This is a genomic window from Ruegeria sp. A3M17 (assembly GCF_003318255.1).
In the GTDB taxonomy this organism is placed as follows: Bacteria; Pseudomonadota; Alphaproteobacteria; order Rhodobacterales; family Rhodobacteraceae; genus Ruegeria.
Genome location: NZ_QOCF01000006.1, coordinates 54,385 through 164,786, shown reverse-complemented (window position 1 = coordinate 164,786; position 110,402 = coordinate 54,385). Strand labels below are relative to the sequence as shown.

The window sequence follows — 110,402 nt, the reverse complement described above, 5'->3', positions numbered from 1 at the left end:
CCTTCGTCGACCACTACAACCACCAGCGCTACCACGAGAGCCTGAACAACGTCACACCTGCCGACGTCTACTTCGGACGGGACAAAGCCATTCTACAACAACGAGAAAAGATCAAACGAAAGACGCTCGAAGCGCGCCGCTTGCATCACAGCCAACGCGCCGCATAATCAACCCAACCAGATGAGCCAGACACTCTCTTAGTTCAGGCGACCTTTGGACCCAAAAACTCTGCCGACGGACAGTGTCGATTACTGATAGAAACAGGTCGCGTGAATTAACCAGTGCAGTAGACAACTGTGCTGCGGTGGTTTTTTCAGGGAATTGGTAGGCTTGCTCAATCGTATCCTTGGCCATCGACACTCGCTGCAAAATGACTGCTTAGATCAGTCCGACTATAATCTCATTCACAATCAATGTTCAGCATAATTAGAAAAAAATTGTAAGTCGTGTCTGGAGAATCTGGGTTGAGGTGTAGCAGCGCGTTCATAGCCTCAAGCCGTGAACCGGCGATTGCCCTTCCCGTACTGCAAGACCATCTCGGAGATCAACCGTCTGGCCGCAATGATGAGCCAACTGTTTCAGGTATCACATTAGCATCTGGAAAAATTTCAATTTGAGCTCTGCGTCAGGGGGAGCCACGAAACAGTGCATTGGAGGTGGGACAGTTTCGACCCGATGCTTGTTTGCGTCTGGAATCCGGAACAAATCGGGCCACGTATTTGCGGGCATTCTCAATGCCCGGGTAAAATGTCGGCGAAGTGTTTGTGGCGTTCAATGGCAAAAGGCACAACTTATGGCACGTCGCTGACCACAGAGAAGTGGCGTCCGAAGCTGATTTCGCCAGATTTCCGACAAGCGGACCTCATTGAAACTACTCAAGAAAACTATGATGCGATAAGGTGAAGAGTATGAAATCGTTGCAGCCCGCATTGCGTTGTAGAGGGCCGTTCTCAGGATGCTTAGTGCGACAAAAACCAACAGACGGGCCGGCGGATCTACTATCGTGCTAAGAATTCGCTCCTGTATTAGGTCAAAGAGAACGAGAAACGCAACGTTTCAGGCGTATGCACAGTTGGCAGAAATCTATTGCTGTTCTTGCCGAGTCGCGTGAACTCGGCGCTATTTTAAGGTCGCCCCCCTGATAGGGTTGAGACTGGTTCGAATTTATCTGACAGCACCGCCACCCATACACAGCAGGTCGGGCACTCAACCAGAGATCGCTTCACATAACTCCCGTTGTACGTTGAACAGCGGAGTAGTAAGGCACAAAAAAGTGAGGCTCGAAACGAAGCTACCTATTCATCAAAGTAGGCGTTGTGCGTCGTGTAAATTGCCTGGATCGTTGGAGTCAAACGCTCAAGATGCGTACGAAGGACTTGATCAGCCGCCTTTGCATCACCGTCAAAAAGATTCTTTAAGAGAGATTGGTGATCCACATACAACTCATCCATTGCTTTTTTGCTAGTCAGTGCCAGCATACAAAGGCGATCAACCTGCGCCTTGTTCTCGGCAATAATTTCGAACGCAAACTCTTGTTTGGCCGAGGCGCAAAGCAGTTTGTGAAACTGATAGTCCAGATCATGAAACAAGCTGACATCTTCCGCTGAAATCGCTTCCGCCTGTTTGCGAAGATTAGCTTTCAATGCCGCGTCAACCGATTTGTCGCGATCTAACGCGGCAGCGCGGATAACTTCCAATTCGACCGCAGCACGCACGAAGCGAGCGTTCGCGATGAGCTGCCGTGAGAACGGCCGAACAACTGTTGCGCGCTGGGGCCGCACCAAAAGGAGATTGAGGTTGGCTAGCCGTGTGAAAGCCTCTCGCACAGGTTGACGTGAGAACCCGAATGACTTTGCTACGTCCGTTTCGGATATCTTTGTTCCAGGGAGCAGTTCCAACCGGGTGATTTGTCCAAACAGTTCGTCAAAGACGACATCGCTACTCGTCGTGCGCTCAAGAGTTCCCAATGCTACCATTTTTTGTATTCCAACCTCTGTTTGACAGCATTGTGGCAGATCAACGAGGTAAATAATAGGTCAAAATAGGATACTAGACGACAATATTTTCCCTGTTTTTAAATGAAAAATACAGAATATGCAGGGTAAGTATAAATTTTTATGTTGACTAGTATCCAAGTTGTCGTGTTGTGTATGCCCATAACGAGGGCGGAGCAATCGGGCTGGCTGGGAGGGCATCAGATCATCCAGATTTGGGTGAAGACTGGTCTGGCATGGTCGCTTGAAAGGCTTCGAACACGATCACCAGTCAAAGGCGACTGGAAGAAAACAAGACCTGAACTTGATCTGGGAGGATAGAATGTTCAATTTTTCACTAAAGACTATGGCTGCGACGGCTGTTTTTCTAAGCGGGGTTTCAATTGCGCAGGCTGATGTAACACTGCGCGGCGCGAGCATGTTTGATGAAGAGCACGCCTTCACTAAGACTCTGCGAGAGTTCGAGCGCCTGGTCGCCGAGAATTACGAAGGAGAGGTAGAATTTGATCTGCGCCTGAATGGTGAGCTTGGGGTGGAATCTGATTACGTCACCTACCTCAATCAGGGTGTTGCTGTAGACTATACGATCCTGGCTCCGTCCAATATGGCCGTGTTTTCAGAGTCCATTCCATTGATGGATATGCCTTTCCTGTTCCGTGATCTAGAACATTGGGATGCGGTGCTTTCATCGGATGCACTGAAACCTCTTGAGGATGATCTGCGCGAAGCCGCGGGCATTGTGATTGTGGGCTATCACGGCGGCGGTGTGCGGAATCTGGCATCTGCCGAGCCCATCACAAACATGGATGAACTTGCAGGACACCGCATGCGCGTCATGGGGGCGCCGATTCAAGCGCAGACATTCTCGGCCGTTGGTGCGGCACCATCTGCCATCGCTTACAACGAAGTCTATAACGCAATCCAAACAGGCGTTATCGCCGGGTTCGAAAATGAAGCCGCCTCGATTCAAAACCTGAAGTTCTACGAAGTTGCGCCGCATGTTTCATTGACCCAGCACACGATCACTGTGCGTCCAATTGTGATGTCAGCGAAAATCTTCGATGAACTGCCGGCGGACCTGCAAGCTGCCATCATGGAAGCTGGCGCTGAGGCCGGTGCATTTGGTCGCGCGCTAGAGAGCGGACAGGACGGTGAAAAACTTCAGGCAATGATCGACGCAGGTCAGATTGAAGTGCATGAGTTCGAGGGCCGCGAGAAAATGCTGGAATTGGTTCAGCCGGTCCAGGACGCCTATGCTGAAGAGCTGGGCGCAACAGAACTGCTCAATAACGTTCGCGGAATGTAATCTCCCGGCTGACGGGCGGGCGAGTCTTCAAGCTCGCCTGTCGGCACAATTTCCGATGCGCTTGGCGCATCACATCGCGGAGTAGGGCGGAACATGCTTGGAAAATATCTGGATAAGTTCTGCGCTGGGCTTCGCATATTGCTTGGTGTGATGATGGGCACACTAGCCATACCGGTCGCGATGCAAGTTGTCTCTCGCTACACGGGTTTGATCCCAACTTACCTTTGGACCGAAGAGCTGGCGACGTTCCTGTTCGTCTGGATCGTGATGATCGGGTCGATTGTTGCTGTCTGGGACAGCACGCATTTCGACGTTCGGATCACCCGGAATGCGATGAGACCGCTGCCACGTTTGCTTCAAGACGGCATTGTACACGTTGCCATCATGATTTTTGGGGCTTTCTTCCTGTTTTACGGCATCGAATACACCGAATTTGGGGGCAACCAGCGGTCCGTAATGATGCGCGCCAATCTTGCGACTACGCACATCTCGGTCCCGATTGCCGGAGGGTTTTGGTTTCTCTTGTCAGGCTACCGGTTGTCAGAAGCCGTCGCGAAATATCTTAACCGAGAGAGCAACCAGGCATGATCCTCGATACTGCAACTGCCGCCACGATGCTTATTGCGGGCTTTCTGGTGCTGATTTTCATCCGTGTCCCAGTGGCATTCGCATTGGGTTTGGCGACCCTCCCAGTTGTGTTGCTTGAGCTGCGGCTGACGCCGTTCATCGTGCTGGATCGGATGTTTCAATCTTATAACTCGTTCATCCTGTTGGCCGTGCCATTCTTTCTATTGGCAGCCAACCTGATGAATTCCGGCAAGGTAACCGACCGGCTGATCGAACTGGCACGCGTGTTGACCGGCTGGATGCCTGGCGGATTGGGCCATGTGAATGTCGCTGTGTCGATGCTGTTTGCAGGCATCTCCGGATCTTCCACAGCAGATGCGGCGGGCATTGGGAAAATCCTGATCCCAGCCATGCAGAAAGAGGGGTACGACACGCGGTTTGCCGTTGCCATTACTGCCTGCTCTTCGGTGATGGGGGTCATCATCCCACCGTCGATCCTGATGATCGTCTGGGGCGGTGTCATGCAGGTCTCTGTCGGCGCTTTGTTTCTGGGCGGTGCGATTCCGGGCCTTATGATTGGCCTCGCTTTGATGGCTACGGTCTATGGCTTTGCAAAAGCCCGCAATTACCCGGTGACAGCGACGCCGAACTGGGGTGAGTTCTGGGCCGCTTGGAAAGGTGCCGCACTTGCTCTTTTGACGCCGGTCTTTGTGATTGGAGGTATCGTGGGCGGCCTCGTCACACCAACTGAAAGTGCAATCATCGCGGCGGGTTATGCGCTGATCCTGGGCATGTTTGTCTATCGGACGGTCACACCCAAAGACTTGGGCTTCATCCTCTACGATACGGCACGATTTGCAGCCATTTCACTGTTTGCGATCGGCACTGCGTCGGCATTCGGCTGGCTACTGTCCTTCTACGATGCGCCGCGCCTGATCGTGAGTGTTTTGACCGCTTGGGAGTTCGGCGCTTTTGGAACAGCTATACTGATTGCCCTGCTGTTTCTCCTATTCGGCCTGTTCATCGACGCAATTCCGACAATTATCATTCTTGGCACGGTTCTGATGCCCGTGGCCCAGGCGGGCGGGGTTGATCCTATTGCTTTCGCCATCATTGGCATCGTCTCGCTTGCCTTCGGGCTGGTGACGCCGCCTTACGGCTTGTGCTTGCTTATCTCTGCAGCGATTGGCGGCCTAAATGTTGTGCAAGTCCTGCGAGAGGTTGTGCTCATCCTCGCACCAATGCTGGTCATCCTCATTCTGTTGGCAGCATTTCCCGAAATCATTCTGTGGCTCCCAAAGACAGTTATGCCGGGGGCATTCCGTTAATGGCGTCTCCAGTAGTGCTCTGAGCACATTCGGAAGGCAGCCAACTTAAACCAATGACAAAAGCGAAGCTCGCGCTTTGCAATAGGAAGGATCGACATGAAACTTGCAGGTAAGACCGCCATCGTGACCGGAGGAGGCCGCGATATTGGCCGCGCCGTTGCGATCAAACTCGCCTCTGAAGGCGCGAATGTTGCAATCAACTATTTTTCCAGCTCGAACGGCGCGGAGGAAACCGTTGCAGCAATCGAAGCCAATGGCGGGAAAGCGATTGCGTTTCAGGGCGACCTGAACAAGAAGGCGGATGTTGACGCGCTGGTATTCCGCACTGTCGAAGCTTTTGGCGGCGTTGACATTCTGGTCAACAATGCTGGCGGTCTGATTGCCCGCAAAACCATAGCGGAAATGTCCGTTGAGCATTGGGACGCCGTGATGACCCTGAATCTGACCAGCACATTCCTGATGACGCAGGCTTGCCTGTCCAGGATGACGTCAGGAACCATTGTCAATCTCGCCAGTCAAGCCGGGCGTGATGGCGGAGGGCCGGGCGCCGTTGCTTATGCAACGGCCAAGGGCGCGGTCATGACCATGACACGGGGCTTGGCAAAGGAAGTTGGCCCCGACATTCGAGTAAATGCGCTTTGTCCTGGTATGATCGACACTGATTTTCACAACGTTCACACACCTGATGCAGGTCGTCGCGGCTTTGAAGCCAACGCGCCGCTTAAGCGTCAAGGTCATGTGGATGATGCAGCGAATCTCGTTCTATTCCTGGCCTGCGAGGATAGTGCATTCATCACGGGCGCAAATATTGATCTCAACGGTGGTATGCTGTTTTCATAGTAGAAAAGGAGAGACCCGGTGTCCCACTTCCCGATCGTCTCGACCGGTGAACATGTCACGCGGCAGGTACTTTCTGATCATTCGGACCTCATGGTTGTTGCCTTCCGGTTTCAGGCGACCGGGGCGATTGGTGCCCTGCACAGCCATCCGCATGTTCAGGCAACCTATGTCGAGAGCGGACGATTTCGTTTCACACTTGGTGAATGCGAACAAGAGTTTGGACCCGGTGACAGCTTTGTCATTCCGTCTGGCCAAACCCATGGCTGCATATGCCTGGAGCCCGGTACACTGGTCGACAGTTTCACACCCCGTCGCGACGATTTTCTGTAACTGACATGCGTTTCTTGGCAATCGGGGAGTGCATGGCAGAACTTGCCCCATCAGATCAGATCGGTGAGTTCAAGCTTGGTTTTGCAGGCGATACCTTCAACACAGCATGGTATCTTGCACAAGTCGCATCAGATATCGACGTCAGCTATCTGACCGCTGTGGGAGACGACGCGATTTCGCAGGACATGCGAACGTTCATGAAAGACAGTCGGATTTGCGATACGCACGTCCAAGTCATCGCAGGCAAAACGGTTGGGCTATATCTCATCCATCTCAACAATGGTGAGCGCAGTTTTTCGTATTGGCGCAACGACTCCGCAGCCAGACAACTCGCAGTCGACGAGATTGCACTTGGGCGGGCAGTTGGCGACTCAGACTTAATCTATTTGTCTGGAATAACCCTCGCCATTCTCGATCCACAATCACGCGAAAAGCTGCTTGATGCATTGCGTCATGCCAGAGCGTACGGAATGACCGTTGCTTTCGACACGAACCTGAGACCGCGGCTTTGGTCTACGCCGCAAGAAATGACAGACACGATTATGATGGCTGCGTCACAATCTGATATCGTTCTGCCATCTTACGATGATGAAGCCGAGTGGTTTGGGGATCGCGATTCAATTGCAACGCTGAACCGATATGCTGAGATTGGTGTGGATCAGATTGTCGTCAAAAACAGCGCACAGCCAGTGGTCTTTCAGAAAGATGGTCAACGCGGTGAGGTTGACGTTGATCCAGTGACAAGTGTTGTCGATACCACCGCGGCAGGGGACAGTTTTAATGCTGGTGTATTGGCAAGCGTTTTAAGGGCCGATGATTTAACTGACGGAATACGGCAAGGATGTCGCCTTGCAAGTCACGTCGTCCGCCACAAAGGCGCGCTTATCCCTGTTGATTTAAATCTCGGGAGAGATGAGGCGGGATGGTGACCCTCCACGATCAAGGAGCAAGACCATGAAACAGACCTGGCGGTGGTTTGGCGCTTCCGACGCGATTTCGATTGGCGAAATCAGGCAAACCGGCGCAACCGGCATCGTCTCAGCCTTGCACCATGTTCCAACAGGAGAGGCTTGGTCTGTCGATCACATCAAAGAGCGGCAGCAACAGATAGAACAACCCGAAGGCGTTCCATCTGGGTTGACTTGGGATGTCGTTGAAAGCGTGCCGGTGTCTGAAGCAATCAAATCGCAAACTGGCCCGATGAGGCAACACATTGAGGCCTACAAGACCAGTCTGCGAAATTTGGCAGAATGCGGTATTCACACGGTCTGCTACAACTTCATGCCAGTGCTTGATTGGACACGAACAGACCTGAGCTATCCGTTGCCGCATGGCGGGAATGCGATGCGGTTTGATCTCTTGGATTTTGTCGTATTCGATTGTTTTATCTTATGCAGGAAGGGCGCAGAGCAAGACTATTCAGCCGAGATCATAGAAGCTGCTCAGGCTAGGTTTGCAGGCCTCGGCGATGGAGATCGCCGGAACCTGTCGAACAATATTGTCGCTGGTTTACCGGGAGCTAACGACAATTGGTGTCTTGAGGACGTGAAACGACATCTAGGCGCATATGTTGGCATGACAACGGAAAGGCTCCGGTCCAATCTGGTTGATTTCCTGTCCGAAGTTGTTCCAACGGCTGAAGACCTCGGCATTCGGCTATGTTGCCATCCCGATGATCCGCCTTTTCCCTTGCTTGGGCTGCCAAGAGTCATGTCGTCGCAAAGCGATTATGCCGCCGTTCTGGATGCTGTCGACAGCCCGGCAAATGGTGCAACGCTATGCACCGGGTCATTGGGTGTTGATACAGGCTTTGACCCTGCGTCTTTCGTTGCCCAGCTTGGCCATCGAATCCATTTCGTTCATCTTCGCAATACAGTGCGCGATGGTCCAAGTGACAACAATCGCCACAGTTTTTCCGAGTCCGAACATCTGGCAGGAGACACCGATATGGTTGCAACGATCCGCGCCTTGTTGGCCGAGGAACAACGGCGCCGAAATCAGGGTCGATCAGATTATGCAATTCCCATGCGACCGGACCACGGCCATGCCTTGCTGAGCGATCTCACACGTCCGTCACAGCCTGGTTACCCGCTCATAGGCAGGTTGCGCGGTCTCGCTGAGCTGCGTGGTGTCATGCATGGCTGTGCTTAGATGTTCATTTAGGTTCAATGCCGATATTCGCTGTTTACTTGTTGTCATCTTCCCACGCAGACAGAAAAGACCGTTTGCCTGATTTGATGGAAAGCCTTTGAGTCGCAGAAGACAAGACCTGTGCGCTCATGAAAGACCCAATGGATCAAAATCAATTTCTGAGCTGTCGTCGAACGGCAAAACTATTCGCCGCCCGACAGTCCCTTTGATCACGAAATTCATAAAGCTCGGGCTTCTCGGGAATTGTTCTCGGAGAACTGTGGGCGTCCGCAAAACAATACCAACGCAAGGTTGTCTTCGCAGCTCACCGCAGTTACTTCAGATAGGTGTTAAACCAATCAATGGTTCGGTCCCAAGCCAGGTTTGCCATCTCCTCGTCGTAACGTGGCGTGCTGTCATTATGAAAGCCGTGGTTGGCATTTTCGTATATATAGGCCTCATAAACCTTATCGTTGGCTTTTAGAGCAGCCTCAAAATCTGGCCAGCCCGCGTTGATGCGCTCGTCAAGCTCTCCCATCTGAACAAGCAACGGCGCCTGAATTTTGGCCACATCTTCGGCCGCTGGCTGGCGCCCGTAGAACGGGACACCAGCGGCCAGTTCGGGAAAGGCCACGGCAATTGCGCTGACCACACCGCCGCCGTAGCAGAAACCAACAGCGCCGACCTTTCCAGTGCAGTCATCTCGGTTCAACAGGTATTCGAACCCATTGAAGAAATCGTTCATCAATTCGACCCGGTCCACTGTCTTTTGCAGCTCGCGCCCATCCGCGTCGTTGCCAGGATATCCGCCCACTGATGTCAGGCCGTCGGGTGCCAGCGCCATGAACCCGGCTTTCGCCAATCTACGCGCCACGTCCTCGATGTAGGGGTTCAGGCCGCGATTTTCGTGGATGACCAGCACTGCTGGCAAGGGCTCATCCATACCGGCAGGCCGGACAAGGTAGCCCCGAACATCGCCGGTTCCATTTGGTGAGGGATAGGTGATGTAGTCTGCATGGATATCGGGATCGTTGAAGGATACCTGCTCCGCCAGCGCGTAGTTCGGGCTGAGCATGTTCAGCAACGCGACCGCTGATAAACCACCAACCGCGAACTTACCGGCACGGTCCAGGAACTGGCGCTTGGTGATTTTGCCGTGCGCGTAAAAGTCGTACAGGTCCAGAAGTTCCTGGTCGAAGTCCTTTGCCGTCATGCGAGTCATTGTAAGTCTCCTTATGAGTTGGCAGTTCGAAGTGAGAAGTTGTCAGATCAAAGGGTCGTGGTTGGTTTGAGTTGTTCAGCGGGCTGCTAGGACACACCCATTGGCAACTCTTTTTGCGCATACTGTTCGCGCAACACGTTCTTTTGAACCTTCCCCATTGTATTACGCGGCAGGTCCGGGACGATTTCGTAGCGACGCGGATGTTTGAAGCGCGACAGCTTGTCTCTGATGGTCTCCGCGATCTGTTCCATGTCAAGTTGCGCGCTGGGATCAGCAACCAGAGTGGCAATGATAGCTTCGCCAAATTCGGTGTCGGGAATGCCAAAAACTGCCGATTCCAGGATACCATCAATGTCGTTCAAGACGTCTTCAATTTCTTTGGGATAGACGTTGTAACCACCAGTGATGATCAGGTCTTTTGACCGGCCTACAATCGACAGATAGCCATCCTGGCTGTACTGGCCCAGATCGCCGGTGATGAAGAACCCGTTTTCCCGGCGCTCTTCGGCGGTTTTCTCGGGCATCTGCCAATAGCCTTTGAACACATTGGGCCCTCGTACTTCGATCATTCCAACCTCGCCCTGGGCCAGCGGTTCTCCAGTTTCAGGATTGGTAATGATCACCTCGGTGCCGGGTAGCGCCAAGCCGACAGTTCCTGCGCGGCGTTCACCTTCATATGGGTTTGAGGTGTTCATGTTCGTCTCGGTCATCCCATAGCGTTCAAGTATGTGGTGGCCCGTGCGCGTTTCGAACGCCACATGGGTTTCGGCCAGCAATGGGGCTGAACCGGAAATGAAAAGACGTATGTTCTTTGTGATTTCTCTGGTGAAACCGTCATCCGCCAGCAATCTGGTGTAGAAAGTGGGCACGCCCATCAGAAGGGTCGAGTGGGGCAACTCTTCCAAGATCATGCCAATGTCGAATTTTTCCATAAGCCGAACTTTGGCACCTGCGAGCAATGACGTATTCATCGCCACGAAAAGCCCATGTGTGTGAAAGACCGGCAGCGCGTGAAGCAGGCGATCGGCGCTTGTGATGGCCCACAAATCCACAAGAGCTTGTGCATTGGATAGAAGGTTTTGATGGCTCAGCATCGCACCTTTCGAACGGCCAGTGGTGCCTGATGTATATAGCAAAGCAGCAAGGTCGTCCGGCGCGCGATCCACGGTTTCGAATACGCAGGGTTGTGCGTCAGCCTCGCGGCTCAGGCTTGGACTATCGCTGCCGAGGGTCAGCAGCTTTGCGCCAGATTGGGCTGCCAATTTTGTGATTTCAACTTCATCGTTGCTGTCGCAAATGATCATCGCCGGTTGAGCATCAGAGATGAAGTAGTCCAACTCTGCCATGGTATAAGCAGTGTTGAGTGGCAGGTAGACAGCACCTGCCTGAACCGAAGCAGCATAGAGCGCAATCGTATCAACCAACTTGGGGGCCTGCACTACGATGCGATCCCCAGGAGAAACTCCGCTGTTCTGCAAAACATGCGCGATCTGTGCGGCGCGCTTTAGAAACGCGTCATAGGAAACCACCCTGCCATCATCGAGTTGCAGGAATGGAGCCTTGTTGCCTTCGTGGCGGGCAAACAAGCTGTCGTAGAGGGTGTTGGTCACGCTGTATTTTCCCTTGGCTTGATCGCAAGTGCCGCAGTCGAAGCCGCACGAACTGAACGCGAGGCTTGGATTGTGGCATGTGTCGCGAATTCTTCGTGGTGACGTTCTGTTTTGTTCAAATCGTAAAGGTAGTTGACCATCGCGCCTCCGGATTGGGCGCGCCCGTTTGGCGACAGATCTGCGTCAGCGTGCAGTTCATGAAGCTCGGCACCATTGCCCAGATGAAAGCGGGCCACGGGATCCAGCGGCATCCCATCTTCGCGCTTTGCAAGCATCAAGTACCGAGCGGCCATTGCGCGCACGTCCTGTGGTGCGGCTGTTTCTGCTAATACGGCCCTGGCGGCATGTCCGTGTTCTGGATGTTCTGTTTCACCAGCCAACCACCGGTTCAGCCCCGGTATCGGCGACAGTGTCACAAAGGTATCAAGCCCTCGAAGCTCTCGCGAAAGCTCGGTCACAACCTGCTTTATCAAAAGATTCCCAAAACTGATTCCTGCTAAACCGTTTTGGCAGTTTGAAATGGAATAGAACGCCGCGACCTCTGCCTGCTCGGCTTCAATCGGTTCTCGAGCTTCAGACAAAAGCGTATCGATCGCACCCGGGATTTCAGTTGTAAGAGCCACCTCGACAAAAATCAGCGGCTCATCGGGCATCGAAGGGTGGAAGAACGCAAAACAACGACGGTCAGGTGGGTAGAGCCTGCGCCTCAAGTCGTCCAGATCGTTGATCTGGTGAACCGCCTCATAGGCGACAATCTTGTCCAGAACGCGGGCAGGCGAATCCCAGCTGATTTGCTTGAGAACAAGAAAGCCTCGATTGAACCAGCTTCGCAACAAATGGACAAAATCAATATCGGTTCGCTTGAGTTCGGGGTTGGGTTTGAGAAAGCGCAGCAGATCAACGCGCATAGCCACAAGTTCTTGCGTAGCACCAGACGGCTGGTTCAGCCGACGCAATAACTCTTGCCGCCTTGGTTCTGCGGATTCACTAAGCTTTTGATATAGATCGACACTTCGATCATTGGCATAGAGGCGCGCCGTGTCAGCGAGTTTTTCTGCGTCTAACTCAAGCTGGTCATTCAAGTAGACAAAAAAGTCCAATTTTCCCGCGTCATCCAGGGTCTGGTAGCGATCAAGAATGGTAGACGCGAGCGTGAAGCCTGATACCTCACCTTCTGTGGACAAAAGCGCCTCGCAAAGTTCAGCAATGGATCGTTTGTCATCCTTTCCACGCCTTTTGTCAGGACGGTCCAGCAATTGGTTTAATAGATCGCCCAGAAACCAATTCCGTTGCATGTCAGGAATCCATCTGGCTGCTCAGGTACTCACCCGTTCGACTGTAGTGATTGATCAAGTGCTTGGTCGCGTTGTCTGCGTCATGATCTAGTGCGGCGTCCAGAATGTGATGATGTTCGGCGGCGATGTCCCGCTTTTTGTAGCTCGACCCGCCGGCTGCCAGATAGCGGTAGCGAATATTCAAATCGTATAGCTGCGAGCAATACCGCAGCAGCAACGGCAGTTTCGAATTGTCCAACAACGCCATATGAAACGCTTTGTGAGCGTCTTCAAAGTCGTGTGCCCCATTTTGGCCGGCCTTTTTCATATGGTGGTGACGCAAAACGAGCCGATCCTCCCAGGCCGCATCCGCGTTGGCGATGGAGGCGCGCAACGCGGTTTCCTCGAGGTTGCATCGCAGCAGCAGGATTTCCTCGAAGTTACTCTTGCTCACGGGCGCAGCCCTGAACCCGCGCTGGTCAATCCGTTCAACCAACATGTCTGAGGTCAAAAGGCTAAGAGCCTCGCGAACTGGACTTGCGCCGGTGTTCAGAAGGCCGCGGAGCTGCTCGATCTTAAGTTTTTGTCCGGGCGGCAATTCACCGGTCAGGATCATTTCGCGCAGCCTTCGATACGCGCCATGAGTGGCTGATGTCTCTTTGCCCTCGGTATCAAGCATGGCGTCCATATCCGACTGTTCCTTTTTGGCGGCAAAAACTCTTGAGTGCTCTTAACTGAGGGCGCTCGTGCCAGTCGATAGACCAACTGAAAGGTTCAGCGAACCTTCGTTTATCATCCAGCGCCGAAGTACAAAGCTGCGAGCCCCGCTTTTGTGCATGGGGTCGTCCTCGGCCAGCTTCCGCGCGGCTTCAAGACTGTCAGCGCGATAGATGATCAGGCCAACCCCTTGCATATGCTCACCGGTCTCATCCGACATCGGCCCGGCAAAAGCCAGCTTCCCCGCGCGTTCAAGATCCGACTGATACGCCAAGTGATCCGGAAGTGTCGCCTTTACGTCTTCTGGCGCTTTGGTCGGTGTGCTGAGTGCAACATAAAGCTCCAGTGCCAGTGCGCCTCGGCTTTTCGCTTCTGATTTATAATCTGCCCAAGCAACCATCGCGGATCTCCAAAATATCGATATTATTTGACATATTGCAAAATAGTCGGCAAAAATCAAGCGAACTGACATGGATGGTGAAAATGAAATACCTGGTGGGAGAAACCTCGGAAGGCACTGCGGTCTTTGCTGTGAACGGTGAAAACGCAGTGAATTTAACGGCTTTGGACCCTGCTGTCGGTTCCGATCTGATGGGTTTGATAACCAAGCCTGGGCTGGCCGACTCACTGGCTGACAAAATCGCCGCTGCAGACAGTGTGCCTGTGTCGTCTATCACACCAGCATTGCCGGTGGTCGCGCCCGGCACGATCATTTGCATGGGGTTGAACTACACGGACCACATCAAGGAAGGCGGATATGATATTCCGGAGTATCCGACGCTGTTCATGCGTGGGAAAAACTCGATCATGGCGGCGGGGCAGCCCATGGTGCGGCCTGCCTGTTCTGAGAAGCTAGACTACGAAGCCGAAATTATGCTGATCGTCGGAAAGCGAGGTCGGCATATCTCGGAAGAGGACGCACTGGACTATGTCTTTGGCTATACCGTGTTCAACGACGGGTCGCTGCGGGACTATCAGCGCAAAACCGTTCAATGGACGCCTGGCAAAAACTTCGATGACACCGGCGCAATTGGTCCTTTCACCGTAACGCCGGACGAACTGCCCGAAGGGGCGTCCGGCTTAAAGATCGAAAGCCGCGTGGGCGATGAAATCCTACAAAGCTCGAACACCGCCAACATGATCTGGGGCGTTCGTCAGGTCATTGCGACGATTTCGGAATACACCACTCTGGAGTCCGGAGACCTGATTGCGTTGGGCACACCACCGGGTGTCGGTCACGCCAAAAAACCCAATCCCCGTTGGCTGAAGCCGGGTGAAACCGTCGAGGTCGAAATTGAAGGCATTGGAATCTGCGCCAGTCCGATCATCGATGAGAAGGACTCCAAGTCAAAGGTGGCCGCAGCATGAGCGCACCAACCGGGGCAGAGCTGGAGGCACTTCGCGCCAAGGCGCAGCAGGATCATCGCGATCTGCGCGATCGCATTCCACGCTTGTCGGATGACGCGATCGCCTTGATCCTGCGCGAATCCAGATCGCACTACGCGTGGACCGACAAGCCTGTTTCTGACGACCTACTTGAAGAGATCTATGACATCACGATCAATGGCGCGACCAGCATGAACACGTTGCCCGCGCGCTTTATTTTCGTGAAAAGCACTGAAGGCAAAGAACGGCTTGCCAAGTCGCTAAAGCCGAAAAACGTGCCAAAGATGATGGATGCACCGGTCACGGCGATCATTGCCTACGACTTGGATTTTTGGAAGGAACTGCCGTTTCTTTTCCCACACGAAGATCGTCGGCCCTTGTTTGAAAACAAACCCGAATACGTGGCGGACACGGCTTACCGAAACGGCACTCTGCAGGGCGCGTACTTCATGATTGCTGCCCGGGCTGTCGGGTTGGACGTCGGCGCCATGTCAGGCTTTTCGAACAAGATCGTCGACGAGGAGTTCTTTGCGGGCACGACGCTCAAATCGAACTTTCTTTGCAATCTGGGCTACGCGGACGAGACCGGACTGTTCCAAAAGCTTCCGCGTTTTCCATTCGAAAAGGTTTGCACTTATGCATGAGGAGGTGACGCTGTGGCTATGAGAGTAAAACCTGTCGTGACTTACCGAACGACAGCTCAATGCCCGACACATGCGCGTACCGAGATCCCAATTCGCGATCTTGATGTGGTTGTCGATGAACCGGTCGAACGTGGCGGAACAAATCTAGGTCCGTCTCCGACGGAAACCGCAATGGCAGCCTTGATCGCCTGTACGAATGTCATCGGGCACAAGAATGCGCACCGGTTGGGAATTGATCTTGGCACGGTGACAATCGACGCGAAATGCAGGTTGGATCGGCGCGGTGTCCTGATGGAGGAGGAGATCGATGTTCCGTTTCCGGAAATCGAGCTCACCGTGAAGTGTGACACGCCCGCCAGTCAGGAGGAACTGACACGGGTGGGCGAAGAGACAGCCAAGTATTGCGCCATCGCAAAACTATTTGAAGCGGCAGGCACGGACCTGACCGTCAACTGGGTCAAAACAAACCAATAAAGACAAAAGGCCCGACTTTCTGGGAGGAGAGAAATGAAAATCTGGACCAAACGCAGCCTTATGGGCGCTGCTCTGGCAAGCGTCATGGCGCTGCCCGTCGCAGCAGAAGAAACTATTTCTGCCGTCGTCATCGATGGCTACCCAGACCGGGCATTGTGGGTGAAGGAGTTCACCAACTTCTTCATCCCGGAAGTGGACAAGCGGCTGGCCGACTCCGGCAACTACAAGATGAACTGGCAAGAGAATTATGGCGGTTCAATCGTAAAACCGAAAGGCGTTCTGGAAGGTATCCAGCTGGGCCTTGGTGACATCGGCATCGTAACAACCATCTTCCATTCCTCGAAGCTGCCCAGCCAGGGTATTTCGGGATCGACACCCTTTGTAGCATCGGATTCCCGTGCGGTGGCCAAGGCTGTTGATGAAATCGCACGCGAATACCCGGCGATGCAGAACGAGTTTGCTGCACAGAACCAGGTCTATCTTGCCACGGGTGTTGTTCTGGACACTTATCAGATTTTCTGCACGGAACCGGTTGCCTCGGTTTCGGACCTTGAGGGTCGCAAGATTGCAGGTGCTGGCCTTAACTTACGGTATCTCGAAGGCATCAAGGATGCGGCAGGTGTGCGCGGTGGTCTGACCGATTTCTACAACATGCTTCAGACGGGTCTGGTTGATTGTGGAATGCTGTGGCCCGAAGCTGCGAAGACGTTCAAGATCGCTGAAGTGGCGCCCTATATGCTCAAGGCCGATCTGGGTGCTGTGAACTCAAAAACCATCACGGTTAATGCAGACTATTGGGCAAGCCTGCCGGACGAAGTCAAAGAGGTGTTGACGGCGGTTGCCATCGATTACCGTGACCATGTCGCCGGTATCGCGATGGACAGGGCTGCTGCTTCACGCGATGCTTACGTTGAAGCCGGTGGAACGATCGTTGAGGTTTCAGACGAAGACCGCGCTGCCTGGGCAAACGCCATGCCGAATGTCGCGCAGGAATGGGCCGCGACACTGAATGACAATGGTGAACAGGGCACAGAGATGTTGGCCGCCTATCTTGGCAAGCTTCAAGACGCCGGTTTCACCGGAGTGCGTGACTGGACGGCCGAATAACTGTCCGGCGATCCGGGAAAGGGGCCTTTCATGCTGAAGACCGCAGTTGCTGGCCTGTCGCGGGTCGCCAATTCTCTTGCAATCGCCGCCAACGCTTTGGGTACTCTCGTCGTCCTAGCGTTGGTGGTTGTTCTGAATGTCGACGTTATTGCACGTGGCCTGTTTTCAGCCCCATTGCGTGGCACTTATGAGATGGTGCAGTTTTCGGTCGTGATGATCGTCTTTCTGCAGTTGGCAGACGTGGTCAGAGTAGATCGGTTAACACGCTCGGACGGGTTCCTGAACCTGTTGCACTATCGTCGCCCGGGGCTGACAGCCAACCTGAGGCGCATCATCAATGCCATCTCGGCGATCTTCATGGCATTGATCGCCTATGTGACATTCCCTGAATTCCTACACATGTGGCAGACGCAGGACTACTTCGGAGTGCCCGGTCTTTTCACATTGCCATGGTGGCCGGTCAAACTGGTCATCGCGTGCGGTACTGCGCTTGCCTGCGTGATCTTCCTGCTCAAGGTCGTCACGGCGCAGGACCGTCCGCAACTTATTCGCACCCCTGAACATGACGAGGCCGCAGAATGACGCCGATTGAGATTGGCCTGATCTCGGTCGTTGCCATTGTTTTCCTGATTTACGCGGGCGTCTACATTCCCATCGCGTTGGGCGTCGTCTCGTTCGTTTCTATCTGGCTGATGCGGGACAACTTCACGCTAGCGCTGAACCTGCTGAAAGTGGCGGTCGGCGACAGCGCGATGGAATATAGCTTCGCGACTATCCCGCTGTTTACCTTCATGGGGCTCATCGTTTCAAAGGCTGGGTTAGGCAGGGACATTTATGAAGTCATGACCATGCGGTTTCGCAAGGTCAAAGGCGGGATTGGAATGGCCACGGTCGGAGCCAACGCCGTCTTTGCCGCCGTGACCGGGTCGTCCATTGCATCCGCATCGGTGTTCACCAAAGTCTCGGTGCCGCAGATGATGGCGCAGGATTACAACCCACGCTTTGCTGTTGGCGTGGTGGCCGGGTCTTCGGTTTTGGGTATGATCATCCCGCCATCGGCCATGCTGATCATCTATTCCTTTGTTGCTGAGCAATCCGTGGGGGACATGTTCTTGGCTGGGGTCATTCCCGGGATCATGCTGGCGATCGCCTATGTCGGCGCGATCTGGGCCATGGGCCGATTCACACCGGCGTTCGTCGGTGGCCGCGTCGTGGCAGATACCGAATGGATGTCCGGACGCGAGATTGCGTCCAAAACGCTACCAACTCTGTGCATCATCACTATCGTTCTTGGCGGGATCTACACCGGCTGGCTTACTGCGGTCGAGGCAGGAGCAGCCGGTGCCTTCGTGGCTTTGATCATCGCTGTCCTACGCAGGTCCATGTCCCCAAAAGCGTTCTGGGACGCGCTGCTGGAAACCGGTCATATCACAGCGGCGATCCTGTTCCTGATCACTGCGGCTTCGATCTACAGCCGCATGCTGGGACTGGCGGGGCTGCCCAACCAGTTGCAGGACCTGCTTGCGGGGAATTCCGCGTCCTTCTGGTCGATCATGCTGCTTTACGTGCTCCTGATGCTTTTTTTGGGAACATTGCTCGATACAGCATCCATCATCCTGATCGTTGTCCCGTTGTTCCTGCCTATGGCCGAAGTGCTGGATATGTCGCTGATCTGGTTTGGGATCATCACCGTGGTCGGAGCCGAAATCGGCCTTTTGACTCCGCCTTTAGGCATATCGTGCTTTGTTATCAAATCCACGATCAACGATGACCGCATCTCGCTGAAAGACGTGTTTATGGGCGCGCTGCCCTTCGCCTTTGTGATGCTGATCGTTCTGTTCATTCTGATCGAGTTCCCGATCCTCAGCCTTGCCCTGATTTAAGGAGGCCAAGATGCGCTCTGTCACCAAAGACAATATCACCGACGTGTTCATGGGATACCTGTCCAAGGACACTGATCCGCGGATGCGTGAAATCATGGGGTCTCTGGTCAAGCACCTCCACGATTTCGCCCGTGAAACCAACCTGACGCATGACGAATGGCGAACGGGAATTGCATTTCTGGAGGGGTGCGCCGCTGTAGAAACCGAAGACAGGCATGAATTCGTGCTCGCCTCGGACGTATTGGGACTGTCATCGCTGGTGGACATGCTCCATTCAACTCCAGACGCCACAAGCTCCTCTGTTCTTGGTCCATTCCACGTCTCTGGCGCACCGCCACTGCCATTCGGCGGTGATATGAAGCGTCACTACGGGGGGCCGGTTCTGCTGGCCGAGGGCGTTATCAGGGATGCTGAGGGTAATCCGATTGCCGGTGCGGAACTCGACATCTGGCAAACGGCGCCAAATGGAATGTATGCAAGCCAGGATGAAGAACAGGACACCTATTCTTTTCATGGCCTGATGACCACGGGTGAGGATGGTAAGTATGCATTCACGACCGTCAAGCCAGTCGAATACACGGTGCCGTCAGACGGGCCTGTCGGGGACATCCTGCGCGCCTGCGGTCGTCATCCTTGGCGACCGTCGCACCTGCACTATATCGTTAAGGCACCCGGGCACCGATCTTTAGTCACCGAGATTTTCCCCGACGACGATCCGTACTTGGATCAGGATACAGTGTTTGGTGTTCGGGATGACCTGGTGATGACTTATGTTGAAAGGCCGGCTTCAGAATTTCCCGAAGGCATGGAACTTTCTGGCAAGATGACTGAACCTTTCTTGCACGTAAAGTTTGATGTGAAGCTTGCCGGAGTCTAAATGCTATTGAGGATGGTTGAGGTGCTGAAACATGCTTTAATTTTAGGTGTTACGTTTTTTTGCGGTACGGCCATCGCAGAAGAGCGACCGATCTTTGATGCGCATATTCATTACAGTCATGATGCTGTCAAACAGGTTCCTCCCGAACAAGTGGCCAAAATCCTTCGGGACGCAGGCGTGCGCAAAGCACTGGTTTCCAGTTCGGATGACAATGGTACCCAATTGCTGTTGGACGCAGCGCCGGACATTGTTGTTCCGGCCCTTCGCCCTTACCGTCGCCGCGGTGAGATCAACACCTGGATGCACGATGAAACCGTAATCGGCTATCTGGAAGAAAATCTGGCGAAAAACAAATACAAAGCCATCGGTGAATTTCACGCTTATGGTGATGATATCAAAACACCGGTCATCCAGCATATGATCGCACTGGCAAAAGAACGGAACCTTATTCTGCACCACCACGGCGATCGAGAGGCCGTTGACCTGATTTTTGAGGCCTGGCCGAAGGCTCGGGTATTGTGGGCCCACTCTGGCTTCGACGATCCGGCCAGTGTAACTGATGCTTTGGACACCTATCCGAGACTTTGGGCCGATCTTGCGTTTCGCTCTGATATGGTCTCGCGGGGCCGTGTCGACCCAGATTGGAAGGCGGCGTTCGAAGCCCACCCGGATCGGTTTATGGTTGGTACGGATACATTCGCTCCGGAGCGTTGGTACTATGTAGGCCCTCATGCAGATTTTTCTCGTGAATGGCTGGCTTTTCTTCCGGACCAGATCGCAGACAACATCGCATATGCAAACGCAGAACGTTTACTGGCACCAGAATGATCCGCTGGGTTGTTTGGTTTTTAATATCATCGGGCGCAGCCGTCGCTTGTGAAACGGCAGGGCAACGCATGAGTTCGGAAACTCAAAACGCACCTAAGGTGCATGTGGCAGTCGACGAAATTCCATTGGCCCAACCGTTTTTTATTCTTGTGACAGTCTGTGATGATATTGCCGTGAGTGAGGTGCGCGTCGATGCAATAATGCCAGCTCACCAACACGGGCTAAACTACGCCCCCAAAATCACCGCATTGGGCGATGGGGTGTTCCGTGCAGAAAACATGCTGTTTCACATGCCGGGGCTGTGGGAACTGCGAGTTGACGCCAACTTTGGCGGGCAATCGATATCTTACACTTCTGACGTCGTGCTAAAATGAAGGTGTTGGTGACAACGGCGTTTGTAGTCCTAGCGGGGGCCGTTCGTGCTGAAGTCTTGCTGTCTGATGACGAAATTCAGCAAACGCTGTCCTTCGGACCATGGCCAATTTCGTTTCAGTCGGACCCAAGCAACAGGGTTTCAAATGATACAAGAACGATTGCGCTAGGAGCGGCCTTGTTCAACGATCCGGTGTTATCAGTCGACGGCGCATTTTCTTGCGCAAGTTGTCATGACCCTGAACAGGCATTTACCACGTCCGATGCGCGAGCATTTGGTCGAGTCTTGTTAGATCGAAACACACCTTCTTTGCGGAACCTCGCTGGTCTCCGCTGGTATGGATGGGGCGGCAAGAGTGACAGCCTGTGGGCCGCCAGCTTGCATCCGATCATCGACGAACAAGAGATGGGGCACAGTAAAGAAAGCCTAAAAACAGCTATCTCGGAAAGTATCTACATCGATGATTTTGAAGCTATATTTGGCGAAATCCAGATTCAAGATCCAGAACTTGTGCTAGTGAACACTGCCAAAACGCTATCCGCTTACTTGGAAACGTTGGCAACCGGCCGGACACAATTTGACGATTTTCGCGATGCATTGGAGAACCAAGATTTAGCAGCCGCTGCGAACTATCCCGAAGCTGCCCAGCGAGGTCTTCAGCTGTTCATAGGGCGTGGAAACTGTGTGTTGTGCCACAATGGTCCGAGATTTTCCAACAATGAGTTCCATGACTCTGGTGTGCCATATTTTCTGAGCGAAACCGAGGTCGACGACGGGCGGTTCGGTGGATTGAACTTTTTGCTTTCAAACGCTTACACATTGGACGGCAACTGGAGCGACGATCTGGAAAAGCAAGGTGCATGGGTGGTTCGCAGTGTACGCAGGAGCCACTCAGATTTTGGGACCTTTCGTACACCAAGCCTGCGGGGCGTGGCCGAAACCGCGCCCTGCATGCACGACGGCAGTTTGATCGACTTGGATGCGGTGATCAGGCACTACAGCGAAATTGATACGGAAAGGTTGCACGCCGACGGTGAAGCCATTCTGTCGGAGTTGAATTTGTCTGAGCAGGAGATTGCAGACTTAGCTGCATTTTTGGAGTCACTGTCCAAAGTGCCTTAATACAATGCTTGTGTTAACGGCTTGGAAAGGGGCTATCTGGCTTGCGGCCATGGCGAACATTGCAGACCTTGGAATCTGTGCTTCATCACACCAAGAAAAAATATTCCCGAGTCTTGCCCGATTGTCGTGAACGATTGTGTCAGGCGGGGTGCACGGCTTCACCGAAACCATATTTCACTTGTCAGGTCAGTGAAAAGTTTGGTGGATATTGGCGGCTGTCTCAAGAAGCGCTTGTTCAATAGTTGTTTTTTGTCGTGAGAATCGGGTCGTTGGTACCGGAATGGAGATTGCGTGCAAATCTCCAACCCAATCGACGAAGGAAAATCCTATTGCCGACACACCGGCAGAATGCTCGTCCATGTCATAGGCAAGACCCTGTTCTCGGATCACGGCCAGTTCGGACAAGAACTCATCTAAGTTCCTCTGGATTCCGTTCCGGTCCCATTCGTTTCGAATTAGCTTGATCGCATCTTCTTTACTGAGTTGGGCAAGACATGCTTTGCCATTCGCCGTGGTGGTCAAAGGAAAAACCTCGCCCACTTGCGAGACCGTCGTCAAACGGTACACGCCAGGAACCTGATCCAGAAAAACCATACCGATACCGCGCATAACTGCGAGGTCAGTTGTTTCTCCGGTCTTTTGCGTCAGTTCAGTTAAAAGAAGCCGGCAGTGCTCGACAATGCTGTATTGGGCCGCCCCCGCAAGGGCGTTCAGTTCGGGGCCGAGCCGCAGTCCGCCTCCATTCGCATCGGAAATAACAAACTTCTCTTCCGCAAGGGCACTTGTGATTCTCTGTACCGTAGAGCGGGGCAGGTCAACGCGTTCGGCAATTTTCCCCAGGCTCATCCCGGACTGGCTTTCCTTCAGAACACGCAGAATCGAAGCTGCTCTCGAAATGACCTGAATGCCACCTTTGTCATTTTTATCAGGCATTTACACCTCCTCTTCGTTTCTTGGTTTTGCCGCTGCGGATGTCAGGCCCACTGGCACGCTGTACCACTATGCGGTGCAAGTCAACCGTAATGTGAGTTTTAAGTTGACCGCATCGCGGTGCGTATGCATCATGATACGGGACAGGTGGGGAGGCCACTCATTCAATTCAAATCGACCAACGCCGCTTCGTCGGCGAACAGAGGAGATATGCCCAATGGTTGAAATCCGCGGCATCGAGTTCCAGGGCGACACCGACAATGACATGGGGTTGGAGTTCTACAACCTGAGTCACAGATACGGGTTTCAATGCCCTAACTGGCCCTATTTCAAAGACGTCCAGATCGACCGCAAACACTACATGGCCAAGTCGGGCGTGTTGTCGCAAACGATTACCACGACCATGCACGTGACCACGCATATCGATGCACCTGCGCATGTCGTTCAGGGAACGCCGTTCATCGACGAGGTACCGCTGCCGCATTTCTTCGGTTCGGGCCTGGTGGTTTCTGTCCCCAAGAAAAAGTGGGAGCAAATCACAGGCGATGATCTGGAAAAGGCTTGCGGGCACGCGATCCGCAAGGGCGACGTTCTGATCATCAATACCGGTTGGCACAAGAAGTACGAAGATGGTGACTATTTCGCTTACTGCCCGGGTCTTGTTCCTTCAGCCGCCGAGTGGATGATCGAAAAAGGTGTGAAAGTTGTCGGGCATGACACCCAGGCAAACGACCACCCGCTGGCAACAGCAATTGGCCCGCAACGAAACGGTCCGATCATGCCGCATCTTGAGAAGGAATATCTTGAGTGGTCAGGTGGAACTCCTTGGGAAGTTGACTTCCCTGAGTGGGAACCGGTGCACAATATGCTGTTCTCCAGAGGTATTCTTGGAATTGAAAATGTTGGCGGTGACCTTGATGCGGTGACCGGCAAGCGATGCACCTTCGCATTCTTCCCTTGGAACTGGGACCGTGGTGATGGCTGCATCATCCGTCTGGTAGCGATGATCGACAAGAACCAGTCCTACCGCATCGAAGCTGGTGAAGAATTCTGAACACTCACGGACCGGTCGCCGGTTCGCCGGCGGCCACCAATACAATAATCCTGAGCGGGGACGAACATGCATCTAAAGCGGTTTAAAGACGCCCAACCCTACAAAGCACCGAACCACTTCGGATGTCACGGGCTTCGGTTGCAGGGGTTCGAGGAAGGCGGGCCGACAAATCAATGGATCGGCTTCAGTCAGTTCCTGCCTGGTGGAGGTGCGGGACCGGACTCTACGCCGTTCGAGAAGGTCTACGTGATTTTGGATGGCGAAATGACCGTCATCATTGATGGAATGGAAACCACTTTGGGACCCATGGACAGCTGCACGGTTGCGCCTGGCGAAGTGCGCAAAATTGAAAACCGTTCGAACCACACCTGCAAGATGCTTGTCGTCATTCCGTACCCGCCAGAAAGCTGAGGACGAATAGTATGTCTAATCCACTCAAGATGTTTGATGTTAAGGACAATGTCGCACTGATCACGGGGGCTTCTGGGGCTTTTGGCATGGTGGCTGCACGTGTTCTGGCTGGGGCTAGTTGCAACTTGGTTTTGGCAGCCGGCAACCAACAAGCGCTCGATGAGATTGCCAAAGAGTGCGAGGAGCTCGGAGCTGCTGTTGTAACAGTGAACACACGCCCAAACGATGAGGCGTCATGCGACGCGTTGGTCGATGAAGCGGTCAACAGTTTTGGCAAGCTGGACATTCTCGTCGTCGCGTCTGGCATGAACAAAGTCGCTCCAATCAACGAAATGGCTCCCGAAACCTTTGATGCGGTGATGGATGCCAACGTCAATCAAAGCTGGTTGCTCGCGCGTTCGGCGGCGAAACAGATGAAGGTCAGCGAATATGGCAAGATCATCTTCGTCAGTTCCGCTCGTAGTATCCTTGGCCACCCGGCTGGCTATACTGCGTATTGCGCATCAAAGGCTGCAGTAAACGGGATCACCAAAGCCTTGGGGTGTGAGCTTGGGCCGACTGGAATTACTGTCAACGCGATCGCTCCGACAGTGTTCAGGTCTCCTTTGACAGCTTGGATGTTCGAAGACACCGACGAGGCGAAAGCGGTGCGCGATGGCTTCCTTACCCGTGTTCCAAAGGGGCGACTGGGTGAGCCAGAAGACCTTGCTGGTCCTCTGCTGTTTCTCGCGTCGAGGGCATCCGATTTTTACACCGGGCATATCCTTCATGCCGACGGTGGATATACGGCGGGTTAAATGATGGTGCGTAAGAAGCAGCAGATGGCAGTGATTGGCGCAGGTCTTATGGGCCATGGCATTGCCCTGACTTTAGCGAAGGCCGGTCAATACGTCGCTATCGCGGATCCGGTGAAAGAAGCCCGGGACACGGTGTCAGAGCGCATTCGCGCCAGCATGGCGGCGATGGGGGATGACGAGGATAAAATCACAAGGACCCTCAAGATGATTGAGATCTTTGCGACAACGGAAAGCGCGGTTCAAAAAGCCGACGCTGTATTCGAAGCCGCGCCGGAAAAACTGGAACTTAAGCAAGCGATATTTGCAGAAATCGATGCGCATGCACCGGAAACCTGCATTCTCGCGTCCAATACTTCGGTCATGCCGATCACTCAGATCATGTCTGGTTTGCGGCTGAAAAACCGGGCCATCGGAACGCATTGGTGGAACCCGCCGCATATGATCCCATTGGTCGAGGTCATCAAGACTGAGTGGACAGACCCAGAGACTGCGCAGACGATGTACGATCTATTGAAGGATGCCGGAAAAACTCCGGTGATAGTCGAAAAGGATGTGCCCGGCTTTATTGGAAACCGGCTTCAGCACGCCTTATGGCGTGAAGCGGTCAGCCTGGTGGAAAACGGTATCTGCAACGCAGAGGCGGTTGATACTGTGATCAAGTCCAGCTTTGGGCGGCGATTGGCGGTGCTTGGGCCGTTGGAAAACGCCGATCTGGTTGGCACCGATCTGACGCTCGATATCCACGAAAACGTGCTGCACGATCTTGAAGCGCATAAAGGGCCTTCATCCTATCTCAAGTCGCTTGTCGATGCGGGCAAGCTGGGCATGAAATCCGGAGAAGGGTTCAGAAAGTGGGCCGAAGGCGAGGCAGAAGAAGTTCGCCAGCGTGTCGCAACGCATCTGAAGAACCTCGAGAAGACTTTGTAAGATCAATCAAACACTGGCGGGAGGCCGGTGAAGGGAGGACGCAATGACAAGGACTTTCAAAACAGCCACAAGGCGTGGTTTCATAGCCGGTGCCACAGCGGCAATTGCTGCTCCGGCAATACTCCGGGCGACGCGGGCCTATGCTGCGAACCCGACGCTGCGGATCGGTAATGTCAGCCCGCGCACCGGACCACTGGCCGGTTTTGCCGAGGCCGACGAATATGTGCTGCAAGCCATCCAGCAGGTCTTTTCGGCCGGGTTGGACAACAATGGCAAGACCTGGAATGTCGAGATCATTTCAAAAGACAGCCAGTCCAATCCAAACCGCGCAGCAGAGGTCGCCGCTGACCTGATCCTGGGAGATGAGGTCGATATCATTGTTGCGGCTTCAACGCCGGACACGGTGAACCCTGTCGCCGATCAGGCAGAGATTAATGAAGTTCCCTGCATCACAACCGACTGCCCATGGCAGCCGTACTTCTTTGGCCGCAACGGTGTTCCGGGCGAAGGGTTTGAGACCACCTATCACTTCTTCTGGGGTCTTGAAGACGTTATCGCCGCCTTCCTCGACATGTGGGACAAAACAGGCGTGGCCAAGACTGTGGGCGGTCTTTTCCCCAATGATGCCGACGGCAATGCCTGGGGTGATGCGGAACTGGGTCTGCCCAAACCGCTTGCCGCCGCCGGATACACGCTCACCGATTCCGGCCGTTATCAGCCGCTGTCCGATGACTTCTCAAACCAGATTGCAGCGTTTAAAGCGGCTGGATGTGAAATCGTTACCGGTAACATGATCCCGCCGGATTTCGCGACGTTCTGGAGCCAGGCCGCACAGCAAGGGTTCAACCCCAAGGTCGTCACGATCGGCAAGGCACTGTTGTTCCCGTCTGTCATTGAATCGCTCGGCGATCGTGGCGATGGATTGTCGACCGAGGTCTGGTGGTCACCACATCACCCGTTCTCGTCTTCGCTGATCGGAATTTCCTCGAAAGAACTGGCCGAAGGTTACACGGCGGAGTCGGGGCGCCCATGGACACAACCGCTTGGTTTCAAACACGCTCTGTTTGAGGTCGTCGCGGATGTCATCAAACGGGCGGATGATCTGGAAGACCCGTCTTCGATCATCTCGGCAATCACATCCACCAACCTGAACACAATCGTCGGGCCAGTAAACTGGGGTGATGGGCCGATCAACAATGTCACCAAAACACCGCTGGTCGGTGGTCAGTGGCAGAAGTCTGGAGACGGGTTCGAGTTGCAGATCGTTGCAAACAGCACCGCACCCGAGGTTCCGGTGACGGCAGACATGAAGCTGCTGGGCTGACGAATTGTTCGGTGCCGATCTTGGCACCGAACCCTCCATCCGAGAGAAGCATGACAACAATCCTGAATCTCCAAGACTTGAGCAAGGCATTTGGCGCAGTCACTGTCGCCGATGCGCTGAACTATCAGGTCCAACAAGGTGAGGCGCTTGGGGTGATTGGCCCCAATGGCGCCGGTAAAACTTCGATGTTCAACCTGATTACAGGGACGCTGAAACCGAATTCCGGACGTATCGACTTTGATGGTCATAACGTCACCAAATGGAGCGCAGCAAAACGCAGCCATGCAGGGATCGCACGTTCCTTTCAGGTCCCGCAGCCGTTTTCGGGCATGACCGTTTTCGAAAACGCCATGATCGCTGCCACGCAATCGGCTGGGCTGCGTGGGCACCAAGCTGAACGGTTTTGTCTGGAAGTACTGGATCAAACGGAGCTGCTGCCAAAGGCAAACACTGTTGCAGGTAGCCTGACATTGCTGGAGCGAAAACGCCTGGAACTGACGCGCGCGCTTTGCTCCAAGCCAAGATTGCTGCTGCTGGACGAAATCGCCGGTGGTCTGACCGAAGCCGAGTGCAAATCACTGGTTCAAACCATCAAGGACATTCATGCCTCCGGCGTCACCATCATCTGGATCGAACACGTCGTGCACGCCCTGCTGGCTGTTGTGGACCGCCTGATCGTCATCGATTTCGGCAAAAAGATCGCCGAGGGCGAGCCGCAAACAATCATGGAAAGCACTGAAGTCAAAGAAATCTATCTGGGGATCGAAGCCGATGCCTGATCCAATTCTCCAGACACGCGGTTTGAACTCTTTCTACGGCGACTTCCAAGCGCTCTACGAAGTCGAACTGGACGTGGGCGAGGGCGAAGTCCTTGCCATCATTGGGGCAAATGGTGCGGGAAAAACCACCTTGATGCGGTCCATCACAGGGTTGCTGACGAACGGACCGGGTCAGATCCACTACCGGGGGCAGGATATCAGCCGCCTTCGCGCGGACGAGGTTGCCGAACTTGGTCTGGCGATGGTTCCAGAGGGTCGTCAATTGTTTCCCTCTTTGTCAGTCAAAGAAAACCTGATGATAGGTGCGCAAGTTGGCCGCAAAGGCCCCTGGGATCTGAAAGCCGTCTACGATCTATTTCCGATCCTTGAAGAGCGAAAAGATCAGGCCTCTACCTCACTCTCTGGCGGTCAACAGCAGATGGTTGCTATCGGGCGCGCTCTCATGGCCAACCCCGATTTGATCCTCTTTGACGAAGTTAGCCTCGGGCTGGCGCCGATAATCATCAAAGACATCTACGAAGCGCTTCCCGGTATCATTGGCGAGGGTATGAGCGCGATCATCGTTGAACAGGACATCAACAAGGCACTGTCGGTCTCGAGCAGGGTCTACTGTCTGCAAGAGGGACGCGTTTCGCTGGAGCGCGCGTCTGACACCGTTTCGCGCGAAGACATCTCGCGCGCTTATTTCGGGATCGAATAACATGGAATGGCTGAACGCTATCGTGCAGGGAACTCTACTCGGCGGGCTTTACGCTCTGTTTGCGGCAGGGTTGTCATTGATCTTTGGGGTCATGCGGCTGGTCAATATTGCCCATGGTGACTTGATTGTGCTGGCCGCGTATCTCGGGCTGACGGTTACGACCGCGACGGGAATGCATCCGATGGCCGCGTTGGTGATCGTTGTTCCCACAATGGCGTTGATCGGATATGCCCTTCAACGAGGCCTTCTGAACCAAACGCTAGGCGACGATATTCTTCCGCCCTTGCTTGTCACCTTCGGCCTAAGCGTGATCATCCAGAACGGGTTGCTGGAGGTCTACACAGCAGACCCCCAAACATTGAATGCCGGTGCGCTGGAAACAGCAAGCGTTGCCGTGGGCGGTGTGGCAATCGGAATCTTACCGCTTCTCACCTTCGCCATCGCCATCGCCGTGATCTGGGGGCTGCAATGGACCTTCTATCATACCGCTCTGGGGCGTGCGTTCCGTGCGGTTTCGGACAATCAGGACATCGCCCAGCTCATGGGCCTTAATCGTCGCCACATCTTTGGTCTGGCTATGGCTCTGGCTCTGGGTGTGACGGCGATTGCCGGTATCCTGCTTGGTATTCGAACCAGCTTTGATCCTTCTATCGGCGGTGGTCGCCTGATCTTTGGCTTTGAGGCCGTCATAATCGGCGGGCTCGGCAACCTTTGGGGTACACTGGTTGGCGGCGTGATCCTTGGTGTTGCGCAGACCATCGGTGCTAAGATCGATCCGGGTTGGCAGCTGCTTGCTGGCCATATCGCCTTTCTTGTCATTCTTGCTGTTCGTCCGAACGGCCTCTTCCCGAGGATTTCCGGATGAATCTGCAGGACTATTCCGTATCTCGATCATCAAAAGCAGCCCGGGTTGCTGCGCTCTTGGCCGCAATTGGCCTGCTTGTTCTGATAGCAGCGCCCTGGTGGGCGGGCCGCGCTGACATGCGACTGATGGGCGAGCTGTTTCTCTACCTGTCCCTCGCCACTCTTTGGAACCTCATGGCGGGTTACGCCGGTCTTGTCTCGGTTGGTCAGCAGGCCTATGTGGGCTTTGGCGGCTACATGCTCTTCGCGCTTACGATGTTGGGCGGGCTGCACCCGTTGGCCGCCATCGCAGCGGCGGGAGTGCTGGGGGCTTTGATCTCTATCCCTGTTGCTGTTCTGATCTTCAGGCTAAGGGGCGCCTATTTCGCCATAGGCACCTGGGTCATCGCCGAAGTCTTTCGATTGAGCTTCGCGCAAATCTCAGCGCTTGGCGGAGGATCAGGATCTTCGCTCCCCGTTGCCATCGTGAAATCCCTAGCGTCCGGTCGAGCGATGCGTGAGGCGCTCAGCTATTGGTTGGCGCTCGCAGCCGCCGTGCTGGTGGTTACAGCCGTGTATCTCTTCCTTCGCTCTAGGCAGGGCTTGGCGTTGACGGCAATTCGCGACAACGAACTCGCAGCCGGCAGCTTGGGTATCGATATTTGGCGCACAAAGTTCATCGTATATGTTGTCACATCGGCATTCACAGCGATGATCGGCGCGCTCATCTTTTTGCAAAAGCTGCGCATTTCGCCGGATGCGGCGTTCAGCGTCAATGACTGGACCGCGTTTGTCATATTCATCGTGGTGATCGGCGGCATCGGCACCATCGAAGGGCCGATTATCGGTACGCTGGTTTTCTTCGCCCTGCGCGAAACACTCGCAGACCTCGGTACAACTTACCTGATCGTTCTCGGCGTTGTCGCAATCGTTGTCATGCTCAAGGCGCCAAAAGGCATCTGGGGCGTTATCCGCAGCCGCTATGACCTGCAACTTTTCCCGCTGGGCTATCGCGTCAAGCACATCGGACAATCCAAGGAAAACTGAACCCATGGCCCGACAGAAAAAGACCATAATCACCTGTGCCGTAACCGGGGCTATCCACACGCCGACAATGTCGGATGCATTGCCCTACACCTATGACGACATCGCACAGCAGGCGGTCGAAGCTGCCGAGGCCGGCGCGTCGATCCTACACCTGCATGCGCGCAATCCCGAGAACGGCTCACCATCGGTCGACCCGAATGACTTCGCGCCATTCCTCCCACGCATCAAACAAGCGACGGACGCCGTCGTGAACCTGTCGACCGGTGGATCGCTGACATTGTCCATTCAGGACCGGATCAATCCGGCCAAGACCTTCAGCCCCGAAATGTGCTCGATGAATATGGGTTCAATGAACTTCTCGTTTCACCCATTGGCTAACAGGTATGGCGATGACGATTGGAAATTTGATTGGGAGAAGAACTATGTCGCAAATTCCGATCAGAACATCTTTCGCAATACTTTCCGCGACATTCGCGAAGCGGCAGAAACCCTGGCCCCACATGACATCAAATTCGAACACGAGTGTTACGATGTCGGCCACTTGTACAACCTGAAATTCTGCATGGATATTGGGTTGTTCAAGGCACCCATATTCATTCAGTTTATCTTTGGCATCCTCGGCGGCATCGGACCCGAGGTCGACAACCTGATCTTCATGAAACGCACCGCCGACCGGCTTTTTGGTGACGATTATCGGTGGTCGGTTTTAGGAGCAGGTGGATCACAGATGTCGCTTGCCACAACAGCAAGCCAGATGGGCGGCAACCTTCGTGTCGGCCTTGAAGACAGCCTGTTCATCTCTCGTGGAAAACTGGCTGAAAACAACGCTCAGCAAGTCGCTAAAATTCGACGCATCGTAGAAGATCTGGGCAGTCAGGTCGCAACTCCCGACGAAGCGAGAGAAATCCTGGACTTGAAAGGAGGGGACCGCGTCGCGTTCTGAGGATAGGGTGACTGACATCAACTCTCATCGAGCAACATTTTTTTGGATCTCTGAAAACCCTAAGGAGATCGAACCATGCGAGTGAGTGTTTTGACATTCAGCGCGCTTCTAATAGGATTTACGGCCGTTCAGGCTCATGCTCAGAACGCGGCTCAGGACATCACCAATCTTTTGCTCAGCAACCGGTCTGGAGACTGCGCGGACTATGCTGGAGTGTATTCTGCTTCAGTGGAAGATGTCACGCGACAGCAACACTTTAGGCTCAGGACCGGCTCTGTTGCACAAATCGTGGTTTGAACGGATCTCCCCTTTCCCCGGACGGACTTATCCTATTGGCTCAGTGACGGGTATGCCAATAGCTGTGTAGCGTTTGAGCACCGCGATCCGGACCTGCAGTTCAGCGACCTGCCGTTCGAAGTCCCGGGCTTTGAGGCCTTGGCCAAGCAGTTTTACGCAGTGCATCTTTGTTTCTGCGCGGCTCCGTCGGTGATATCCGGTCAACTTTCTCCATAAGGCGCGACCAAGATATTTGCAGGCCCTAACGGCTTCATTTCGCGCGATAGTGCCTGCCGTGGTTGGCTTCCAAAGTTGGGCATTTTTGCGCGGCGGGATGATGGCGGCGGCTCCCCGAGCGGCAATCACATTGTGGCATTTCCTCGTATCGTAAGCACCGTCAGCTGTGACGGTGGCGATCTCTTGATCTGGTGGGATTTGTTCCAGCAGGTCGGGGAGCATTGGAGCATCACCCACGTTGCTTGTCGTGACGCCAACCGCGCAGATCTCCAGTGTTTCCTCGTCCATTCCGAGGTGGAGCTTGCGCCAAAGGCGCTTCTTTGGCCCGCCATGCTTGCGAGCGTTCCACTCTCCCTCACCCTCGGCTTTGATCAAGGTTGCATCAATCAACAGATGCAACGGCCCAGTTCCACCACGGTATGGGATGGAGACATTCAACGTCTTTTGGCGACGACACAAGGTGCTGAAGTCCGGGATCTTCCAGTCGAACCCTGCCAGCCGTAACAAGCTTTCGACGAAACCGGTCGTCTGACGAAGGGGCATGCCAAAAAGCACCTTCATCGACAGACAAACCTGGATCGCGGCGTCGCTGAATTCAGGTTGACCACCGCGCTTGCCTGTCGCTGGCGCATACCAGGTCATCTCGGGATCAAACCAGATCGATAGTGAACCGCGCTACTTCAGCGCCGTGTTGTACGAAGGCCAGTTCCTGGTCTTGTACTTCGTAAGGGTCCAACTGCTCATGCCCATCAGCTAGCACTCTGGATTCAAACAGTGAATTCCTCACCCCATTTGTGCAACAAAGCCAGATGCCACGCAAAGAAGTGCCATGTCGTAGGGTCCCGCAGCCATGCACGCGTCGAAATCAGTAAAGATCCGATCTTCGGGAATGCCGAATGTCGTTGCAGTTGTTTGCATCTTGTCCCTATCCGGATCGAATACCCCAGCGATTTCCGCTTCGGGATGATCGTGAACCATCCGAAGCAAATCACCCATATGCATGTGATCGAAACTGATGCCGACGATCCGGAATTTTGCCAATGGAAACCTCCCTTAGCGCGTGCCGGTAATCCTGACGTAGAGCGCGGTAACTGCGAGGATGATCAGCCCAAACAGGGCAGTACGTGCACCTTCCGGCATCTGCATCAAGGTTAGCATAGTATCGAGTACACGCAGTATTAGCGCGCCCACAATCGCACCTGCGAAACTGCCACGACCTCCGAAGATTGATGTGCCGCCAATCACCGCCGCAGCGACAGAAGGTAACAATAAGGGGTTGGCAAGGCTCAGCGAAGTTTGGCGGATCATGCCGAGATAGAGCAAGCCAGCCAGCGCGGCGATCAAACTTGAAAGCACGTAGAGCCCCAGATAGACCTGCCAAGCTCGGACCCCGGACAGCTTAGCGGCCTGCTCATTGGAACCCAGGGCGAACAGCAGTCGACCAAATCCCGTGTAGCGCATGAGCCACAGGATAAAGAGAGCAAACGGGATGAATACAAAAAGGCCGTTCGGCATTCCAGCCGTGCGGCCGGTTCCGAGCCAGGCAAGGAAGGCGGGAATTTCGGTGCCAGCATTGATGACGAGGCGTTGATAGACCTGCAGGCATCCGGTGGCGATTAACCCTGTTCCTAGGGTCATGATCAATGGATGGACCCGGACCAATCCCACGCCGATGCCATTTACAACGCCCACAACTAAGCCGGCTGACAGCGCGATCAATACTGCAGGTGTCACGCCCCAAATCGCACTAAGTGTTGCGCAAACGAAGGCTGACACGGTGGCAACTACCCCGACCGAGAGATCTATTCCTGCGGTTAGCATTGTTAGAACCTGACAAGCCGCAAGCATCGCCAACGGAATTGCAAACTTGATCAGGTTGCCAACCCAAAAAGTAGAGATCAGCCCATCTCGACCCGCTCGGACCGGGGTAACGATACCTGGCCGCAATATTTCGAGCACAGCGATCATCAAGACAAGGAAAACCAATAGCGGGATGATCGGGTTGTCCCGCAGATAACGGCCAAAGCGGACCATCGGCAGATCTGTGGTGTCCATGCTCATCGGCGGGCTCCCTTTAATGAAGCCGCCGTGCCCAGCATAACGACGAGAACCATAATTGTGCCTTCGATAATCGTGGTCACGTTTGGATCGACGGCAAGCAATGTCAGGATCGTTCGAATGATCCGCAAAATGAACACCGCAATTATCGGCCCAAGCAGGCCGCCTTTGCCTCCGCCCAGTACGACGCCGCCAAGTACTACGGCCGCGACCGAGGCCATAAGATATGGCCCCGGAACCGGCTCTCCAATCCCGGTCAGCGCAGCGAGGCTTAGACCGCCCATGGCACAAAACAGCCCGCATAGCGCATAGGCTGCTATCTTTGTTCTTCCCACTGAAACACCAGAGCGGAAGGCGGCAAGCTCGTCTGATCCGGTGGCGTAAATCGAGAGCCCGAGTTTGGAGCGCCGGATTGGCAACCAGACAACAGCGATGCCAAAGGCAACGATGAGCAGTGCCTTGGGCAGTCCGGCGAATAGAAAGTGACCGCGTATTGCCTGTTCCAGCCAATCTGCAGTCGCGCCGCCCGGTGTCTCAAGGATCAACAGCGCGACGCCTTCCCACACAAACAGCATGGCGAGTGTCACAACGATATCGGGCACGCGCGTTACAACGATCAAAAGACCATTGATCAACCCCATCAAAAACCCGACCCCCAACACGATAAACAAGGCCGGTACACCGGCCATGCGCTCCATCAGAACGGCTGCAGTCACAGCACAGACCGCCATCATAGACGCAACAGACAGGTCGATACCGCCGACGATTACGACGATGGCCATACCGGCGGTTGCGAACGCAAAGGGCAGGGCGGCGCGGGCAATACTCTCCAGTCCTGACGCACCGAAAGTTGGCTGTATCAATTTTGTGATGGTCAAAAGGACCATGAGAAGAACCGCTAACCCCATGACCCATGCGTGTTTTCGGATGGCCACGCTCACGCCGTGCCCTCCGCCTCGGTTAGGCCATAGGCCGCACGCATCAGTGTTTGTTCATCCGCGTCGGCCGCATCAATCACATCAACCACGCGACCGTGGAAGATTACGACCGCGCGGTCACAGGCAAGTGGGATTTCTTCCAACTCGGACGTGTAGAACAGAACCGCCGCTCCTTGATCTGCCAACTCACGGACAAGCGGGTAAATCTGGCGTTTTGTGCGCACATCGATGCCACGGGTCGGATCGAACAAAAGCAGAGTTTCAACACCTGTCGCCAGCCAGCGACCAATGGTGACTTTCTGTTGGTTGCCACCTGAAAGCCTTTGCACCTCGCCCTGCGCGCGTGTGTCGATCTGCAGTTTCTCGACCGCATAAGCGACCCGATCGCGCTCATGCCTCAGTTTTATTGGCCCCCAGTTCTTGAGCCGGGCTGAAAATGGCAGAGCGATGTTTTCTTTAACTGACCTTTGCGCCAGCAGAGCGTCTGAACGATCGCCCGGAACGAAAGTTATCCCGACTGCAATGGCGTCGGCGGGGTGGGCGAAGTTTACGGGCTTTCCATCAACTTCCATCGATCCTGAAGATGGGCGATCAAAGCCCGCCAGAACCTCAAACAGTTCATCCTGCCCCTGACCCTCAAGCGCGACCACGCCTAGGACCTCGCCGGGGAATAAGTCGAACGAAACATCCGAAAAACTGGGCTCAAACGCCAGTGACTTAATGCTCAGGCGCGGTGTATTAGCCTGAGGTTCATTTGTTTGAAGGATCTGACGTGTTCCAATGTCAATCTTTTGACCCAGCATCAATTCGACCACGCGTTCTTCTACGCCAGGTTCAATGTCGAGATCTCCGACTGACATGCCATCCCGCAACACAGTGGCCCGATCGCACAGTTCCGAAATCTCGGTGAAACGATGAGAAACATAGATCACGCCCATCCCGTCATTTGCTTTGCGCCTTACGGTCTTCAATACGCGTTCAACCAGATCCGTCGGCAGCGCTGCGGTCATTTCGTCCAGCAAGAGGACATCAGGTTCAACGGCCAAAGCGCGTGCCAGATCGAGGATGCGAAGCGTAGCAAGTGGCAGGTCGCCAATCATTGCCGATAGTTTCAGGCCTTCGATGCCAAGTTCTGTAACCCAGTTTTGAAACTGTTCGACAGGTGTGTCTGTCAGCCGAAGATTGTCGGATACGTCGAGATCAGGAATGAGTGAGGGTTCTTGATAAACCGGCACCAAACCGGAACGGCGCGCCTCGGCGGGGCTTCCGACAAACGCTTGTTTGCCTCTGATCAATACCTGTCCAGCGTCGGGTTTAAGGGCACCGGTAATGATCTTGACGAAAGTGGACTTGCCAGCACCATTTGCGCCCATCAAGGCGACGATCTCGCCTTCGGCGACCGTGAGGTGCGCATTGGTCAACGCACGTACGGCACCAAAACTTTTGGCCACGTCAGACGCGTCGAGAAGTGGTGTGCTGCTCATGGAAGTCCTTGAATACCGAGTGGGTTGGATTTGCCTTCCGCCCAGCTAAAGGCGGAAGGCCAGTCAATTCGGATCAGCCCTCGCCGGGTCCCTTACAGTCGATGATTTGTTCCATCGTGTAGTCGGTCCAGCCGGGAACCGTCACTGATACGGGCCACTCTGGGTCAAGGTTAGGATTCTGAGCCGCTGTGATCGTTTCACGGCCTGCGTCCGTCGCATTCTCCCAAAGCACAGGGTCGACAAGAACGGTTTTGTTCTCAGGTGCCTTGCCGTTCAGAATGTCGACAGCCAAAGCAATGCCTGCGCCGCCGACTGAGCCAGGATTTGTTACCGCTGCGCCATTCAATCCCTCAACCTCGGTCAAGTATTGAACAAATCCTGCGTTGTCGGCGCCAACGATCGGAACCAGGGGAGCGCCGGATTCAGTGAACGCGTCGACGATTACATTGTCGATACCGCTGGTCCAGACACCGTCAAACGGGATTCCGGTGGCCAGGTAATCGAAGATCTGCTGCTTGCCCTGGTCTTGCTGCCAGCCGGTGAAAACCTCGTGCACCACATTGATATCGGGGTGTTCAGCTAATGCTCTTTTGAAGCCGTTGTCTCGATCTGTATCGGCTGAGACGCCAGCAATGCCACGCATGTAGACAACGTCACCTTTGCCTCCGAGTTGTTCAAACAACCATTTGGCACCGAGGTAGGCGTATTCTTCCTGATTGTTCGAAAGAATGTAGGCACCTTCAGCTGAAACGCCGGCATCCACGGCAACAACGACGATATCTTGCGCCATTGCTTTTTCCAGTGCTGAATTCAAAGCATCCGGGTTGGAGGGGTTCAGGACAATTGCGTCAACACCTGCTTCGATGAGGTTGTTGATGTCTTCCAGTTGCCCGGCTGAATCGGTGTTGCGATGCGCGACGATCAGGTTTGTCACATCGGCTTCGACCAAGGCCTGCGCTCGCATGGCGCAGATCATCTGTTCGCGCCAGCCATTGCCTTGAACGGTGTTGGACACGCCAATAGTGTACTGCTTGTGCCCATCAGCCATTGCCATGGTCGAAAGAGAAGCTGAAACCGCAATTGCAGCAACGCCATAGAGTAGGTTCTTCATTTCATTTTCCTCCCAGTTTTAGTCATTTCAAATTTGATAATTTCTTCACTTGATGAATGGTGACAGGACATCCCGGGCCAGCAGAAAACCCCGCTTGACCTTTTCGTCAGTCCCTTCGAACAATCGGTCTTCATGTTCTATAATGATCGGACCGTCGTAACCGGCGCGGTACAGGCCGGAAAAGAAACCGGCCCAGTCCACATCGCCCAGCCCGCAAAGCCGTGGTATTTGCCATCCCATGCCGGTTGACATCACCCCGTTCTCATAAAGCCCGTCCTGGTCAACCATCACGTCCTTGGCATGGACATGGGCCATGTATGGGCCAAATTCTTTGATGAACCGTTTTTGATCGATGAACTGCCAGATCAGATGTGAAGGATCGAAGTTCATGCCAACCGCATCGCCCCATTCCTCGAATATCCGCCGCCAGATTCTTGGCGAGTAAGCAATGTTGTGACCCCCGGGCCATTCGTCATAGCTGAAGATCATCGGGCAGTTTTCAAAACACAGACGCACACCAGAGTTTTGAGCGTGCTTCACGATAGGGTCGAAAATATCGGTGGCACGCTCCCAGTTCGTGTCGAGATGCAGAGTGCGATCTCCGCCGACGAATGTGTTGACAACTTTGATGCCCATCACGCCAGCGGCTGTGATTACCTTGTTAAGATGCCCAATGACTTCGGCCCGGTGCTCTGCATCGGCGTGGAGCGGGTTGGGATAGTACCCCAGACCCGAAATCTCGATACCCTGATCGCCGAGCTGCCCAACAATTTCAGTGCCCTGATCCGCAGAAAGGCCATCTACGTTGATGTGGCTGGTTCCCGCATAGCGCCGTTGTTCGCCACCTGACGATGGCCAGCAGGCGACCTCCATCGCCGAAAACCCATTGGCTCCGGCCCAGGCCGCCACCTCAGTCAATTGAAGGTTTTCGAATGGTGCAGTCAGTAAGCCCAGTTTCATGTCATCGCCCTCAAATTTCGCTCAAATCGACCCAGCGGCTCTCACTCGCCGATTTCACGACGGCATCGCAGAATTGCATCTCGTAATGGCCGTCCTCAAATGTGGCCCATGTGCTGCCTTTTTGCCGCCCGCCTGCGATGACGTCGGCATAGACCGCCCGGAAAAAGTTGAAGAATGAATCTGCGAACCCTTCGACATGCCCGGGCGGCAAGGTGGCGGCTGCGATCCCCGGACCGTTCATCAAGGTGAAGTCACGCATCAGGGTCTGGTTGGGCGCGTCACGATGCCCAATGAACAGATGATCAGGAGTTTCACTGTCCCAAGCCGCACTGGCATTTGCTCCGGCGATGTCCCATTGCAATGAGTTCTTTCGGCCCATGTTCACCTGAGATGTGCTCATCACGGCCCGCGCTCCGTTCTCATATCGGATAAGGATCATGGCAGCATCGTCGGTATCGATGTGCACAGTCTCGGTTTCGCCGGTTCCGGTGGTAAATGTCTCAACCGGGCCAAGAGGTTTCTGGCGTTCCGGAAGGAAGGTTGTCAGCTCTGCAAAGACGGAGGCCGCCTTCAACCCGGTGACGAAGCTGGTCAGATCAACCCAGTGCGTTCCGATATCACCAACCGAACGCAGCACGCCGCCCATTTCGCTTTCCAACCGCCAATTCCAGTCGTTGGATTTAGCTAGCCAATCCTGGTGGTAATGCCCTGTAATTAAACGAATATCTCCCAGTACCCCGGCCTGCACCATTCCGTGAGCCTGCTGGTTCAGTGGATAAAACCGAATGTTGTAGCAAACCGCCGCGACCTTTCCCGACGCATTGGCAATGTCGACCATCTCGGCGCTTTCGACGGACGTCATGGCAAGTGGTTTCTCGCAGATGACGTGTTTGCCCGCAGCCAGGATCGATTTCACTTGCGGATAGTGTGCGTGGTTAGGGGTCGTTACGTGCACTACATCGATGTTTTCATCCGCCAACAGGTCTTCCAGAGAGTCATAGGCTCGGGCCACGCTCATTGCCCGCGCCCGTTCCCGTCCGCGCTCTGGCGATGACCCAAGAACACCTCTTACGTCCACGCCCAGACGCCGAAGCGCCTGAACGTGCACTGTTCCTATGAAGCCGGTCCCGATCACTGCGGCGCGAATTTCCGCGAAGTCACTCATTGTGTGCTCCTGTCAAACAACCGAATACCCTCCGTCCACGATCAGGCATGTGCCGGTCACAAAAGCCGCGGCATCGGATGCGAGAAACATGGCTGTTCCGGAGATATCTTCCGGGTGACCCCAGCGCGCCAAGGGTGTGCGTGCTTCAACAGCTGTTGTGAAGCTGGCGTCTTTTCGGGCTTTCGCGGATTGCTCGGTCACGATGAACCCCGGCGCGATCGCGTTCACCCGAATACCGTCTTTGGCCCACGCAATCGCCAGTGATTTTGTCAGTTGTTCTACGCCGGCTTTTGACGCGCCATATGCTGGGTTGAGCGGTGAACCAAAGCGCGCATACATGGAGGCCACATTTATGACGCGCCCTTTCGCGACCGAAAGGGCAGGGTGCAGCGCTTCGGCGCAGCGAAAAGACCCGGTCAGATTTACGTCCAGCACGTGGGAAAAGAACTCAGGTGCCATTTCTTCACCGCGTCGAGTCACCGCCGCACAGTTTACCAAGACGTCAATATGGTCCCGTTCACCTGCAAATTTGTAGACTTCGTCGGTGTTGGTTACATCCAGTTGAATGTAGTCAAATCGGGCAGCGTCCTCTTCGGCGCATTGCGGTTCCACACCGGTAATCTCCACTGTGGCACCCGAGTCCTGGAATTCTCTTGCAATAGCGGCACCAATTCCGGCTCGGCTGGCGCCGATCACCAGGACCTTTGCCCCGGCAAAGTCGAATTTGACCTTCGAAGTCATCAAAGAACCCGGCTTTTGGTGCGTTTGAATTCGGATGCCATCAGTTTCCCTCGCTTGGCGAAATCGTTACTGCAATCGATTACATTTTGGGAAAAACCCACTTTTCAATTCGTGTAATCGATTACATAATCGGCATTGCAATAGATTCGAGTCAAGCTGGAAATCGTCTGACAGGCCATGAGTAAGAAGCCCAAACCCGCCACGATACAGGACGTCGCACTCGCCGCGCTGGTGTCGACAGCCACCGTCAGTCGTGTTTTGTCCAATCCTGATCTGGTGTCAAAATCCACACGGGTCGCTGTCTTGGAAGCCATTCGCGAAACGGGTTATCGCGTAAACCAGGCCGCCCGAAACCTGCGAATGCAGCGGGCAGGGGCGGTGCTGGTCCTTGTTCCCAATCTCGGCAAACCATTTTATTCGGGCATTCTCGCTGGTATCAGCGAGGGGTTCGCCGGGTCGGACTATGCAGTTCTGATCACCGATACCGAAAGCAATCCGCTGCAGGAAGAAACTCTTGCCGGGTACTTTCGAGATGGCCGGATAGATGGCGCAATCTCTTTGGATGGTGGCATTCCTTCGACCGCACTTCAGCAATGCGTCACATACGGCGCGGGCGACCGCATAGTATTTTTGTGTGAGTGGGTGGAAGGCGAGGCCTTTCCGGTGATTTCCAGCGACAACGCCGAAGGTGCGCGATTGGCGATCAGGCACTTGCATGATTTGGGCCACAAAAAAATCGCGCATGTTACCGGTCCTGACGGGAATGTTCTGACGACCGCGCGGCGTGAGGGTGTGGTCGAAGAACGGACGCGCCTGGGGCTTCCCGCGCGGCCAGAGTGGATCATCAGGGGCGACTTCTCGCTGGAATCCGGGCATGACGCCGCCAGACGAATACTTGCTATGGATGATCGCCCAACGGCGGTGTTCTGCGCTGCGGATATGGTTGCTTTTGGATTGATTTCTGGGCTGGTTGCGGGCGGGTTGAAGGTGCCCGGTGACATTTCGGTTGTTGGTTTCGACGATATCGAAATGTCGGGATCTTATGTTCCGGCATTGACAACAATACGACAGGACCGGCACCAACTTGGACGCCGAGCGGCAGAGGTATTGCTGGGCCAGTTGGCGAACCCTGGCAAAGAGCTTCCAATGAAATCAGCGCTTCCCGTAGAGCTTGTAACGCGGGCGAGCTCTGCGCCGGCCAATTAGCGAAGTCAAAATCCAGGCGCCTTTGCTATAGTCAACGAAGACGCGCGGGACGCGCTGTGAGCGCTGGAGAAAGGGGAAATGAGTAAGTCGACCACATCCATTGGCTCTGAACTCACTGTTCGAGATTATTCCCTGACTGGAGCGAATACGCGTCAAGCGATAGAAAACGGTCTGTCGGCCGCAGAGTGGTACCACAGCGATGTCCCTCGTAAGAAGCTGAAATCGCTTATGAAGCGTAGGGATGCGCCGGCCATTCATGACACAGTAATTTGGATCGCTCTGCACTTTGTTTTTGCGGCTGGTGGTCTGTACTTCTGGGGCAGCTGGCTTTGCGTGCCTTTCTGGTTTGCATACGGCGTCGTGTATGGTTCTGCCTGCGACAGCCGTTGGCACGAATGCGGACACGGAACGGCGTTTCGAACCCGCTGGATGAACGACATCGTGTACCACATCGCGTCCTTCCAGATCATGCGAAACCCGGTCAACTGGCGCTGGAGCCACGCGCGGCATCACACCGATACACTCATTGTTGGCCGCGATCCGGAAATAGCGTGGATGCACCCGATCAGCCTCGTCCTGAAAGCGCTTGCGTTTGTGGGGATTGTTGATACCTGGACGTCGCTCAAAACTCTGATGCGAAATGCGATGGGAAACTTGTCGCAAGAAGAGCGGGATTACATTCCGGAAAGCCAATGGCCCAAGGCGGTTTTTTGGGCGCGGCTTCACATTGCAATCTACGCCGCTGTTTTGGTGGTTTCACTTGTAATGCTTGTCTCTGGGGCCGGATGGAAATCTCTGATCCCAATACTCTTGATCGGAGGTCCTCGGGTCTATGGGTGCTGGCATTTTGTAATGACGGGTCTGCTTCAGCATGGAGGGCTTGCGGAGAACGTTCTTGATCACCGGTTGAATTCCCGCACACTTTACATGAACCCGATAAGCCGTTGGGTTTACTGGAACATGAACTACCATATTGAGCATCATATGTTCCCGATGGTTCCGTATTACTCTCTTCCAGCGCTTCATGATCTGATCAAGGATGATCTGCCGCCGCCGAACACTTCGATTTGGGATGGCTACAGGGAAATGATGGGCTCCGTCATGAAGCAGCGAGTAGATCCGAACCATGCCATTCGAAGGTCGCTCCCGCCGACGGCCCGCCCATATCGGGAACATTTGCACTTGGCAGTTCCGGAGAGAAACACGGGGTTAGAAATCGGTGATCGAGGAGGAACGTAATGCCTTGGGTTGACGCATGCGCCGTAGACGATGTTGAGGAAGAAGATGTCATTCGTTGGGATCACGAGGATCAGACTTATGCAATTTTTCGTAGTGTGGATGATGAGTTCTATTGCACCGATGGTCTCTGTACACACGAACAAGTGCACTTATCGGAAGGTCTGGTGATGGAAAATGAGATAGAGTGCCCTAAGCATAATGGGCTATTCGACTATCGCACGGGCAAAGCTTTGAGGGCGCCCGTATGCGAAGATCTTCGCACCTACGAAACCAGAGTAGGAAATGGTCGCGTCATGGTATTGGTGGAGTGATTTTTTGGGCTAGGGGTGGTTTGTGATCGAGCTGTCCGCAACAGGCATCCGGCTTTCATTCGATTTGCAGTTGGGGTTGATCGAGAGTTTCAGTGTGTACGACGGTGACGCAGAGATTTCACCACTGCATCGCGCACCTTGGGTCGGCACAGACGAGGTTATGCCCGAAGGTATAGCACCTCATTTGGAAAAACTCGGCGGTGATTTCTTCTGCGCTCCATTCGGGTCAACTGAGGGGACATCGCCGCTGCATGGGTGGCCAGCTAACTCTCGTTGGAGACTAGAAGAAAAGACCGACAGCTATTTGCGCGCTGAGCTCGACAGAACGGTCTATGGAGCTAGGCTGCAAAAAGAGATTACACTGCATCCTGAACATCCATTCGTCTACCAGCGCCACACTTTCATTGGTGGCGACGGCACGATGCCAGTTGCAAATCACGCAAATGTATTCTTGCCCAATGGCGGGACTATTCATACCTCTCGAAAGCAGTGTTGGAGAACGCCTAAGGTTGAACAGGAAGTTGATCCGGCATTAGGCTATTCAGCGCTTAGATATCCGGCTGAAAGCCAAACGTTGGCGTCTTTTCCCGGGAAAGACGGCGAAGTGAACCTGTCAAACTACCCATGGTCTCCGCAGAGTGAAGACTTTGTTGTTGGATTGGATTCGCCTGAAGAGAAATTGGGGTGGACCGCGGTAACTCGCCCCGTGGAAGGCGACATGTTCCTATCGCTTAAATCGGCTCAGGCTTTGCCGATGACGATGTTGTGGCATTCGAACGGTGGTCGATATTATGCTCCTTGGTCGAGCCGCCACTTTGCCTGCCTTGGGGTTGAGGAGGGGGCCGCTTCGCCCATCCTGGGAAATGTCGAAAACAGTTTCCCGAACGATCACGGCGTCATTCATCTAAACCCCAATCGTCAAGTTGAGGTTACACATGTTATCGGGGCGCTTCGTTGGCGTAGTGGAGCCAGGGTGATTGCAGTTGAAACTCTGGGAAACCAACTCTTGATCCTAGGTACAGAAAATCAGGAGATTCTTGTGCCATTCGATCCGCAAGCCTTAGACATTTGAACGGGTGGTGTCAGGGGAAATTGGCTTGAGACAGGCAGGGCAGTTTCCTAGCTTCGTTTAATGACAAAAACGCTCACTTTTTAGCTGCTTTAAAACCAACCCTGAGATCATTCGTCTAGCAGTGATGCTGTACGTTCGATTCTGGTTGAATAGGTTTGGCCCTATCTGTGCCGCAGAAACTAGCCGAAGACGCATAAATCCGATGCGATGTTTCGCGAACTGGTAACGGCATCTAAATAAGGTTATTGTTGAAGATCAACGGCAAGCAATATTGCCTGTGGCGGGCAGCCGACCATGAAGGCGAGGTGCTGGAAAGCTATGTCACGAAGCGCCGGGATCGTGTTGCGGCCCTTATACACTTGAAGAAAGCGATGAAACGATACGGCCAGCCAGGTTTCGCCGTTACTGACAAATTGCGCTCTTACGACGCGGCGGTGAAAGTCATAGGGAATGCCTCAAGGCAAGAAACTGGCCGTTGGAAGAACAATCTTGCTGAGTATTCACATCTTCCGTCGGCGAAAAGAACGTGTGATGCTCTGCTTCCGGCAAATGTGATGTTTGCAAAAGTTTGCCGCAGACGACTCATCCATCCATAGTCACCTCAATCATGAACGGCAGCTTTAAGCACGCGACAAGTTCAAACTCAGTTGAACCGCCGCTCTTTCCGCGTGGAGCCAACTTAGTTCCGCCTAGTTTCCGGTTTTCTGAGGTAGACTGTGACTGGATCGAATTTGTCTGACAGCACCGCCACTCTACCAGCCTCAATTCAAATGTGTTTTCTGCCGCAACGCCTAACCCAAATATAGGGCCGCTCGAACTGTCACGTTTCGGGTGGCGGCAAAATCCGCTGCGGTCCGGTGCAATCCAGTCCAGCCCCGTTTGCCGTTTGGCCTGAGCGCCTGGTTTATATCAGGATCAATCGAAATAGACAGCGAGCCGCGTTGTATTGATGCAGTGCCGCAGGATGGCCAATTCCCGGTCTCATGCTCAGCTTGCACCCAACTGCTCATGCGCTCCGGCTACCATGCTGGAGGCACAAGAAAAGTCCTCCACGATGATTTGCGCGACAAAGCCGGGGCGTGGCTGACTGTTATTTTCTTTACAAAAATTCCCGAATTTCGTGAACAAATTTACAAAATTTTGTTTCAAAACTAGTAATTTATTGAGAAATTTTCTGTCCGATTTCCATTATTGGAATGCACAAAAGTGCGCTTTCGTCTGCTGGAAGAGGAGCCAAAGGACGAAAAATGGAAATGGGAGGAATACATGACTAAGAAAAATGTCACGCGCCGCGGCGTGCTAAAGTCTGGTGCCGTTGCAGGTACCGGTCTGGCCCTGCCTACGATCTTTACGGCTTCGTCGGCCGCTGCCTTTACCAATGAGCCGACAGGGTCGTCTGTCACTCTGGGCTTCAATGTCCCGCAAACCGGACCCTATGCCGACGAAGGCAATGACGAATTGCTGGCGCAACAGCTGGCGGTCGAACATCTGAACGGCGAAGGCGACGGTGGTTGCTTGAACACATTCTCGTCGAAGGCGCTGCAGGGGAACGGTATCCTCGGCAAGAAGGTTGGGTTCGTCACCGGCGACACCCAAACCAAATCGGACGCAGCCCGCGCATCGGCCAAGTCGATGATCGAAAAAGACGGCGCAATCATGATCAACGGTGGTTCGTCCTCGGGCGTGGCTGTTGCGGTTCAGGGCCTGTGCCAAGAGGCGGGCGTCATCTTCATGGCGGGCCTGACCCACGCAAACGACACCACGGGCAAAGACAAGAAGGCCAACGGTTTCCGCCACTTCTTTAACGCCTACATGTCGGGTGCCGCTCTGGCGCCGGTGCTGGCGGCTGAGATGGGCAAAGAACGGCGCGCCTATCACCTGACGGCTGACTACAACTGGGGCTGGACCCAGGAAGAGTCGATCGTTGCCTCGACCGAAGCTCTGGGATGGGAGACGGTCAACACGGTCAAAACACCCCTGGCGTCTACGGACTTCTCGTCCTACATCGCACCGGTTCTGAACTCTGGCGCGGACGTATTGGTTCTGAACCACTATGGCGGCAACATGGTGAACTCGCTGACCAACGCGATCCAGTTCGGTCTGCTCGACAAGGTTGCAAACGGCAAGGACTTCAAGATCGTCGTGCCACTGTATTCCGAGCTGATGGCTGCTGGTGCGGGCGAGAACATCAAGGGCGTGCTGGGTTCCATGAACTGGAACTGGCAGCTGCAGGATGAGGGCACCAAGGCCTTCGTGAAGTCCTTTGGTGAGAAATACGGCAAGCCGCCGTCCAACTCTGCTCAGACCTGTTATGCACAAGTGCTGCTTTATGCGGATGCGTGTGAGCGTGCGGGCACCTTCAACCCCTGTGGTGTTGCCGAAGCTTTGGAAGACTTTGAGTTCGACGGATTGGGCAACGGTCCGACATGGTATCGCGGTGCCGATCACCAGTGCTTCAAGGACGTGCTGGTTGTGCGGGGCAACGAGAACCCGACCAACGCCTATGACACGCTTGAAATCGTCGAGATCACGCCGCGTTCGCAGGTCGAGTACGATCCCGAGCACCCGATGTTCGCCGGTGGCGAACTGGGCAAGTGCAATCCGGGCGCGTAAGCCTTTTGGCAAAAGTCTGACCGTCGTTCTCGGCGGTCAGACAACTTACGGCCAGGCCTGTGGGCCTGGTCCCAACCACTCAATCCACACTGACCAACCCTGAGGTGGGCCCAATGGACGCCATCCTACTGCAAATACTCAACGGTCTGGACAAGGGCTCGGCTTATGCGCTGATCGCGCTGGGTCTGACTCTGATCTTCGGGACGCTCGGCGTCGTGAACTTTGCCCACGGGGCTTTGTTCATGATTGGCGCGTTCTGCGCCGTTACTTTGCAAAAGCTGCTGAACCTGAGTTTCGTGACCCTGGATGAAACCCAAAAAGACTTTCTGGGTAATCCGCTGAAGGTCGAAACCCCTTATATCGAGGCCTGGTTCGGCCCCGAAGTCGGCGCAACGATTATCGACTGGTCCGTTCCGCTGTCCATCCTGTTTGCAATCCCGATCATGCTGCTGGTTGGCTATGTGATGGAACGCGGGCTGATCAAACATTTCTATAAGCGCCCGCATGCAGACCAGATCCTTGTGACCTTTGGTCTTGCGATCGTTCTGCAGGAAATCGTCAAGTATTTCTTCGGCGCCAACCCGATTCAGACCCCTCCGCCCGATGTGCTGAGCGGATCTGTCGATCTGGGCACCATGGTTGGTTTTGATCCCAATGCAATCATCTACCCGATCTGGCGATTGGTCTATTTTGGCTTTGCCGTAGGCATTATTGGGGCAGTGTTTTCGTTCCTGCAGTTCACCACCTTCGGGATGGTTGTCCGCGCCGGAATGGCTGACCGGGAAACCGTGGGTCTGCTAGGCATCAATATTGACCGCCGGTTTACTATCATGTTTGGCATTGCTGCCGGTGTCGCCGGACTGGCCGGTGTGATGTACGGGCCGATCAACCCGCCGAACTACCACATGGGGATGGACTTTCTGGTCCTTAGCTTCGTTGTGGTTGTTGTTGGCGGAATGGGGTCATTGCCGGGGGCCGTTCTGGCAGGTTTTTTGCTGGGCATTCTGGAAAGCTTTGCCTCCACCACCTGGGCCACCACAACGATCCCGGGCATCAATCAGATCATCATCTACCTTGTCGCCATCATCGTGCTGCTGACGCGTCCGCGCGGGCTGATGGGACGCAAGGGCGTGATGGAGGAATAATCAATGTTGGGACTGAATAAAAAAGACACCAGCCTGCTGATCGTCGTCGCATTCCTGACCTTGCTGGCGCCTTTCATCCTGAACCCGTTTCCGGAGGGCAGCGCAATGGCGCAGTTCAACGCGGGTTACCCGGATTTGATGCAGAGGTTCGTGATTTTCGGGATATTCGCTATCGGGTTCAACATTCTGTTTGGCCTGACCGGGTACTTGTCCTTTGGTCACGCGGCTTTTCTGGGCGTAGGGTCGTACTCGGCAGTTTGGATGTTCAAACTGCTCAGCTACAACGTCATTCCGGCCATCGCGCTGAGTGTCGTCGTTGCGGGCCTGTTCTCACTACTAATCGGGTTCATCAGCCTGCGGCGGTCGGGGATCTATTTCTCGATCCTGACACTGGCGTTCGCACAAATGAGCTTTGCGCTGGCCTACTCGGTGTTGTCAAACCCCAAGTTTAACCTGACAAACGGGGAAACCGGCCTGCAGGTTTATGCGGACGATCCGCAGATCCTGCAGGGCGCCAACGCGCCGGATTTACCGCATCTGTTTGGATTGCCTATGCGCGCGACGTACACGATGGACGTCGGCGCGTGGAGCTTTGACTTCAATGCGGGTTATTACTTGTGCGCAATCATAATGATGATTGTGTTCTACCTGTCTATCCGTATCTTCCGGTCGCCCTTTGGCATGATGCTGCGGGCGGTAAAATCGAACCAGCAGCGGATGAACTATACCGGCCTGAACTCCAAGCCATACACGCTGGCGGCCTTTGTGATTTCCGGCATGTACGCCGGTCTGGCCGGTGGTTTGATGGCCGCCATGGACCCGCTGGCCGGTGCCGAGCGCATGCAGTGGACCGCCTCGGGCGAGGTGGTTCTGATGACGATCCTCGGTGGTACGGGCACGTTGATCGGACCGGTTCTGGGCGCAGGTTTCATCAAGTATTTCGAGAACATCTTCTCGAAGATCAACGACAACGTCCTGCACAGCTGGTTCGCATTCCTGCCTGACGGGTTGGAGGATGCCGTGGTGTTCGTGATCCATCCGTTCATCGGCAAAGGCTGGCATTTGACGCTGGGCATCCTGTTCATGCTGGTCGTCATCTATCTGCCGGGTGGTCTTGTCGAGGGTGGGCAACGTTTGCTCAAGCGCTTCAAGCGTAAGAAAAAAGACACCGACGATGCGCCCTCGGGCAAAACAGAACCGGCGGAATAAGGGGCGAGAAATGGCAATTTTAAGAGTGAAAGACGTCAGCAAACGCTTCGGTGGCCTCAAGGCGCTGACAGATGTGAACCTCAACATCGAAGAGAACTCGGTTCACGCAATCATCGGCCCCAATGGCGCGGGCAAATCGACGCTGCTGAACTGTCTGGTGGGCAAGTTGATGCCGGACACTGGATCGGTGTTGTTCAACAACAACTCGGTTCTGGGGCTCGAGCCGTTCCAGATCAACCAGATGGGCATCAGCCGCGTGTTCCAAACGCCTGAGATCTTCGGCGAGTTGACGGTGATGGAGAATATGCTGATCCCGATCTTCGCGATGCGGGATGGGGCATTCCGTATGCATGCCTATGAGACCATCGCTAGCGAACGTGAGGTCGTCGAACAGGCCGAAGTCATGCTGGAAGAGATGAACATGGTCGACAAACGCGAAATGCACGCGGCGTCGCTGTCTCGGGGCGACAAGCGGCGACTTGAGATTGGCATGTGCCTCAGTCAAAATCCGCGGCTGTTGTTGCTGGACGAACCTACGGCGGGCATGGCGCGGGCGGACACCAACAACACCATCGATTTGCTAAAACAGATCAAGGATGAGCGCGACATAACCATCGCCATTATCGAGCATGACATGCATGTGGTCTTCAGCCTTGCGGAACGTATCACAGTTCTGGCGCAAGGGACGCCGCTGGTCGAAGATACTCCAGAAAAAATCCGTGGACATCCCAAGGTTCGTGAAGCCTATCTGGGCGAGGCGGCGTAAGGAAAAGCTATGAACGAGAAACCCGACTTTTCGAAAAACGCCAATAGGGCAAGCACCGCGCCTGCGTTCCTGTCTGTATGGGACATGCATTCATACTACGGAGAAAGCTATATCGTGCAGGGCGTCACCTTTAATGTGCACGAAGGCGAGATTCTGGCTCTGCTTGGACGGAACGGCGCTGGCAAAACCTCTACACTCCGGTCGATTGCGCGGGTAGGCGATCCCGAAGTAAGGCACGGTGAAATCTGGCTGGATCACCAGCCGCTACACAATATGACAAGCTACGAAGCGGCGTCTGTTGGCCTTGGCCTTGTACCGGAAGACAGACGAATTATCCCAGGGCTGACTGTTGAGGAAAACCTGCAGCTTGCCCAGATTGCGCCGCCAGTCGGATGGTCCCTGGAGCGGTTGTATGAATTGTTCCCGCGTTTGGGCGAACGCAGGAAACAAGAGGGGATTACGTTATCGGGTGGCGAACAACAAATGCTGTCAATCGCCAGAGCCCTTGCCCGGGATATCAAGGTCCTGCTTTTGGATGAGCCATACGAAGGTCTGGCCCCGGTCATTGTCGACGAGATTGAAAAAACACTGGCTCACGTCAAGCAACAGGGCATGACCACGATCATCGTCGAACAGAACGCCGTCCGTGCATTGGAGCTAGCCGATCGCGCGATCATTCTGGACACCGGCACCATCGTATTTGATGGGACGGCGAATGAGGTGCTTCAAGACACCGGCCTTCGCGAGGAGTATTTGGCGATCTAGGGCAGGCTCGAAGTCTTAGGTACATTCTGGTTGCAAACGCCTTAGTTATGGCGACGCTCGAATTCTTCGGACGCTTGCGCTCCTACACTCATGATCAAGGCACCTGACTATGATCCGGCATATCGTTCTGACAAAATTCCGGCCCGACGTGACCGAAGAGGCCATCGGGAAAATTTACAGGGGCCTGTCGGACTTGACCGACGCCTTGCCGGGTGCAGGCGGGTTTACTGGTGGTCGCAGTGAAAGCCCTGAACAGATCGAACGCGGTTACAAGCATGGGTTTGTGATTGATTTCGATGATTGGGCCGCATTGGCCAGCTATCAAAACAACGAGAGGCACAAAGCGCTGGGCGCGCAGATAGTGGAAAACACCGTGGGCGGCATCGATGGAATTCTGGTCCTGGATTTAGAGGTCTGAGATAGTGAATCTGTTTTAGCCAAATTCCGAAGGGCTGACTGAAACTGTGTGCTGAACGGTGCAGCGTGGTGCCGCGCGCCTGTGTCCCTGTAACCGTTCGGCGGCAAGTTTATGATCCGCGGAAACGACCCTGATCAGCTTGATCACCAATGATTTGATGAACCCCATTTTATTGAATTCGCGGCGCCGACGGAGATAGCGTCAGGGCGCAGAAGGGGCGAACGACGGCGCATTCTTTCCCTGCGAAAACGGCAATAGTTGTACGTCAAACACCGGATTACTTGTCTTCCAGCGGTCAATTTTTTATACTGCTTCGTACATTTTTTTGAATTTTTTGATGTTCACGAGTGTATTTGGTTTGCCCGAGTTGCGACAGCGAAGAGCGTGTTCCGGCGGCCAGTTCGGGGGTATTGATGACAAAGGCCAGCGATCCAAAAGCTCGCCCTGAAGTTGCCAAAAAAGACGCTAATAAAGTGTCGGGTATTTATGACTTTGTGCAATCTCCTGAATGGCAGGAGGTGCTTGATAACGCGCGTAAACAGCAAGAAAACAATCCCTCGGCAGGCAAGGTAAACGGAGGCGCTGCGCAGCCGTCTGAGCCGAGCGGTAAGAAACCCACTCAATCAACCGCTGGTGTGCAGCCAGCAAACGCGCCGAATGTGGCATCGGGGCAGCCAGGAACCGCAGGTAAGCCGGCCCAAGTAACCAATTCGCGCCAGACTGGTGAGTCGGTTCAAAATGCCGCCGCGGGGGTTTCTGGTGCCCAAACCGTCAACAATGACAGCCGCGCGACCGAAAACGTCCCAAGCGATGAACGGGGTGAAGCAAGCGCCGCTCCGCCCAATGGCGCGCCCGTACCGGGCATGCATTCCGACAATATACCAGAGGATCTGATCAACCCAGAGCCAAGCCTAAAGCTGTCCGATGGTGAAGTTGCAGATCGATTGCGCAAGAACCTTCTTGAAAGGATAGAGGACCAGAAACGGTCTCGTCGCAAGATGCGGTTGGGTATGATGGCGGCAGGATGCGGCATCGGCGTGGTTGCCTCGTCTTCGGTTTTTCTGATCCTGTCTGGATTGAGCGCGCCCGGTCCAAACGAAAATGTAGGCCTGGCGAGCCAGGAAGCTTTGGCGACAAGCGCGATCACGCAACAGGACGCAGAACTGGCCCAGAGCCCGGAGTCGTCCTCTGAAGTAACACGCGACGCGGAAGATCTGGTTGTAAGCTCTACGACCGTGTTCGATACGTCAGCTGAAACGATTTCGCCCAACGGTGACACAGGCGCGTCAGAGGACCTGGCGTCACTGTCATTGCCCCTACCCGAGGCGTCCGGACCGTCGGGCGGTATCGAACCAGAAGTGTCAGGCTTGGCCCCTAATGTCCGGTCCTTCGTGCCGACCCTTGTCCAGCCGCCACTGCCGATAACCCCGCTAAGTTATCGACCTCGGGAAGAGGTGAATCTGGGTTTCGTCCGCTTTCAATCCACGCCCGAGATTTTCAGCACTTCTGTCGCTTTGCTTGAAACGACTGTGACGGCGGCAGAACCCGAAGAGTTCCTTGAAGCCGTAACCGTCACCGCGACAGTAACCATAACGGCAATGCGCCCACCCGTAGTTCCGATCCCGCCCGGCGCATTGGAGAATGCAGCATCGCAGGTGCCACTGGATGTCCACCAGACTATGCCCGAGCACGCGCGTGCGTATCAGCCGGACGTGGGCACCCAGACAGGCGAAGCAACTGTTTGGGACCTTTCCCTGCCGGAAGCCCTGGCTTCGCTTGAAATTGAAGAGCCGCCGGAAGCGCGCGTTCTGGTTGAGCCCGGTGCGACCTCGTCGAACACTGTTGCATCGGACCTTGCCGTGCAGCAGGACGGAACAGGGTTTGCTGCCGAGATCACGCAACCGCTGCCATCCGAGCCTCAGCCGGAACTTGTAGAATTGGCGGCACTGCCTGTTGCGCCAGAATTGTCTGACGCTCCGTCTCCGCTGGTGACACCAGCCCCTTCGCAGACATCTTCCGCTTTGCAGGTACCAACCCTTGCGCCGACACCAGACCCGCTGGAAACGCCAAACTCGCCCCGGACACCACTTCCGTTGGATGCCGTAGTGTCTTTGGCGCCTTTGCTGCAAGAAGCTTCAACGCCATCAAAGCCTATCGAACGCACAGCTTTGCCGGATGAGGCAATCACGCCACCCGAACCAGAGTCGGTCCCAGCAAATACTGAGGTCGCATTCCGGATCTATGCGCCGACCAACGTGCCGCAAGATGTTGTTGATTCTGTCGTGACCAACCTGACGTCGACGGGGCACGAGCTGAGCGGACAGGCGCGCGTGGGGTTCGGGATCACCCAGTCAAACGTTCGCTTCTATCACAAGCAGGACGAGGAAAGAGCGACTGCTCTCGCCAGAGACTCGGGCGCATTGCTGCGGGATTTCACAGGATCCAACGTCAAAACCCCTAGTGGAATCATTGAGTTATGGTTGGCAGGGGAAGGTTCGGGCGTCGCCGCGGTCAAGCGGACCACCACGCGTTCCACGGCCAGAGCCAAAACCCCGAACCGCGTCAATCGCCTGAAAAGTCAGGTCCTGAGCAAACTTAAGAAAGCGACGACCCAATGACTGTATTTTTAAGCTATACTGAAAAGGACTGATTCAATTTTGTGTACTGTTAATTATTTCCGACGGGGTATCCACAATGACGGATAGACGACTTATCGGCATCGTAACTGCTCTGCTATTCTTATCGACGACCCAAAACGCGCGTGCCGAGATTACGCTTGAGCATCTGCTGGTCATCGACGAAATGCTATCGACTAATGACATTCAGGCACTGTATTCCTACCTCGACAAAAACCCCCAGCTATTAAGCGGCGAAGATGAACTGTCGCTGGAGCTGCGGAGTTTTCACGAGGTCGCGTCGGTTGGAGATCTGGATTTCAGCTATGCCTCCAGCGCACCGGCCAGCGGCGAGGACCGTTCGGCTGAGAATGCATTTGCCGCGTCGCTGCAACACTGAGCCGGATGTCGGGAATGCTTGCCATTGGGCGATCGAACGCACCTACGATCGCCTATGTTATAGAGCCGCGATTTTCTGGCGGGACTTCTGCGGCTGTGGCCGCCGAATTGCCTGTGGCCGCCGAATTTGGGCAGGTCGTCGTCCATGCGATCACATCCAAAACATTTGGCACCAACCAGCACGTCTCGCCGATTTTGCGGCGGATGCTGGACGAGTTGAACATTCCGATCATTTGGGATGCACCCCGGATCACAGCGGATTTCGTCTTTTTGCACAATCCGTCTTTTCTAAAGTTTCAGGACACGCTTGGCACGAAGATCATTGCGCGAGAATTGTATGTGATTACGCATGAGAACTTTCTGCGTCCGGGCGGGGCAGAGGGGTTTGATGTTTCAAACTGTCTAGGCCAGATCGAAGCCTCGACAATTTCGCTTAAGAAGACACTCGCGCCGATATCACCGTATAACCGAAATGGTGTCGTTGACTGGTTGGCAACCTCTCGTGTGGCGCGGCAGTGGGATGTTTTGGGCTCTGACTGGTTCAACATTTGCGAGACCGAGATAAGCGCCCCGTGTGAAACACCACAGGACCGCCGAGGCCGTCATTCACGACCCGGATTCGAGAAGTTCCCGGTTATTGCCGATTTGGACAGCTGTTTTCCAAGCCATTCTCAGTGCAATGTAATTCTTGGGGCGGATGCTTTGTTGAATGCCCGTGTTCTTCGCGCGCATTGGACCTTGCTTCCCTTTGATGCCATAACTGTGCAAGAGTTCTTTGGAATGATTGACTTTTTCGTATATTTCACGGCACCGACCTGGCAGGAAAGCTTTGGTCGTGTGGTAGCCGAGGCGGTTGCCGCAGGTAAGGTTGTTCTAACCAACCCCGATACTGGTGCCACGTTCGGAAATGCCGTCTTGACCTGCCAGCCATCTCAGGTGGACACAATCATTGCAGACCTGATCGCCCAGCCGCAGAAGTATCATGATCAGGTAGTCAGATCGCAATCGGCGCTGCAGAACTACTCTGCAGGGAAATTCAAGGCGATGCTGTCGGGGGTTTTATCCGCCGACAGCGAGGTGAAAAGATGATCTATGTCGAAGTCGGCACACGCTCATTGCGGTCGTTTGACACGCAGTTGATCTTTGCCGAGCAGCTTGCCGCACGTGGCTTCAATGTGTGCATTGATGCCGATTATCTGCCCGAGGATGCAGGGCGAGGCAGGATTTTCGAGGCAGCCAAGTTCCTCGTCGACCCGGGCGAGAACAAGGCGCAAACCGTATTCGTACTGGGTGCCGAAGAGATCGACGATTTTCTTCTTGCGTCGTTGCGCAACAAACAGCTCGACCCGAGTGTTCCGGTTGTTGCGACGGGCCGCTTTGCGACCCAACAAAGTTACATCGCGGCCAAGGCCCGGCTGGCCTATGCGCTTGGGCGCGAAGCCCAGGTTATCGACCTGACAGATTTTCAACCGCGCCCAGTGCTGCCATCGACCTCAAGCCCTTTGGTGGCGGATATTCGGCCCGTATCGCGGCGGTCTAAAAGGGTGGTGCCGAACGTGACCCTTGTGTTGGGTTCGATGGAGTTGGACAACCCCGAGATGCTGTCTTGCTTTTCCCGGATGAGCAGCCAGGGTGGCTATAACCTGAAACTCATCGTTAGCGGCGCGCAGAATGAGGCGATCAAGGCGTCGCCGTTTCACGATTTGCCGACCTATCTGTATACCGGGCTGTCACCGCTGACCTTGGCAAATTCGACGGATATTCTGGCGATGTTCGGCCACGGAATCGCCGGGGTTCGCATGGCCGCTTTTGCGGTCGAGTTGATCGCAGCAGGCGGCGTTGCGATCGACTGTACTGACGATGAGGTTCTGATGTCTTCGGGCGCACCTGCTTTGCTTGGGCCCAAGACTCCGTTCGCGTTGGATGGGTACCTGATCGGCAATGTGATCGGAAACGTGCCGCAAATTGTCGAACAGGCCTCGAAATCCCAGTGGTTGCATACAGTTGACATTTCGCGCCTGGAAACGGCTGCAGGTCTGACGCCGAAAAAGCGTCAGACAGAACAGGACAAGCCCAGAACCCTGTTTTTCCCGACGAATGGCGTGGGGCTGGGCCACGCGCAGCGGTGCAGTACCATTGCCCGTGAAATGCCGGACACCATGACAAAAATGTTCGCGGCCTTTCCCAGCTGCGTTCCGCTTGTTCGCCGTGAAGGTATCGACTGTATCCCGCTGGTTCAGCGCACCGATACAAAGACCAATTCTGATGGCAATGACGTGCTGACCTATCGGCGTCTTGGTGCGGTGCTTCAGGAAAACGACACGCTGGTTTTTGACGGCGGCTATGTGTTTGACTCCGTCTACCGGGTGATCCGTGAACGTAAGTTGTCGGCGGCTTGGATCCGTCGCGGGTTGTGGCCCGAAGGCCGGTCAAGGCAGACAATGCTGCGCCGCGAAAGCGTGTTTGACCGTGTCATCGTGCCTTCCGAGGCGTTTGACGAGCTGAACGACGCCTACAGCTATGGTGACCATGTCCATTATGTCGGGCCAATCGTGCGTCAGGTGGAACAATCCGCCGCGGAAAAAGAACAGCTCAAGGCCCGGCTGGCGGAGCGGTTCGGGCGCGACTTCAAGCAGCTGGTTGTCAGCATGTTAGGAGGTGGCGTTGCCTCGGACAGGTCTGCGCAATTGCAGGCGATCTCGGGCATGCTTGAGGCGCGCAAAGATTGCCTGCACCTTGTTGTAACGTGGCCCGGAAGCACGGTTCAGCCTGCCACATTTGGTTGGAAAAACACCCATGTGGTTCAGACGTTAGAGGCGACCAAGCTTTGTCTTGCCGCGGACGTGGTCATATCTGCAGCCGGGTACAACTCGGTCCTTGAGATGCTGTACCATCGCATCCCGGCGATATTTATTCCGCAGTCAGCACCCTATCTGGACGATCAGGAACGGCGCGCCACAGCCATGGCCGACCGTGACCTGTGCGCCGCCATTACCGAACGCGAATTCATGACGCTCGAGCGCACGGTCGCAGACTGGCTGGATCATGATGGTGCCGAATTCTACCGATCCGCTTTGAATGATTTTGAGCTGCCCAAAACGGGGGCAGTCAAGGCCGCCGAATTGTTGACCGAATTGGGGGCTAACTATGACCAGTGATCTGTGGTTCGAAATCCTCAGCCGAGCGTCGCCAAATCGGCCCGAGCCGCTGGACGATCTGATCAATGAGGATCGTGACGCCAAGCCGCTTGGCAAGGTTATCTTTCCGAATATGCGGCTGGCACCTTCGCTCATGCTGTGGGACCGTGAACCCGGTGGCCCGGTACATATCGGCGTGCGGGTGCATGAACCGACAGAAACGCCATATCGTATCGCCAGGCTGTTGGCCGCCGCCGCGATGGAGCGGGAGGTTTTTCCGGTCATTCTCAGCCGCGTTGATTATTGCGGTCTTGAACGGTTCGGCTTTCGGGTCGAACGCGTGCCCGAAGAGGCTGCTGCAGCCCAGGCCGCCGAGGAAGAAATCAGAAAATACTGGGACCTGGCGATTATCATTGACGGGCATGAAATCGGTCTGTTGGGCTAGCAAGACGCCAGATTAGCGTAAGGAGCGTCTTGTGAAAATCATAACCGGCGGACAAACGGGCGTTGATCTGGCGGCTTTTCAGTTCGCTTTGGAAAACGACATTGCCTATGGCGGCTGGGTTCCGAAAAGCCGCTTGAATGAGGCGGGCCGCATTCCAGATCGCTTCTGCGGTTTGAGTGAAACGCGGTCCGAGGATGTCGCCGAACGCACAAGGATGAACGTTTTGTCCTGCGACGCGTTGCTGGTGTTTGTGGATGGCACGACCAGCCCCGGAACGCAGCTGACCATCGATTTCGCGCAAGAGATCGGAAAGCCTTATCTGGTCGTCGATCTAGGGCAGGGGTTTGAGGCGTGCGCGCGCCAAGTAAAGCAATGGGTCATGGCGAGACCCAATGCGGTTTTGAACATCGCTGGCCCCAGAGAAAGTGAAGCCCCCCAGATCGGAGCCAAAGTGACAGCGATCTTGCGTCAATCGATTTCGCCCCAAAGCCCCGAGGCATAGCCAAGCATGGGTTCTGGGTATACGACGTTTCGCCAGTTGGCGCGGCACCCGCCGGTTGCTAGGGTTGGGACAACCAGATTGCGAAGGCCAAGTTTCATGTTTGCAAAAACCGCCGGACAGATTGATTTTGATAGGGTTCTGATCGTCGATGACCATCCATTGTTTTGTGATGCTTTGTCGATGACGCTGCAAAGTGTCACTCGTATTGGTGAAATCCACACCGCAGATCGATTGGAAAACGCGATTGCTCTGATTGCCGGTGGGTTGCGACCTGATGCGGTTATACTGGACCTCAATCTGCCGGATGTGGACGGGCTTGAAGGTTTGGTGCGCGTCAAAGCGGCCACCGATGCACCGGTCATCGTGGTGTCGTCGATTTCAGAGAACCGCGTGATCAGTCAGGTGATCCGTGCGGGAGCCTCAGGTTATGTCCCCAAGCACAGCCAGCGAGACGTGTTTCGTACAGCTTTCGCGACAGTTCATTCCGGGGACGTCTTCGTGCCAGACGGTTTTGCACTGATTGACGACGATGCGGATACCGAACACAGCGACGCCGCCCATCGGCTTGCCACTTTGACCAATCAGCAATGGCGCATTCTGCAGCTTATCTGTGAAGGCAAACTGAACAAGCAGATTGCGTTTGATCTGTCCATTGCCGAAACCACGGTCAAGGCGCATGTAACTGCAATCATGCGTAAACTCGGCGTGCAAAGTCGTACGCAGGCCGTGCTGCTTGCCAAGAAGGCTTCTCTTGCCAGCGTCTTGCAAGACTAGGCCCAAGCGCCATATCTTACGACAACGTCGCGCTTCAGGGAGGAGGGCAGGATGAACCAAGCAGTCGGGTGGGCGACAGCTGCTGCCCGTGCGCCAGGTATCGTCAAAACGGGCTTTGTACATCGCGACACGGATCAGGCGATTGAAAAACTCGCCGGGTCGTTGGGCGATGATCTTTTGTCCTTGGTTATTCTGTTCGTGAGCTCCGGCGCGGATGCGGCGGCGGTTATTTCCGAGGCAGTCGATGCTTTTGCGCCAACGCCTGTGATCGGATGCACCACAGCGGGCGAGCTTGCAGATTGCGGCTATGGCGAAGATCAGATTGTCGCCATCGGATTACCGTCTTCGCATTTCGAGGTTCGCACTCTGTTGGTGCCCGACCTTGGCAATTTCTCAGCGCAGGACATCATCGACCAGATGATCCGCAACCGTAACGAAATGGCGGCGTCCGCACCGGATTGGAAACACGAGTTTTCCTTTTTGATGATCGACGGGTTGTCGACGAAAGAGGATGAGCTGACGTCGGAACTCGCTGTTGGACTGGGGCCGGTACCCTTGTTCGGCGGGTCCGCAGGGGACGGAACCCATTTCGGCGCGACCTATGTGTTGATGGACGGTCAGGCCATGCAGAACGCGGCGATCCTGACGCAGGTTCGCACGCGCTGCCCGATCAAAGTGTTCAAGACAGATCACCTGTTGCCAACGGCGCGGCGTATGGTGGTCACCAAGGCCGATCCGGCAAACCGTATCGTGCAGGAAATCAACGCCGAGCCAGCCGCGCGCGAATATGCCCGTCTACTTGGAAAAGATCCTGAACAGCTGACGACCTTTACCTTCGCGGCCCACCCGCTGGTTGTGCAGATCGGCGGCCAGCATCATGTGCGGGCCATTCAGCGCGTCGCGGGCAATGGTGACCTTGTGTTCTTTTCCGCGATTGATGAGGGGCTGGTGCTGACGCTGGCCGAACCTCGGGACATGGTTTCGCATCTCGAGGAAGAAATCGCTGCGCTGACACAAACCACCCGTCCGGACACGATCCTGGGCTGCGATTGCATCCTGCGCCGGCTGGAGGCACAGGAAAAGCAAAAGACGGGCGAGATTTCGCGACTGCTTGCCGAGAACCATGTCGTCGGGTTTTCGACCTATGGCGAGCAATTCAACTCGATCCATGTGAACCAGACGCTGACCGGCGTCGCGATCTACCCCCCGGAAGACGGGTAGGCGATGATTGAATCCCTGACCGACCCCAATGATCCGCTTGATCGGCAAAATGAAAAGCTGCTGAAGATCGTCGCGGCCCTGATGCGGCGAGTTGAAGAATCCACCGATGCTTCGGGCGCGGCTTACGCTCAGTTTCAGCGGGCTGCCATGCTTGAACAGGAAGTGCGGGCGCGGACGGATGACCTTGAGCGGGCGTTAAACTTGCTCAACGATTCGAACGCGCGCCTGGCGCAGGCCAATCAGGAAACCGAAGCCGCCCGCGCAAACCTCGCCAATGCGATCGAGGCGGTGCAGGAAGGGTTTGCACTGTTCAACCGGGATGAAGAAATGGTCCTGTGCAACAGCCGCTTTGGCCTGCATATGCCTGACATCCAAACCAAGCTGACACCGGGGCTGCGGTTCACCGATTATGTCGGGTTGGTCAGCCAGTCCAGGTTCCTGTCCCTGCCTGGAGTAGTTTCCCCAAAAGACTGGGTGCAACGGCGCATGGCCCGCCATGCTGAAGATCACGTTGTCTTTAACATCCGCCTTAGCGGCAACCGCTGGATGCAGGTGTCGGAACATCGGACACCGGATGGCGGCACCGTTATCTTACAAACGGATGTGACAGACATTATGCGGGTCGAGCGGCAGGAAAGGGACCGCATCCTTGATGACAAAGCGCGCCTGATCCGCGCGACACTGGAGCATATCGATCAGGGGGTCTGTATCTTTGACAGCAAGCTGCGTCTGGTCGGATGGAACAACCGCGCCAGCGAGTTGCTGGCCATCCCCAACGCGCAATTTCAGATGGGGGCACCGTTCCGGGCGTTGTTTCACCGATTAAGCGCGACCATCAGTTTTGAGGGCGGCGTGAGCGACGCCGACCTGCTGACCTGGGTCAATCGCTCGACCGAGCGCCCGCCGTTGCAATTCCAGATGCACAGCGGACGTGCCAAGATATTGTCAGTCTTCGCGCAGGAAATGCCGGATCGGGGTTTCGTGATTTCCTTCACCGATGTGACGGCTGAAAGAAAATCCGCACAAGCCCTGGTCGAGGCCAAGGAACTGTTGGAACAGCGCGTTGCATCGCGGACAATGGAACTTGCGGACGCGCTGAACGAAGCAGAGCGTGCGAACGCATCAAAATCGCGCTTTGTCGCGGCGGCCAGCCACGACCTGTTGCAACCTCTGTCGGCTGCAAAACTCTACGTCTCAACACTGGGCAGTGGGTTGGACAAGGCTGATGCGCGCGCAGTCGCGGTGAAAGCAGAGAGCGCTCTTAACAGTGTCGAACACATTCTTGAGGCGCTGCTGGATATTTCGAAACTGGATTCCGGGCGAGCATCGGTTCACTTGTCTTCCGTCCCGGTCGGAGAGCTTTTTTCCCAGATGGAGGACGCTTTTAGGCCTATGGCGCAAGCCAAGGGGCTTGGATTGCGATTTGTCGGTACCGATGCAGTTGTCAGAAGTGATGCCAGTTACCTGCGGCGCATTCTGCAAAACCTGCTGTCAAATGCGATCCGGTACACGGAATCGGGCAGGGTTCTGGTCGGTGTAAGACGACTGGGGAAGACCGTTTCGATCCAGGTTTTGGATACAGGAATTGGGATCGCGCCTGACCAGAGAGACGTTGTTTTTCAAGAATTTAAACGTATTCATTCAGACGCCAGCGCGGCCGAAGGGATGGGTTTGGGCCTTGCCATTGTGGAACGCGCCTGTGGTTTGTTGAAACATCCGATACGTTTGCAGTCCGAACCAGGGCGCGGAACCATTTTCTCTATCGCGGTTCCATCAGCAGGCCAGACACGCGATGCGCTGAATAGTGGTGAGCCGTCGATACAGCCGCGCTCGGACGTGCTGCACAGGACGGTTGCTTTGATGATTGAAAACGATGACAACCTACGCGGCGCGCTGTGCATGACGATGGAGACATGGGGCGTTCAGGTGCTGGAAGCGGCCAGCAAAGATGAGGCCGCGAACCTGCTGCACGAGATCGGGATTTTACCGGATGTCATTGTCGCCGATTATCAGCTGGACGGCGGCAAGATCGGGACCCAAGCCATTGCCGAACTGACACGCGAATTCGGGCACCTGCCCGGTTGCATCATTTCCGCTGATCGTTCGACCGAATTGGCAGCCTCTTGCAAGACGGCAGGCTACCTTTTGCTGCACAAGCCGATTGATGCGCGGAAGCTTAAGACCGTGCTTGAAGCCTCTGTCAGATAGCGGGTCAGGGCGTTGGTCGCTTGCCGACTGTACGCATCATTTGCCGGACGTAGAACTTTGGCGCCAGACGGTTCAGTAAATTGGCGATCCGTGCGATCCGCCCGACCGGAATATAGTCTTTGTTTCGCCGGTAGCCTTGCAAAATCACCTGCGCCGCAGCTTCCGGCTCCATGTAGTCAATGCCATCTGAGGCTGAGCCGGGACGAACGAACCCAGAGTCTGCAGCCTCCGCTCGCCCGATATTGGTCGCCACAAAGGATGGCGCGGCGATGGAAACGCGAACGCCGTGGGCGGATTCCTCGGCGCGAAGGGACTTAAAGAACCCCTCCATCGCGTGTTTGCTGGCTGCATAGGCGGTTCGATGGATGAGCGGTGCAAAACCTGCGACGGAAGAGATCGCAAGGTGTGTACCCTTGGCTTTCCTGACCGCGTCCAAAAATTGCTGCGCACAGCCAACTGCAGCGAAATAGTTGATTTCGAACAAGTTTCGGTGCGAGCGCATATCGCTGTCTGAAAAAGGTGAAATCTGCGAGACACCCGCATTGTAGACAACCAAATCAATGGACTCTCTTGCCGCAATGATCCGGGCACAGGTGTCTTTGCATTGATCAGCGTCGGTCAGATCACAGGCATAGGTGCTGACGTCATCTTGATTGGCAAGCGCGGCAAGCTCTGGACCCGGTAAATCGATCAACGCCGTGTGCCAGCCGTCGGCCCTCAGCGCGGCAGACAGCGCGCGACCCAAGCCTCCGGCTCCTCCTGTAATGACAGTGGTTGGTTTCATTGGGTAGCCTCCCACCAGCGATCGAACGCCTCGGCACTCGTGAATTTGGGGTGATAGCCGAATACGCCTTTCAGCGCGGCATTGTTCAACACGGGGCGGTACAGAAGGAAACGCACTTGTTCTGGCCCATAACGCGACAGACCCAGCGGGCGGGCAATAGACAGGGCGATTTTGACCACCGCAGGGGGCAACCAACGCACCGATTTGCCCATTTGTGACGCGATCTGTGAGATGGTCAGCGCGCCATCGCCGGCAACGTTGAAAACGCCGGCAGGCCCGTCCGTGGCCGCACGCACCAGTATATCGGCCAAGTCTTCGTCCCAGATGAACACAAAAGGGCTGTCGGAGCCTTTCAAGCCCAGCAGACTGGGTTTGTGGAACAGAGCCGTTATCTGGTTTTCGACCTTGGGCCCCAGTACGGTGCCCACGCGCAGAACAACCTGTTCGAGGTCGGGCGCGGTTTGTCTGGCCTCGGCCAGCATTTCTTCGACCAGCCGCTTGTGCCAGGAATAGGCAAACTCCTGATTGCCTCGTATCGCATCCGTTTCGCGCAAGGGAACCGGGTTATCGGCATGATACCCGTAAGCGGCCCCCGAAGAGGTAACCACCAGACGCGTGACCCCGGCGGCAATCGCCGCATTCAGCACATTTCGGGTACCTTCGACATCAACCTGATATTCATGGTCTCTGGTCGAGCTCGGACCGGGGGTCACGATGGATGCCAGATGAACGATGGTGTCCGGTCCTTCAGCCAGAATGACGTTGAGAGGCGCATTGCCGGTGACATCCATCCCTACGAACCGTGCATTTTTCGGCAGGTTGGCGGGCTCTTGAATATCGGTTGCGGTGATCGTGATGTCGGCACGACCGCCCAACCGTTGCAGCAGGGCAGTTCCCACCGCACCGGCGGCCCCGGTGATCAGGATGTGGCGCATTCGGGAACCTCTCGTCTTGCAAAGAAGGCGGCCAGAGCCAGCCCCGAGATCGCGTGCCAGATGCCCCATAGTGCGGCGGCCACCGCCATGCCACCAAGCCCTCCGAAAAAGGCGAAAATCAGGATGAGGCCAAGGCCCGAGTTCTGTATCCCCGTTTCGATTGTGACAGACCGGCGGTCGCGTTCCGACAGGTTGGCGGCAGTCGCGGTCAGATACCCGCCCATGAAAGCCAGCGCGTTATGCAGGATGACGATTCCGATGATCGCGGTCGCAAAATGCTTGAAAATTGCCCAGTTTGCGGCGAGCGCAACCATGATGAATGTGATGAATATCGCCATCGAGAGCCACTGCATAGGGCGGCGAATTCTATCCGCAAAGGCGGTAAGTCGCGCATTGACCAGCATGCCAAGGATCAGGGGTAGGATCAGCATGAAACCGACCGTAATGGCCACTGCGACCGGGTCGATTTCTGTTCTTTGCAGAATTTCCCGTGTTGGGGCGTAAAGATTCCCCCACAACGCAACATTAGCGGGCGTGATGATGATCGCGCCGACGGTTGCAAAGGCGGTCATCGATACCGAAAGCGCGACGTTTCCGCCAGCACGGTGCGTCATGAAATTCGAGATGTTCCCACCCGGGCAGGCCGCAACAAGGATCAGTCCCATTGCCACCGAGGGTAATGGATTGACCACCAGCAACATCAGAAAGGTGAGTGCGGGTAGAACCAGAAACTGGGACGCCAGCCCAACAAGCAACGATTTCGGTCCGCGCAGGATCCGGCGAAAGTCATCCATCCTAAGATCCAGCGCGATTGAGAACATCACGACGGCAAGGATGACGTTCAGCAGCCTTAGGTTGCCTGCATCGAAGTTCAGCGCGACTTCGTCGATCCCGTTCATGACTGGGCCGCTTTCAACGCTGCGATCTGTCGGGTCACTTCACCGCGGTAGGTCGCTTTGTCGACATAATAGGCCATCCGCGGCAGGTCGATATAGTTCATGCCGCCGGTCGCACGTTCGAACTTTTGGGATTTAGTCGCGTGAATGGCCTTTGCGGCAGAGTTTCCGGATCTTAGCCCTGCGATATAGCGCGCCACCATCTCGGCCTGTTCGTGCCGTCCTTGCCACCCAAGGCCCGACGCCTCGATCATTCCCAGAATGAACAGGTCATCGCGGGTTGGGTGCATGCAGTTCAGGTACAAGTGCGGGGCGTCGCCCTGCCAGTTCAAGTGCGACTTATCGATGAACGGGTAGTGCAATTTATATCCGGTCGCGGCCAGAATCATGTCGTATTCAGCACTGGTGCCATCGCGGAAATGGACGGTCTTGCCGTCAAATCTTTCAATGTCAGGGCGCACTTTCAAATCGCCATGCCCGGCGTGGAACAGGATCAGCGAGTTGACGACGGGGTGGGACTCGTACAGGGCGTAATCTGGCTTGGGAAAGCCATATTTCTGCGGATCACCCACGAACCATTTCAGGATTGCACCGTCCACTTTACGTTTCAGCCACATGGGCAGTTTGATCTTCCCGCCCATCGTGTCGGCCGGAACGCCAAACACGTATTTAGGCACAAAATAGTACCCCCTGCGCATCGAGATGTCACAGGACTGTCCGTGGTGAATGGCGTCAACGGCGATGTCGCAGCCCGAGTTTCCGGCCCCGATGACCAGAACTCGCTTGCCTGTGAATTGCGTCGGGTAACGGTAGTCCGAGGCGTGGATCAGCTCGCCTGAAAACTCTCCCTCAAACTTGGGTAGGTTGGGTTCAGACAATGTGCCGTTGGCGATCAGAACACCCGCAAAGATCTGGCAGTGCTCAGTACCTGCCTTGTCGCGCCACTTCACCTCCCATCCGCCTGCGTCCAGCGGTGTGGTGCTCAGGACCTCGGCACCAAAGTGATAGTGCTGGTACAGGTCAAATGCGTTCGCGAAGTCGTGGAAGTACGTCTTGAGCTCGCGATGTGATGGATACTCCGCCGTTTCTTCCTGCATAGGGAAGTCGGTGAATTCGGTCATTTTCTTCGACGATATGAGGTGGGCGGTCTCGTACATCGTAGACCGAGGGGCATCGATGTTCCACAGACCACCCACATCATCTGCCAGTTCAAATCCCTGAAATGGCACTCCCTGCTCGACAAGTGTCTTGGCCATTGCCAGACCCATGGGCCCAGCTCCGATCAGAGCAAAACACTCTTCCGGGCGGGCCTTCACCGTGACCGGTTGGCCCGCTCCGACTTGCACCTGTTCCATCCGTCTCTCCTCCTGCGACATTATTTATCTTGAACGATCGTTCGAAATAAGGCAAATTAGTTTTTGAAATGGCACAACACGCTGTAAAAGAAAGAAAAAGGGCGCCCTCGCAGCGATCCATTGCGGCACGAGAACGTATTCTTGACGCTGCGGAACTGGTCTTTGCCGAGCAGGGATTCGACGGTGCCTCGATTCGCGACATCGCCGAACGGGCACAGGTTCAGAAAGCCAACGTGAACTTTCACGGTGGTCCAAAGGATGAGCTTTTTGAACGCATCGTGGCACGCCGCGCCAGCGAGCTATCGCTAGAGCGCCGTGAAGCCATCAGCCGATTGGAGGAGCGCGGCGATTGGGACGCCGCAGACCTGATGTCAGCCTTCATGAGGCCGCTGTTGACCCGCGCATTCAGCAATGACCCGAAGTGGCTGGCCTATGCGCGCATTGTGGCGATTGTTTCCGCTGATGCGCGTTGGCATGCGCTGGCCAAAACCCATTTTGATCCCGTTGCCTCGCTGGTCGTTCAAAAGCTGTGCACAAAATACCCCAAGACCGACCCGGCGAACGTTGCCGGGGCGCTGGTCTTTTCAGTGTCGTCCATGCTGGCGTTGTGCACATCGGAATGGCGGATCGGGGCACTTTCCGGCCCTGACCAGGCACGCAACCCCGAGGGCGCAATTCGAAACTTGTTGCAGTTCTGTTATGCTGGGCTCGCCGGTGTTTTGGACCCTTCCGGGTAATCCCGGGACGATCAATAAATTTCACGCCAACCCGCTCAACTTGAAGTTACGCATGGGACCATATCAAATGGTCCCGTGCGTTATTATCTAGTGATTAACCAAGATTAACGATTGGGAGCGTGGGGTGACATGACAGAGAAAAGGGACCGCCTGACCGCGGAGGAGGCGAGGGGGCTTCGGACGGCCAAAGAGCTTGAGGCGCATCTGGCCTGGTTGGACACGTTCACGCCCGCCGCTTTGGGTGTTTTGGCGATCGCTTCGGGAATTTACACTTACCTTGGGGTTTCGTCATTGCTGGAAGACAATGGCGCGGTGACCTTCTTCGCAGCGGTCGCCTATTCGATCGCGGTGTCAGTCGGCATCTTTGTGTTCTGGAGCTATATGCTGCGCTTACTGCCGTCGATGCGCACAGCCAGCGGATTCATTGGCCTGACGATTTCGACGATCGTTGGATCCGTTGCAATCATCGCCATGTCCAGCTGGCTGAACGCCGCTGCACTGGCTGGCGCGGCTGCGGTCGAACAGCATTTGGAAAACACGGTGCGTGACTACCAGGCTGCGCTTGAGCAGGCGCATGACATTGCACTCAGCGGTCAGGCACTGGGGCGCGAGGTCGAACGCGCGCGCCAAAGCTTCGAAGAACTGGCCGAGCTAGAGCAATCCGGTGATCTTTCGGGCACGGCGGGCCGTGGGGCAGTGTTTCGCGTGCTGACCCAAAAGGCCGAAGAGCTGCGCAATCTTGAAGAGCAGATCGCCAATCAACAGCCGCTGATCGAAGATGCGTTCCAGCAGGGCAACAAAATCCTCGCCCGGATGCGTGAGCTTACTGTTGCTCCGGGGCCTGTTGATCGCCGGTCAGTGCAGTTTTCCGAAGAAAGCGTCAAGCTGGCCGGGGTGATTTCGCGTCTGAACCAGTACAATGTGGCACCGCTTGTTGCGCGCGCTGCCGGGGATTTGCCGTCGTCGGTCGTGCTGCCCGAACTTGATGGGCGCAGTTCCGAGGTGCGCGATGCCCAGTCATCGACCATCAACTCGGTCCTGAACGCACTTGATCAGCGTGGCAAAACCCTTCGGACCGCCGCTGAAGAGGTTCTGGAGATCGAGCCGCCAATTGAGACGGCCTATAACCCTATTTCCAGCGCCGATGCGGTGATCAAGTATGCCCACAATTTTGTGCCGTCCTGGGCCGGAGCCATCGCAATCGACCTGCTGCCCGCCGTTCTTGTGTTCGTGTTGGCGATCACCCAGGCCGCCATTCGAAGCGGTAAGGACGGCATGAGCATTGAGGACACGTTAACGCTGTCTGACCTTCGCGCGGCCATGAATGCGATGAAAGATGTCGAGGCGACGATGGGCGTCGCAGATGCCGCAATTCTGGATCGCGCCACGCCGAAAAAAGATGAAACATGATAGGCTTCCTGTCGCGAATTGATGTGCGCAGGGGGCTGCGATACGTGCTGATGTTCCAACTGGTGATCGCAGGTATTCTGATCATGTCGGATGTGACCGACGTTGTCTCCAACCCGTTCACGCCAAGGGTTGAACTGCCGACCGGCCCCATCTCACCTGGGGATCAGCGGCGCGAGTATCGCACCGATCGCACTGATCCGTCGCTGTTGCCGCAGGTCCGTCCGCTGGATGTTCCGGTGCCTCAGAACTTTCCCTCGCGGTTGGAATTCACTGAAAAACAAGCCGGTGATCTGGGGCGGGTACTTCTGGTGAGTGGTCAGATCGAGGCGGGCGATGCTGAGCGGTTCGATACCTATTTGTCCGAGATGCAGGAACAACCCGACATGGTCGCGCTGCACAGCCCGGGCGGCCAAGTGTCCGAAGCGTTATTGATCGGCGTGCAGATGCGCGAGGCCGGGTTGTCATCGGCCGTACTGCCCGGCGCGGTCTGCATGTCCGCCTGTCCGTATATACTGGCCGGTGGGGTCGCGCGTATCGTGTCACTGCAAGGTATTGTCGGACTTCATCAGCATTACTATGACCAACCGCGCCTGATCCCCGTGGTCTTTGCCGTTGAAAGCATCCAAAAGGGGCAGGGCGAGACGATGCAGCATCTGATCGACATGGGTGTCGATCCTGCATTGATGTTGTATTCTCTGAACACGCCGCCGGATCAGATCTATGCCTTGGTAGAGGATGAGCTGACAAACACCGGTATTGCAACGCAAATTCTGGAATAGCGAAAAGGACTCGACCAGCGGGCCGTTCTTATCAATCGTGCAAGGCAGAGATGAGCGCCTCGGCCAGCGGCAACGAGGAATATCCGTGCCGGGAGGGTGTCAGACCCAGCCGCACAACGACCATGTCCTGCGATGGGAATACACCGATAAACTGCCCGTCATGCCCCTGAAGCCAGACGGCATCTTCATAGGGTGGTAACCCACCCGGAGAATCCAGCCACAGATGGCCTTTGGCATACATCCCGTCAGATGCGGCAACCGGTTCAAACATCCACTCCGAAAAGCCCTTGGGCAGGATTTGTTGTTCATTCCATTCGCCTTTCTGCAATAGCAGTTGTCCAAAACGCGCCCAGTCACGCGCAGTTGCATACATATAGCTGGACCCGACAAATGTGTCTGCCGCATCGGTCTCGAGCACGACGGATGTCATGCCCAATGGTTCGAACAAAGCCTTTTGCGGATAGGTCAGGCCGCCATCGGTCAGCTTGTTCTGCCAAACGCGCGACAGGGCTGTGGTCGTCCCCGAAGAGTAGTTGAAGTCCGCCCCAATCTCATTTTCCGCCGGGCGGCCCGAGACAAAACCTGCCATGTCATCATTAAGATACAGCATCTTGGTCACGTCCGAGACGTCGCCATATTCCTCATTCCACTGCAGGCCACTGGACATAGCCAGCATGTCCTTAAGGGTGATGCTTTTGCGCCCGTCCTGTGCCCAGTCCGGATAGCTGTCGGTCAGCGTGTTATCCAGCGACATCTGGCCAGATTCGATCAGGGTACCGATCAGGCCCGCAGTAACCGTCTTGGTCATCGACCACCCAAGCAAGGGCGTGATTTCGTCAAACTCCTCCGCATAGGTCTCGCCAACGATACGCCCACCCCGCACGACAACCACGGCGCGGTATCCTTCGCCCAGAAGGGTGCTATCCGCCAGGATACGCGCGATTTCGGGGTCTTGCGACAGTTGAACTTCGTTGCCGGTGGGCCAGATTCCATTGGACAAGGGCTCAATCGCGGTCAGTGTCGCGTCGCTGAGCGTCGCGTCATGGACATTGGTGCAACCAAGCCCCTCGCGATATTGCGAGGTCGCGGGGGCAAAAAACCAGAATATCCGCGCGGTCACGGTTTGGGCTTCGGCGTCCACGTCGATCGATACCTGCTTGAGCAATGGATGCCCCGGGGCCTGAACATCGACGGTCAGAACCTCTTCCGGGTCGCGCCCGGCAATGAAGACATTGGAGCAGACGATCTTTGCTGAATAGTTCGTCCCAACCTTCAAAAGGTCAGGTGGGGCGATTAGCAGATAGCCCACAATTGCGACGACACCCAGAATAAGCGTGCCTGCGATGATTTTCAGCGCTTTGATGATCAATCGATTTTCGAACCGGTCGTACCGGCCCCCTCCCGTTTGTCTCCGGATTTCGTCCGAGTTAAGTGCGTATCGTCTTTGGGCGCCACCATTCCGTGGCGTTCGTTCTGCCCAATTTCGACTGAGGACCCGCCTTTTTCGTTTCACTTGACCAAAGCCTTGGGGTCGTCCTTGATGGTGACAAGCCCGTCGGTCACGCTGGTAACTGAACCGGCAATTCCGATTTTCTGGGCGCGATCAGGGAAGGTTCGCTTGAATTATCCCTGTTTTGGCTTGAGGCAAATGAAACGATTGCATGACTGAAATCGAGATATGGCTGGAAAAAAACGGCCTGTCAAAATACGCCAAGGCCTTCGCCCGCCATGAAATAGTGGTGGGTGATCTGCCTGAGCTGACAGAAGACGATCTTGTCGCAATTGGACTGCCGCTTGGGCCACGGCGACGGTTTGCAAAAGCCTTGCGCGAACAATCCGGGGCTGGCGTTCCATCACTACATTCGACCCTCAGCCCGACAATCGTTGCCGAACGGCGGCAGTTGACTGTCATGTTCATCGACCTCGTCGGGTCCACCGAGATCGCGCAGCGCTTGGACCCCGAGGATCTGGCCGAGGTTCTGCGCCTTTTCAAGGAAACCTGTGCGGCGGCTGTGGCTGCGTACGATGGTCATATCGCAAGTTATTACGGCGATGGCATCATGGTCTTTTTCGGCTTTCCGCATGCGCATGAGGATGACCCCGAACGCGCGATACGTGCGGGGTTGAGGATCATTCAGGAAATGCCGGAAGTTCGGACCCACGCACAGCTTGAAGTGCGGATAGGGATCGCGACGGGGTTGGTCGTCGTCGGTGACCTGCGCGGTGAGAACATGTTCGAAGACGGCACCGCCATGGGCGAAACGCCAAACCTGGCAGCGCGCCTTCAGGCTATGGCCGATCCGGGCACTCTGATCGTCGCTCCGACCACGCACCAACTGGCAGGCGTCGTGTTCGAGTATGTTTTGCGTGGAGCGTTCAAACTCAAAGGCTTCGCGAAAGAGGTTGAGGCCTGGCAGGTCACCGGAACACGAGAGACGATCAGCCGGTTCATGACGGCTGACAGTACCGCGTTGAGCCCGTTGATTGGTCGCGACCCGGAGTTTGACATTCTGCGCCGCAAATTGGCGCTGGCCCGGGCAGGCCAGGGGCAGGTCGCATTGGTATCCGGCGAAGCTGGTATCGGCAAATCCCGCTTGATCGAAGAGCTGCGGTTGGGTGTTGCCAATGCAGAAGCGTTGCAAGTGCGGTTTCAGTGTTCACCGTATCATGAGACCAGTGCGCTCTACCCTGTAATCCGTCAGATTGAAAACGCTGCGGACCTGCGTGCTGATGATACAGGGAGTGTCCGGCTCAGGAAAATTGCCAAACATCTGGAAGACCCGCCTGACCACAACTTGAAGCTGGCAGCGGCGCTTTTGTCTGTTCCATTCGAAGACCAGCTTGGTTCGCTTGATCTGACGCCACAGCAAGTCATGGATCAGACCCTGGACATGTTGGCCGGTCAGCTTATTGCACGGGCCGGGCGAAAGCCCATCCTGTGCCTCATTGAAGACGCGCATTGGATTGATCCGACGACGAAAACTTTGCTTGACCGGATCGTGGACAGAATTCAGGACGTACCGGTTCTGATCGTCATGACATACCGCAGCGGCTTTGATCCGAATTGGACCGCCAAACCCAACGTCACTCATGTCCCACTCCGGCAGTTGGATTTCGCGCAGGTCCGCGAGATTGTTCATCAGGTGGCAAGGGGTAAGCCGATCTCGCCCGAAATGTTCGGCGTGATCGCGGGGCGGACGAACGGTATTCCCCTCTATGTTGAAGAGGTGACAAAGGATTTGCTGGAATCCGGTCAATTGGCCGATCGGGCAGGTGCACTTGGGTTGGACGGCGCGCCCGGTCCTGCGCCTTTGGTCCCCAGTACGTTGCAGGATGCGTTGATGGCGCGATTGGATCGTTTGAGTTCGGCCAAGGAAGTCGCACAAATCGGTTCTGTGATCGGCCCGCATTTCACCTATCAATTGATCTCCGGCGTGTCCGGGTTTGGGGATAAGGCGTTGCGCGCGGGTCTGGATCTGCTGGTCGACGCGGGCATTGTCACTGTGACGCAGAAAAAGGCAGAAGAGACATTTGCCTACCGTCACGCTCTTATTCGTGACACGGCCTATAACAGCCTCCTGAAAAGCGAACGCCGCGGGTTGCACGCGCGCGTAGCAGAGGCCTTGCATCACGGAACGCATAGTCACGCAGATGCAGGCCCCGAAGTTCTGGCGCACCACTACACCATGGCGAAAATGCCCCGCGAGGCCATCGAACAGTGGCACCTTGCGGGCCAACGCGCTGCCGAGCGCTCTGCGAATGTGGAAGCGGTGGCCCAGCTGGGACATGCGATACAGCAGTTGCACGAATTGGAAAGCACCGTTGAACGCGACCGTAAAGAGGTCGAGATTCAAGTGCTTCGCGCAGGCGTGACCCGTTCGACGGCTGGCATTGCCGCCGACGAAACGGGCGCTGTCTATGCCCGAATTCGAAAGCTGTGCAATCGGCTGGACGAGACCGAGAACCTGTTTCCTGTTCTCAATGGCCTTTATTCGTTCCATTTGGTGCGGGCCGAATATGATTTGGCGAAGGACGCGGCGCGGCAAATCCTCGATCTGGCAGGTCAGTCTGACGAGGCGCATCATGTCATGATTGCCCATCGCGCGATGGGGGCGGTCTTGCTGCATATCGGTGATCTGGACGCGGCGCATGAACACCTACAGTTGGCGCTGGACCTTTATCAACCCGATCTGCATGGGCGGCTTGCTTATGTCTACGGTTCCGATCATGCAGCCATAACGTCGTGTTTTTTAAGCATGGCGCTGTGGTTGAAAGGCGATCCTGACCGAGCCGTTGATATCCAGCGAAAAGCCGTCGATGCCGCCAAGGACCTAAAACACGCCCACAGTATCGCCCAGGCGCTGACCTATCTTTGCATGTTGCATACTTTGCGTCGTGAGCCGGATCATGTTTTGAAGGCCGCTCAACAGCTTGAAGAAGTGTCCGAGAAGCACTCGTTTACCTTCATGACTGTTACCGCCAATCTGTGGCGCAGCTGGGCGACTGCTTATGATGCGCCGACCTTTAACCACATCGGTGGGGTGCGTCAGGCAGCCGAAGCCTGGTGGGACAGCGGTGCGGGGAACTACAAACCGTTCCTTTTGACTTTAATCGCTGAGTTGATTTTGAAAGCCGGTGATCCCGAGGGTGCCCAGCAGGTATTGATCGAGGCGCGCCAGCACCAGAAACTAACCAACGAAGGCTGGGCTCAGGTGGAAACGGACCGGGTTCAAGCGCGTTTATTGCAGCAGCAAGAGGCCGCGAAGTAGCGGTCACTCCGATCAAAACCCGCTGACACGCTCAACCAACCAGTACATCGACACGCAGCCGATGGCATATCCGGTGACGGGTACGGCGACTGCACCGGCCTTTTGCGAAACAGTGGGCAGGGCAAGACGCCACAACAGGATCAGGGCCGACAGGGCGGCGATGAACAGAAGCTGACCAGCCTCGACACCGATGTTGAAAGCCAACAGTGCGGCGATGATATCCTCGGTCGGTACTCCGATGTCAGCCAATGCACCTGCAAATCCCAGCCCGTGCAACAGCCCGAAGCAAAAGCAGACGATCCAGGGATATTGTTCCGACAGGCGCAGCTCACCATCTTTTCGGTTAAGGATTTCCAGTGCCAGGAACACGATCGACAAGGCGATCACTGCTTCGACCGGTGGGCCGGGCACATTCAGTACACCAAGCGTGGCAAGCGCCAGCGTAATGGAATGCGCGACAGTAAAGGCTGTCACTGCTCCGACCAACCGCCACGGGTTTCGCACTAGCACAAACAGGGCAAAGACAAATAGAAGGTGATCCCAACCTTCCAGAATATGTTCGAAACCAAGTCGGAAGTAGCTGGTCAGAACCGACCACGTCGTTGGCTGTTCTGGAATGATCAAGGCAGGCGTCTCGGGTGTGAACCGCAAGGTGGATGGTTCCGACGAAATGGGTTGGATGCGCAGTAGAACGTCGTTGCGTTGTTGCTCTAGCCCCTCAATGGCGATCGTGTGACCGGCGATATCGTCCTCGCATTCGACCACCCAGGTCGCAATCCACGCGGTGCCATCTGACTGTGGTTCTACGCCTCGGCGTTGGGCACATTGAGCGGGCAAAACGGCATCAATATCCATGGGGCGGCCATTCACATCGGGTTTGCGCCACAGAACTTGCCAGGTGTTGCTCGCCAATTGCCGCAGGTCCAAATAACCGGGGTCAAGCGCATGCGCATGTCCCGCTTGTGCGGCGAACATCAGCCAGCCCGAGACTAACAGGCAAAAGAGCCGCTTCATTCGACCGCCTTGTCCATGTCGGGTGTTTCAACCCGGTAATTCGACGCCAGACTTTCATATTGCGCCTGCGCCAGATCCGATCCGGCGTCGCGTCGCCATTCCAATAAAACGGTATCGCGGATATCTTCAAGCTTTGGCAATATGGGGTCTTGTTTGTCTATAACGCGAACGACGTGGATGCCATATGCGGATCGGACTGGGCCGGACCAGTTGCCTGGCTCCAACGAACTCAGGGCCGCGGAAAAGCCAGTGCCAAAGTTTGCGTCCACCACGCGCACTACTGTCAGAGGCAACGACTTTGGAAGCAAGGTTGTTGATCCGATGCTGCTCCAGTCCTGCTGAGTGTTTGCGGCCTCGATCGTGCTTTCGATGGCATCCGGACTGGCGTTCTCGTCCAGATAGATCTGATCAAAAGCGATCTGTGCCGGTTTGGTGAACCGTTCCGGGTTTTCGTTCAGAAAGGTCTGCAACACTTCGGGCTCGGGTTCGATCGAAGCTGCAATTGCGTCAGTCAGAAAATCCATCTTCTGCGCTAGACGTGCGCGGATGACCTGATCACCCTGATCCAGACCCAGCTTGCGCGCTTCGCGCACAAGAACTTCTTCGCGGATCGCGCCGTCAATCAGGGCCTTTAACTCGTCTTCCGTCGGCGGGCGGTTCCAGCTGCTTTGGAAACGTGTTTTCAGAAGGGCGACATCGTTACCATCGACTGTGATCGTGTCGGTTTCTTCAACGATGTCCTGTTGCGGGGAAACCCATGCAAACCAACCGAAAATGGCAACCCCGATCAAAATGAAATGGAATAAAGGCTGTTTTAGAATTTGCATGCGGGTTCTCAATGTCGTGTCGCAATATTGCCGGGCGGGGTTGACCGCCCGGCAATGTCTTTAGTGTATTGTTCGGTTATTCGCTAGGTGTGTACCAGATTGGCGACGAATACGCGCGCTCTTGATGGATCAGCTGCGCCTCTTCCGGCAAGTCCAAGCCAAACCGCAACTTGTCGTACAAAACCCATCGTGGTGTCGGGATTTCCAGCACGCGAACGTAGTAGAAGGCCCGCTGTTTGGGATCGAATTCCGGGTCGGTCCAGATGGTTACCAACTCGGACGCACCGATTGTGTTGCTCCAGCTTGCGGTTTCCAGATCAACGGTGTTGCCGACCTCGGGCAGGTTGCCGTCCGCATCCAGCGCGCGATCATCGGACCAGACAACGTTGAACACTTTTTCCTGCAATTCACCTTCAGTATCCAACCAGCCTTTTACCACCTGAACACGGTCCAGATTGGCGCCGACCGGGTCACGCAGCGCACCGATCATGAAAGAAGGTGCTCCGTCCCCTTCGCGGGGGCGCAGATCGCCGCCCATGGGAACGCCTTTGGTGTAGCCCACATCCGCCACGAGTCGCGTCAGCAAGTCGTCTTCCTGAAAGTCCCAACCGCCAAAGAAACGCAATCCGATCCGCGGGCCGGTGGTGGCATAGGTCTCGCGCCGTTTGAACGCATCGAAAATGGCCGACCGGGTGTTGTCCGTGGCCCAGACCGCCGTGTAGCCGGACGCGACCAGAGTGTGCCCTTCGAATGCGCCCAGATCGCTTTCGACAAACGGATGCAGAACGCGGGTAGGAGAGGGTTCTGCACTGACGGACTTGCCGAAATAGTTTTCCTCTTCCGCCGTGGCCAGGGAAGTGTGGCTGTCCGTCGCGCCACCCATGCCGAACTTATAGGGGTTAACGCCGAATTTTTCCTCTAACGCCAGACCGCGTTTCAGGGCTTCACGCGCGTATTCACCTGCCAGCATGTTTTCGGTCTTGAGCTCTGTGATATCGAGATTTCCGACATCCCAGTTTTCATAATCCGCGAACGGGTCATTGGGGCTTAGATAGGGGTGCGCTTCACCGTCGCCCTTGATCTGGGTGACTTCGTAATGGGGTTCCCACCTGGCGCGGTTCTGTACGTAGTCTTCGTCGACCTTGCCGCCGTGATAGGTGTCCTCGGTCGGGAACATCCAGCCGTTGGAGAGGTTTCCGTTATGGGCAAACGCGACAGCGCGGCCACCGGTATTGGCTTCGTAATCTTCAAGCCACGCGTACAGCGCCTTGGGGTCAGTGTCGCCATATGGGGGTTGGGTCACCGGGGGAACGATCTGCAATGCCCGAATTGGACCGTCCCGCAGCATGACATTGCGGTGCAGGTTGAACCCTTTGGGGACCGAGGTCCATTCGAACCCGATGAACGCGGTAAAGTTGCCGGGGTCATTATGACGCTCGGCAGCCAACACGATCTGTTCCCATGTGAACGCAAAAGCATCCGCGCCGGGGCTGTAGGATTCCAGCAAAACCTCGGGCAGGGTCATCTGCGAAAAATTGGTGATGATGTCAAAGGCCGCCTTGGCCGCGTCCTCACCACCCGCTGTGTATCCCTCGTACCATTCCAGACCCTTCGGGTCCGCCAACACACCGGGTTTTCCTGCCTGCAGGTCAGGCGCAAACCCCATGAGGTCCGTGTGATCCGTTAATACCATCCAGTCCAAGGGTCGCGCCAATCTGACAGGTTGGCCGGTCGACGAAATAACCTGTTCCCCCTTTGCGAACCGCCATGCTTCGTCGGGCAACAAAGTGTTCCCAAATGCGCCCGCATCCAGCGACAAGCCGGTGTGCAGGTGCGTATCACCCCAAAGCGGCCGTTCGGGGAACGATCGGTTGGCGTAGGGCGAATATGGGCGGTCGGCAAAGGTGCCCTCAGCAGCCTCTTTGCTGGGGACCGCGTCTGCCCAAACAAGCGCCGGTAGTGTCAGCAAAGAGATCAAACAGGTTGTAAGTCGAAGCATTGAATCCTCCCCAGGTCTTCGAGCTAATCGAAAATCGTAAATTTAGTATATTCATTTCTTATAATGTATTGAGCAAGTTTGGTACTGATTTTCTACCTTGGGACCTGCCTCCAGTGCATACTGGTTCTTGTTCCAGAGCGAGATGTTTGGACAATCAGCTCATATACAGTTCGAATTCGGGCTGTGTCGCCCCGAAAGTTGTCGCGAAATAGAAGTAGCCACGCCGGTTTTGTGGCTCATGCTTGCAGGCCCATCCCGTTGTGAACCGCACCGAGAATTGTAGCGCGATCACGCCAGGGAATACCCTTGCGCGCCCAGCTGGTTCTGGCAGGTGTTGAGAAAAGGATCAAATAAAGCAACGAATTCCAGTGGCTTGCCAAGCTCGGTAGCAAGGATCACATTTGTTGAGGTCGCAAACTTGTCAACGACGCTGTCGTTGATCCGGCCGAGCTTATCGCTGACATAGGGAACGTCCTGAAGACCTGTCCAGTAAACCATATCAAGCACCTGACCCTGCGTACCTTTTTCAAGGACGAAATCCTCGTAAGCCCGCGCAAATTCAAGTGCTGCCGGATCCTTGGCGATCTCAGGGCCATAGACGTCGCGGATCACACCCAGCGCATGCCCTGCGATGCCGATCACCCGATCTGCCAGGCCGAGGCCGACGACCCCTGCACCTAACGCGATAACGTTGCGACGTGAAAACTTCATGCAACCGCCTCTGATGCGCGTAACGCTAGCGCCGAGATGGTCAGGGACGGGTTGGCGGGTGAGCAGGTGGGGAAGGCACCCGATCCAAGTACAAAGACATTGGGTGCGGAATGAAGGCGAAGCCTGTCATCTACTACAGAATCTTCGGCTGAAAAGCCCATTCGGTGGGTGCCTTGGATATGGGCGTCAGATGGCAAAATGTCCGAAATCCACAGATGTTCGATTGTGTCCGGAATAACATTAGGCAAGCCAGCCTTCGCCCGCTCGATACCGCGTTTGGCATAGTCGGAATACCCGGTCCATTCTATGACCGGTTCATCATCCTCCAAAAGGACGCGGTTGTCGGCAAGTGGAAGATCTTCAACTGCTATGCGCAAGTTAATACGGTTTGCCCATTTGCCGGGTTCTTGTCGGATCGATACAGGTGCGTTTACGGTTTCGATTAGTGCCGCTGCAGACGTGCTACGATCAACGTTATGGTAGAAATGATAGCCGAGTCCGGTTTCCGATGTGCCACCGAAAAAAGCCTTTATGTTGGCAGTGTCCACCAAGGCTTTCACTACAGCTTGTTCGTGCAGGTACCTTCCCAGCGCATCGTTGCGAACATCCGAGCGTTTCAAAATGGCTGTGTTGAATATTGCATTGGTACCCAACGCAACTGTGCCAGCACGAAGGCGCATTTCATTGCCATCGTTGTCTTTGACGCGAACACTGCGCGCGCGTCCACCTTCGATATCCACCGTCCGCACTTCGGTGCCAAGTAGGTAGTGCGAACCGGGATGGGTGAGTTTTTTGAATCTGTTCAATACGGTAAATTTGGAATCGATAGGACACGTCCGACATACCCCGTTTGCACAACACGTTGGTCGTGAGCCGCCGTTTGATGTCGCGTTGGAGGCAGGTACCCATAGGGGTGAAGATTCCTGTAAAGCAACATCAGCACGCGAAGGAATATGTGCAGGGTAGGGAAATGGCTTTCTGCGTGGAAGAATATCTTGTGACTGACCGCCGGCAACTTCGATGATATCTTCGACACGTTCCCAATAAGGTTCGAGGTCCTCGTAAGTAATGGGCCAGTCAATACCGATGCCAAACTTGCTGTTCAGGACAAAGTCATTTGGATGGAACCTAGGTACATTGCCCCACCAGTAATTCGAGTTTCCACCAAGTAGAGTATAGGCGAGCCAATTTTTTTTTAGCCCGGACGTGTTTCGTTGTGTAAACGTTTCTTGAACCGCTGGGCCGTTTTCGATCTGGTCCGAATGTGTGTATTCGACGCCCTTTTCGACGAACAACACATTCAGGTCAGGAGGAAGCCCATGACCGAAGAACATCGCCGAGAAGCTGGATCCTGCGACTACTACGTCCCATTCACGAGAGCTGGCTTCGTCTATAGATACTCGCCGCATGGCAACTGATTGACCTTTTTACTCATCAAACAAAGCGCTGAAAATCAGCACCTAACAACAATCCATCACTTTATGGCATGAAAATGACGGGGCGCAAATCAACACTGTGTTGGGACCGCGTTAATCGATTGGGTACAACGACCCTATTCAGGGATTGCAAAACAGGCCGGCGGGCGCACGGCACCAGTTTGAGGTTGCTGACGGGTGCCCATCACGGGCAGATTGCTTCCCAGGACGAAGGGACAGACAAGCCAATGACACAACAATCCACGGGCATGGCTGTCTTTTTGACCGGCAGTCTGATGCGGCATGTGACCCGAATGTCGCTGACCACCAGCATTGGTCTTATGGCGATCTTTGCCGTGGATTTCGTGGACATGGTGTTCATCTCGATGCTGGGCAATGACGCCTTGGCCGCAGCGGTCGGCTATGCGGGCACGCTTTTGTTTTTCACCAACTCGATCAATGTGGGGCTGTCGATTGCCGCCGGCGCCCTTGTCGCCCGCGAATTGGGGGCGGGGCGGCCCGAAAAAGCCCGCCAATTCGGAACCAGCGTTGCCCTTCTTGGTATTCTGATGGGATTGATTGTGTCTGCCATAGTCATGATTAACATCAAGTTTCTGCTGTCTTTGCTGGGCGCACAAGGTGAGGTTCTGCAACTGGCCGCACGGTATGTCAGCATCATTCTGCCGACCATGTGGGTGATGGCTGCGGCAATGACGGGTATGGCTGTGTTGCGCGCGCATGGTGATGCCCGCCGGTCCATGCAGGCCACGATTTACGGCGGGCTGGCCAACGCGATATTGGATCCGATTCTGATCTTTGCCGTTGGTCTTGGGCTGGACGGGGCGGCGATTGCCTCGGTCATCGCGCGTATCTGTATGCTGATAGCAGCGGTACGGCCCGCCGTGCGCGTGCACCGTGGATTTGCGCGACCGTCGCTGAGGCAAGTGGTGGATGACCTCCAACCGGTGCGGGCGATTGCAATACCGGCGGTTCTGACCAATGTCGCCACGCCTGTCGGCAACGCCATCGTGATCCGTGAGGTTGCGCAGTTTGGCACCGATGCCGTGGCGGGCATGGCAGTAATAGGACGGCTGATGCCAGTCGCCTTTTCCGTCGTGTTTGCACTGTCCGGGGCCATAGGCCCGATTGTCGGGCAGAATTTTGGGGCAGGGCAGTATGATCGGGTGAAGGGCGCGTTCTTGGCAGGCGTAAAATTCACTGCCGTCTACGTGGTTCTGATGGCGGCGGTGCTGTTCGTCCTGCGTGCCCCCATCGCCGACTTGTTTCAGGCCCAAGGCGAGACGCGGGCGCTGATCTATCTGTTCTGCGGACCGCTGGCCTTGGCGTCTTTCTTCAACGGGGTGATCTTTGTTGCGAATGCCAGCTTCAACAACCTTGGCTATCCCATTTATTCCACGTGGGTTAACTGGGGGCGTCATACGCTGGGCACGTGGCCATTTGCGGTCGCCGGGGCCTATTTGGCTGGCGCTCCGGGGGTGTTGTTGGGGCAGGCGCTGGGCGGTGTGATATTTGCTGCAATCTGCTGGGTAATGGTGCGCCGCGTTGTCTCGGGCCTGACTGCACCATCTGAGGTCGATCCTTTTGCCGGACAAAGCCGGCTGCAATCCCTGTTCGGGCGCAGGGGGTGGTGAGCCATCCCAGCGCGCTTGAATACCAACGATCTTTGGCCACCAGAGGCGGTTTTCGTCTCCTTTGTCGCAACTAAGACATCCTCATTTGCCAATTCATGAATTCGTTGTAAGCTGAACTTATGATTGCAAAAAACGCCAAGTTATTTCGGGGCGTTGATTTCAAAAACACCTTTAACGACCGAGGATGAGCAATGTCCGGAAGTCTTTTGAAGTACACGCGTGTTCTTGAGATTGTCGGAGACACAATTAAGGTCAGGGTGCCGCTGTGCGGGTCCACCGATGCGGCCGTGCGTTTCAACGATCTGGCCGTGATCGAAACTGTGGACGGCCACAAGACGCTGGCTCAGGCGATCTTTATCGACCGGGACGTTGTAACCTTGCAGGTGTTTTCCGGTACCAAGGGCATTTCGACCGAGGCCACGGCGACGTTTCTGGGCCACCCGATGCAGACGCCGTATTCACAGAACATTCTGGGCCGCGTTTTTGATGGCGCGGGCCTGTCAATCGACGGTGGACCCGACCTGTCGTCTGAGCCGCGCGTGGATATTGGCGGGCCAACCGTGAACCCTGCAGAACGCGCCGTGCCTAACAAGATGATCCGAACAGACGTGCCGATGATCGACGTGTTCAACACGCTGGTCGAAAGCCAGAAAATCCCGATCTTTTCGGTTTCGGGTGAGCCGTTCAACGTGTTCCTCAGTCGTATCGGCATTCAGGCGGACGCGGATATCGTGGTGTTTGGCGGGCTGGGTCTGATCTTTGATGACTACTTTACGTTCCGCACATCGTTTGAGGATGCGGGCGTGTTTTCCCGCACCGTGATGTTCGTCAACCAGGCGATGGATCCGCTGGTCGAACGGCTGCTGGTACCCGATATGGCGCTGGCCGTGGCCGAAAAATTCGCTGTGGAAGAAGGAAAGCGCGTTCTGGTCTTGCTGACCGATATGACCGCCTACGCCGACGCGATGAAAGAAGTCGGGATCAGCCAGGAACGCGTACCGTCGCAGCGTGGTTATATGGGTGACCTCTATTCCCAACTGGCTCGCCGGTACGAAAAGGCCTGTGATTATGCCAAGGGCGGATCGGTCACTGTGTTGACCGTGACGACGATGCCCGGCAATGACGTGACCCATCCGGTGCCCGACAACACGGGCTATATCACCGAGGGGCAGATCTATCTGCATTCGGGGGTGATTGACCCGTTCGGCAGCCTCTCGCGCCTCAAGCAGAACGTGATCGGCAAGACAACGCGCGAGGATCACGGGCAGATCATGAACACGATGATCCGATTCTATTCCGAAAGCCGCGACGCCGCGCAGAAACAGGCAATGGCCTTTGACCTGTCGGATTATGACCATCAGTTGCTCAAGTTTGGTGCCCTGTTCAAGACCCGTTTCATGGACATCAACGTTTCAATCCCGCTGGAAGATGCGCTGGATTTGGGGTGGAAAACTCTGGCCGAGTGTTTCGCACCTGAGCAGCTACTGATGAAGCAGGCCCTGATCGACAAGTATTTCCCAAAGGATGCCGATGGCGCGGTTGCAGCTGAATAAATCGTCGCTCGCGCGCGAACAGACGCAGCTGAAAAGCTATGAACGGTTCTTGCCGTCGCTAGACCTGAAACGCCAGCAATTGATGGCGGAACGTGCCAAGGCACGCGGGGAAGTGCAGCGCTTGCAGGATGAGGTCCAGGAGCTGGCGCAAAAGGTTGGGAAAAAGCTGCCGATGCTGGCGCAGCAGGGCGTTGATCTGGACGGGTTGGTTGAGTTGAAGGACTACCAAGTCAAAGAGGTAAACGTCGTGGGGGTCAAGATGCCCGCGCTGGACCGGATAGAGGTTGCGGTGCGCCCGTACTCCTATCTGGCCAAGCCCCATTGGGTCGATACCGCAGCCCGGTTGTTGCACGATATGATCGAGGCGCGTCTACGGGTCAAAGTGGCCGAAGAGCGGGTGGAGATATTCGACAAGGCGGTGGCCACTATCACCCAGCGTGTCAACCTGTTCGAAAAGGTTCTGATCCCGCGCGCCAAAGCCAACATCAAGAAAATCCGTATTTATCTGAGCGATGAGCAGATGCAGGCCGTCGTCCGTTCGAAAATCTCGAAACGAAAACATGCGCAGGAGGCTGTGTTGTGAGTGTTGCGAGGCTCAAAAAACTGTCACTGGTCGGGCGAGCAGGCCAGAAGGCTGCGACCCTTGAGGCGCTGCAGGATCTGGGATGCATGCACGTCCTGCCGCTGGCCCCGCCACCCGCTGAGCCGGAAAAGATCAGCGAGCGCGGCGCGCGGAATGCTTATAAGACGCTGCGGTTCCTCAATGACGTTTCCGAGCCGCGCCGACAGATTCAGCGCGATCCCGGTTTTGACATGGACCAGTTCGTCGGGGATGTGCTGGACTTGATGCAGCGCACTCGTGACATGACGGATCACAGGGATTTCCTGGCCAACCGGATTGCACAGGTGCGCCCTTGGGGCGATCTGGATTTTCCACCAGACGATGTTTTGGCGGGGAACCGGTTGTGGTTCTATCAACTGCCGCTCAAACATCGCGATGCGCTGGAGGCATTGGATACCCCTTGGGCCATTCTCGAACAGGATCACCGGTTTATCTACGCCGTATTGATCGCGCCAGATGAGCCGGATGACGACATCCTGCCGGTCCCACGGACGCATACCGGATCATTGCCCATTCACGAGCTTGAGGCGCAACTGGAAGAAGCCGAGATTGCAATAGAAGCGCTGGAGGCTGAGCGAGTCGCACAGACCCGGTATCTGACGCTGATGCGGCGCAACCTGTCGGTTGCCGAAAGTGCGGCCGAGCTGGCTCATGCCACGCAAAAAATACGCGACGAAGAGGCCATGTTTGCCCTGCAAGGCTGGGTGCCCGAAGATCGCATAGACGCAGTTCTGGATATGGCCGGTGAAAAGGACGCTGCCGTACTGATCGAAGACCCCAGCCCCGATGACAACCCGCCAACCTTGTTGGAACAACCAGAAAAGCGTAGTGCTGCCGTGGATTTGGCGCTGTTTTATCAAGTGCCGGGTTACAAGGACTGGGACCCCAGTGTCATCGTCGCCGTTTCATTTGCGGTCTTCTTCGCAATGATCGTAGCCGACGCGGGATACGGCGCGATTATCCTGTTGGGCCTTTTGCTATTCTGGAAGCGGCTTGATGCGACGCCGGGCGAACGATCTTGGCGACGCTTCGGGGTGGTCATTTCCAGCGCAACAATCCTGTACGGCGTCCTCGTTGGCAGTTATTTCGGCGTGTCGCCAGCTGAGGGGTCGTTCTGGTCCAAGCTCAAATTGCTCGACCTGAACAATTTCGGTGCGATGATGATGGTCTCGATTGTCGTTGGCGTTTTGCATTTGGTACTGGCCAATGCGCTTGCCGCACGGGCGGCATGGGGGCACCGGAAGGCCATCGCCAATCTGGGCTGGATCGCTGCGCTGATTGGCGGGTTCGTTCTGTGGCTCAGCTACATGAAAGGTAATTCTCCGGTGCCGGGCGCGGCATTTATGGGGATCGGTGTGCTGGCCATCGTCTGGTTCTCAAGCGAGCGGGTCATTAATAAGCCCACCGACTGGGTTTGGCGTCTGATCGAAGGGCTGCAAAGCCTTGCCGGGGCCATGGGCGCATTCGGCGATGTGCTAAGCTACATGCGCCTGTTTGCGTTGGGTCTGGCCTCGGCCTCACTGGCGATCACGTTCAACGATCTGGCGGTTTCAGTCATGCATTCGCTCAAGGGGTTGGGCGTTCTGTTCGCCCTGCTGATCCTGATCATCGGCCACATTCTCAACTTCGCCCTCGCCATGATGAGCGGCGTCGTCCACGGATTACGTCTTAATTACATCGAATTCTTTAAATGGGGTCTGCCGGATGAAGGCATTGTCTTTCGCCCGTTCGCCCGCAAGGAGGTTCAGGAATGAATGAGCTTGTATTGACATTGGGTTGGCTTGGCATCTACGCGCCAATGGCGCTGGGCGCGGCCGCCAGCGCCGTCGGATGCTCTATCGCGGGCATGGCCAGTATTGGGGCCATGACGGAAACCGACGGCGGCTATGGCCGCTTTGTCGGCGTTTCGGCCTTTCCTTCGACGATGGTGATTTATGGCATCGTCATCATGTTTACCCTGAACCGCGAGGTGACGCCTGAAAACGCGGGCGGCTTGTTCGGGATTGGTATCCTGTCGGGCATCGCATTGATGTATTGCGGGATCTGGCAGGGTCGGGCCTGTGCTGCGGCGATCAACGCCACCAAGGAAAAGCCCGAGATCTTTGGCCTGGCGCTTGCCCCGGCAGCGATCATCGAAGGGTTTGGCGTGTTCGCCTTTGTCTTTGCCCTTGTCATCAGCGCGGGGATCAGTTGATGGCACAGGATGGCATGATTTCTCATGGTGTGGATGCCTTGATTGACAAGCTGCGCAATGATGGCGTGGCTGCTGGTCAGGCCGACGCCGAAAAACTGCGCACTGAAGCCAAGGCCGAAGCCGCCAAAATTCTGGCGGACGCCAAGCGTGAGGCGGACGATTATCAAAAAAAGGCACGCACCGATTCCGACAAATATCGCGCTGCTGGAGAAGAGGCGCTTAACACCGCCATGCGTGATGCGGTTTTGACCATGAAGGGTGGATTGACCGACCGGTTTCGCGAAGATGTCGAACGTCTGGTGACCAAGGAAATGGCCGACCCGGGCCTGCTGAAACAGATGATTTTGGAGGTCGTCGGCCGCGAATCCGAAGGCGTCAATCTGGATGGCAAGGTGCAGGTCATTCTGCCCGCCAAAGTCGCAACGCAAGAAGACATCAAGCAGAACGCCGATGACATTCAATCCGGCAAGCTGACCAAATACGTCCTCGGCCTGACCGCAGATATGTTGCGAGAACAGGTAGAACTGCATGCATCCGGTGACGCGCAGGGTGGTATCCGTGTGCGGGCCGAAGATCAGGGCGTTGTACTTGATCTGACGGACAAGGCGGTCGCCTCGTTGCTGATGGAGCATCTTCAGCCCCGGTTTCGCGCCGTGCTGGAAGGTGTGATCCGCTGAAATGTCAGACCCTGACGCCTATATCGCCCTGATCAGCAGCCTGCCAGGCTCTGAGCGGTTGTTCGTGGCCAAGCAGCCACCGCTGTCGCGGCTGCGGCTGGACCGCCGCCTCAAGGCGCTGACGTCCGAGGACGCTAAGGTTCTGAAGGTTATGGAACATGCTCTGAACTGGAGCGCATATGACATGGATGTCACTGACGCGCAGGCTGTATTGAGGTGCAAACAAGCGTTGGCCGAAATCCCGCAATCATCTTTGCGCCGCCTGTTTCTTGAACGGATGGACCTGCGTACTGTTGTTGCGGCATTGCGCCTGCGCGGGCAGGGTGGCAATCCACCGTCCGGTGCGTATGGGTTTGGACGTTGGAGCCGTCACATCCCCGCTTATTGGGGTGACCCGGATTTCCGTCTGTCCACGGCGATGCCGTGGATCAAGGAAGCACGCCAGTTGCTTGAGGCGGAGGACCCCTTGGGTCTGGAACGACTGCTGCTGTCAGTCAGCCATAAGCAACTGAAACGACACGCCGCCCGTCACCTGTTCGATTTTGAGGCCGTGGCCATCTATGTCCTGATCTGGAACATTTTCGATCGCTGGGCGCAAAGTAACGCTCAGAATGCGGCCGCAAGATTTGAGAAGCTTGCCCAGAAAGCCATGAGCAATGTCGCAGATTTCGATTTTGAGAGAGTAAGCGCATGACTGCCCAAACATCCCCGATTCAAACCGCAACCGCTCGCGTCGTCTCTGTCCAGGAAGGGCTGGTGAAAATTCACGCCAACCAAGACGCCGCCGGGGTTCCGGGGCAATTGGTCAAGAACGAGGTCGTGTTCATCCTTCCGACCCGTCCGGGCCCGGGCGGGCGTCAGGAGCGCCTGAAGGCTGAGGTGCTTCGTGTGCGCGGCGATACAGCCGACGTTCAGGTCTACGAAAGCACGGACGGCGTCGCGGTTGGTGATCCGGTTGAACAGTCGGGACAGCTGCTTTCGGTCGAACTTGGACCGGGTCTTTTGGGGCAGATCTTTGACGGCCTACAATCGCCTTTGACCAAGGTTGCGGCCGAATTCGGGACTTTCCTGCCGCGCGGGGCGGATGTGACGCCGCTGGATGATCAGGCAAAATGGTCTTTCACTCCCACAGTCAAAGTTGGCGACACGGTCAAGGCCGGCGACAGCATTGGCACTGTTCCCGAAGGTCGGTTTACCCACAAAATCATGCTGCCTTTCAACTGGGTCGGCGAATACAATGTTGTCTGGGTTCAGAAAGGCGCCGCATCGATCCACGAGATTGTCGCGCGTCTTGTAGACGAGCAGGGTGGGGAGCACACGCTGACCCTGTGCCAAAAGTGGCCGGTACGACGACCGTTGCCAGAAACCATCCTGAAACGCGCCTTGTCTGAACGGTTGTACCCGACTGAACCCATTCTGACGTCTCAGCGCTTGATTGATACGTTCTTCCCCATAGCGCGCGGTGGCACGGCCTGTATTCCCGGCCCGTTCGGCGCGGGCAAAACCGTGCTGCAAAACCTGATTGCTCGGAACTCCAAAGTGGATATCGTGATCGTGGTGGCCTGCGGTGAGCGGGCGGGCGAAGTGGTGGAAACGATCCACGAATTTCCCAAGATGACAGACCCGATGTCGGGCGGCAGTCTGATGGATCGGACGATCATCATCTGTAACACCTCTTCCATGCCTGTAGCGGCACGTGAGGCGTCGATCTTCACCGGCATCACCCTGGGCGAGTATTACCGCCAGATGGGCTATGACGTGCTGTTGATCGCTGACAGTACCAGCCGCTGGGCGCAGGCCATGCGCGAGACCTCCGGCAAGCTGGAGGAAATCCCCGGTGAAGAAGGCTTTCCTGCTTATCTGGAAAGCTCGATCAAGGGCCTGTACGAGCGCGCAGGGGCGATGAAGACCAATGATGGCGATCTGGGTAGTCTGACGCTGATCGGTACGGTTTCACCGGCGGGTGGCAATTTTGACGAGCCTGTGACGCAATCCACGCTGTCTACTGTGAAGTGCTTTCTGGGACTGTCCTCGGAACGGGCTTATAAACGGTTCTATCCTGCGGTTGACCCAATGCTCAGCTGGTCGCGATACACCGATCAGCTCTCGGATTGGTACGACAAAAACGCTGAGCCGGGTTGGACAGGCAAGGTACGCGATCTGCTGGCCCTGATTGAAAAAGGTGAACAAGTCGATCAGATGATGCAGGTGACCGGCGAAGAGGGCGTCACCATCGAGGACTTCGTCACGCAGCAAAAAGCGCTGTTCGTGGACATGGTGTACCTACAGCAGGATGCCTTTGACAAAGTCGACGCAACTGTCCCGCTAGAGCGTCAGAAGATGACGTTCAAGCTGGTCTATGATGTTACGCAATCAACTGCGGAATTCGAAGATAAGGGTGAAGTGCGTCAGGTGTTCACCCAGCTCACTGGTCTTATGAAGAACTTCCACTACGCCGCGGAAAACACGCCGGAATTCAAGTCGCTGTGGGGGCAGATACAGGACCTGAGCCGCGAGAAATTTGGAGTGTAGGTCAGGGAAGTGGTAGCCCGTAGGGGAATCGAACCCCTCTTTCCAGGTTGAAAACCTGGCGTCCTAACCGATAGACGAACGGGCCATCTGATAGTGGCATTAGCACAAGTGGTAGCCCGTAGGGGAATCGAACCCCTCTTTCCAGGTTGAAAACCTGGCGTCCTAACCGATAGACGAACGGGCCACGCTTGCTTGTGGAGGGCCTTTTACGGTTTACCTCTGACCCCCGCAAGCCGAAAAATGCAGGGATACGAAACTTTTTTGGCAGGGCCGGAAATGGGCTCAGTTTGCCTCTGCCGCGTCCTCCAGTCTCAGCTGAACGCTTTGCCGTCCGCCCCATGTGTTCACCTCAAGCCGTCCGGCGAAATGAAAGCGCGCGCCGCCATGGTTGGACAGCTTTTCCCCCATCGGTCCGTCAAAAGCTCCAAAGGCAATGGCATCAAGGCCACCACCAACCCCGTCGGACAGCGAAAGTTTCAGATGGGATTCCCCCACGCGCTTGGCAAATCGCACCTGCAGGTCCGGCAAGGCATAGCGCGGGGCAGGGGCGCTGGCCCCGAAAGGACCGGCTTTTTCAATCTGTTCGATCAAATCGACCGAGGCCGCACCGGGCATCAGGGCACCGTCCAGTTTCAGGTCTGCAGGTCCGCCTTTGCCCGCGCCTTGTTTGGCCAACAACACGTTGAGCCGTTTCATGGCCGGCTCCAACTGATCCCGCATAACGGTCAGCCCTGCGGCCATCTTGTGCCCGCCGCCTTTGACCAAAAGCCCCTCAGCCGCCAACCGTTGGATTGATGCCCCCAGATCAACGCCAGAAACCGACCGCCCCGAACCCTTGCCTTCATCACCATCAAAGCCGATGACAATGGCGGGTCTGTTAGCGTTTTCCTTTAGGCGGGATGCCACGATGCCGACAACGCCGGGATGCCACCCTTCGCCCGCCGCCCAGACCAAAGGCGCGTCCAATCCGCGTTCCTCGGCCTGTTCAAGTGCTGCCGCGCGTACTGCGTTTTCGATATCACGACGCTCGGTGTTCAACTCATCCAATCTTTGAGACAGCGCTTCAGCTTCGGTCATCGAATCCGTGCTCAACAGCCGTGCACCCAGATCGGCCTGACCGATCCGCCCGCCCGCATTGACGCGCGGACCCAGCAGAAAACCCAGATGATAGCTGGTAGGGGCCGAATCCATGCGCGCCACATCCGACAGCGCCACTAATCCGGGTCGTTGCCGCTGTGCCATGACCTTAAGGCCTTGCCGGACCAACGCCCGGTTTGCGTCGATCAGCGGGGCCACGTCCGCAACGGTTGCCAATGCCACAAGATCCAGCAGCCCGATCAGGTCGGGTCCCTTGACGTCAGCCTCACGCAGTTGCCGACCAGCCTCAACCAGCATCAGGAACACCACGCCGGCAGCGCAGAAATACCCCAAATCACCGCTTTCATCCTGTCGGTTCGGGTTCACGACCGCCACGCAATCGGGCAGTGTTTCACCACCAAGGTGGTGGTCCAGCACAATGACATCCGCGGCTTTTGCCGCCGCGATCGGTTCGTGGCTGAGCGTTCCGCAGTCCACGCAGATAATCAGGTCATGTGCGGCCGCAAGTTCCTGCATTGCTGGTATGTTCGGCCCATAACCTTCATCGATCCGGTCCGGCACATAGAGCGTGGCTTGCAGCCCCATCTGGCGCAGCCACACAAGCAGCAAAGCCGCTGAGCTGCCACCATCGACGTCGTAGTCGGCAAACACGGCAATCCTCTGCTTGTTCCGGACAGCTTCCAGAAAGCGCGTTGCGGCGGTCTCCATATCCTTCATGGACCGGGGGTCGGGTAGCAATTCCTTCAGCTTTGGTTCAAGAAAGCTTTCGGTTTCTATCGGGGGCACTCCGAGCCGCGCCAGAACCTGACATACCGCACGTGGCAACCCAGACTGCTGCACCAGCATTTCCGTGGCCCGTTCGATCTCGGCCTCCGGTCCGCTCCAACGCCGCCCGGTCAGTGACTGCTCAACCCCTAAAAAGCTCATGCCTGCCCCTCATATGCCAAGGCCGGACCCTCTCGGACCCGGCCTCATTGTATCTATCGATACCTCTGCCAAAGGCAAAGGTGCAAGCCATCACGCGTTGTCGTGCGGCCAGGTTGGCGTGCGGTAGGACATGCGGCGCACCGAACCGGTTTTGGAACGCATCAGCAGGGTGGTGGTTTCAACCCAACCGGGCTGGCGTTTGATCCGCGGCAGCAAAGAGCCACCGGTCACGCCAGTTGCGGCAAAGATCACGTCTGCGGTTACCATCTCATCGCGAGAATAAACGCGGTCCAGATCGGTGATGCCCGCCTTGCCGGCGCGGCCACGCTCGTCGTCGTTGCGGAACAGCAGGCGGCCAAAGATCTGTCCACCCATGCATTTCAACGCGGCAGCGGCCAGAACGCCCTCGGGCGCGCCGCCTTGACCCATATACATGTCGATGCCGGTTTCTTCGCTTTCGGCGCAGTGCATGACACCAGCCACGTCACCATCGGTGATCAGGCGGATCGAGGCGCCGGTTTCGCGCACTTCAGCGATCATCGCTTCGTGGCGGGGACGCTCCAGAATGCAGACGGTGATGTCGGCAGGCTTGCAGCCTTTGGCGTTGGCCAGTGCCTCAACGCGCTCGCGCGGGCTCATGTCCAGGTTCACGACGCCTTCGGGAAAGCCCGGACCAATGGCCAGCTTGTCCATGTAAACATCGGGTGCGTGCAGCATCGATCCGCGCGGCCCCATGGCGATCACGGTCAGCGCGTTCGGCATGTCCTTGGCGGTCAGGGTCGTGCCTTCCAGCGGGTCCAGCGCGATATCCACTCCGGGGCCGTTTCCGGTGCCGACCTCTTCGCCGATAAACAGCATCGGCGCTTCGTCGCGCTCGCCTTCGCCGATGACAACAACACCCGCAATGTCCAGCAGGTTCAGCTGTTCGCGCATCGCGTTTACAGCCGCCTGATCCGCAGCCTTTTCGTCACCACGTCCGACCAGCGAGGCCGAGGCAAGTGCGGCCTGCTCTGCGACCCGTGCAAGGCCCAGAGACAACAGACGGTCGTTGAAATCGATTTTGGCAGCGCTCATTTTTTCGTATCCTCAGGTCAATAAAGGCGTTTCATCGGGCATAGCCTGCGTTTTGTGCAGGCCGCAAGGGTCAAACCTCTTCAATCCGCAATGCGACGGGCTCACCCGACAGGACATCGGTCGCGCGAAGCCCTTCCAAAGCGACATCCAACGTGGCCCGCGTGGTCTTGTGCGTCACAATCAGAACCGGCGCGGTGGCTTCGGTGTGCCCGTATTGGCGCATCCGGTCGATCGAGACACCCGCGTCACCCAGTATGGCGGCCACTTTGGCCAGCGCACCGGGTTTGTCGAACAGCGCGAGGCGCAGGTAGTAGGGTGCAGGCAGGCCAGTAACGGCGGGTTTTGCGTCTTCCAACGTTTCTGCAGGGCGGCCAAAAGTTGGGATCTGCAATCCCCGCGCCAGATCGCAGACGTCGCCCATCACGGCGCTTGCCGTTGGACCTTCGCCCGCACCGGGGCCGCGCAGGACAACCTGATCGACCGCGTCGCCTTCGATCACAACCATATTGGTGCCGCCTTCCAGCTGACCCAGGGGCGAGCCGCTGGGTACAAGGCACGGCTGCATCCGCTGTTCCAGACCGCGTGCCGAGCGCTGAGCGACACCCAGCAGCTTGATACGATAGCCCATGTCGGCAGCCTGATGAATGTCATCCAGACTGATATGCTGGATGCCTTCGATCTGGATGCCGTCAAAGTTCGGTTTGGTGCCAAAAGCGATCGAGGACAACAGTGCCAGCTTATGGGCCGCGTCGATGCCGCCCACGTCCAGGTTCGGGTCAGCCTCGAGGTAGCCCAGTTCGGCACATTCCTCGAACAGCGCGTTATACCCTAGTTCCTGCGATTGCATCCGCGTCAGGATATAGTTGCAGGTGCCGTTCATCACGCCCATGACGCGGGTGATTTCGTTCCCGGCCAGCCCCTCGGTCAGGGATTTGATCACAGGGATACCACCTGCAACGGCGGCCTCAAACCGGATCACACGGCCTGCGGCCTCGGCTTTTTCAGCCAGCTCCTGACCGTAAATGGCCAACAGAGCCTTGTTCGCGGTCACCACATCCTTGCCAGCGGCCAACGCGGCCTCGACAGATGCTTTGGCGGGGCCGTTTTCGCCGCCCATAAGTTCGACAAAAATATCGACATCGTCGCGTTGCGCCAGGGCGACGGGATCAGTCTCCCATGCATACTCCGACAGGTTCACGCCACGGTCTTTGTTTGCGTCGCGCGCAGAAACAGCGGTGATTTCGATCGCGCGACCTGTACGCGCCTGCAGCAGGTCGGCATGGCGGCGCACGATCCGCACGACACCCACGCCAACCGTTCCCAGGCCGGCAATTCCCAGCCGCAGCGCCTGTGTCATCCCGTGGGTTCCTTTCCGCTCGAATGTCCTTGGTTTCGGGCTGTTTGCCCGTTCAAAGGTGCCTTAACGGGTTCAGCGTCGGGGCGCAATCCGAGACAGCGGTAACAGGCGGTTGAAACGCGAAAGGTCAGTTGGTTTGCGCGTTCTGCAACGCTTCGGCCTTTTTGGCCAGCGCTTCGCGGCGGGCGGTCAGATCTTCCTCAACCTCGGCCGCTTCGTTCACGGGATCTATGGGCGGGCCAAGAATGTCCTGAAGTGGGACCAGCTTCGGATACGCGGCCGAGCGCACATTCGGCTGTTCGCGTCCTTCCAATTCCGGGAAGTCCGTGCAGGCTGCGCAAGTTAGAAGCAGAACCAAAAGTGGCAGGGGCTTCATACCGAACCCTTTCAATGGTGACTGGCACCGTGATGCACCTTTTGCGGCGGTCGTTCAAGCGGGGTTCTATATGAACGCTTGTTCATATACGGTGGCGGTATGGCACGTACCCAAGGCTCACACTCCGATATCACCGGCCCGCGCATTCGAAAAGCAGCGCTGGGGCTGTTTGCCCGACATGGCTATGCCGCTGTATCCATGCGCCAGATAGCAAAAGATGTGGGTGTGCAGGCGGGGGCGCTGTACAACTACACACCTGACAAGCAAAGCCTGCTGTTTCGCCTGATGCAGGATCACATGCAGGATCTGTTGGCCGCTTATGGTGAACTTGAACAGCCCGCCGATGCCGAGGCCGCGCTGCGCCGCTTTGTCGGGTTTCACATTCGGTTTCATATGGAACGACCGGATGAAGTCTTCATCGCCTATATGGAGCTGCGCAACCTTACGCCCGAAAACTTTTCGGAAATAGAAGGCCTGCGCCGGGCCTATGAGGATTCGCTTGAAGCCATCTTGCAGGACGGGCAGAAGTCTGGGCTCTTCTCGGTTGCCGATACCAAAATCGCGACCCTGGCCGTGATCGCCATGCTGAACGGTGTGATGACCTGGTATCGTGCAGGCGGACGCTTGTCGCTGGACGAAGTTGAGCAGGTTTATTGGGATATGGTCAGACGCGCCGTAACTGCCTGACCAACTTTGCTTAATCAGTGCCCGGCGCGGATGAATGTGCCATTACGCAGTTCTTTGAACGCCAGTTCCAGTTCGGCACGCGTGTTCATGACAATTGGACCATGCCATGCGACAGGCTCATCAATTGGCGCGCCCGAGATCAACAGAAACCGAACGCCTTCGGGGCCAGCTTGAACTGTGACCTCATCGCCGGTGCCGAACCGAACCAAAGTGCGGTCACCGGACAGATCGCGGATGTTGACCTCTTGTCCCGCGACCTCTTTTTCCAAAAGCACGCCGGTGGGTTGTGATGCATCGGCAAAGGCCGCCTGGCCTTGGAACACATAGGCAAACGCCCGGCGGTAGGTGTCGATGCGAAAGGTCTTTTTCACGCCAGCCGGAACCTGAATATCCAAGTACTGCGGGTCGGCGGCAATACCGTCTACCGGGCCGGCCTTGCCCCAGAATTCCCCCACAATGACGCGCACGGTGGTGCCGTCATCATCAATGACCTCGGGGATCACTTTGCTTTGGACATCCTGATAGCGGGGCGCTGTCATCTTCTGATCCGACGGCAGATTTCCCCACAGCTGGAACCCGTGCATTTGGCCCGCACCGTTTCCCTTGGGCATTTCCTGATGCAGGATTCCGGACCCGGCGGTCATCCACTGAACGTCGCCTGCACCCAATGTGCCGGTGTTGCCCAGCGAATCTGAATGCTCGACTGAGCCGGACAGGACATAGGTGATGGTCTCGATGCCGCGATGCGGATGCCAGGGGAAGCCCGCCTGATAATCCTCGGGGCGATCATTGCGGAAGTCGTCGAACAACAGAAACGGGTCAAGCTCGGACGGGTCCTGAAATCCGAAGGCCCGGTGCAATTTGACGCCTGCGCCTTCCATGGTCGGCACAGCCTGGCGAGTTTCCAATGTTGGTCTAAGGGACATGATGGCCTCCTGAATTTGTGGGGATCATGTATGCTGTTGGCGATATGCGTCAATTTGCGTGCAAACACGGGTGCTGTGCGCAATTCCATACTCGGCTTCCCTCTGTTTTTCGGCACACAAAGCGGATAGACCCGGACAGAGCAGAGCAGGGGACGTCAATGCAACAAGAAATTCTGGCCACGGTTCGGCCTTCATCATCCAGGCGTTGGATAGGGGTGGGGATGCTGTCGACCGTGGGTGTGCTGGTCATCTATGTCGCTTTGACCACGCCACCGGAACCGGCTTGGTTGGTCTTTTTGCTTGTCGTTGGTGTGGCGGCGTTTTGGCTGGCCTATCGCATGTGGCAAGCCACCAGCGACTGGATCGAGCTGACCGAGACTGAATTGCGGACCGGATCAGGGCAGGTGATTACCCGTATCGAAGATATCGAGACCATCGATCAGGGGGTGTTTGCGTTCAAGCCGTCAAATGGATTTTTGTTGAAGACCAAGGAAAGCGCAGAAAACAGCTGGGCACCGGGATTGTGGTGGCGATTGGGGCGCCGTATTGGCATCGGCGGCCTGACTACGGCCGCAGAAACCAAATTTATGATCCAAGTAGTGTATTCACTGTTGGAGTATACATCTAACAAAAATGCTTAGAATCGGGTCCCTTGACTATCGGAACAAAACGCGGCCGCGTGAAAATAAAGTTGTCAAATGTGTGATCTCTGTCCAGCCAACCAGTATTCAAAATCGGAACATAAGGTTTGGACGTTTCAACGATGATCAAGGAGTCCGTATTTGCCATAGGCGGAAGCCTTTCAATCAATGAATCGAGATTGTCATTGGTCCAGTTGCTCTCGTACCCACACGCTGTAGACCACTCAACGTTATAGCGCTCTTCTGTACCGGTGTTTTGATCGGCGGCAAAGTACTGGATCACCGACAATCGCATTTTTAGCGGCGAGTTGTCGGTTACCATACGATTGTATATCAAATACATGGATTCCGCATAAATATCGGTTATTGCATCCTCACCCTCACGCGAAACTAGGTCACTTACCGTGTACGCAGCTTTCAGATTTGCGCTGCTTTCAAGAAAACCATCAAAATACGTATAAGTAATCGTGATACTCCATACGAGCATCGGGAAAATCAGAGCAGACTCCATGGATAGGCTGCCGTTCTCCTTGCCCAAAAAAGCGCCAAACAGGTTACGGATGCGTGAAGTGAGACACGTCATATTAAGGCTCCTGAACAAAGGTAGTCGTCGCCGTAAGTGTGACCAGACCATCATCGCCTGACACAGCCCGCCCCATTACGGTCGTAGGAAAAAGCGGATCGACCTTCGCGCAGGCACGCAGGATCATCAGTTCGTTCGATCCGCCATTCGAAAATTCGCGGACCGGCTTGGCCTCATCGGCTCTGTCTGAACAGTCTGGAACAATTGGAAGGTTCACACCGCCATACGGGTCCTGAACAATCATCTCCAATTGCAGGTTGTCAGAACAATTCCGCATCGCAACCATTTTACCGCAGATGGCTTCCTTGATCGTATTGTGCTTAGTATCCGGCAAATTGATCCCAAGCCGAATGTCGCGCACGACCAGATCCATCGAGCGATCCAGCATCGCTTTCTGAATCGAGACCATTGAGTATTCGATGACGCCCAGAATGAAAAACATGTAAAGGGGGAACCATATGGCAAACTCAACGGTCAATGAACCGTGCTCTGTTCGTTTGAACCGAACCGCCTTTTCCAGAGTTTTACGGATCATTGCGTCAGTCTCAGTTGTTTGATTGTTAGGGCAATAGATTCAAAGACTTGCGGAAGCGTCAGGTCGTCGCCGAAAGTGCCGCCGTTCTGGACTTCGTAAAAGAAGCTCGCGCCGCTAGAACAATTTTTAATGACTGTAGCACCTGCTTCCGGCGCTTCGAAAGCAATGCCATAGACATCAACATTCTTTGCCTTGATCGCGCCACAAATATCACCCACCCGCGTGTCTTTGGTTCCGCCACCAATCGTTGTGAAGGCATTGTTGTACCAGTCTCGAGTGCGCTGGTATTCGAATGCATAGTTATACTCGGCGTTCCAGTCCAAGTTTACACGATTCCACAGCTCCGGGTAAGTCAGGCGTACAGATTCACCTTCTTCATTAAATGGTTCCGAGTGCCCTCTTGTTCCGCGTCGGGTATATAAATACTCGGGTGGGTTTTCCGAGATTTGAACACTGTACTCACCGGAGCGAGTAAGCGTTCTGTCGCAGTTGTATTTAATCCATAATCCGTCGTCCCAGTCATAATACTCGCGACAGTTTCTATAGTCCTTTGCAGTACTTGTGCTGGGATTGTACCAAACATCCGATAATCCGTCGCGCAAGTCCTCGTCCAAAATCCAATTGCTGGTGTTCTCCCCGTCTGTCATGACAATCATGATCTTTTTGACATTGGATTCATATGCCAGTGGACGGTTACTAAAGGTTGGTGGAACAACCTTCTTAGGTTCGTTGCCGTCCGCGTCGAGCCCGGTGTTTGGATCGATTACTACGCTTGCGTTGGCGTTCTGACTAGACAATCTGCTTATTACGGGCTGGAACTGGGGGTCCAGCAGTGCCGCACCCCATTTAACTCCGATGTCAATCGACGTGTTTCCGCCGGCGGACATGGCGTTGATCTGGTCGTGCAGGTCCGAGACGATGTTGGTCACCGGTGTGATGGAACTGCCGGCTCGAGTGGTGCAGACTGAAGAGGTGTGGGCTTCTCGATCATATCTATCGCTTTTGCCAGAGCGGTCGAAATGCGCCGCGCGATTGAGGCTATCGTTCGGATCGATCCAAGCTTCTTTGAATTGGTCTTCGGCAGTGGTATCTTCGAAATTCACGCAATGGGAGTAGTCGTGTTCAGTCGTAACCCCCGGCATTTGATCCAGAATGTTCTTTCCTGCGTTCACCTGGTTGTTGTAAGGTACGATCGAGATCGAAATCTTGTTTGGGTCTTCCCCAAGGTAGATCGTATCCACGAATTGTATTGCGGCTTCCTGAAGGGCCTTCATCTTAGTTTTACCCGGCGTTGCAGAATCCCAGCCCATCGAGCCGGAAATATCCAGAACCATCGTGATTTCGAGCGCACCAATAGATTCTTCCGCGACGCTCGTGACCGAAGCCGTCAGTTCGGGATATCCAAAGAACCACATAAAGTGCGTTTTGACGTCGACTTCAGCTTTTGCTGTGACTTTTCTCGATCCAAGGGTTGGATTGTCATCAACTTCGGGTTCATTCGTAAGCTTGCCACGGACGTCGGATTTCTCAACATAGGATTTGACCACTTCCGCAGGGGGGAGCTTTTGTTTAACGTTGGCCGCCGCAAGAACCGCGCGATCCAGAGTGCCTTGAAGGCTCGCTCTGTCGCGCTCAAAGTTCATTATGTCGACGCCAATACCTGCTGTCGCAAATATGAGCAAAAAACCAAGAACAACAAAGATAATGAACACGCCACCGTCCTCGTCGCGTGAAAAACGACGAGCGGCCGCGGCTGCGCTCTTACAATTTTTGCTGTTATTCTTAAATACGCGCATTTTCATCTAGCCGACCTCGCTGAGCAGACATTCGGCGCTGCTAAGGAAAAGTTAACGTTTGAAAACTAACGGCGAATCGTGGCGTGAATTGGGCGGAAGTGCCGAAGATATGGCAACTTTGGGCGCGAACCGTAGATAATTGAACGGCTTTTTCGCCTCTGTTTTCGGTCCGGCGACAATTTTCCATAGGTTAAGCCCAGAGTGCGACTCAGCCCTGTCCGAGCGTCTTCATGACGATTTTGGGTTTTATTGTTGCTTAATTATTGATCGTTTAGCCAATGGGTGCGACAAAACGTCAGAACGCTCGTCGTTCGTCGGCACGGAGGATTAAATGACGGCCATTAATGAACCCAGCTTTCGCGAAAGTGTAGATTTGATGTTTAACAGGGCGGCGTCCCTTATGGACCTGCCGCCGGGGTTGGAGGAAAAGATCCGTGTCTGCAACGCCACCTACACTGTTCGGTTCGGCGTCCGCTTGCGTGGCGATATTCATACTTTCACCGGCTACCGCTCGGTTCATTCCGAGCATATGGAGCCCGTAAAGGGCGGTATTCGTTACGCCCTTGCTGTGAACCAGGACGAGGTCGAGGCGCTTGCCGCCCTGATGACTTATAAATGTGCTCTGGTTGAAACGCCCTTTGGCGGATCAAAAGGGGGATTGTGCATCGATCCCCGAAAATACGAAGAGCACGAGTTGGAGCAGATCACCCGCCGCTTTGCCTATGAGTTGGCCAAGCGCGATCTGATCAACCCCTCGCAAAACGTACCCGCCCCCGACATGGGAACGGGCGAGCGTGAGATGGCCTGGATGGCGGATCAATACGCCAGGATGAACACGACGGACATCAATGCACGCGCCTGTGTTACAGGAAAGCCGCTGAACGCGGGCGGTATCGCAGGCCGGGTTGAAGCAACAGGTCGCGGCATCCAATACGCCCTACGAGAATTCTTCCGCCACCCGGAAGACATGCAAAAGGCAGGGCTGTCCGGCAAACTGGACGGCAAACGTGTCATCGTTCAGGGGCTGGGCAATGTGGGCTATCACGCCGCAAAGTTCCTGAGCGAGGAGGACGGATCCAGAATTGTCGGCATCATCGAATGGGATGGCGCGCTGTATAATCCCGACGGGATCGACGTGGAATCCGTACGCCAATGGATCGTCAAACATGGCGGTGTCAGCGACTATCCGGATGCGACACACTCGGCCGAGGGCGGGGCAGTTCTTGAAGAAGACTGCGATATCCTCATCCCGGCTGCTCTGGAAGCGGTTATCAACCTGTCCAACGCAGACCGGATCAAGGCGCCTTTGATTATCGAGGCTGCCAATGGCCCGGTGACTGCCGGTGCGGATGAGATTCTGCGCAAGAAGGGCACGGTGATCATTCCGGACATGTATGCAAACGCCGGTGGTGTGACGGTTTCCTATTTCGAATGGGTCAAAAACCTCAGCCATATTCGTTTCGGTCGCATGCAGCGCCGTCAGGAAGAGGCGCGGCACGAGCTGATCGTTAGTGAGCTGCAGAGGCTGGATCGTTATCTTGGCGATGCCTGGTCGATGTCTCCGGACTTCAAGGCCAAGTATCTACGCGGTGCGGACGAGCTGGAACTGGTGCGCTCGGGTCTCGATGACACTATGCGGATTGCCTATCAGTCGATGCGTGAGGTCTGGCACGGCCGCGACGATGTCGAGGATTTGCGGACAGCGGCCTATATTGTCGCCATTGACCGTGTGTCCAAAAGCTATCGCGCCAAAGGGCTGTGATGGTTTGAAATCAGGAGCAGCCTGGCTTTGTCAGGCTGCCCCAACGGTAAGGGTTGGCCGACTTAACCACGGCAGACACTCCGAAAACGGTAATGGCAGGCCGTGCCTGCGACAGGTAAGCTGCAGCGACAGAATCGATTACCGGAGTTTTCTATGTTGCGTATCGCTATTGCAGCCGCTTTGCTGGCCACCCCATTAGCTGCGGAAGAGACCAAAGAGCAAAGCTGCCAATACCAGGCTGAAGTTGTTGCAGCGATCCAGAAGGCACGGCTGGACCGTGTAAAAGAGCGCAACGTGCCCCAGGCAGTTGCCGAAACCAGCCCGACCTGGCCCGAAAATTACAATGCTGCCATCCCGTTGATCGCGCCTTGGGTCTACGAACAAAAGATGCGCGACGTGCGCAAAAAGGATCTGGGCGCCGCCTGGCTTGAGCTGTGTTTGCAGCAATAATCCACAGCCCCATCATTTCCCTGTGGACAAACGCGCGTCATACCCTTGGCGCGCGTTCTTGTTTCTGTCAGGTTTGACCCATGTCTCTGCCCCCCGGATTTCTGGATGAGCTGCGAACCCGCCTGAGCCTGTCTCAGGTTGTCGGGCGCAAAGTCATGTGGGATCCACGCAAGTCCAACCAGGGCAAGGGGGATATGTGGGCGCCATGCCCGTTTCACCACGAAAAGACAGCGTCTTTCCACGTAGATGACCAAAAGGGGTTCTACTACTGCTTCGGGTGCCATGCCAAAGGCGATGCGATCAGTTTTGTGAAAGAGACCGAGAATGTCTCGTTCATCGAAGCTGTTGAAATTTTGGCGCGTGAGGCAGGCATGCCCATGCCCGCGCGTGATCCGAAAGCACAGGAAAAGCAGGATCGCCGGTCGCAACTGGCCGACGTCTTGGAGCAGGCGGCGCAATTCTTCCGCTTGCAACTCAAGACCGGAGCAGGGGGCGCTGCGCGGGACTACCTGACGCGTCGAGGATTGGATGCACAGGCATTGGACCGGTGGGAAATCGGTTTTGCACCGGATGGCTGGCAAGGTTTGTGGGATCACCTGCGCGGCAAGAACGTGGCTGAGGACCTGATCCTTGGGGCCGGGCTGGCCAAACCTTCGAACAAGGGCAAAAAGCCCTATGATACGTTCCGCAACCGGATCATGTACCCCATCCGCGATCCGCGCGGGCGGTGCATCGCGTTTGGCGGTCGGGCAATGGACCCCAATGACAATGCGAAATACCTGAACTCGCCCGAAACGGAATTGTTCGACAAGGGCCGCAGCCTGTACAACCACGGCCCTGCGCGTCAGGCCGCGGGCAAAGATCAGCCTCTGATCGTGGCCGAAGGGTACATGGATGTGATCGCCCTGGCCGAAGCCGGGTTCGGGGCGTCGGTCGCCCCATTAGGCACGGCGATCACCGAACATCAGTTGCAGCTCCTGTGGCGCGTCTCGGATGAGCCGATCATCGCATTGGATGGCGACACGGCCGGTCTGCGTGCCGCGATGCGGGCCGTTGATCTGGCGTTGCCGCTGTTAGAGGCCGGGAAATCCCTGCGCTTTGCGCTGATGCCCGAGGGCAAGGATCCCGATGATCTGCTGCGAGCTGAGGGTCCGACAGCTGTAAAAACAGTGCTTGAAGGCGCGATCCCGATGGTCAAACTGCTGTGGCAACGTGAGACCGAGGGCAAGGTGTTCGACAGCCCGGAACGAAAGGCTGCGTTGGATAAGTCGCTGAGGGACCAGATCAAACTGATCCGCGATCCCTCGATCCGGTCGCACTATGGGCAAGAGATCAAAGACCTGCGCTGGCAATTGTTCCGCCCGCAACGCCAGCCGCAAAATCGCCAATGGCAACCTCGCGGCAAGTGGCAACCTCCGAAACAGCCAGCAACCCTCGGTGCGCGCTCATCTTTTCTGGCGTCTTCAGAAACCGCGGATATCCAGATGCGCGAGGCTGCAATCCTGGCAATCGCCATCCTGAACCCCACCGTTGTAGTCCAATTTGAACATCAGCTTGAAGAGATGGAGTGCCATGATCCCGATCATGCCGCCTTGCGCGCCGCCATCCTGCGGCATGCGATCGATGACCCAGAGCATCTGAAAGACCACATTTTCGAAACTTTGGGCAGCGAAATCCTTGAAAACCTGCTTGCCCTTCGCCATGTCGCAGTAATCCCTTGTGTGTTCAAACCAGGCGACGTCGAAAAGGCCGAGATGACTCTGGCCGAGGAACTCGCGAAAATCAAAGCGCTCCGGGGATTGGATGCCGAGATTGCCGAAGCTGCAGAGGAACTGTCTGATCTGGCTGATGAAGCGCTGACATACCGGCTGGCCCAGGCCGCCGAAGAGCGCAACCGTACAAGTCGCAGTCAGAACGAAGATAGGGCGGTTTTTGACATCGCCGATAACGGCGCACGAATCAACCGCGACGAGAAAGACGCGTTTCAGGCGATCATGTCTGGCATCAATTTTGAACGGAAACGTCGCTAATGTGGTGTTTTCGTAAGGCACTGGAAAAGAAAAACGGGTAAACGGGTGGCCGAATCACTTCTACGCGCTAATGATTCGGTACAAACGAATCACCCATCCCTGCAGGAGCATTGAATGGCCGCCAAGGATACAAACGAAGACCGCAAATCCGACGAGCAGGAACAGGAAATCTCGCTGGACATGAGCCAGGCCAACGTCAAGAAAATGATCGCCGAGGCTCGCGAGAAAGGTTACATCACCTACGACCAGCTCAATCAGGTTCTGCCGCCTGATCAGGTCAGCTCGGAACAGATCGAAGACGTTATGTCGATGCTGTCCGAGATGGGCATCAACATCATCGAAGATGAAGAGGCCGAGGAAGAAGAGAACAAAGGCTCGACCGAACTGGTTGCCGCAGAAAGCAACCGAGAGGTTGCGCTGGCGGGTGCTGGTGCTGAAAAGCTGGATCGTACAGATGACCCGGTCCGCATGTATTTGCGTGAGATGGGCAGCGTCGAACTGCTGAGCCGCGAAGGCGAGATTGCCATCGCCAAGCGGATCGAAGCCGGTCGCAACACCATGATTGCCGGTCTGTGCGAAAGCCCGCTGACCTTCCAGGCGATCACCATCTGGCACGACGAATTGTTGTCCGAAGACATTCTGTTGCGCGACGTCATCGATCTGGAGGCCACGTTTGGCAACCAGTTGGACGAAGACGGGGATGTCGAAGAGCCGGTTGTCGACACGTCTGCGGTTCAGGCGGCAAAACCCGCCAAGGACACCGGCCCCGAGCTGGACGCCGACGGCAACCCGCTGAACAATGATGACGACGACGACGACGACGAGCAGGCCAACATGTCGTTGGCCGCGATGGAAGCCGCGCTGAAAGATCAGGTTCTGACCACGCTGGAACGGATCTCGACCGACTTCTCGATGCTGTCGGAAATGCAGGATAGCCGGATCTCGGCGACCCTGAACGAAGACGACACCTTCTCGGAAAAACAAGAGGCGACCTATCAACAGCTGCGGTCTGAGATCGTAGAACTGGTGAACGGTCTGCATCTGCACAACAACCGTATTGAAGCGCTGATTGACCAGCTGTACGGCATCAACCGTCGTATCATGTCGTTGGACAGCTCGATGGTGAAACTGGCGGATCAGGCGCGCATCAACCGTCGCGAATTCATCGACGCGTACCGCGGGCGCGAACTGGACCCGAACTGGCTGACCGAGATGGCAGAAAAACCGGGCCGGGGTTGGCAGATGTTCATCGAACGCTCGACCGCCAAGGTCGAGGAACTGCGCAACGATATGGCACAGGTCGGTCAGTATGTCGGTCTGGACATCCCTGAATTCCGCCGCATCGTCCAGCAAGTTCAAAAGGGTGAAAAAGAGGCGCGTCAGGCCAAGAAGGAAATGGTCGAAGCCAACCTGCGCCTGGTGATCTCGATTGCCAAAAAATACACGAACCGTGGCCTGCAATTCCTTGATCTTATTCAGGAAGGCAACATCGGCTTGATGAAGGCGGTGGACAAGTTTGAATACCGTCGCGGGTACAAGTTCTCGACCTATGCGACCTGGTGGATTCGTCAGGCGATCACGCGGTCTATCGCGGATCAGGCCCGTACGATCCGTATTCCGGTGCACATGATCGAAACGATCAACAAATTGGTCCGGACCGGTCGCCAGATGCTGCACGAGATCGGCCGCGAGCCGACGCCGGAAGAACTGGCCGAAAAGCTGCAGATGCCGCTTGAGAAAGTTCGCAAGGTGATGAAAATCGCCAAGGAACCGATCAGCCTCGAAACTCCGATTGGTGACGAGGAAGACAGCCAGCTGGGCGATTTCATTGAGGATAAGAATGCCGTGCTGCCTTTGGACAGCGCCATTCAGGAAAACCTCAAGGAAACGACGACACGGGTTCTGGCCTCGCTCACGCCGCGTGAGGAACGTGTTCTGCGGATGCGTTTTGGCATCGGTATGAATACCGACCACACTCTGGAAGAGGTTGGTCAACAGTTCAGCGTGACCCGCGAACGTATTCGCCAGATCGAGGCGAAAGCGCTGCGGAAACTGAAGCATCCCAGCCGATCGCGCAAACTGCGGTCCTTCCTGGATCAGTAATTAAAAAGGCGCTTCAAACGAGGCGCCTTTTTCTTATCCGTTCACGCGATGATCACGGTGACCGGGTCAAACCTCAAATTGGCGAGAACTCACAAGGCAAGTGACGTTGTGGTCCCTATTTCTGCCTTGTCCACTCATGGGACAGGCCGGGGCGAGGCTGTACCGCTGATGACCCCCGGCCACCCGGTTCGTGTCACGGTTCCAACCGGGTGCGAAACGTGCTGGGTGCCTGACCGGTCCAGCGTTTGAAGGCTGTCGAGAATGCAGGTTGATCCGCATAGCCCAGCGAATACGCGATTTCCGACAGTGGCATCCCGTTAGTGATAAAGGTCTGCGCCAGATCGCATCTCAGGTCTTCGACAATCTCACGATAGCTTGTCCCTTCATTGCTCAGCCGCCGGGCAAATGTGCGCGGGCTCATGCCGAGGTTCGAGGCCGCATCGTCCGCCTGAATGATCGTGCCGGGCATGGACCGGGTAATCAGTCCCTCGACCTGCGCCCTTAGCTTTTGCGTCGGCTCGCTGCTTTCAGCCAGAACTCGATCGCCATAAGACAGAAGATGCTCGCGCAGAGTGGGGTCATAGGTGGGAACAGGCAAGTCCAGTGAGGACAGCGTCAACACAATCTCCAACCGTTCCGCACCAAAGGTCACCGGAAAGCCTGCCAATTTCTGGAAATCTTTGCTGGCTTCGCCGACTTCATGCTGAAAGCGAATTTCAGTTGGGAAAAAATTTGTTTGCGTCAGCGACCTGATGCGGGCGAGCGCCGCGAAAATCAGAAATTCGGTACGGCGGTGGTATCGCGCGAAACTGGCGTCTTTCCAGTCGGCTTCGATAGATGCGAAGTTGCCCGCAACGCGCAGGCTGAAAAACAGCGCCGGGTCGATCATCCCGTGAAAACGCGAAGTGTTTTCCACCACCTGCTTCAGATCACGCGAGTATTTGCTGATATACGCCGTCAGGCTGGAAGAGGACCTAAAGCCAAGCCCGGCACTGGCCGCGAAGGTAATGTCATGCAAGGCGTCGCAGGCGTAGCGGACAAACAAGGCCTCTTTATGCGCGCTGTACGATGTAGCAGGCGGCGCGATATCGCTGCGGCTCAGACCGGATTTGGCCAGCATGCGATCACCAATCGAAGGATCTTCTGCCTTTTGATCCAGTGTTTTGGACAACACTTGAATGCGGGCAATATCGACGTCCATGTTCAAACCCGAGTTAGCAGCGTGTTTCATTTCGCGGCCTTTGTTCCGGCCACGGGCGGGGGGTGTTGTCACCTATTCAAATAACAATGGCAGAATTTCGCAAGACTACAGTGAGTGTCATACGTATTTTCCGCCTGCTGTCGGGTTAAGCCTTGTGGGGATGAGGTCAGAGCCCAGGAAACTTGTCGCGCAGATGACCCAAGGCTCCCCGACACATATCAATTCGCAAAGATAGCCCAGTGTCGCATTGCCCGGAATGCGCAGTGATGCGAATGTGCGTCAAAACGGGTTAATGAGCGTAACTGGCATGACCAAACTGGCAACAGATGCGGCGGATGGTCAGGATTTCATCGTCTTTGACGGCGAATGCGTTCTGTGCTCGGGGTTTTTTCGTTTCATGGTCGCCCGGGACAAGGCGCAGCGGTTCAAATTTGCCACCGCGCAGTCACCATTTGGGCAAAGGCTGTATTCTCACCTTGGACTACCGATGCGGGATTTTGAAACCAATCTCGTTGTGACCGATGGTGTGGTTCATCAACGGTTGGATGCTTTCGCGGCTGCAATGCGCACGCTGCCGGGGTTTTGGTGGGTTCTTTCGATCTGCAGATTTCTTCCTGGTTTTGTCAAAGACCCGCTGTATCACCTGATCGCCAGAAACCGGTATGCCATCTTCGGACGTTCGCCGACCTGCATGATCCAAGACAAAACAATGCAAGCTCGCTTTCTGCCTGAGGGGTTCTGAGTGCACCCCGATCCCTTTTTGCAAGCCTTGCCCGTGGGCACGAACCTGCCCAAGGCGCTGCGGGCCTTGCACAGCACGGGCGGATTTTATTCCGGTCGATGCTCGGTCACGCCGGGCAAGGGGTGGCTGGCCAAACTCGCGTTGCGCTTTGCCGGCATGCCGTCCAGGGGTGACGACATCCCTGTGCGTCTCAGGGTCGAGCAAGAGGGGAACGCTTGGATCTGGATGCGCGATTTCGACGGCCACATCACCAGATCACGGCTGACTTTGGAGCAGGGCATGGGATGCGTCCGCGAGCAGTTTGGGCAGGTTTCCGTTTGGTTGAAGCCGGTATTTGCAAACGATCGGTTAGAGATCGAGATCCTGCGCTTCAGCCTGCTGCGAATACCTTTCCCAAAGGTGCTTCTGCCGCAATCAAAGACTGTGGAATGGCAGGATGATGAAGGACGGTTCCTGTTTGATGTTTCGGCCCGGATGCCGCTTGTTGGGGCATTGATCCGGTATCAGGGTTGGCTAACATTCGATCACGCGGGGACCCGCGTTGACTGAATTGATTGTGAACCAGCTTTGCCCTGTAAGAATGTACACTATTTGAAAAATCACCTCGAAACGAATGAGAGTATGATTATGAAACAGGTTATGACATTGGCGGTTTCTGCCGCGATCTTGCTGTCTGTGCCCCTATCGTCGGCCTCGGCCGCGCGAAACGGATATCAGACGGTTGCCGTCAACAGCAATATGTTCGAAGTGATCCCGCGGGCCCGTCAGGACGTGGACGGGTATTGGTGCGCGGCCGCAGATTTTGCGCGCCGGACTTTGGGTGCAGGTTGGCAGCAACGTATTTATGTGGTGCGCGGCTATGGCCCCAGCGAAGCAACGGGTCGCCGCACAGCCGTTCAATTCTCGTTGCAGCAACCTACAAACGTTGCCCAGCAAAGCAGTTCGATCTCAGTCGGCTTCAAGGCTGGCGAAAGCATGTCGGTTCAGGGGGCAAACGGACGTTGCAACATCCGCCCGTTCCGCGACTGATCGAGGACTGATCGCCATATGCAGACCGAGTTTATTATTTCGACGAACGGGCCGGGGTTGTATGAGTTCACCTCGGACGTACGCAACTGGCTTAACTCGGTCTCAGGCGATGGTTTACTGACATTGTTCGTGCGGCATACGTCGTGTTCGCTGACCATTCAGGAAAACGCCGATCCCGAGGTGCAATCGGACCTGCGCGCCTTTTTTGACAGATTGGTGCCGCCGTCCGACGACCCCGCGATGGCCTATCTGCGCCATACTTACGAGGGCCCCGACGACATGCCCGCGCATATCAAGGCGGCACTTTTGCCTGTATCGCTGTCTATTCCCGTGTCCGTTGGGCAACTGGTGCTGGGGACATGGCAAGGTATTTACCTGTTTGAACACCGCACCGCAGCGCATCTGCGAAGGGTCGCGGCACATTTTGCCTGACCCCTTTATCTTGCGGTGGAAATTTCCGACTACCCAAATCCTAGCGGCTACCCTATAGTTGTGGATAAGTAAGTCATAGTGCTTACAAAAAGAGGCGGAACCAGGGACGAGGAGACGGTGGATGCGCTGCCCGTTTTGCGGAAATATCGATACTCAAGTCAAAGATTCACGCCCGGCAGAGGACCATGCGGCCATTCGTCGGCGTAGGTTCTGTCCCGCGTGTGGGGGGCGGTTTACGACCTACGAACGTGTCCAGTTGCGTGATCTGGTGGTAATCAAAACCAACGGCAAACGCGAAGATTTCGATCGGGACAAGTTGGAGCGTTCGATCCGCATTTCGATGCAGAAACGCCCGATTGATCCGGAACGTATTGACCAGATGATTTCTGGTATCGTGCGTCGCCTGGAAAGCATGGGCGAGACCGACATCCCGTCCAGCAAAATTGGCGAGATCGTTATGGAAGCTCTGGCGCGGATCGACACCGTCGCCTATGTTCGCTTTGCGAGCGTATACAAGAATTTCCAGGCGGCCGATGACTTCGAGGAGTTTGTCCACGAACTGCGCCCGCCGCAGCCTTCGACGGACGAGTGAGCGAAACAGATAAGCGATACATGGCGCTTGCCCTGTCTTTGGGGCGGCGCGGTCAAGGAACGTGCTGGCCAAACCCAGCCGTCGGTTGCGTGATCGTGCGTGACGGGCGCATTGTGGGGCGCGGCTGGACCCAGCCGGGTGGCCGCCCGCACGCCGAACCCCAAGCGCTGGCACAAGCCAGAGACGCGGCACGGGGTGCTACGGCCTATGTCACGCTTGAACCCTGCGCCCATCACGGCAAAACACCCCCTTGCGCCGAGGCCCTGATTGCTGCCGGTGTGGCCCGTGTGGTCGCGGCCATCGAAGACAGCGATCCGCGTGTTGCTGGGCAGGGCTTTTCCATGCTGCGCGAGGCGGGGATCGAAGTGACCACCGACGTTCTGGCCGAACAGGCAGCCCAGGATCTTGCGGGGTTCTT

At 55.7% G+C, this 110,402-nt stretch carries 104 protein-coding genes, 2 tRNA genes and 3 pseudogenes (1 of these 109 running past the window's edge); 72 read left to right on the top strand and 37 right to left on the bottom strand.

The window, feature by feature from the left end; all coding sequences use genetic code 11:
• Positions 1 to 167: pseudogene (locus tag DS906_RS03505) on the top strand (IS3 family transposase); the annotation flags it as partial.
• Positions 168 to 1,295: 1,128 nt separating this feature from the next.
• Here the strand turns inward: DS906_RS03505 and DS906_RS03500 are convergent.
• The gene (locus DS906_RS03500; RefSeq protein ID WP_113788851.1) at positions 1,296 to 1,976 is read right to left on the bottom strand and encodes a GntR family transcriptional regulator; all 681 of its coding nucleotides are present in this window, start codon (positions 1,974 to 1,976) and stop codon (positions 1,296 to 1,298) included.
• A gap of 340 nt (positions 1,977 to 2,316) precedes the next feature.
• Here DS906_RS03500 and DS906_RS03490 point away from each other — a divergent pair, with 340 nt between their 5' ends.
• The 7 genes from DS906_RS03490 (at position 2,317) to uxuA (ending at position 8,516) form a co-directional block, all read left to right on the top strand.
• Entirely contained in the window at positions 2,317 to 3,300 is a 984-nt protein-coding gene (locus tag DS906_RS03490) for a TRAP transporter substrate-binding protein (protein ID WP_113788849.1), read from the top strand.
• Between the two features lie 93 nt (positions 3,301 to 3,393).
• Entirely contained in the window at positions 3,394 to 3,888 is a 495-nt protein-coding gene (locus DS906_RS03485; RefSeq protein ID WP_113788848.1) for a TRAP transporter small permease, read from the top strand.
• Positions 3,885 to 5,195, top strand: coding sequence for a TRAP transporter large permease (locus DS906_RS03480; protein ID WP_113788847.1), 1,311 nt, complete (start codon positions 3,885 to 3,887; stop codon positions 5,193 to 5,195). The genes DS906_RS03485 and DS906_RS03480 overlap by 4 nt, the downstream gene beginning before the upstream one ends.
• Before the next feature lie 96 nt (positions 5,196 to 5,291).
• Entirely contained in the window at positions 5,292 to 6,035 is a 744-nt protein-coding gene (locus tag DS906_RS03475) for an SDR family NAD(P)-dependent oxidoreductase (protein WP_113788846.1), read from the top strand.
• Between the two features lie 18 nt (positions 6,036 to 6,053).
• Positions 6,054 to 6,365: a cupin domain-containing protein gene (locus tag DS906_RS03470; RefSeq protein WP_113788845.1), complete on the top strand. Its 312-nt coding sequence runs from the start codon at positions 6,054 to 6,056 to the stop codon at positions 6,363 to 6,365.
• A gap of 5 nt (positions 6,366 to 6,370) precedes the next feature.
• Positions 6,371 to 7,294 carry a sugar kinase gene (locus DS906_RS03465; RefSeq protein WP_113788844.1) on the top strand — a complete coding sequence of 308 codons (924 nt, stop codon included), beginning with the start codon at positions 6,371 to 6,373 and terminating at the stop codon, positions 7,292 to 7,294.
• Positions 7,295 to 7,319: 25 nt separating this feature from the next.
• A complete protein-coding gene (gene uxuA / locus DS906_RS03460) occupies positions 7,320 to 8,516 on the top strand; it encodes a mannonate dehydratase (RefSeq protein WP_113788843.1) in 1,197 nt (398 codons plus the stop codon).
• Positions 8,517 to 8,829: 313 nt separating this feature from the next.
• Here uxuA and yghX read toward each other — a convergent pair whose 3' ends face one another.
• The 5 genes from yghX to DS906_RS03435 all read right to left on the bottom strand — a co-directional run bounded on the left by yghX (position 8,830) and on the right by DS906_RS03435 (position 13,718).
• Positions 8,830 to 9,717, bottom strand: a complete 888-nt coding sequence (gene yghX / locus DS906_RS03455) for a YghX family hydrolase (protein ID WP_113788842.1) — start codon at positions 9,715 to 9,717, stop codon at positions 8,830 to 8,832.
• A gap of 86 nt (positions 9,718 to 9,803) precedes the next feature.
• Positions 9,804 to 11,327, bottom strand: coding sequence for a malonyl-CoA synthase (locus DS906_RS03450; protein ID WP_113788841.1), 1,524 nt, complete (start codon positions 11,325 to 11,327; stop codon positions 9,804 to 9,806).
• Positions 11,324 to 12,622, bottom strand: a complete 1,299-nt coding sequence (locus DS906_RS03445) for a malonyl-CoA decarboxylase (protein ID WP_113788840.1) — start codon at positions 12,620 to 12,622, stop codon at positions 11,324 to 11,326. Before DS906_RS03445 ends, DS906_RS03450 begins: the two co-directional genes overlap by 4 nt.
• Position 12,623: 1 nt before the next feature.
• Positions 12,624 to 13,280 carry a GntR family transcriptional regulator gene (locus DS906_RS03440; RefSeq protein WP_233494670.1) on the bottom strand — a complete coding sequence of 219 codons (657 nt, stop codon included), beginning with the start codon at positions 13,278 to 13,280 and terminating at the stop codon, positions 12,624 to 12,626.
• 51 nt (positions 13,281 to 13,331) lie between these two features.
• Positions 13,332 to 13,718, bottom strand: coding sequence for a YciI family protein (locus DS906_RS03435; protein ID WP_113788838.1), 387 nt, complete (start codon positions 13,716 to 13,718; stop codon positions 13,332 to 13,334).
• Positions 13,719 to 13,801: 83 nt separating this feature from the next.
• Between DS906_RS03435 and DS906_RS03430 the strand changes: the two genes are divergently transcribed.
• The 10 genes from DS906_RS03430 (at position 13,802) to DS906_RS03385 (ending at position 22,012) form a co-directional block, all read left to right on the top strand.
• On the top strand, positions 13,802 to 14,686 hold the full coding sequence (locus DS906_RS03430; protein WP_113788865.1) for a fumarylacetoacetate hydrolase family protein: 885 nt from the start codon (positions 13,802 to 13,804) through the stop codon (positions 14,684 to 14,686).
• The gene (locus DS906_RS03425; RefSeq protein WP_113788837.1) at positions 14,683 to 15,348 is read left to right on the top strand and encodes a malonic semialdehyde reductase; all 666 of its coding nucleotides are present in this window, start codon (positions 14,683 to 14,685) and stop codon (positions 15,346 to 15,348) included. Before DS906_RS03430 ends, DS906_RS03425 begins: the two co-directional genes overlap by 4 nt.
• An 18-nt stretch (positions 15,349 to 15,366) precedes the next feature.
• Positions 15,367 to 15,822, top strand: coding sequence for an OsmC family protein (locus DS906_RS03420; protein WP_113788836.1), 456 nt, complete (start codon positions 15,367 to 15,369; stop codon positions 15,820 to 15,822).
• A gap of 33 nt (positions 15,823 to 15,855) precedes the next feature.
• On the top strand, positions 15,856 to 16,929 hold the full coding sequence (locus DS906_RS03415) for a C4-dicarboxylate TRAP transporter substrate-binding protein (RefSeq protein WP_113788835.1): 1,074 nt from the start codon (positions 15,856 to 15,858) through the stop codon (positions 16,927 to 16,929).
• A gap of 30 nt (positions 16,930 to 16,959) precedes the next feature.
• Complete coding sequence (locus DS906_RS03410; RefSeq protein WP_113788834.1) at positions 16,960 to 17,511, top strand: TRAP transporter small permease subunit; 552 nt, start codon at positions 16,960 to 16,962, stop codon at positions 17,509 to 17,511.
• Positions 17,508 to 18,812: a TRAP transporter large permease gene (locus DS906_RS03405; protein ID WP_113788833.1), complete on the top strand. Its 1,305-nt coding sequence runs from the start codon at positions 17,508 to 17,510 to the stop codon at positions 18,810 to 18,812. Before DS906_RS03410 ends, DS906_RS03405 begins: the two co-directional genes overlap by 4 nt.
• Positions 18,813 to 18,822: 10 nt before the next feature.
• Positions 18,823 to 19,689 (top strand): dioxygenase, encoded by an 867-nt coding sequence (locus DS906_RS03400; RefSeq protein WP_113788832.1) that lies wholly within the window; start codon positions 18,823 to 18,825, stop codon positions 19,687 to 19,689.
• 21 nt (positions 19,690 to 19,710) lie between these two features.
• Positions 19,711 to 20,517 (top strand): TatD family hydrolase, encoded by an 807-nt coding sequence (locus DS906_RS03395; protein WP_233494669.1) that lies wholly within the window; start codon positions 19,711 to 19,713, stop codon positions 20,515 to 20,517.
• Between the two features lie 68 nt (positions 20,518 to 20,585).
• A complete protein-coding gene (locus DS906_RS03390) occupies positions 20,586 to 20,891 on the top strand; it encodes a FixH family protein (RefSeq protein WP_158541278.1) in 306 nt (101 codons plus the stop codon).
• Between the two features lie 56 nt (positions 20,892 to 20,947).
• Complete coding sequence (locus tag DS906_RS03385) at positions 20,948 to 22,012, top strand: cytochrome-c peroxidase (protein WP_158541277.1); 1,065 nt, start codon at positions 20,948 to 20,950, stop codon at positions 22,010 to 22,012.
• Between the two features lie 186 nt (positions 22,013 to 22,198).
• Here DS906_RS03385 and DS906_RS03380 read toward each other — a convergent pair whose 3' ends face one another.
• Positions 22,199 to 22,945: an IclR family transcriptional regulator gene (locus DS906_RS03380; RefSeq protein WP_113788828.1), complete on the bottom strand. Its 747-nt coding sequence runs from the start codon at positions 22,943 to 22,945 to the stop codon at positions 22,199 to 22,201.
• Between the two features lie 214 nt (positions 22,946 to 23,159).
• Here DS906_RS03380 and DS906_RS03375 point away from each other — a divergent pair, with 214 nt between their 5' ends.
• The 10 genes from DS906_RS03375 to DS906_RS03330 all read left to right on the top strand — a co-directional run bounded on the left by DS906_RS03375 (position 23,160) and on the right by DS906_RS03330 (position 31,767).
• Positions 23,160 to 23,996, top strand: coding sequence for a cyclase family protein (locus DS906_RS03375; RefSeq protein ID WP_113788827.1), 837 nt, complete (start codon positions 23,160 to 23,162; stop codon positions 23,994 to 23,996).
• A gap of 66 nt (positions 23,997 to 24,062) precedes the next feature.
• The gene (locus DS906_RS03370) at positions 24,063 to 24,407 is read left to right on the top strand and encodes a cupin domain-containing protein (RefSeq protein WP_113788826.1); all 345 of its coding nucleotides are present in this window, start codon (positions 24,063 to 24,065) and stop codon (positions 24,405 to 24,407) included.
• Between the two features lie 11 nt (positions 24,408 to 24,418).
• On the top strand, positions 24,419 to 25,204 hold the full coding sequence (locus DS906_RS03365; protein WP_113788825.1) for an SDR family NAD(P)-dependent oxidoreductase: 786 nt from the start codon (positions 24,419 to 24,421) through the stop codon (positions 25,202 to 25,204).
• Positions 25,205 to 26,131, top strand: a complete 927-nt coding sequence (locus tag DS906_RS03360; RefSeq protein WP_233494668.1) for a 3-hydroxyacyl-CoA dehydrogenase family protein — start codon at positions 25,205 to 25,207, stop codon at positions 26,129 to 26,131.
• Between the two features lie 43 nt (positions 26,132 to 26,174).
• Entirely contained in the window at positions 26,175 to 27,455 is a 1,281-nt protein-coding gene (locus tag DS906_RS03355; RefSeq protein ID WP_113788824.1) for an ABC transporter substrate-binding protein, read from the top strand.
• A 50-nt stretch (positions 27,456 to 27,505) separates the two neighbouring features.
• Positions 27,506 to 28,234, top strand: a complete 729-nt coding sequence (locus tag DS906_RS03350) for an ABC transporter ATP-binding protein (protein ID WP_113788823.1) — start codon at positions 27,506 to 27,508, stop codon at positions 28,232 to 28,234.
• Positions 28,227 to 28,934: an ABC transporter ATP-binding protein gene (locus tag DS906_RS03345; protein WP_113788822.1), complete on the top strand. Its 708-nt coding sequence runs from the start codon at positions 28,227 to 28,229 to the stop codon at positions 28,932 to 28,934. The genes DS906_RS03350 and DS906_RS03345 overlap by 8 nt, the downstream gene beginning before the upstream one ends.
• Position 28,935: 1 nt before the next feature.
• Positions 28,936 to 29,799, top strand: a complete 864-nt coding sequence (locus tag DS906_RS03340; protein ID WP_113788821.1) for a branched-chain amino acid ABC transporter permease — start codon at positions 28,936 to 28,938, stop codon at positions 29,797 to 29,799.
• The gene (locus tag DS906_RS03335; protein ID WP_113788820.1) at positions 29,796 to 30,824 is read left to right on the top strand and encodes a branched-chain amino acid ABC transporter permease; all 1,029 of its coding nucleotides are present in this window, start codon (positions 29,796 to 29,798) and stop codon (positions 30,822 to 30,824) included. The genes DS906_RS03340 and DS906_RS03335 overlap by 4 nt, the downstream gene beginning before the upstream one ends.
• A gap of 4 nt (positions 30,825 to 30,828) precedes the next feature.
• Positions 30,829 to 31,767: a 3-keto-5-aminohexanoate cleavage protein gene (locus tag DS906_RS03330; RefSeq protein WP_113788819.1), complete on the top strand. Its 939-nt coding sequence runs from the start codon at positions 30,829 to 30,831 to the stop codon at positions 31,765 to 31,767.
• Between the two features lie 324 nt (positions 31,768 to 32,091).
• Here DS906_RS03330 and DS906_RS03320 read toward each other — a convergent pair.
• The 9 genes and pseudogenes from DS906_RS03320 to DS906_RS03280 all read right to left on the bottom strand — a co-directional run bounded on the left by DS906_RS03320 (position 32,092) and on the right by DS906_RS03280 (position 40,737).
• Positions 32,092 to 33,024, bottom strand: a pseudogene (locus tag DS906_RS03320) (IS5 family transposase).
• A gap of 39 nt (positions 33,025 to 33,063) precedes the next feature.
• The gene (locus tag DS906_RS03315; RefSeq protein WP_113788817.1) at positions 33,064 to 33,321 is read right to left on the bottom strand and encodes a hypothetical protein; all 258 of its coding nucleotides are present in this window, start codon (positions 33,319 to 33,321) and stop codon (positions 33,064 to 33,066) included.
• Between the two features lie 12 nt (positions 33,322 to 33,333).
• Positions 33,334 to 34,341: an ABC transporter permease gene (locus tag DS906_RS03310; RefSeq protein WP_199528455.1), complete on the bottom strand. Its 1,008-nt coding sequence runs from the start codon at positions 34,339 to 34,341 to the stop codon at positions 33,334 to 33,336.
• The gene (locus tag DS906_RS03305; RefSeq protein ID WP_113788816.1) at positions 34,338 to 35,279 is read right to left on the bottom strand and encodes an ABC transporter permease; all 942 of its coding nucleotides are present in this window, start codon (positions 35,277 to 35,279) and stop codon (positions 34,338 to 34,340) included. Before DS906_RS03305 ends, DS906_RS03310 begins: the two co-directional genes overlap by 4 nt.
• Complete coding sequence (locus DS906_RS03300; RefSeq protein WP_113788815.1) at positions 35,276 to 36,760, bottom strand: sugar ABC transporter ATP-binding protein; 1,485 nt, start codon at positions 36,758 to 36,760, stop codon at positions 35,276 to 35,278. The genes DS906_RS03305 and DS906_RS03300 overlap by 4 nt, the downstream gene beginning before the upstream one ends.
• A 73-nt stretch (positions 36,761 to 36,833) precedes the next feature.
• On the bottom strand, positions 36,834 to 37,871 hold the full coding sequence (locus DS906_RS03295) for an ABC transporter substrate-binding protein (protein WP_113788814.1): 1,038 nt from the start codon (positions 37,869 to 37,871) through the stop codon (positions 36,834 to 36,836).
• A 45-nt stretch (positions 37,872 to 37,916) separates the two neighbouring features.
• Entirely contained in the window at positions 37,917 to 38,831 is a 915-nt protein-coding gene (locus DS906_RS03290; RefSeq protein WP_113788813.1) for a sugar phosphate isomerase/epimerase, read from the bottom strand.
• A 10-nt stretch (positions 38,832 to 38,841) separates the two neighbouring features.
• Positions 38,842 to 39,996, bottom strand: a complete 1,155-nt coding sequence (locus DS906_RS03285) for a Gfo/Idh/MocA family protein (RefSeq protein WP_113788812.1) — start codon at positions 39,994 to 39,996, stop codon at positions 38,842 to 38,844.
• 12 nt (positions 39,997 to 40,008) lie between these two features.
• Entirely contained in the window at positions 40,009 to 40,737 is a 729-nt protein-coding gene (locus DS906_RS03280) for an SDR family NAD(P)-dependent oxidoreductase (protein ID WP_113788811.1), read from the bottom strand.
• 177 nt (positions 40,738 to 40,914) lie between these two features.
• Between DS906_RS03280 and DS906_RS03275 the strand changes: the two genes are divergently transcribed.
• The 20 genes and pseudogenes from DS906_RS03275 (at position 40,915) to DS906_RS03175 (ending at position 62,782) form a co-directional block, all read left to right on the top strand.
• Positions 40,915 to 41,943, top strand: a complete 1,029-nt coding sequence (locus DS906_RS03275) for a LacI family DNA-binding transcriptional regulator (protein WP_113788810.1) — start codon at positions 40,915 to 40,917, stop codon at positions 41,941 to 41,943.
• A 78-nt stretch (positions 41,944 to 42,021) separates the two neighbouring features.
• Entirely contained in the window at positions 42,022 to 43,182 is a 1,161-nt protein-coding gene (locus tag DS906_RS03270) for a fatty acid desaturase family protein (protein WP_113788809.1), read from the top strand.
• Positions 43,182 to 43,493 (top strand): MocE family 2Fe-2S type ferredoxin, encoded by a 312-nt coding sequence (locus tag DS906_RS03265; protein ID WP_113788808.1) that lies wholly within the window; start codon positions 43,182 to 43,184, stop codon positions 43,491 to 43,493. Before DS906_RS03270 ends, DS906_RS03265 begins: the two co-directional genes overlap by 1 nt.
• A 22-nt stretch (positions 43,494 to 43,515) precedes the next feature.
• The gene (locus DS906_RS22015; RefSeq protein WP_147235157.1) at positions 43,516 to 44,565 is read left to right on the top strand and encodes a hypothetical protein; all 1,050 of its coding nucleotides are present in this window, start codon (positions 43,516 to 43,518) and stop codon (positions 44,563 to 44,565) included.
• A 106-nt stretch (positions 44,566 to 44,671) separates the two neighbouring features.
• Positions 44,672 to 45,216: pseudogene (locus DS906_RS03250) on the top strand (DDE-type integrase/transposase/recombinase).
• Positions 45,217 to 45,831: 615 nt separating this feature from the next.
• The gene (locus tag DS906_RS03245; protein WP_058274871.1) at positions 45,832 to 47,178 is read left to right on the top strand and encodes a substrate-binding protein; all 1,347 of its coding nucleotides are present in this window, start codon (positions 45,832 to 45,834) and stop codon (positions 47,176 to 47,178) included.
• A gap of 113 nt (positions 47,179 to 47,291) precedes the next feature.
• Positions 47,292 to 48,323 (top strand): branched-chain amino acid ABC transporter permease, encoded by a 1,032-nt coding sequence (locus tag DS906_RS03240; protein WP_113788805.1) that lies wholly within the window; start codon positions 47,292 to 47,294, stop codon positions 48,321 to 48,323.
• Positions 48,324 to 48,326: 3 nt separating this feature from the next.
• Positions 48,327 to 49,532: a branched-chain amino acid ABC transporter permease gene (locus DS906_RS03235; RefSeq protein ID WP_113788804.1), complete on the top strand. Its 1,206-nt coding sequence runs from the start codon at positions 48,327 to 48,329 to the stop codon at positions 49,530 to 49,532.
• Positions 49,533 to 49,542: 10 nt separating this feature from the next.
• Entirely contained in the window at positions 49,543 to 50,298 is a 756-nt protein-coding gene (locus DS906_RS03230) for an ABC transporter ATP-binding protein (protein ID WP_113788803.1), read from the top strand.
• Positions 50,299 to 50,307: 9 nt separating this feature from the next.
• Positions 50,308 to 51,063 (top strand): ABC transporter ATP-binding protein, encoded by a 756-nt coding sequence (locus DS906_RS03225; RefSeq protein WP_113788802.1) that lies wholly within the window; start codon positions 50,308 to 50,310, stop codon positions 51,061 to 51,063.
• 109 nt (positions 51,064 to 51,172) lie between these two features.
• Positions 51,173 to 51,481 carry a Dabb family protein gene (locus DS906_RS03220; RefSeq protein WP_113788801.1) on the top strand — a complete coding sequence of 103 codons (309 nt, stop codon included), beginning with the start codon at positions 51,173 to 51,175 and terminating at the stop codon, positions 51,479 to 51,481.
• A gap of 413 nt (positions 51,482 to 51,894) precedes the next feature.
• Positions 51,895 to 54,099 carry a hypothetical protein gene (locus DS906_RS03215; RefSeq protein ID WP_113788800.1) on the top strand — a complete coding sequence of 735 codons (2,205 nt, stop codon included), beginning with the start codon at positions 51,895 to 51,897 and terminating at the stop codon, positions 54,097 to 54,099.
• 76 nt (positions 54,100 to 54,175) lie between these two features.
• The gene (locus tag DS906_RS03210) at positions 54,176 to 54,496 is read left to right on the top strand and encodes a hypothetical protein (protein ID WP_113788799.1); all 321 of its coding nucleotides are present in this window, start codon (positions 54,176 to 54,178) and stop codon (positions 54,494 to 54,496) included.
• A 14-nt stretch (positions 54,497 to 54,510) separates the two neighbouring features.
• On the top strand, positions 54,511 to 55,584 hold the full coding sequence (locus DS906_RS03205; protein WP_233494667.1) for a glycosyltransferase: 1,074 nt from the start codon (positions 54,511 to 54,513) through the stop codon (positions 55,582 to 55,584).
• The gene (locus DS906_RS03200; protein ID WP_113788797.1) at positions 55,581 to 57,653 is read left to right on the top strand and encodes a glycosyltransferase; all 2,073 of its coding nucleotides are present in this window, start codon (positions 55,581 to 55,583) and stop codon (positions 57,651 to 57,653) included. Before DS906_RS03205 ends, DS906_RS03200 begins: the two co-directional genes overlap by 4 nt.
• Positions 57,643 to 58,077, top strand: a complete 435-nt coding sequence (locus tag DS906_RS03195; RefSeq protein WP_113788796.1) for a hypothetical protein — start codon at positions 57,643 to 57,645, stop codon at positions 58,075 to 58,077. The genes DS906_RS03200 and DS906_RS03195 overlap by 11 nt, the downstream gene beginning before the upstream one ends.
• A gap of 31 nt (positions 58,078 to 58,108) precedes the next feature.
• On the top strand, positions 58,109 to 58,579 hold the full coding sequence (locus DS906_RS03190) for a putative molybdenum carrier protein (RefSeq protein WP_113788795.1): 471 nt from the start codon (positions 58,109 to 58,111) through the stop codon (positions 58,577 to 58,579).
• Positions 58,580 to 58,675: 96 nt separating this feature from the next.
• Positions 58,676 to 59,353, top strand: coding sequence for a response regulator transcription factor (locus DS906_RS03185; protein ID WP_113788794.1), 678 nt, complete (start codon positions 58,676 to 58,678; stop codon positions 59,351 to 59,353).
• 51 nt (positions 59,354 to 59,404) lie between these two features.
• Complete coding sequence (locus DS906_RS03180; protein ID WP_113788793.1) at positions 59,405 to 60,574, top strand: FIST N-terminal domain-containing protein; 1,170 nt, start codon at positions 59,405 to 59,407, stop codon at positions 60,572 to 60,574.
• Between the two features lie 3 nt (positions 60,575 to 60,577).
• Positions 60,578 to 62,782: a PAS-domain containing protein gene (locus DS906_RS03175; protein WP_113788792.1), complete on the top strand. Its 2,205-nt coding sequence runs from the start codon at positions 60,578 to 60,580 to the stop codon at positions 62,780 to 62,782.
• Positions 62,783 to 62,786: 4 nt separating this feature from the next.
• On the opposite strand, the gene DS906_RS03170 is transcribed toward DS906_RS03175, so the two are convergent.
• The 4 genes from DS906_RS03170 to DS906_RS03155 are packed head-to-tail and all read right to left on the bottom strand — an operon-like array spanning position 62,787 to position 66,752.
• Positions 62,787 to 63,566 carry an SDR family oxidoreductase gene (locus tag DS906_RS03170; protein WP_113788791.1) on the bottom strand — a complete coding sequence of 260 codons (780 nt, stop codon included), beginning with the start codon at positions 63,564 to 63,566 and terminating at the stop codon, positions 62,787 to 62,789.
• Positions 63,563 to 64,501, bottom strand: coding sequence for an SDR family oxidoreductase (locus tag DS906_RS03165; RefSeq protein ID WP_113788790.1), 939 nt, complete (start codon positions 64,499 to 64,501; stop codon positions 63,563 to 63,565). The genes DS906_RS03170 and DS906_RS03165 overlap by 4 nt, the downstream gene beginning before the upstream one ends.
• A complete protein-coding gene (locus tag DS906_RS03160; protein WP_113788789.1) occupies positions 64,486 to 65,400 on the bottom strand; it encodes a bile acid:sodium symporter family protein in 915 nt (304 codons plus the stop codon). The genes DS906_RS03165 and DS906_RS03160 overlap by 16 nt, the downstream gene beginning before the upstream one ends.
• A complete protein-coding gene (locus DS906_RS03155) occupies positions 65,397 to 66,752 on the bottom strand; it encodes an NAD(P)/FAD-dependent oxidoreductase (RefSeq protein WP_113788788.1) in 1,356 nt (451 codons plus the stop codon). The genes DS906_RS03160 and DS906_RS03155 overlap by 4 nt, the downstream gene beginning before the upstream one ends.
• A gap of 68 nt (positions 66,753 to 66,820) precedes the next feature.
• Here DS906_RS03155 and DS906_RS03150 point away from each other — a divergent pair, with 68 nt between their 5' ends.
• From DS906_RS03150 to DS906_RS03140, 3 genes are all read left to right on the top strand, one after another.
• The gene (locus DS906_RS03150) at positions 66,821 to 67,489 is read left to right on the top strand and encodes a TetR/AcrR family transcriptional regulator (protein ID WP_113788787.1); all 669 of its coding nucleotides are present in this window, start codon (positions 66,821 to 66,823) and stop codon (positions 67,487 to 67,489) included.
• Positions 67,490 to 67,618: 129 nt separating this feature from the next.
• Positions 67,619 to 68,899, top strand: coding sequence for a hypothetical protein (locus DS906_RS03145; protein ID WP_113788786.1), 1,281 nt, complete (start codon positions 67,619 to 67,621; stop codon positions 68,897 to 68,899).
• On the top strand, positions 68,896 to 69,678 hold the full coding sequence (locus DS906_RS03140; RefSeq protein ID WP_113788785.1) for a hypothetical protein: 783 nt from the start codon (positions 68,896 to 68,898) through the stop codon (positions 69,676 to 69,678). The genes DS906_RS03145 and DS906_RS03140 overlap by 4 nt, the downstream gene beginning before the upstream one ends.
• Before the next feature lie 31 nt (positions 69,679 to 69,709).
• On the opposite strand, the gene DS906_RS03135 is transcribed toward DS906_RS03140, so the two are convergent.
• On the bottom strand, positions 69,710 to 71,047 hold the full coding sequence (locus DS906_RS03135) for a serine hydrolase (protein WP_233494666.1): 1,338 nt from the start codon (positions 71,045 to 71,047) through the stop codon (positions 69,710 to 69,712).
• A 292-nt stretch (positions 71,048 to 71,339) separates the two neighbouring features.
• Between DS906_RS03135 and DS906_RS03130 the strand changes: the two genes are divergently transcribed.
• Positions 71,340 to 74,447, top strand: a complete 3,108-nt coding sequence (locus DS906_RS03130) for an adenylate/guanylate cyclase domain-containing protein (protein ID WP_113788784.1) — start codon at positions 71,340 to 71,342, stop codon at positions 74,445 to 74,447.
• Positions 74,448 to 74,459: 12 nt separating this feature from the next.
• Here DS906_RS03130 and DS906_RS03125 read toward each other — a convergent pair whose 3' ends face one another.
• The 5 genes from DS906_RS03125 to DS906_RS03105 all read right to left on the bottom strand — a co-directional run bounded on the left by DS906_RS03125 (position 74,460) and on the right by DS906_RS03105 (position 80,332).
• Entirely contained in the window at positions 74,460 to 75,461 is a 1,002-nt protein-coding gene (locus DS906_RS03125) for a HupE/UreJ family protein (RefSeq protein WP_113788783.1), read from the bottom strand.
• The gene (locus tag DS906_RS03120) at positions 75,458 to 76,288 is read right to left on the bottom strand and encodes a peptidyl-prolyl cis-trans isomerase (protein WP_113788782.1); all 831 of its coding nucleotides are present in this window, start codon (positions 76,286 to 76,288) and stop codon (positions 75,458 to 75,460) included. Before DS906_RS03120 ends, DS906_RS03125 begins: the two co-directional genes overlap by 4 nt.
• 76 nt (positions 76,289 to 76,364) lie before the next feature.
• Positions 76,365 to 78,287 (bottom strand): DUF3604 domain-containing protein, encoded by a 1,923-nt coding sequence (locus tag DS906_RS03115; RefSeq protein WP_113788781.1) that lies wholly within the window; start codon positions 78,285 to 78,287, stop codon positions 76,365 to 76,367.
• A gap of 288 nt (positions 78,288 to 78,575) precedes the next feature.
• Positions 78,576 to 78,998 carry a hypothetical protein gene (locus DS906_RS03110; RefSeq protein ID WP_113788780.1) on the bottom strand — a complete coding sequence of 141 codons (423 nt, stop codon included), beginning with the start codon at positions 78,996 to 78,998 and terminating at the stop codon, positions 78,576 to 78,578.
• On the bottom strand, positions 78,995 to 80,332 hold the full coding sequence (locus DS906_RS03105) for a GMC oxidoreductase (RefSeq protein ID WP_158541276.1): 1,338 nt from the start codon (positions 80,330 to 80,332) through the stop codon (positions 78,995 to 78,997). Before DS906_RS03105 ends, DS906_RS03110 begins: the two co-directional genes overlap by 4 nt.
• A 329-nt stretch (positions 80,333 to 80,661) precedes the next feature.
• On the opposite strand from DS906_RS03105, the gene DS906_RS03100 reads away from it, so the two are divergent.
• From DS906_RS03100 to DS906_RS03065, 8 genes are all read left to right on the top strand, one after another.
• Positions 80,662 to 82,065, top strand: a complete 1,404-nt coding sequence (locus tag DS906_RS03100; RefSeq protein WP_199528453.1) for an MATE family efflux transporter — start codon at positions 80,662 to 80,664, stop codon at positions 82,063 to 82,065.
• A 191-nt stretch (positions 82,066 to 82,256) separates the two neighbouring features.
• Positions 82,257 to 83,618: a V-type ATP synthase subunit B gene (locus tag DS906_RS03095; protein ID WP_113788778.1), complete on the top strand. Its 1,362-nt coding sequence runs from the start codon at positions 82,257 to 82,259 to the stop codon at positions 83,616 to 83,618.
• A complete protein-coding gene (locus tag DS906_RS03090; protein ID WP_113788860.1) occupies positions 83,596 to 84,201 on the top strand; it encodes a V-type ATP synthase subunit D in 606 nt (201 codons plus the stop codon). The genes DS906_RS03095 and DS906_RS03090 overlap by 23 nt, the downstream gene beginning before the upstream one ends.
• Positions 84,198 to 85,994 carry a V-type ATP synthase subunit I gene (locus DS906_RS03085; RefSeq protein ID WP_113788777.1) on the top strand — a complete coding sequence of 599 codons (1,797 nt, stop codon included), beginning with the start codon at positions 84,198 to 84,200 and terminating at the stop codon, positions 85,992 to 85,994. Before DS906_RS03090 ends, DS906_RS03085 begins: the two co-directional genes overlap by 4 nt.
• Positions 85,991 to 86,434, top strand: a complete 444-nt coding sequence (locus DS906_RS03080) for an ATP synthase subunit C (protein WP_108858997.1) — start codon at positions 85,991 to 85,993, stop codon at positions 86,432 to 86,434. The genes DS906_RS03085 and DS906_RS03080 overlap by 4 nt, the downstream gene beginning before the upstream one ends.
• Positions 86,434 to 87,111, top strand: coding sequence for a hypothetical protein (locus DS906_RS03075; RefSeq protein ID WP_113788776.1), 678 nt, complete (start codon positions 86,434 to 86,436; stop codon positions 87,109 to 87,111). The genes DS906_RS03080 and DS906_RS03075 overlap by 1 nt, the downstream gene beginning before the upstream one ends.
• Position 87,112: 1 nt before the next feature.
• Positions 87,113 to 87,805, top strand: a complete 693-nt coding sequence (locus tag DS906_RS03070) for a hypothetical protein (RefSeq protein WP_113788775.1) — start codon at positions 87,113 to 87,115, stop codon at positions 87,803 to 87,805.
• Positions 87,802 to 89,643, top strand: a complete 1,842-nt coding sequence (locus DS906_RS03065; protein ID WP_113788774.1) for a V-type ATP synthase subunit A — start codon at positions 87,802 to 87,804, stop codon at positions 89,641 to 89,643. Before DS906_RS03070 ends, DS906_RS03065 begins: the two co-directional genes overlap by 4 nt.
• 10 nt (positions 89,644 to 89,653) lie before the next feature.
• Here DS906_RS03065 and DS906_RS03060 read toward each other — a convergent pair.
• The 6 genes from DS906_RS03060 to DS906_RS03035 all read right to left on the bottom strand — a co-directional run bounded on the left by DS906_RS03060 (position 89,654) and on the right by DS906_RS03035 (position 94,475).
• Positions 89,654 to 89,728, bottom strand: a tRNA-Glu gene (locus DS906_RS03060).
• Positions 89,729 to 89,752: 24 nt separating this feature from the next.
• Positions 89,753 to 89,827, bottom strand: a tRNA-Glu gene (locus DS906_RS03055).
• 98 nt (positions 89,828 to 89,925) lie between these two features.
• A complete protein-coding gene (recJ, locus tag DS906_RS03050) occupies positions 89,926 to 91,668 on the bottom strand; it encodes a single-stranded-DNA-specific exonuclease RecJ (RefSeq protein WP_113788773.1) in 1,743 nt (580 codons plus the stop codon).
• Between the two features lie 90 nt (positions 91,669 to 91,758).
• A complete protein-coding gene (glpX, locus tag DS906_RS03045; protein WP_113788772.1) occupies positions 91,759 to 92,742 on the bottom strand; it encodes a class II fructose-bisphosphatase in 984 nt (327 codons plus the stop codon).
• Positions 92,743 to 92,812: 70 nt separating this feature from the next.
• Complete coding sequence (locus DS906_RS03040; protein WP_113788771.1) at positions 92,813 to 94,099, bottom strand: homoserine dehydrogenase; 1,287 nt, start codon at positions 94,097 to 94,099, stop codon at positions 92,813 to 92,815.
• 127 nt (positions 94,100 to 94,226) lie between these two features.
• Positions 94,227 to 94,475, bottom strand: a complete 249-nt coding sequence (locus DS906_RS03035) for a hypothetical protein (RefSeq protein ID WP_113788770.1) — start codon at positions 94,473 to 94,475, stop codon at positions 94,227 to 94,229.
• A 99-nt stretch (positions 94,476 to 94,574) separates the two neighbouring features.
• Here DS906_RS03035 and DS906_RS03030 point away from each other — a divergent pair, with 99 nt between their 5' ends.
• The gene (locus tag DS906_RS03030; RefSeq protein ID WP_113788769.1) at positions 94,575 to 95,162 is read left to right on the top strand and encodes a TetR/AcrR family transcriptional regulator; all 588 of its coding nucleotides are present in this window, start codon (positions 94,575 to 94,577) and stop codon (positions 95,160 to 95,162) included.
• A 14-nt stretch (positions 95,163 to 95,176) separates the two neighbouring features.
• On the opposite strand, the gene DS906_RS03025 is transcribed toward DS906_RS03030, so the two are convergent.
• Complete coding sequence (locus DS906_RS03025) at positions 95,177 to 96,088, bottom strand: pirin family protein (protein WP_113788768.1); 912 nt, start codon at positions 96,086 to 96,088, stop codon at positions 95,177 to 95,179.
• Between the two features lie 158 nt (positions 96,089 to 96,246).
• Between DS906_RS03025 and DS906_RS03020 the strand changes: the two genes are divergently transcribed.
• Positions 96,247 to 96,729 (top strand): hypothetical protein, encoded by a 483-nt coding sequence (locus tag DS906_RS03020; protein WP_113788767.1) that lies wholly within the window; start codon positions 96,247 to 96,249, stop codon positions 96,727 to 96,729.
• On the opposite strand, the gene DS906_RS03015 is transcribed toward DS906_RS03020, so the two are convergent.
• The 3 genes from DS906_RS03015 to DS906_RS03005 are packed head-to-tail and all read right to left on the bottom strand — an operon-like array spanning position 96,713 to position 99,649.
• Positions 96,713 to 97,312: a TadE/TadG family type IV pilus assembly protein gene (locus DS906_RS03015; RefSeq protein WP_113788766.1), complete on the bottom strand. Its 600-nt coding sequence runs from the start codon at positions 97,310 to 97,312 to the stop codon at positions 96,713 to 96,715. The two genes, DS906_RS03020 and DS906_RS03015, sit on opposite strands and share 17 nt — an antisense overlap.
• 1 nt (position 97,313) lies before the next feature.
• Complete coding sequence (locus tag DS906_RS03010) at positions 97,314 to 97,847, bottom strand: TadE/TadG family type IV pilus assembly protein (protein ID WP_113788765.1); 534 nt, start codon at positions 97,845 to 97,847, stop codon at positions 97,314 to 97,316.
• A complete protein-coding gene (locus DS906_RS03005; protein WP_113788764.1) occupies positions 97,844 to 99,649 on the bottom strand; it encodes a TadE/TadG family type IV pilus assembly protein in 1,806 nt (601 codons plus the stop codon). Before DS906_RS03005 ends, DS906_RS03010 begins: the two co-directional genes overlap by 4 nt.
• A gap of 325 nt (positions 99,650 to 99,974) precedes the next feature.
• Between DS906_RS03005 and DS906_RS03000 the strand changes: the two genes are divergently transcribed.
• From DS906_RS03000 to rpoD, 4 genes are all read left to right on the top strand, one after another.
• On the top strand, positions 99,975 to 101,405 hold the full coding sequence (locus DS906_RS03000; RefSeq protein ID WP_113788763.1) for a Glu/Leu/Phe/Val dehydrogenase: 1,431 nt from the start codon (positions 99,975 to 99,977) through the stop codon (positions 101,403 to 101,405).
• A gap of 153 nt (positions 101,406 to 101,558) precedes the next feature.
• Positions 101,559 to 101,855 carry a hypothetical protein gene (locus DS906_RS02995; RefSeq protein WP_113788762.1) on the top strand — a complete coding sequence of 99 codons (297 nt, stop codon included), beginning with the start codon at positions 101,559 to 101,561 and terminating at the stop codon, positions 101,853 to 101,855.
• Between the two features lie 80 nt (positions 101,856 to 101,935).
• Positions 101,936 to 103,885, top strand: coding sequence for a DNA primase (gene dnaG, locus DS906_RS02990; RefSeq protein ID WP_113788761.1), 1,950 nt, complete (start codon positions 101,936 to 101,938; stop codon positions 103,883 to 103,885).
• A 114-nt stretch (positions 103,886 to 103,999) separates the two neighbouring features.
• Positions 104,000 to 105,988 carry an RNA polymerase sigma factor RpoD gene (gene rpoD, locus DS906_RS02985; RefSeq protein ID WP_058277324.1) on the top strand — a complete coding sequence of 663 codons (1,989 nt, stop codon included), beginning with the start codon at positions 104,000 to 104,002 and terminating at the stop codon, positions 105,986 to 105,988.
• Positions 105,989 to 106,181: 193 nt separating this feature from the next.
• On the opposite strand, the gene DS906_RS02980 is transcribed toward rpoD, so the two are convergent.
• Complete coding sequence (locus DS906_RS02980; protein WP_233494665.1) at positions 106,182 to 107,219, bottom strand: AraC family transcriptional regulator; 1,038 nt, start codon at positions 107,217 to 107,219, stop codon at positions 106,182 to 106,184.
• 277 nt (positions 107,220 to 107,496) lie between these two features.
• Between DS906_RS02980 and DS906_RS02975 the strand changes: the two genes are divergently transcribed.
• The 6 genes from DS906_RS02975 to ribD all read left to right on the top strand — a co-directional run.
• On the top strand, positions 107,497 to 107,931 hold the full coding sequence (locus tag DS906_RS02975) for a thiol-disulfide oxidoreductase DCC family protein (protein ID WP_113788859.1): 435 nt from the start codon (positions 107,497 to 107,499) through the stop codon (positions 107,929 to 107,931).
• Positions 107,932 to 108,480 (top strand): DUF4166 domain-containing protein, encoded by a 549-nt coding sequence (locus tag DS906_RS02970; RefSeq protein ID WP_113788759.1) that lies wholly within the window; start codon positions 107,932 to 107,934, stop codon positions 108,478 to 108,480. It abuts the gene before it with no gap.
• 78 nt (positions 108,481 to 108,558) lie between these two features.
• The gene (locus DS906_RS02965) at positions 108,559 to 108,960 is read left to right on the top strand and encodes a hypothetical protein (RefSeq protein WP_113788858.1); all 402 of its coding nucleotides are present in this window, start codon (positions 108,559 to 108,561) and stop codon (positions 108,958 to 108,960) included.
• Between the two features lie 18 nt (positions 108,961 to 108,978).
• Positions 108,979 to 109,392 (top strand): secondary thiamine-phosphate synthase enzyme YjbQ, encoded by a 414-nt coding sequence (locus DS906_RS02960; protein WP_113788758.1) that lies wholly within the window; start codon positions 108,979 to 108,981, stop codon positions 109,390 to 109,392.
• A gap of 121 nt (positions 109,393 to 109,513) precedes the next feature.
• Positions 109,514 to 109,984, top strand: coding sequence for a transcriptional regulator NrdR (gene nrdR / locus DS906_RS02955; protein WP_058274803.1), 471 nt, complete (start codon positions 109,514 to 109,516; stop codon positions 109,982 to 109,984).
• Positions 109,981 to 110,402: the start of a bifunctional diaminohydroxyphosphoribosylaminopyrimidine deaminase/5-amino-6-(5-phosphoribosylamino)uracil reductase RibD gene (gene ribD, locus DS906_RS02950; protein WP_113788757.1), read on the top strand. 679 nt of this gene lie beyond the right edge of the window; 422 of the gene's 1,101 nt are visible here — the first part of the coding sequence; it begins with the start codon at positions 109,981 to 109,983; its stop codon lies beyond the right edge, outside the window. The genes nrdR and ribD overlap by 4 nt, the downstream gene beginning before the upstream one ends.

Bases quoted from the DNA above. Each gene is read 5' to 3' on its own strand.
- DS906_RS03010 (WP_113788765.1), bottom strand. From the start codon at position 97,847: ATGATCCGTAAAACTCTGGAAAAGGCGGTTCGGTTCAAACGAACAGAG.
- DS906_RS03075 (WP_113788776.1), top strand. From the start codon at position 86,434: ATGGCACAGGATGGCATGATTTCTCATGGTGTGGATGCCTTGATTGAC.
- DS906_RS03290 (WP_113788813.1), bottom strand. From the start codon at position 38,831: ATGAAACTGGGCTTACTGACTGCACCATTCGAAAACCTTCAATTGACT.
- DS906_RS03230 (WP_113788803.1), top strand. From the start codon at position 49,543: ATGGCAATTTTAAGAGTGAAAGACGTCAGCAAACGCTTCGGTGGCCTC.
- DS906_RS03375 (WP_113788827.1), top strand. From the start codon at position 23,160: ATGGTTGAAATCCGCGGCATCGAGTTCCAGGGCGACACCGACAATGAC.
- DS906_RS03210 (WP_113788799.1), top strand. From the start codon at position 54,176: ATGACGGATAGACGACTTATCGGCATCGTAACTGCTCTGCTATTCTTA.
- DS906_RS03475 (WP_113788846.1), top strand. From the start codon at position 5,292: ATGAAACTTGCAGGTAAGACCGCCATCGTGACCGGAGGAGGCCGCGAT.
- DS906_RS03005 (WP_113788764.1), bottom strand. From the start codon at position 99,649: ATGAAAATGCGCGTATTTAAGAATAACAGCAAAAATTGTAAGAGCGCA.
- DS906_RS02995 (WP_113788762.1), top strand. From the start codon at position 101,559: ATGTTGCGTATCGCTATTGCAGCCGCTTTGCTGGCCACCCCATTAGCT.
- DS906_RS03115 (WP_113788781.1), bottom strand. From the start codon at position 78,287: ATGCTTCGACTTACAACCTGTTTGATCTCTTTGCTGACACTACCGGCG.
- DS906_RS03120 (WP_113788782.1), bottom strand. From the start codon at position 76,288: ATGCAAATTCTAAAACAGCCTTTATTCCATTTCATTTTGATCGGGGTT.
- DS906_RS03285 (WP_113788812.1), bottom strand. From the start codon at position 39,996: ATGAGTGACTTCGCGGAAATTCGCGCCGCAGTGATCGGGACCGGCTTC.
- DS906_RS03200 (WP_113788797.1), top strand. From the start codon at position 55,581: ATGATCTATGTCGAAGTCGGCACACGCTCATTGCGGTCGTTTGACACG.
- DS906_RS03345 (WP_113788822.1), top strand. From the start codon at position 28,227: ATGCCTGATCCAATTCTCCAGACACGCGGTTTGAACTCTTTCTACGGC.
- DS906_RS03335 (WP_113788820.1), top strand. From the start codon at position 29,796: ATGAATCTGCAGGACTATTCCGTATCTCGATCATCAAAAGCAGCCCGG.
- DS906_RS03445 (WP_113788840.1), bottom strand. From the start codon at position 12,622: ATGCAACGGAATTGGTTTCTGGGCGATCTATTAAACCAATTGCTGGAC.
- DS906_RS03440 (WP_233494670.1), bottom strand. From the start codon at position 13,280: ATGCTTGATACCGAGGGCAAAGAGACATCAGCCACTCATGGCGCGTAT.
- DS906_RS03110 (WP_113788780.1), bottom strand. From the start codon at position 78,998: ATGAAGTTTTCACGTCGCAACGTTATCGCGTTAGGTGCAGGGGTCGTC.
- DS906_RS03490 (WP_113788849.1), top strand. From the start codon at position 2,317: ATGTTCAATTTTTCACTAAAGACTATGGCTGCGACGGCTGTTTTTCTA.
- DS906_RS03040 (WP_113788771.1), bottom strand. From the start codon at position 94,099: ATGACACAGGCGCTGCGGCTGGGAATTGCCGGCCTGGGAACGGTTGGC.
- DS906_RS03100 (WP_199528453.1), top strand. From the start codon at position 80,662: ATGACACAACAATCCACGGGCATGGCTGTCTTTTTGACCGGCAGTCTG.
- DS906_RS03295 (WP_113788814.1), bottom strand. From the start codon at position 37,871: ATGAAGAACCTACTCTATGGCGTTGCTGCAATTGCGGTTTCAGCTTCT.
- DS906_RS03465 (WP_113788844.1), top strand. From the start codon at position 6,371: ATGCGTTTCTTGGCAATCGGGGAGTGCATGGCAGAACTTGCCCCATCA.
- DS906_RS03105 (WP_158541276.1), bottom strand. From the start codon at position 80,332: ATGTTCTTCGGTCATGGGCTTCCTCCTGACCTGAATGTGTTGTTCGTC.
- DS906_RS03310 (WP_199528455.1), bottom strand. From the start codon at position 34,341: ATGAGCATGGACACCACAGATCTGCCGATGGTCCGCTTTGGCCGTTAT.
- rpoD (WP_058277324.1), top strand. From the start codon at position 104,000: ATGGCCGCCAAGGATACAAACGAAGACCGCAAATCCGACGAGCAGGAA.
- DS906_RS03435 (WP_113788838.1), bottom strand. From the start codon at position 13,718: ATGGTTGCTTGGGCAGATTATAAATCAGAAGCGAAAAGCCGAGGCGCA.
- DS906_RS03095 (WP_113788778.1), top strand. From the start codon at position 82,257: ATGTCCGGAAGTCTTTTGAAGTACACGCGTGTTCTTGAGATTGTCGGA.
- yghX (WP_113788842.1), bottom strand. From the start codon at position 9,717: ATGACTCGCATGACGGCAAAGGACTTCGACCAGGAACTTCTGGACCTG.
- DS906_RS03380 (WP_113788828.1), bottom strand. From the start codon at position 22,945: ATGCCTGATAAAAATGACAAAGGTGGCATTCAGGTCATTTCGAGAGCA.
- DS906_RS03480 (WP_113788847.1), top strand. From the start codon at position 3,885: ATGATCCTCGATACTGCAACTGCCGCCACGATGCTTATTGCGGGCTTT.
- DS906_RS03365 (WP_113788825.1), top strand. From the start codon at position 24,419: ATGTCTAATCCACTCAAGATGTTTGATGTTAAGGACAATGTCGCACTG.
- DS906_RS03270 (WP_113788809.1), top strand. From the start codon at position 42,022: ATGAGTAAGTCGACCACATCCATTGGCTCTGAACTCACTGTTCGAGAT.
- DS906_RS03415 (WP_113788835.1), top strand. From the start codon at position 15,856: ATGAAAATCTGGACCAAACGCAGCCTTATGGGCGCTGCTCTGGCAAGC.
- DS906_RS03245 (WP_058274871.1), top strand. From the start codon at position 45,832: ATGACTAAGAAAAATGTCACGCGCCGCGGCGTGCTAAAGTCTGGTGCC.
- recJ (WP_113788773.1), bottom strand. From the start codon at position 91,668: ATGAGCTTTTTAGGGGTTGAGCAGTCACTGACCGGGCGGCGTTGGAGC.
- DS906_RS03235 (WP_113788804.1), top strand. From the start codon at position 48,327: ATGTTGGGACTGAATAAAAAAGACACCAGCCTGCTGATCGTCGTCGCA.
- DS906_RS03410 (WP_113788834.1), top strand. From the start codon at position 16,960: ATGCTGAAGACCGCAGTTGCTGGCCTGTCGCGGGTCGCCAATTCTCTT.
- DS906_RS03265 (WP_113788808.1), top strand. From the start codon at position 43,182: ATGCCTTGGGTTGACGCATGCGCCGTAGACGATGTTGAGGAAGAAGAT.
- DS906_RS03180 (WP_113788793.1), top strand. From the start codon at position 59,405: ATGAACCAAGCAGTCGGGTGGGCGACAGCTGCTGCCCGTGCGCCAGGT.
- DS906_RS03205 (WP_233494667.1), top strand. From the start codon at position 54,511: ATGCTTGCCATTGGGCGATCGAACGCACCTACGATCGCCTATGTTATA.
- DS906_RS03350 (WP_113788823.1), top strand. From the start codon at position 27,506: ATGACAACAATCCTGAATCTCCAAGACTTGAGCAAGGCATTTGGCGCA.
- DS906_RS03340 (WP_113788821.1), top strand. From the start codon at position 28,936: ATGGAATGGCTGAACGCTATCGTGCAGGGAACTCTACTCGGCGGGCTT.
- DS906_RS03360 (WP_233494668.1), top strand. From the start codon at position 25,205: ATGATGGTGCGTAAGAAGCAGCAGATGGCAGTGATTGGCGCAGGTCTT.
- DS906_RS03280 (WP_113788811.1), bottom strand. From the start codon at position 40,737: ATGACTTCGAAGGTCAAATTCGACTTTGCCGGGGCAAAGGTCCTGGTG.
- DS906_RS03300 (WP_113788815.1), bottom strand. From the start codon at position 36,760: ATGAGCAGCACACCACTTCTCGACGCGTCTGACGTGGCCAAAAGTTTT.
- DS906_RS03390 (WP_158541278.1), top strand. From the start codon at position 20,586: ATGAGTTCGGAAACTCAAAACGCACCTAAGGTGCATGTGGCAGTCGAC.
- DS906_RS03160 (WP_113788789.1), bottom strand. From the start codon at position 65,400: ATGAACGGGATCGACGAAGTCGCGCTGAACTTCGATGCAGGCAACCTA.
- DS906_RS03195 (WP_113788796.1), top strand. From the start codon at position 57,643: ATGACCAGTGATCTGTGGTTCGAAATCCTCAGCCGAGCGTCGCCAAAT.
- DS906_RS03330 (WP_113788819.1), top strand. From the start codon at position 30,829: ATGGCCCGACAGAAAAAGACCATAATCACCTGTGCCGTAACCGGGGCT.
- DS906_RS03220 (WP_113788801.1), top strand. From the start codon at position 51,173: ATGATCCGGCATATCGTTCTGACAAAATTCCGGCCCGACGTGACCGAA.
- DS906_RS03425 (WP_113788837.1), top strand. From the start codon at position 14,683: ATGAGCGCACCAACCGGGGCAGAGCTGGAGGCACTTCGCGCCAAGGCG.
- DS906_RS03025 (WP_113788768.1), bottom strand. From the start codon at position 96,088: ATGTCCCTTAGACCAACATTGGAAACTCGCCAGGCTGTGCCGACCATG.
- DS906_RS03400 (WP_113788832.1), top strand. From the start codon at position 18,823: ATGCGCTCTGTCACCAAAGACAATATCACCGACGTGTTCATGGGATAC.
- DS906_RS03420 (WP_113788836.1), top strand. From the start codon at position 15,367: ATGAGAGTAAAACCTGTCGTGACTTACCGAACGACAGCTCAATGCCCG.
- DS906_RS03130 (WP_113788784.1), top strand. From the start codon at position 71,340: ATGACTGAAATCGAGATATGGCTGGAAAAAAACGGCCTGTCAAAATAC.
- DS906_RS03175 (WP_113788792.1), top strand. From the start codon at position 60,578: ATGATTGAATCCCTGACCGACCCCAATGATCCGCTTGATCGGCAAAAT.
- DS906_RS03485 (WP_113788848.1), top strand. From the start codon at position 3,394: ATGCTTGGAAAATATCTGGATAAGTTCTGCGCTGGGCTTCGCATATTG.
- DS906_RS03065 (WP_113788774.1), top strand. From the start codon at position 87,802: ATGACTGCCCAAACATCCCCGATTCAAACCGCAACCGCTCGCGTCGTC.
- dnaG (WP_113788761.1), top strand. From the start codon at position 101,936: ATGTCTCTGCCCCCCGGATTTCTGGATGAGCTGCGAACCCGCCTGAGC.
- glpX (WP_113788772.1), bottom strand. From the start codon at position 92,742: ATGAGCGCTGCCAAAATCGATTTCAACGACCGTCTGTTGTCTCTGGGC.
- DS906_RS03500 (WP_113788851.1), bottom strand. From the start codon at position 1,976: ATGGTAGCATTGGGAACTCTTGAGCGCACGACGAGTAGCGATGTCGTC.
- DS906_RS03370 (WP_113788826.1), top strand. From the start codon at position 24,063: ATGCATCTAAAGCGGTTTAAAGACGCCCAACCCTACAAAGCACCGAAC.
- DS906_RS03430 (WP_113788865.1), top strand. From the start codon at position 13,802: ATGAAATACCTGGTGGGAGAAACCTCGGAAGGCACTGCGGTCTTTGCT.
- DS906_RS02980 (WP_233494665.1), bottom strand. From the start codon at position 107,219: ATGAAACACGCTGCTAACTCGGGTTTGAACATGGACGTCGATATTGCC.
- uxuA (WP_113788843.1), top strand. From the start codon at position 7,320: ATGAAACAGACCTGGCGGTGGTTTGGCGCTTCCGACGCGATTTCGATT.
- DS906_RS03090 (WP_113788860.1), top strand. From the start codon at position 83,596: ATGGCGCGGTTGCAGCTGAATAAATCGTCGCTCGCGCGCGAACAGACG.
- DS906_RS02965 (WP_113788858.1), top strand. From the start codon at position 108,559: ATGAAACAGGTTATGACATTGGCGGTTTCTGCCGCGATCTTGCTGTCT.
- DS906_RS03070 (WP_113788775.1), top strand. From the start codon at position 87,113: ATGTCAGACCCTGACGCCTATATCGCCCTGATCAGCAGCCTGCCAGGC.
- DS906_RS03165 (WP_113788790.1), bottom strand. From the start codon at position 64,501: ATGCGCCACATCCTGATCACCGGGGCCGCCGGTGCGGTGGGAACTGCC.
- DS906_RS03155 (WP_113788788.1), bottom strand. From the start codon at position 66,752: ATGGAACAGGTGCAAGTCGGAGCGGGCCAACCGGTCACGGTGAAGGCC.
- DS906_RS03020 (WP_113788767.1), top strand. From the start codon at position 96,247: ATGCAACAAGAAATTCTGGCCACGGTTCGGCCTTCATCATCCAGGCGT.
- DS906_RS03150 (WP_113788787.1), top strand. From the start codon at position 66,821: ATGGCACAACACGCTGTAAAAGAAAGAAAAAGGGCGCCCTCGCAGCGA.
- DS906_RS03035 (WP_113788770.1), bottom strand. From the start codon at position 94,475: ATGAAGCCCCTGCCACTTTTGGTTCTGCTTCTAACTTGCGCAGCCTGC.
- DS906_RS03170 (WP_113788791.1), bottom strand. From the start codon at position 63,566: ATGAAACCAACCACTGTCATTACAGGAGGAGCCGGAGGCTTGGGTCGC.
- DS906_RS03215 (WP_113788800.1), top strand. From the start codon at position 51,895: ATGACAAAGGCCAGCGATCCAAAAGCTCGCCCTGAAGTTGCCAAAAAA.
- DS906_RS02975 (WP_113788859.1), top strand. From the start codon at position 107,497: ATGACCAAACTGGCAACAGATGCGGCGGATGGTCAGGATTTCATCGTC.
- DS906_RS03080 (WP_108858997.1), top strand. From the start codon at position 85,991: ATGAATGAGCTTGTATTGACATTGGGTTGGCTTGGCATCTACGCGCCA.
- DS906_RS03125 (WP_113788783.1), bottom strand. From the start codon at position 75,461: ATGAAGCGGCTCTTTTGCCTGTTAGTCTCGGGCTGGCTGATGTTCGCC.
- DS906_RS03185 (WP_113788794.1), top strand. From the start codon at position 58,676: ATGTTTGCAAAAACCGCCGGACAGATTGATTTTGATAGGGTTCTGATC.
- DS906_RS03140 (WP_113788785.1), top strand. From the start codon at position 68,896: ATGATAGGCTTCCTGTCGCGAATTGATGTGCGCAGGGGGCTGCGATAC.
- DS906_RS03225 (WP_113788802.1), top strand. From the start codon at position 50,308: ATGAACGAGAAACCCGACTTTTCGAAAAACGCCAATAGGGCAAGCACC.
- DS906_RS03030 (WP_113788769.1), top strand. From the start codon at position 94,575: ATGGCACGTACCCAAGGCTCACACTCCGATATCACCGGCCCGCGCATT.
- DS906_RS02960 (WP_113788758.1), top strand. From the start codon at position 108,979: ATGCAGACCGAGTTTATTATTTCGACGAACGGGCCGGGGTTGTATGAG.
- nrdR (WP_058274803.1), top strand. From the start codon at position 109,514: ATGCGCTGCCCGTTTTGCGGAAATATCGATACTCAAGTCAAAGATTCA.
- DS906_RS03015 (WP_113788766.1), bottom strand. From the start codon at position 97,312: ATGACGTGTCTCACTTCACGCATCCGTAACCTGTTTGGCGCTTTTTTG.
- DS906_RS03145 (WP_113788786.1), top strand. From the start codon at position 67,619: ATGACAGAGAAAAGGGACCGCCTGACCGCGGAGGAGGCGAGGGGGCTT.
- DS906_RS03405 (WP_113788833.1), top strand. From the start codon at position 17,508: ATGACGCCGATTGAGATTGGCCTGATCTCGGTCGTTGCCATTGTTTTC.
- DS906_RS03240 (WP_113788805.1), top strand. From the start codon at position 47,292: ATGGACGCCATCCTACTGCAAATACTCAACGGTCTGGACAAGGGCTCG.
- DS906_RS03355 (WP_113788824.1), top strand. From the start codon at position 26,175: ATGACAAGGACTTTCAAAACAGCCACAAGGCGTGGTTTCATAGCCGGT.
- DS906_RS03000 (WP_113788763.1), top strand. From the start codon at position 99,975: ATGACGGCCATTAATGAACCCAGCTTTCGCGAAAGTGTAGATTTGATG.
- DS906_RS03275 (WP_113788810.1), top strand. From the start codon at position 40,915: ATGAGTAAGAAGCCCAAACCCGCCACGATACAGGACGTCGCACTCGCC.